106 protein-coding genes and 1 pseudogene are annotated in these 112,244 nt (G+C 67.9%); 54 read left to right on the top strand and 53 right to left on the bottom strand.

Features of this window, described 5'->3' with window-relative positions; genetic code table 11:
* Positions 1-139 precede the first annotated feature (139 nt).
* Together AAEX57_RS08120 and AAEX57_RS08125 are read right to left on the bottom strand one after the other, a co-directional pair.
* On the bottom strand, positions 140-1,582 hold the full coding sequence (locus AAEX57_RS08120) for a polysaccharide biosynthesis tyrosine autokinase (protein WP_342091842.1): 1,443 nt from the start codon (positions 1,580-1,582) through the stop codon (positions 140-142).
* 88 nt (positions 1,583-1,670) lie between these two features.
* Complete coding sequence (locus AAEX57_RS08125) at positions 1,671-2,873, bottom strand: LCP family protein (RefSeq protein WP_342091843.1); 1,203 nt, start codon at positions 2,871-2,873, stop codon at positions 1,671-1,673.
* Positions 2,874-3,182: 309 nt separating this feature from the next.
* Here AAEX57_RS08125 and AAEX57_RS08130 point away from each other — a divergent pair, with 309 nt between their 5' ends.
* Positions 3,183-5,069: a polysaccharide biosynthesis protein gene (locus tag AAEX57_RS08130; RefSeq protein WP_342091844.1), complete on the top strand. Its 1,887-nt coding sequence runs from the start codon at positions 3,183-3,185 to the stop codon at positions 5,067-5,069.
* Between the two features lie 26 nt (positions 5,070-5,095).
* Here AAEX57_RS08130 and AAEX57_RS08135 read toward each other — a convergent pair whose 3' ends face one another.
* Together AAEX57_RS08135 and AAEX57_RS08140 are read right to left on the bottom strand one after the other, a co-directional pair.
* A complete protein-coding gene (locus tag AAEX57_RS08135; RefSeq protein ID WP_342091845.1) occupies positions 5,096-5,485 on the bottom strand; it encodes a type II toxin-antitoxin system VapC family toxin in 390 nt (129 codons plus the stop codon).
* Positions 5,482-5,715 carry a FitA-like ribbon-helix-helix domain-containing protein gene (locus tag AAEX57_RS08140; protein ID WP_342091846.1) on the bottom strand — a complete coding sequence of 78 codons (234 nt, stop codon included), beginning with the start codon at positions 5,713-5,715 and terminating at the stop codon, positions 5,482-5,484. The genes AAEX57_RS08135 and AAEX57_RS08140 overlap by 4 nt, the downstream gene beginning before the upstream one ends.
* A gap of 91 nt (positions 5,716-5,806) precedes the next feature.
* Here AAEX57_RS08140 and ychF point away from each other — a divergent pair, with 91 nt between their 5' ends.
* On the top strand, positions 5,807-6,880 hold the full coding sequence (gene ychF, locus AAEX57_RS08145; RefSeq protein ID WP_342091847.1) for a redox-regulated ATPase YchF: 1,074 nt from the start codon (positions 5,807-5,809) through the stop codon (positions 6,878-6,880).
* A 9-nt stretch (positions 6,881-6,889) separates the two neighbouring features.
* Here ychF and AAEX57_RS08150 read toward each other — a convergent pair whose 3' ends face one another.
* The 8 genes from AAEX57_RS08150 to AAEX57_RS08185 form a co-directional block, all read right to left on the bottom strand.
* Positions 6,890-7,174: a type II toxin-antitoxin system RelE family toxin gene (locus AAEX57_RS08150; RefSeq protein ID WP_342091848.1), complete on the bottom strand. Its 285-nt coding sequence runs from the start codon at positions 7,172-7,174 to the stop codon at positions 6,890-6,892.
* Positions 7,174-7,386 (bottom strand): type II toxin-antitoxin system RelB family antitoxin, encoded by a 213-nt coding sequence (relB, locus tag AAEX57_RS08155; RefSeq protein ID WP_342091849.1) that lies wholly within the window; start codon positions 7,384-7,386, stop codon positions 7,174-7,176. Before relB ends, AAEX57_RS08150 begins: the two co-directional genes overlap by 1 nt.
* Before the next feature lie 718 nt (positions 7,387-8,104).
* Positions 8,105-8,554 carry a MarR family winged helix-turn-helix transcriptional regulator gene (locus AAEX57_RS08160; RefSeq protein WP_342091850.1) on the bottom strand — a complete coding sequence of 150 codons (450 nt, stop codon included), beginning with the start codon at positions 8,552-8,554 and terminating at the stop codon, positions 8,105-8,107.
* A 182-nt stretch (positions 8,555-8,736) separates the two neighbouring features.
* Positions 8,737-9,075 carry a type II toxin-antitoxin system PemK/MazF family toxin gene (locus AAEX57_RS08165; RefSeq protein ID WP_342091851.1) on the bottom strand — a complete coding sequence of 113 codons (339 nt, stop codon included), beginning with the start codon at positions 9,073-9,075 and terminating at the stop codon, positions 8,737-8,739.
* Positions 9,059-9,256 (bottom strand): hypothetical protein, encoded by a 198-nt coding sequence (locus tag AAEX57_RS08170; RefSeq protein ID WP_342091852.1) that lies wholly within the window; start codon positions 9,254-9,256, stop codon positions 9,059-9,061. The genes AAEX57_RS08165 and AAEX57_RS08170 overlap by 17 nt, the downstream gene beginning before the upstream one ends.
* A gap of 64 nt (positions 9,257-9,320) precedes the next feature.
* A complete protein-coding gene (locus AAEX57_RS08175) occupies positions 9,321-9,752 on the bottom strand; it encodes a hypothetical protein (protein WP_342091853.1) in 432 nt (143 codons plus the stop codon).
* A gap of 139 nt (positions 9,753-9,891) precedes the next feature.
* On the bottom strand, positions 9,892-10,125 hold the full coding sequence (locus AAEX57_RS08180) for a hypothetical protein (protein WP_342091854.1): 234 nt from the start codon (positions 10,123-10,125) through the stop codon (positions 9,892-9,894).
* Positions 10,118-10,480, bottom strand: a complete 363-nt coding sequence (locus tag AAEX57_RS08185) for a hypothetical protein (RefSeq protein ID WP_342091855.1) — start codon at positions 10,478-10,480, stop codon at positions 10,118-10,120. The genes AAEX57_RS08180 and AAEX57_RS08185 overlap by 8 nt, the downstream gene beginning before the upstream one ends.
* Before the next feature lie 110 nt (positions 10,481-10,590).
* On the opposite strand from AAEX57_RS08185, the gene AAEX57_RS08190 reads away from it, so the two are divergent.
* A complete protein-coding gene (locus AAEX57_RS08190) occupies positions 10,591-10,971 on the top strand; it encodes a hypothetical protein (RefSeq protein ID WP_342091856.1) in 381 nt (126 codons plus the stop codon).
* A 46-nt stretch (positions 10,972-11,017) separates the two neighbouring features.
* Here AAEX57_RS08190 and AAEX57_RS08195 read toward each other — a convergent pair whose 3' ends face one another.
* Both AAEX57_RS08195 and AAEX57_RS08200 read right to left on the bottom strand, forming a co-directional pair.
* Positions 11,018-11,767 carry a HEAT repeat domain-containing protein gene (locus tag AAEX57_RS08195; protein WP_342091857.1) on the bottom strand — a complete coding sequence of 250 codons (750 nt, stop codon included), beginning with the start codon at positions 11,765-11,767 and terminating at the stop codon, positions 11,018-11,020.
* A gap of 188 nt (positions 11,768-11,955) precedes the next feature.
* Positions 11,956-12,594 carry a LysR family substrate-binding domain-containing protein gene (locus AAEX57_RS08200; RefSeq protein WP_342091858.1) on the bottom strand — a complete coding sequence of 213 codons (639 nt, stop codon included), beginning with the start codon at positions 12,592-12,594 and terminating at the stop codon, positions 11,956-11,958.
* Between the two features lie 34 nt (positions 12,595-12,628).
* Between AAEX57_RS08200 and AAEX57_RS08205 the strand changes: the two genes are divergently transcribed.
* The gene (locus AAEX57_RS08205; protein WP_342091859.1) at positions 12,629-12,991 is read left to right on the top strand and encodes a DUF5997 family protein; all 363 of its coding nucleotides are present in this window, start codon (positions 12,629-12,631) and stop codon (positions 12,989-12,991) included.
* A gap of 406 nt (positions 12,992-13,397) precedes the next feature.
* Here the strand turns inward: AAEX57_RS08205 and AAEX57_RS08210 are convergent, their stop codons facing one another.
* Both AAEX57_RS08210 and AAEX57_RS08215 read right to left on the bottom strand, forming a co-directional pair.
* Entirely contained in the window at positions 13,398-14,699 is a 1,302-nt protein-coding gene (locus AAEX57_RS08210; protein ID WP_342091860.1) for a TIGR04053 family radical SAM/SPASM domain-containing protein, read from the bottom strand.
* A 41-nt stretch (positions 14,700-14,740) separates the two neighbouring features.
* Positions 14,741-15,145 carry an RrF2 family transcriptional regulator gene (locus tag AAEX57_RS08215; RefSeq protein WP_342091861.1) on the bottom strand — a complete coding sequence of 135 codons (405 nt, stop codon included), beginning with the start codon at positions 15,143-15,145 and terminating at the stop codon, positions 14,741-14,743.
* Positions 15,146-15,252: 107 nt separating this feature from the next.
* On the opposite strand from AAEX57_RS08215, the gene AAEX57_RS08220 reads away from it, so the two are divergent.
* Positions 15,253-15,477, top strand: a complete 225-nt coding sequence (locus tag AAEX57_RS08220; protein WP_342091862.1) for a FitA-like ribbon-helix-helix domain-containing protein — start codon at positions 15,253-15,255, stop codon at positions 15,475-15,477.
* A 7-nt stretch (positions 15,478-15,484) separates the two neighbouring features.
* Positions 15,485-15,904, top strand: coding sequence for a type II toxin-antitoxin system VapC family toxin (locus AAEX57_RS08225; RefSeq protein WP_342091863.1), 420 nt, complete (start codon positions 15,485-15,487; stop codon positions 15,902-15,904).
* A gap of 6 nt (positions 15,905-15,910) precedes the next feature.
* Here AAEX57_RS08225 and AAEX57_RS08230 read toward each other — a convergent pair whose 3' ends face one another.
* Positions 15,911-16,432, bottom strand: coding sequence for a mycothiol transferase (locus AAEX57_RS08230; protein WP_342091864.1), 522 nt, complete (start codon positions 16,430-16,432; stop codon positions 15,911-15,913).
* Between the two features lie 185 nt (positions 16,433-16,617).
* Between AAEX57_RS08230 and pcp the strand changes: the two genes are divergently transcribed.
* Positions 16,618-17,292, top strand: a complete 675-nt coding sequence (pcp, locus tag AAEX57_RS08235) for a pyroglutamyl-peptidase I (protein WP_342091865.1) — start codon at positions 16,618-16,620, stop codon at positions 17,290-17,292.
* A 7-nt stretch (positions 17,293-17,299) separates the two neighbouring features.
* Here the strand turns inward: pcp and AAEX57_RS08240 are convergent, their stop codons facing one another.
* Positions 17,300-18,778: a CYTH and CHAD domain-containing protein gene (locus AAEX57_RS08240; RefSeq protein WP_342091866.1), complete on the bottom strand. Its 1,479-nt coding sequence runs from the start codon at positions 18,776-18,778 to the stop codon at positions 17,300-17,302.
* Positions 18,779-18,967: 189 nt separating this feature from the next.
* Here AAEX57_RS08240 and AAEX57_RS08245 point away from each other — a divergent pair, with 189 nt between their 5' ends.
* Both AAEX57_RS08245 and AAEX57_RS08250 read left to right on the top strand, forming a co-directional pair.
* Positions 18,968-19,849 (top strand): CaiB/BaiF CoA-transferase family protein, encoded by an 882-nt coding sequence (locus tag AAEX57_RS08245; RefSeq protein WP_342091867.1) that lies wholly within the window; start codon positions 18,968-18,970, stop codon positions 19,847-19,849.
* Positions 19,842-20,096, top strand: a complete 255-nt coding sequence (locus tag AAEX57_RS08250) for a hypothetical protein (protein ID WP_342091868.1) — start codon at positions 19,842-19,844, stop codon at positions 20,094-20,096. The genes AAEX57_RS08245 and AAEX57_RS08250 overlap by 8 nt, the downstream gene beginning before the upstream one ends.
* 126 nt (positions 20,097-20,222) lie before the next feature.
* On the opposite strand, the gene AAEX57_RS08255 is transcribed toward AAEX57_RS08250, so the two are convergent.
* The 3 genes from AAEX57_RS08255 to AAEX57_RS08265 form a co-directional block, all read right to left on the bottom strand.
* Positions 20,223-20,471, bottom strand: a complete 249-nt coding sequence (locus tag AAEX57_RS08255) for a hypothetical protein (RefSeq protein ID WP_342091869.1) — start codon at positions 20,469-20,471, stop codon at positions 20,223-20,225.
* 424 nt (positions 20,472-20,895) lie between these two features.
* Positions 20,896-21,549: an SIMPL domain-containing protein gene (locus AAEX57_RS08260; protein ID WP_342091870.1), complete on the bottom strand. Its 654-nt coding sequence runs from the start codon at positions 21,547-21,549 to the stop codon at positions 20,896-20,898.
* 16 nt (positions 21,550-21,565) lie between these two features.
* Positions 21,566-21,784, bottom strand: a complete 219-nt coding sequence (locus AAEX57_RS08265) for a hypothetical protein (RefSeq protein ID WP_342097777.1) — start codon at positions 21,782-21,784, stop codon at positions 21,566-21,568.
* A gap of 273 nt (positions 21,785-22,057) precedes the next feature.
* Here AAEX57_RS08265 and ilvD point away from each other — a divergent pair, with 273 nt between their 5' ends.
* The gene (gene ilvD / locus AAEX57_RS08270) at positions 22,058-23,896 is read left to right on the top strand and encodes a dihydroxy-acid dehydratase (protein ID WP_342091872.1); all 1,839 of its coding nucleotides are present in this window, start codon (positions 22,058-22,060) and stop codon (positions 23,894-23,896) included.
* Positions 23,897-24,325: 429 nt separating this feature from the next.
* Here ilvD and AAEX57_RS08275 read toward each other — a convergent pair whose 3' ends face one another.
* The 3 genes from AAEX57_RS08275 to AAEX57_RS08285 all read right to left on the bottom strand — a co-directional run bounded on the left by AAEX57_RS08275 (position 24,326) and on the right by AAEX57_RS08285 (position 27,466).
* Positions 24,326-25,243: a COX15/CtaA family protein gene (locus AAEX57_RS08275; protein WP_342091873.1), complete on the bottom strand. Its 918-nt coding sequence runs from the start codon at positions 25,241-25,243 to the stop codon at positions 24,326-24,328.
* Between the two features lie 190 nt (positions 25,244-25,433).
* On the bottom strand, positions 25,434-25,982 hold the full coding sequence (locus tag AAEX57_RS08280; RefSeq protein WP_342091874.1) for a cysteine hydrolase family protein: 549 nt from the start codon (positions 25,980-25,982) through the stop codon (positions 25,434-25,436).
* Complete coding sequence (locus tag AAEX57_RS08285) at positions 25,979-27,466, bottom strand: purine-cytosine permease family protein (RefSeq protein WP_342091875.1); 1,488 nt, start codon at positions 27,464-27,466, stop codon at positions 25,979-25,981. The genes AAEX57_RS08280 and AAEX57_RS08285 overlap by 4 nt, the downstream gene beginning before the upstream one ends.
* Positions 27,467-27,572: 106 nt before the next feature.
* On the opposite strand from AAEX57_RS08285, the gene AAEX57_RS08290 reads away from it, so the two are divergent.
* Positions 27,573-28,856 (top strand): endonuclease/exonuclease/phosphatase family protein, encoded by a 1,284-nt coding sequence (locus AAEX57_RS08290; protein ID WP_342091876.1) that lies wholly within the window; start codon positions 27,573-27,575, stop codon positions 28,854-28,856.
* Positions 28,857-28,965: 109 nt separating this feature from the next.
* On the opposite strand, the gene AAEX57_RS08295 is transcribed toward AAEX57_RS08290, so the two are convergent.
* The 5 genes from AAEX57_RS08295 to AAEX57_RS08315 form a co-directional block, all read right to left on the bottom strand.
* Positions 28,966-29,472: a phosphoribosyltransferase gene (locus AAEX57_RS08295; protein ID WP_342091877.1), complete on the bottom strand. Its 507-nt coding sequence runs from the start codon at positions 29,470-29,472 to the stop codon at positions 28,966-28,968.
* A 9-nt stretch (positions 29,473-29,481) separates the two neighbouring features.
* Positions 29,482-30,033 carry a GNAT family N-acetyltransferase gene (locus tag AAEX57_RS08300; RefSeq protein WP_342091878.1) on the bottom strand — a complete coding sequence of 184 codons (552 nt, stop codon included), beginning with the start codon at positions 30,031-30,033 and terminating at the stop codon, positions 29,482-29,484.
* A gap of 116 nt (positions 30,034-30,149) precedes the next feature.
* Positions 30,150-30,851, bottom strand: coding sequence for a hypothetical protein (locus tag AAEX57_RS08305; protein ID WP_342091879.1), 702 nt, complete (start codon positions 30,849-30,851; stop codon positions 30,150-30,152).
* A gap of 116 nt (positions 30,852-30,967) precedes the next feature.
* Positions 30,968-31,786, bottom strand: coding sequence for a hypothetical protein (locus AAEX57_RS08310; protein ID WP_342091880.1), 819 nt, complete (start codon positions 31,784-31,786; stop codon positions 30,968-30,970).
* Entirely contained in the window at positions 31,783-32,319 is a 537-nt protein-coding gene (locus AAEX57_RS08315) for a SigE family RNA polymerase sigma factor (protein ID WP_342091881.1), read from the bottom strand. Before AAEX57_RS08315 ends, AAEX57_RS08310 begins: the two co-directional genes overlap by 4 nt.
* A 73-nt stretch (positions 32,320-32,392) precedes the next feature.
* On the opposite strand from AAEX57_RS08315, the gene AAEX57_RS08320 reads away from it, so the two are divergent.
* The 9 genes from AAEX57_RS08320 (at position 32,393) to AAEX57_RS08360 (ending at position 44,753) form a co-directional block, all read left to right on the top strand.
* Positions 32,393-33,730: an MFS transporter gene (locus tag AAEX57_RS08320; protein WP_342091882.1), complete on the top strand. Its 1,338-nt coding sequence runs from the start codon at positions 32,393-32,395 to the stop codon at positions 33,728-33,730.
* Positions 33,731-33,850: 120 nt separating this feature from the next.
* The gene (locus AAEX57_RS08325; protein WP_342091883.1) at positions 33,851-35,617 is read left to right on the top strand and encodes an MBL fold metallo-hydrolase; all 1,767 of its coding nucleotides are present in this window, start codon (positions 33,851-33,853) and stop codon (positions 35,615-35,617) included.
* Positions 35,618-35,738: 121 nt separating this feature from the next.
* On the top strand, positions 35,739-36,530 hold the full coding sequence (locus AAEX57_RS08330) for a DeoR/GlpR family DNA-binding transcription regulator (RefSeq protein ID WP_342091970.1): 792 nt from the start codon (positions 35,739-35,741) through the stop codon (positions 36,528-36,530).
* A gap of 144 nt (positions 36,531-36,674) precedes the next feature.
* A complete protein-coding gene (locus tag AAEX57_RS08335) occupies positions 36,675-37,169 on the top strand; it encodes a ribose-5-phosphate isomerase (RefSeq protein ID WP_342091884.1) in 495 nt (164 codons plus the stop codon).
* 60 nt (positions 37,170-37,229) lie between these two features.
* Positions 37,230-38,261, top strand: coding sequence for a hypothetical protein (locus AAEX57_RS08340; protein ID WP_342091885.1), 1,032 nt, complete (start codon positions 37,230-37,232; stop codon positions 38,259-38,261).
* 33 nt (positions 38,262-38,294) lie between these two features.
* Positions 38,295-39,164, top strand: a complete 870-nt coding sequence (locus AAEX57_RS08345; protein ID WP_342091886.1) for an HAD-IIA family hydrolase — start codon at positions 38,295-38,297, stop codon at positions 39,162-39,164.
* A 47-nt stretch (positions 39,165-39,211) separates the two neighbouring features.
* A complete protein-coding gene (locus tag AAEX57_RS08350) occupies positions 39,212-40,969 on the top strand; it encodes a ribulokinase (protein WP_342091887.1) in 1,758 nt (585 codons plus the stop codon).
* Positions 40,970-41,102: 133 nt separating this feature from the next.
* Positions 41,103-43,202 (top strand): transketolase, encoded by a 2,100-nt coding sequence (gene tkt, locus AAEX57_RS08355; protein ID WP_446721123.1) that lies wholly within the window; start codon positions 41,103-41,105, stop codon positions 43,200-43,202.
* Positions 43,203-43,400: 198 nt separating this feature from the next.
* On the top strand, positions 43,401-44,753 hold the full coding sequence (locus AAEX57_RS08360) for a glycoside-pentoside-hexuronide (GPH):cation symporter (protein WP_342091888.1): 1,353 nt from the start codon (positions 43,401-43,403) through the stop codon (positions 44,751-44,753).
* A 15-nt stretch (positions 44,754-44,768) separates the two neighbouring features.
* On the opposite strand, the gene AAEX57_RS08365 is transcribed toward AAEX57_RS08360, so the two are convergent.
* Entirely contained in the window at positions 44,769-45,437 is a 669-nt protein-coding gene (locus AAEX57_RS08365; protein ID WP_342091889.1) for an HAD family hydrolase, read from the bottom strand.
* A 71-nt stretch (positions 45,438-45,508) separates the two neighbouring features.
* Between AAEX57_RS08365 and rarD the strand changes: the two genes are divergently transcribed.
* On the top strand, positions 45,509-46,414 hold the full coding sequence (gene rarD / locus AAEX57_RS08370; RefSeq protein WP_342091890.1) for an EamA family transporter RarD: 906 nt from the start codon (positions 45,509-45,511) through the stop codon (positions 46,412-46,414).
* 39 nt (positions 46,415-46,453) lie between these two features.
* Positions 46,454-47,782 carry an MFS transporter gene (locus AAEX57_RS08375; protein ID WP_342091891.1) on the top strand — a complete coding sequence of 443 codons (1,329 nt, stop codon included), beginning with the start codon at positions 46,454-46,456 and terminating at the stop codon, positions 47,780-47,782.
* A gap of 112 nt (positions 47,783-47,894) precedes the next feature.
* On the opposite strand, the gene AAEX57_RS08380 is transcribed toward AAEX57_RS08375, so the two are convergent.
* The 3 genes from AAEX57_RS08380 to AAEX57_RS08390 form a co-directional block, all read right to left on the bottom strand.
* Entirely contained in the window at positions 47,895-48,740 is an 846-nt protein-coding gene (locus AAEX57_RS08380; RefSeq protein ID WP_342091892.1) for an endonuclease domain-containing protein, read from the bottom strand.
* A 234-nt stretch (positions 48,741-48,974) separates the two neighbouring features.
* Positions 48,975-49,817, bottom strand: a complete 843-nt coding sequence (locus AAEX57_RS08385) for a pseudouridine synthase (protein WP_342091972.1) — start codon at positions 49,815-49,817, stop codon at positions 48,975-48,977.
* 80 nt (positions 49,818-49,897) lie between these two features.
* Complete coding sequence (locus AAEX57_RS08390) at positions 49,898-51,049, bottom strand: CapA family protein (protein ID WP_342091893.1); 1,152 nt, start codon at positions 51,047-51,049, stop codon at positions 49,898-49,900.
* A gap of 89 nt (positions 51,050-51,138) precedes the next feature.
* On the opposite strand from AAEX57_RS08390, the gene sppA reads away from it, so the two are divergent.
* The 4 genes from sppA to pntB all read left to right on the top strand — a co-directional run bounded on the left by sppA (position 51,139) and on the right by pntB (position 56,742).
* Positions 51,139-52,884, top strand: a complete 1,746-nt coding sequence (sppA, locus tag AAEX57_RS08395; protein WP_342091894.1) for a signal peptide peptidase SppA — start codon at positions 51,139-51,141, stop codon at positions 52,882-52,884.
* A gap of 83 nt (positions 52,885-52,967) precedes the next feature.
* Entirely contained in the window at positions 52,968-53,642 is a 675-nt protein-coding gene (locus AAEX57_RS08400) for a hypothetical protein (protein ID WP_342091895.1), read from the top strand.
* 131 nt (positions 53,643-53,773) lie between these two features.
* On the top strand, positions 53,774-55,321 hold the full coding sequence (locus AAEX57_RS08405) for a Re/Si-specific NAD(P)(+) transhydrogenase subunit alpha (RefSeq protein WP_342091896.1): 1,548 nt from the start codon (positions 53,774-53,776) through the stop codon (positions 55,319-55,321).
* 5 nt (positions 55,322-55,326) lie between these two features.
* Positions 55,327-56,742 carry a Re/Si-specific NAD(P)(+) transhydrogenase subunit beta gene (gene pntB, locus AAEX57_RS08410; RefSeq protein ID WP_342091973.1) on the top strand — a complete coding sequence of 472 codons (1,416 nt, stop codon included), beginning with the start codon at positions 55,327-55,329 and terminating at the stop codon, positions 56,740-56,742.
* 90 nt (positions 56,743-56,832) lie between these two features.
* Here the strand turns inward: pntB and AAEX57_RS08415 are convergent, their stop codons facing one another.
* Positions 56,833-57,948: a polysaccharide deacetylase family protein gene (locus AAEX57_RS08415; RefSeq protein WP_342091897.1), complete on the bottom strand. Its 1,116-nt coding sequence runs from the start codon at positions 57,946-57,948 to the stop codon at positions 56,833-56,835.
* A 122-nt stretch (positions 57,949-58,070) separates the two neighbouring features.
* Here AAEX57_RS08415 and AAEX57_RS08420 point away from each other — a divergent pair, with 122 nt between their 5' ends.
* Together AAEX57_RS08420 and AAEX57_RS08425 are read left to right on the top strand one after the other, a co-directional pair.
* Positions 58,071-60,311 carry a RecQ family ATP-dependent DNA helicase gene (locus AAEX57_RS08420; protein WP_342091898.1) on the top strand — a complete coding sequence of 747 codons (2,241 nt, stop codon included), beginning with the start codon at positions 58,071-58,073 and terminating at the stop codon, positions 60,309-60,311.
* 381 nt (positions 60,312-60,692) lie between these two features.
* Positions 60,693-62,129, top strand: a complete 1,437-nt coding sequence (locus tag AAEX57_RS08425) for a DUF222 domain-containing protein (protein ID WP_342091899.1) — start codon at positions 60,693-60,695, stop codon at positions 62,127-62,129.
* 325 nt (positions 62,130-62,454) lie between these two features.
* Here AAEX57_RS08425 and AAEX57_RS08430 read toward each other — a convergent pair whose 3' ends face one another.
* Entirely contained in the window at positions 62,455-63,042 is a 588-nt protein-coding gene (locus AAEX57_RS08430) for a maleylpyruvate isomerase N-terminal domain-containing protein (protein ID WP_342091900.1), read from the bottom strand.
* A 45-nt stretch (positions 63,043-63,087) separates the two neighbouring features.
* On the opposite strand from AAEX57_RS08430, the gene pepN reads away from it, so the two are divergent.
* From pepN to dapC, 4 genes are all read left to right on the top strand, one after another.
* Positions 63,088-65,556 (top strand): aminopeptidase N, encoded by a 2,469-nt coding sequence (gene pepN, locus AAEX57_RS08435; protein ID WP_342091901.1) that lies wholly within the window; start codon positions 63,088-63,090, stop codon positions 65,554-65,556.
* A gap of 85 nt (positions 65,557-65,641) precedes the next feature.
* A complete protein-coding gene (locus AAEX57_RS08440; protein ID WP_342091902.1) occupies positions 65,642-67,414 on the top strand; it encodes a VanW family protein in 1,773 nt (590 codons plus the stop codon).
* Between the two features lie 81 nt (positions 67,415-67,495).
* Entirely contained in the window at positions 67,496-67,816 is a 321-nt protein-coding gene (gene fdxA / locus AAEX57_RS08445) for a ferredoxin (RefSeq protein ID WP_094764094.1), read from the top strand.
* A complete protein-coding gene (gene dapC, locus AAEX57_RS08450; RefSeq protein WP_342091903.1) occupies positions 67,813-68,910 on the top strand; it encodes a succinyldiaminopimelate transaminase in 1,098 nt (365 codons plus the stop codon). The genes fdxA and dapC overlap by 4 nt, the downstream gene beginning before the upstream one ends.
* Before the next feature lie 124 nt (positions 68,911-69,034).
* On the opposite strand, the gene AAEX57_RS08455 is transcribed toward dapC, so the two are convergent.
* The 6 genes from AAEX57_RS08455 to AAEX57_RS08480 form a co-directional block, all read right to left on the bottom strand.
* Positions 69,035-70,156 (bottom strand): hypothetical protein, encoded by a 1,122-nt coding sequence (locus AAEX57_RS08455; RefSeq protein WP_342091904.1) that lies wholly within the window; start codon positions 70,154-70,156, stop codon positions 69,035-69,037.
* Between the two features lie 23 nt (positions 70,157-70,179).
* Complete coding sequence (locus AAEX57_RS08460; protein WP_342091905.1) at positions 70,180-71,382, bottom strand: ABC transporter permease; 1,203 nt, start codon at positions 71,380-71,382, stop codon at positions 70,180-70,182.
* Positions 71,379-72,077, bottom strand: coding sequence for an ABC transporter ATP-binding protein (locus tag AAEX57_RS08465; RefSeq protein ID WP_342091906.1), 699 nt, complete (start codon positions 72,075-72,077; stop codon positions 71,379-71,381). Before AAEX57_RS08465 ends, AAEX57_RS08460 begins: the two co-directional genes overlap by 4 nt.
* Complete coding sequence (locus tag AAEX57_RS08470; protein WP_342091907.1) at positions 72,074-72,742, bottom strand: efflux RND transporter periplasmic adaptor subunit; 669 nt, start codon at positions 72,740-72,742, stop codon at positions 72,074-72,076. The genes AAEX57_RS08465 and AAEX57_RS08470 overlap by 4 nt, the downstream gene beginning before the upstream one ends.
* Before the next feature lie 391 nt (positions 72,743-73,133).
* On the bottom strand, positions 73,134-74,012 hold the full coding sequence (locus tag AAEX57_RS08475; protein ID WP_342091908.1) for a hypothetical protein: 879 nt from the start codon (positions 74,010-74,012) through the stop codon (positions 73,134-73,136).
* 71 nt (positions 74,013-74,083) lie between these two features.
* The gene (locus AAEX57_RS08480; RefSeq protein WP_342091909.1) at positions 74,084-74,509 is read right to left on the bottom strand and encodes a hypothetical protein; all 426 of its coding nucleotides are present in this window, start codon (positions 74,507-74,509) and stop codon (positions 74,084-74,086) included.
* 79 nt (positions 74,510-74,588) lie between these two features.
* On the opposite strand from AAEX57_RS08480, the gene AAEX57_RS08485 reads away from it, so the two are divergent.
* Positions 74,589-75,344 (top strand): response regulator transcription factor, encoded by a 756-nt coding sequence (locus AAEX57_RS08485; protein ID WP_342091910.1) that lies wholly within the window; start codon positions 74,589-74,591, stop codon positions 75,342-75,344.
* On the opposite strand, the gene AAEX57_RS08490 is transcribed toward AAEX57_RS08485, so the two are convergent.
* The 9 genes and pseudogenes from AAEX57_RS08490 to AAEX57_RS08530 all read right to left on the bottom strand — a co-directional run bounded on the left by AAEX57_RS08490 (position 75,334) and on the right by AAEX57_RS08530 (position 83,798).
* Positions 75,334-76,503: a sensor histidine kinase gene (locus AAEX57_RS08490; RefSeq protein WP_342091911.1), complete on the bottom strand. Its 1,170-nt coding sequence runs from the start codon at positions 76,501-76,503 to the stop codon at positions 75,334-75,336. The two genes, AAEX57_RS08485 and AAEX57_RS08490, sit on opposite strands and share 11 nt — an antisense overlap.
* A 129-nt stretch (positions 76,504-76,632) precedes the next feature.
* Positions 76,633-77,490 (bottom strand): hypothetical protein, encoded by an 858-nt coding sequence (locus AAEX57_RS08495; RefSeq protein ID WP_342091912.1) that lies wholly within the window; start codon positions 77,488-77,490, stop codon positions 76,633-76,635.
* Positions 77,490-78,425: a 2,3,4,5-tetrahydropyridine-2,6-dicarboxylate N-succinyltransferase gene (dapD, locus tag AAEX57_RS08500; RefSeq protein ID WP_446721125.1), complete on the bottom strand. Its 936-nt coding sequence runs from the start codon at positions 78,423-78,425 to the stop codon at positions 77,490-77,492. The genes AAEX57_RS08495 and dapD overlap by 1 nt, the downstream gene beginning before the upstream one ends.
* A 10-nt stretch (positions 78,426-78,435) precedes the next feature.
* Positions 78,436-78,747 (bottom strand): HPr family phosphocarrier protein, encoded by a 312-nt coding sequence (locus tag AAEX57_RS08505; RefSeq protein ID WP_342091974.1) that lies wholly within the window; start codon positions 78,745-78,747, stop codon positions 78,436-78,438.
* A gap of 39 nt (positions 78,748-78,786) precedes the next feature.
* Positions 78,787-79,191: pseudogene (gene dhaM / locus AAEX57_RS08510) on the bottom strand (dihydroxyacetone kinase phosphoryl donor subunit DhaM); the annotation flags it as partial.
* Between the two features lie 37 nt (positions 79,192-79,228).
* The gene (dhaL, locus tag AAEX57_RS08515; protein ID WP_342091975.1) at positions 79,229-79,807 is read right to left on the bottom strand and encodes a dihydroxyacetone kinase subunit DhaL; all 579 of its coding nucleotides are present in this window, start codon (positions 79,805-79,807) and stop codon (positions 79,229-79,231) included.
* 28 nt (positions 79,808-79,835) lie between these two features.
* On the bottom strand, positions 79,836-80,837 hold the full coding sequence (gene dhaK, locus AAEX57_RS08520) for a dihydroxyacetone kinase subunit DhaK (protein WP_342091914.1): 1,002 nt from the start codon (positions 80,835-80,837) through the stop codon (positions 79,836-79,838).
* Positions 80,838-80,845: 8 nt separating this feature from the next.
* On the bottom strand, positions 80,846-82,453 hold the full coding sequence (locus AAEX57_RS08525; RefSeq protein WP_342091915.1) for an inositol monophosphatase family protein: 1,608 nt from the start codon (positions 82,451-82,453) through the stop codon (positions 80,846-80,848).
* Between the two features lie 43 nt (positions 82,454-82,496).
* Positions 82,497-83,798, bottom strand: coding sequence for an MFS transporter (locus AAEX57_RS08530; RefSeq protein WP_342091916.1), 1,302 nt, complete (start codon positions 83,796-83,798; stop codon positions 82,497-82,499).
* A gap of 84 nt (positions 83,799-83,882) precedes the next feature.
* Between AAEX57_RS08530 and AAEX57_RS08535 the strand changes: the two genes are divergently transcribed.
* From AAEX57_RS08535 to menD, 4 genes are read left to right on the top strand one after another with little or no spacing between them, the layout of a single operon-like run.
* Positions 83,883-85,052, top strand: a complete 1,170-nt coding sequence (locus AAEX57_RS08535; protein ID WP_342091917.1) for an AMP-binding protein — start codon at positions 83,883-83,885, stop codon at positions 85,050-85,052.
* A 6-nt stretch (positions 85,053-85,058) separates the two neighbouring features.
* The gene (locus tag AAEX57_RS08540; RefSeq protein ID WP_342091918.1) at positions 85,059-85,934 is read left to right on the top strand and encodes a 1,4-dihydroxy-2-naphthoate polyprenyltransferase; all 876 of its coding nucleotides are present in this window, start codon (positions 85,059-85,061) and stop codon (positions 85,932-85,934) included.
* A 32-nt stretch (positions 85,935-85,966) separates the two neighbouring features.
* Entirely contained in the window at positions 85,967-86,911 is a 945-nt protein-coding gene (locus tag AAEX57_RS08545) for an o-succinylbenzoate synthase (protein WP_342091919.1), read from the top strand.
* Complete coding sequence (menD, locus tag AAEX57_RS08550) at positions 86,908-88,545, top strand: 2-succinyl-5-enolpyruvyl-6-hydroxy-3-cyclohexene-1-carboxylic-acid synthase (protein ID WP_342091920.1); 1,638 nt, start codon at positions 86,908-86,910, stop codon at positions 88,543-88,545. Before AAEX57_RS08545 ends, menD begins: the two co-directional genes overlap by 4 nt.
* A 124-nt stretch (positions 88,546-88,669) precedes the next feature.
* Here the strand turns inward: menD and AAEX57_RS08555 are convergent, their stop codons facing one another.
* Positions 88,670-90,367 (bottom strand): TM0106 family RecB-like putative nuclease, encoded by a 1,698-nt coding sequence (locus AAEX57_RS08555; RefSeq protein ID WP_342091921.1) that lies wholly within the window; start codon positions 90,365-90,367, stop codon positions 88,670-88,672.
* 13 nt (positions 90,368-90,380) lie between these two features.
* Positions 90,381-91,124, bottom strand: a complete 744-nt coding sequence (locus tag AAEX57_RS08560; RefSeq protein ID WP_342091922.1) for a demethylmenaquinone methyltransferase — start codon at positions 91,122-91,124, stop codon at positions 90,381-90,383.
* Between AAEX57_RS08560 and AAEX57_RS08565 the strand changes: the two genes are divergently transcribed.
* Together AAEX57_RS08565 and AAEX57_RS08570 are read left to right on the top strand one after the other, a co-directional pair.
* Positions 91,114-91,767, top strand: a complete 654-nt coding sequence (locus AAEX57_RS08565; protein WP_342091923.1) for an ABC transporter ATP-binding protein — start codon at positions 91,114-91,116, stop codon at positions 91,765-91,767. The two genes, AAEX57_RS08560 and AAEX57_RS08565, sit on opposite strands and share 11 nt — an antisense overlap.
* Positions 91,764-93,551: a DUF6297 family protein gene (locus AAEX57_RS08570; RefSeq protein WP_446721126.1), complete on the top strand. Its 1,788-nt coding sequence runs from the start codon at positions 91,764-91,766 to the stop codon at positions 93,549-93,551. Before AAEX57_RS08565 ends, AAEX57_RS08570 begins: the two co-directional genes overlap by 4 nt.
* Before the next feature lie 9 nt (positions 93,552-93,560).
* On the opposite strand, the gene AAEX57_RS08575 is transcribed toward AAEX57_RS08570, so the two are convergent.
* On the bottom strand, positions 93,561-94,808 hold the full coding sequence (locus tag AAEX57_RS08575) for an isochorismate synthase (protein WP_342091924.1): 1,248 nt from the start codon (positions 94,806-94,808) through the stop codon (positions 93,561-93,563).
* Positions 94,809-95,064: 256 nt separating this feature from the next.
* Here AAEX57_RS08575 and AAEX57_RS08580 point away from each other — a divergent pair, with 256 nt between their 5' ends.
* From AAEX57_RS08580 to nuoN, 15 genes are read left to right on the top strand one after another with little or no spacing between them, the layout of a single operon-like run.
* Positions 95,065-96,408: a geranylgeranyl reductase family protein gene (locus AAEX57_RS08580; RefSeq protein WP_342091925.1), complete on the top strand. Its 1,344-nt coding sequence runs from the start codon at positions 95,065-95,067 to the stop codon at positions 96,406-96,408.
* 58 nt (positions 96,409-96,466) lie between these two features.
* The gene (locus tag AAEX57_RS08585; RefSeq protein WP_342091926.1) at positions 96,467-96,826 is read left to right on the top strand and encodes an NADH-quinone oxidoreductase subunit A; all 360 of its coding nucleotides are present in this window, start codon (positions 96,467-96,469) and stop codon (positions 96,824-96,826) included.
* A gap of 27 nt (positions 96,827-96,853) precedes the next feature.
* Positions 96,854-97,402, top strand: coding sequence for an NADH-quinone oxidoreductase subunit B (locus AAEX57_RS08590; protein WP_342091927.1), 549 nt, complete (start codon positions 96,854-96,856; stop codon positions 97,400-97,402).
* Between the two features lie 14 nt (positions 97,403-97,416).
* A complete protein-coding gene (locus AAEX57_RS08595) occupies positions 97,417-98,178 on the top strand; it encodes an NADH-quinone oxidoreductase subunit C (RefSeq protein WP_446721128.1) in 762 nt (253 codons plus the stop codon).
* Positions 98,178-99,530: an NADH-quinone oxidoreductase subunit D gene (locus tag AAEX57_RS08600; RefSeq protein WP_342091929.1), complete on the top strand. Its 1,353-nt coding sequence runs from the start codon at positions 98,178-98,180 to the stop codon at positions 99,528-99,530. Before AAEX57_RS08595 ends, AAEX57_RS08600 begins: the two co-directional genes overlap by 1 nt.
* A 37-nt stretch (positions 99,531-99,567) precedes the next feature.
* The gene (nuoE, locus tag AAEX57_RS08605; RefSeq protein WP_342091930.1) at positions 99,568-100,317 is read left to right on the top strand and encodes an NADH-quinone oxidoreductase subunit NuoE; all 750 of its coding nucleotides are present in this window, start codon (positions 99,568-99,570) and stop codon (positions 100,315-100,317) included.
* Positions 100,314-101,633, top strand: a complete 1,320-nt coding sequence (gene nuoF, locus AAEX57_RS08610; protein ID WP_342091931.1) for an NADH-quinone oxidoreductase subunit NuoF — start codon at positions 100,314-100,316, stop codon at positions 101,631-101,633. Before nuoE ends, nuoF begins: the two co-directional genes overlap by 4 nt.
* Entirely contained in the window at positions 101,630-104,065 is a 2,436-nt protein-coding gene (locus AAEX57_RS08615; protein ID WP_342091932.1) for an NADH-quinone oxidoreductase subunit G, read from the top strand. Before nuoF ends, AAEX57_RS08615 begins: the two co-directional genes overlap by 4 nt.
* Positions 104,062-105,402 carry an NADH-quinone oxidoreductase subunit NuoH gene (nuoH, locus tag AAEX57_RS08620; protein ID WP_342091933.1) on the top strand — a complete coding sequence of 447 codons (1,341 nt, stop codon included), beginning with the start codon at positions 104,062-104,064 and terminating at the stop codon, positions 105,400-105,402. Before AAEX57_RS08615 ends, nuoH begins: the two co-directional genes overlap by 4 nt.
* The gene (gene nuoI, locus AAEX57_RS08625) at positions 105,402-106,004 is read left to right on the top strand and encodes an NADH-quinone oxidoreductase subunit NuoI (RefSeq protein ID WP_342091934.1); all 603 of its coding nucleotides are present in this window, start codon (positions 105,402-105,404) and stop codon (positions 106,002-106,004) included. The genes nuoH and nuoI overlap by 1 nt, the downstream gene beginning before the upstream one ends.
* The gene (locus tag AAEX57_RS08630; RefSeq protein WP_342091935.1) at positions 106,001-106,813 is read left to right on the top strand and encodes an NADH-quinone oxidoreductase subunit J; all 813 of its coding nucleotides are present in this window, start codon (positions 106,001-106,003) and stop codon (positions 106,811-106,813) included. Before nuoI ends, AAEX57_RS08630 begins: the two co-directional genes overlap by 4 nt.
* On the top strand, positions 106,810-107,109 hold the full coding sequence (gene nuoK / locus AAEX57_RS08635) for an NADH-quinone oxidoreductase subunit NuoK (protein WP_342091936.1): 300 nt from the start codon (positions 106,810-106,812) through the stop codon (positions 107,107-107,109). The genes AAEX57_RS08630 and nuoK overlap by 4 nt, the downstream gene beginning before the upstream one ends.
* Before the next feature lie 52 nt (positions 107,110-107,161).
* Positions 107,162-109,027, top strand: coding sequence for an NADH-quinone oxidoreductase subunit L (gene nuoL / locus AAEX57_RS08640; RefSeq protein ID WP_342091976.1), 1,866 nt, complete (start codon positions 107,162-107,164; stop codon positions 109,025-109,027).
* A 14-nt stretch (positions 109,028-109,041) separates the two neighbouring features.
* Complete coding sequence (locus AAEX57_RS08645; RefSeq protein ID WP_342091937.1) at positions 109,042-110,544, top strand: NADH-quinone oxidoreductase subunit M; 1,503 nt, start codon at positions 109,042-109,044, stop codon at positions 110,542-110,544.
* Entirely contained in the window at positions 110,544-112,139 is a 1,596-nt protein-coding gene (nuoN, locus tag AAEX57_RS08650; protein WP_342091938.1) for an NADH-quinone oxidoreductase subunit NuoN, read from the top strand. Before AAEX57_RS08645 ends, nuoN begins: the two co-directional genes overlap by 1 nt.
* Positions 112,140-112,244: the final 105 nt, after the last annotated feature.

Consider the following 112,244-nt stretch of genomic DNA (forward strand, 5'->3'; position numbering starts at 1 on the left):
GCGCATCACCCGGGTGACCGCCTCGATCTCTTCCTCGCCGACGATCGGCCTGGCCGGCGGGATGAATGCTTCAGTCACTTGGTTTCCTCCGAATCAGTGCTGGCGGACCCTTCGGCCACCAGGGTCATGGTTGGGCAGTTCAGCCGAGATTGGCATCCGCGCGCTGCGGAGTCTCGCCGGGTCCGACCGCCGGCGCCTCGGGGGTGGCGGTAGTCAGCTCCGGCTGCTCGCTCTGACGGTAGCCATAGCGCTCCCCGTAGTAGTAATAGCCGCCCTTGCCCTTGGTGGGCACCCGGTTCATCACGATGCCCAGGACATTGGCTTCCACCGTCTCCAGGCTCTCCAGGGCGCGGGTGACGTTCTCCTTCTTGATCACGCCGGCGCCGACCACCACGATGGCGCCATCGGTCAACCGGGACACCACTGCCGCATCGGTCACGGGGAGCAGCGGGGGAGCGTCGATGATGACGTAGTCGAAACGCTCGCGCAACCGGTTGAGCAGCGTCTGCATGGTTTCGGAACCGAGCAGTTCGCTGGGGTTGGGCGGGATGGGCCCAGCACCCAACACGTGCAGGTTCTGGCCGAAGGGTTGCAGCACGTCATCCAGCTCGGCCTCGCCGATCAACACGCTGGTCAGGCCAACGCCGCCCTCCAGCCCCATGTAGTTCAGCAGCTGGGGCCGGCGAAGGTCACCCTCGACGACGCAGACGGTGGAGCCGCCAGCCGCCAGGGTGAGTGCCAAGTTGGCGGCCGTGGTGGACTTGCCCTCACCCGGCAGCGAGGAAGTCAACACCATCACCTTGGGGTGGTTGGCGATGTCGACGAACTGCAGGTTGGTGCGCAGGGTGCGGAAGGCCTCGGCCCGAGCACTCTGCGGATCGGACTGCACGATCAACGGCTGCTTCGGGGCCCCGGAGTCGAAGGGGATGGCGCCGATGATGGTTTCGTCGGTCAGTTCCTTGACGTCCCGTTCGCTGGTGACCGACGTGTCCAGTCGATCCCGCAGCAGGGCGAGGCCCAGACCCAACATCAGGCCAGCAATGAGACCAAGGGCCAGATTGCGCAGGGGCTTCGGCGAAGCCGGCGCCTTGGCTGCTTCGGCAGGCTTGACGATCGTGGCCTTGACCGGGCTGGTCTGGCCAGCCTTCACCGACTGCAGCTCCTGCACCGTGGAGGTGAACTCCTCGGCCACCGCATTGGCCACTTGGGCGGCCTTGGCCGGATCGTGATCGGTGGCCGCAACATTGATCAGCACCGTGTCGGGCGGAGTGGTGGCGGTCAGAGAATTGGCCAGGGGAGCGCCCTTCTCCACCTTCAGTTGCTTGCGCACCGGATCGAGCACCTTGGGAGAGACGATCACCTGGGCGTAGGTCTTCATCTGCTTCTGGGTGAAGGTGCTGCCCTGCGCCAGATCCGTTGTGGAGTCGCCGCCGCCGGTGGAGACAAAGAGTTGCGCAGTGGATTGGTAGCTCTTGGGGGTCAGGATGGTGAGCAGGGCCGCAGCCAGCACCATCAGGCAGGTGGCGGCGGCAATGGCGCGCCAGCGCTTGCGGGCGATCCGAAGGTAGTCCTGCAGGTCCACGGGGGTGTCACTTTCTTCTACTGGGAGCGAATCGGCGGGCGTGCCGTGCTCCCACGATGTCGGGGGATTCTTTAATGGTAATGAGTTCTCAGCGTCCGTAGCCGGACTTGGGGGAGACATTGTCCACGTACTTGTTCATCGTGTCGTTCTGCAAGTGCTCGGCAAGCACCTTCATCTGTGGCTCACTCGTGTTCACGATCGACATGCCGTGCGGGCCGGGTCCGGCCGATTCCCACGGGAAGCTCTGCATCTTGATGCCGCTCCCGCGCAGATTGCGCAGACTGAGGGCCAGCTTCTGCATCTCCCCGGTGGTGAACTTCTCGTCCACCACCATGTTGCTGGTGGCTGCTCCCAGGAACTTCGACAGCTCCGAGGGGCTGGTGAGCACCTGCTGCGAGAGACCCTTCATCAGCACGGCGCGGATGAACATCATCTGACGCTCGCCGCGGCCGAAGTCGCCGTTCGCCAGCTTGTAGCGCTCGCGTACCCAGGCCAGCCCCTCGGTGCCGTTGAAGGTTCTGGGGCCGTCCTCGGTATTGATGGTCACGCCGCCAATGGCGTCGGTCATCTTGACGAAACCGTTGAAATCCACCTTGGCGACGTGGTCGATCGGGACGCCCGCCAAGGGCTGCAGGGTCTGCACCAGCAGCGGGGTGCCGCCAAAGGCGTAGGCCGCATTGATCTTGTTCTTGCCCTGGCCGGGGATGGAGACGTACAGGTCTCGCGGAATGTGGATCAGATCCACCCGCTTCCGGTCTCCGGAGACGTGAGCCAGGATCATCACGTCGGAACGGCCACGGTCTTCGCCACGCGAGTCGCTGCCCACCACCAGGAAGTTCAGCGAATTGCCAGCCTTGGGCGATCGCTTGGGCTGACCGAAGTCATTTGACTTGACCCCCCTCAAGAGCACACCCTGCTGGCCCTCGGTCATCTTGGGCAGTGCCGTGCCCTCCAGCACCAGCAGCGGGCGTTCCTTCTCGTCCGCCACTCGTCCTTCGGCGTCGACGTGCATTCGCGAGGCATCGATCAACTGGTCCTGATCATCGGAGAGGGTCTTCTTGTCTGGCCCCACCAGGTTGCCTTCGGCGTCTTGCGGCACCACCAGGTTCTGCACCTGATCGGTGGGCAATAGCGCTTGGTGCTGCACATTCTTGTCAACCGTGCGCCGCAGGTGCCAGACGTAGCCGCCGACGGCCAAGCCGGACAACAGCAGCAGGCCGACCATCAGGCCAACGGCCAGCTTCAGACCCCGTCGGCGCGGGGCGGGGGATGTGGGGGCAGCGTCCGACATGATGCCTACCATAGGCCACGTCAGCAGAGATTCCTGACGTGGTTCGCCGAATGGTTGCATGCCTGCTGGTCACCCGAGCCGAGCCGGCTCCCTGCACGGCCCGCATGTTTGATGCCTGCGTCTATGCCAAACGTCTTTGCTGGTTACTGCTGCTTTGCTGGTTACAATGAGCCAGACCGAGTGCCCTATCGGGGGGTGGGGCACGGGGGATGTGACTGGCTTTGTAGCTCGGGGGCTTCGGCTGGGTGCACTCGTACGGCCGCGTTGGCCGTGCGTCCCCAGCCCAGCAGGACGCGAAAGGACCCCTTGATGCTGCCCACCAACCCCGCAACCCGAGCCAAGATTGTCCGCGGTTCCATCGCCGCATGGGACTCGTTTGCCTGGTTCGTGGCCATCTTTGCCTATCTAGGTGCCAGGTATGACTTCGCGGTGAGCGGCCTGCAGTGGCGGCTGGCCTTCACCTACGGTTGCGTCGCCGCCGCAATGCAGCTCTGCTTGGGTTGGTCCACCAAGCTGTACCGGGGTCGCTACCGGATTGGCAGCTTTGAGGGCACCTTCATGTTGGGCACCATTGTCTTCGGGATCGGTGTGCTGCTCGGCACCTACTACAGCCTTTTCACTGACTTCTCCCGGGGGGTGGTGGTCACGGCGCCGATGGGTGCCCTGATCATCATGGCCTGGGGGCACTTCGTCGCTCGTGCCGTGTTGGAGCGCAACGCGGCTCCGCGTACGGTCGAGGCGCCGGCCGAGCCGGTGCTGATCTACGGTGCCGGCAATGCCGGCATGCAGCTGGGGCGGCTGATCCACAATGACCCGGACTCCCAGTACGAGGTTCGCGGCTTCCTGGACGACGCACCCGAGAAGCGGCACCTGCACCTACTGGGCACCAGCGTACGCGGCACCGGTGAAGACATGGTGCGCGTCGCCGACGAGCAGGGCGTGCAGACCGTCATCATCGCCATGGGCAGCGCCAGCAGTGCCAAGCTGACCGAACTGAACAAGGTGGCCGAGGCCAATGCCCTCAAGCTCCTGGTGCTCCCCACCCTGGACAAGATGGTGGGTGGGCAGGTGAATCTGGCCCAGCTGCACGAGATCAACGTCGTCGACTTGTTGGGACGCAACCAGATCAAGACCGATCTGGGGTCCATCGCGGGTTACCTGCAGGGCAAAACGGTGCTGGTCACCGGCGCCGGCGGCTCGATCGGCAGCGAGATTGCCCGTCAGGTGTACAAGTTCGGGCCCAAGGAACTGGTGATGCTTGACCGGGACGAGTCCGGCCTGCACAGCACCCAGCTGAGCATCTTCAACCAGGGCCTGCTGAACACCCGCAACATGGCACTGTGCGACATTCGCGACGCCGCCGCGCTGGATCTGGTCTTTGCGGAGCACCGCCCCGACGTCGTCTTCCACGCCGCCGCGCTGAAGCACCTGCCGATGCTGGAGATGTACCCGCACGAGGGGTGGAAGACCAACACACTGGGCACCCTCAACGTGCTGCAGATGGCGGAGAAGTACGGCGCCGAGCGCGTGATCAACATCTCCACCGACAAGGCCGCCGACGCGACCTCGGTGCTGGGAAAGACCAAGCGCATTGCGGAGGAGCTGACCGCCCACTACGGCCAGAAGACCGGCCGCAGCTACCTCAGCGTCCGCTTCGGCAATGTGCTGGGCTCGCGGGGCTCCATGCTGGAGACCTTCACCCGGCAGATCGCCCAGGGCGGGCCGCTCACCGTCACCCACCCGGACATCACCCGCTACTTCATGACCATCCCCGAAGCCTGCGAGCTGGTGATCCAGGCCGGCGCCATCGGCAAGCCGTCCGAGGTGCTGGTGCTGGACATGGGGGAGCCGGTGAAGATCCTGGACGTCGCCAAGAACCTCATTGCCCGCTCCGGCAAGCCGATCGACATCGTCTTCACCGGCCTGCGTCCCAACGAGAAGATGGACGAGGTGTTGTTCAGCGGCGACGAGGCCGCCACCCGCACCGCCCACGACCTGATCAACAGCGTCATCGTGCCGCCGCTGGACCCCAAGGAACTGCTCAATGTTGACGGAGCAGACCCGGAGTCGATGGCGACGCTGACCCACCAGCGTGGCATTCAGCTGGACAATGGACGCCCGGCCCTCGTCGTGGTGGATGCCAGCGAAAGTGAAGACACCCAGCCCATCTCGCTGCCACAGGCGATGCAGGGCTGACCGCCACCCCGCCTGATGTGGGGAGGTCAGAACCGGGGGATCAAGACCTCACACAGATGCTCGGACGCGCGGGCCAACCGGGCGTCGCGGGTCACCAATGGGCACTTCAGGAGCCTGGCCAGGGCCACGTAGGCCGCGTCGTAGGCGGTGATACTTCCTCGCAGTGCCCAGATCTGCTGGAGTAACGGGGCTGCCGGAACCAGGCGAACTGGCAGGGTAACCAGATGCTCGGTGAGCTCGGCTGCGGCAGCTGAGGTGAGCTTCCCCGCCAGCTCCTGCCGTCGCAACACGTTGAGGACCTCGAAGGGCATCAGCTCGACGCTGTGCAGGTCGTCGTTGCCCCGGAGTGCGCGGATCACTGCAGGGTCGCCTGCCAGCAGCTGCACCACCGCCGAGGCATCCACGACGAGCGTCATTGCCGGTCCCGGGCAAGATCCTCGGAGATGTCCGCATCGTCCAGACGCAGTCCGAGACGCTCGCGTCGCTCTGCAGCCCGCTCAAGCACGACGTCGAGGGTCGGCCGATGACACAGCTCAATCAGGGTGCCACGGACGTACTCCTGCAGGGAGCGACCGTCACGGGCCGCGCGAGCCTTGAGCTCGGTCATCGTCTCATCGGGCATGTTCCGGATGGTCATCGTCGTCATGCATGCATTTTACCTGCACTCATCGTTAGGAGGTGGATGGGCGGGCGTCGCGTTGGGTGACATGGGTGTCGACCAACTAGGCTTGTGCGACGTGGCACTTACCATCGGAATCGTCGGTCTCCCCAATGCGGGCAAGTCAACGCTGTTCAACGCGCTGACCCGTAACAACGTGCTCGCAGCGAACTACCCGTTCGCCACGATCGAGCCCAATGTGGGTGTGGTGGGGGTGCCCGAGCCGCGACTGGCGGAGCTCGCCAAGATCTACGACTCCAAGGCGCTGCTGCCGGCCACCGTAAGCTTCGTCGACATTGCGGGCATCGTGAAGGGCGCCTCGCAGGGCGAGGGGATGGGCAATGCCTTCCTCTCCAACATTCGCGAGGCCGACGCCATCTGCCAGGTGACCCGCGTCTTCGTCGACGAGGACGTCACCCACGTGGACGGCAAGGTTGACCCCGGCAATGACATCGACACCGTCACCACCGAGTTGATCCTGGCCGATCTGCAGACCCTGGAGAAGGCCCTGCCGCGCGTCGAGAAGGAGGCGCGGATCAAGAAGGAGACCAAGCCCAAGCTCGACGCCATGGCCAAGGCCGTCGAGGTGCTCAACTCCGGCACCACCATCTTCAAGTCGGGCATGGACACCGAGCTGCTGCGCGACCTGTGGCTGCTCACCGCCAAGCCCTTCATCTACGTCTTCAACTGTGACCAGGACGAGCTGGCCAATGAAGAGCTCAAGGAGCGGATGCGCGCGGTGGTGGCGCCGGCCGAGGCGATCTTCCTGGACGCCAAGTTCGAGAGCGAACTGGTGGAGATGGACGAGGACGAGGCCCGGGAATTCCTGGAGGAAGCCGGCGTCGACGAACCCGGCCTGGACGTGCTGGCCCGCGTTGGTTACGACACCTTGGGGCTGCAGAGCTACCTCACCGCTGGGCCCAAGGAGGCCCGCGCCTGGACCATTCGCAAGGGCGCCACGGCCCCCGAGGCCGCCGGCGTGATCCACACCGACTTCCAGAAGGGTTTCATCAAGGCCGAGGTGATCAGCTTCGACGACCTGGTTTCCCTGGGGTCTGTGAAGGCGGCCCGCGAGGCCGGCAAGGCGCGCCTGGAGGGCAAGGACTACGTCATGCAGGACGGCGACGTGGTGGAGTTCCGCTTCAATGTCTAGCGAATTGGTTCAGTTGTCGTAGACCTTGTCGCGCCGACCGATGGAGAAGACCTCGATGGTGACGACGTCGTCGTGGATGAGGGCGAGGATGCGGTAGGAGCCCACGCGGTAGCGCCATTCGCCTGAGCGGTTTGCGGTCAGGCCTTTGCCGAAGGCGCGGGGATCGACACATCCGTCGAGGTTGTTCTTGATCCAGGTGGCGAGGATCTTGGCGTCGAACCGGTCCATCTTCTTGAGCTGTTTGCGTGCTCGCGCGGTCAGCTCGACGCGGAACGGGCTGGTTGGTGCGGTCATCAGTCGAGTTCTGCGAGGACTTCGTCGATGCTGAAGCGCTCGCCGGTGTCCTGTGCGATCGCCTGGCGCAGCTCCTGGAGATCGTAGGAATCCTCGATCTTCTCCAGGATGGCGGTGCGTGCGAAGTCGGAGATGGTGACGCCCTCGAACTGGGCGAACTTGCGGACGAGCTCGGCGTCCTGCTCGTTCATGCGCACGGTCATGGTGCTCATAGTTCCTCCTGACGGTTCTGAATACAGTGTATTCAGGATTCTGGGGCGAGGCAAGGTGTGGCACCACTGTGAGGAGTGGCCTGCTCAAGCCCGGCGCATGATGCTGCATCTATCAGAACGCAGTGGAGTTCCGGTCCAATGTGAAGCTCTCATCGTGCTTGCCAGGTAGGCCGTGAGCAGGGCCGCCGGTCCCGCTGGCAGAGCTTGGCCCCGACTTCGCTCGCGCAGCCCGATGGCGGCATCCCCGGCTTGGCTCGCGACGGTGATCCACAAGAGTGTGCTGTCCGGTCGGTCCTGTGGGCGCTGAAGTGCGAGTGCGATGCCGAGCGGGACGGCGCGAGCGGCATACATGAGTGCGTAGTGCTGGTCACGCCCCTGACGAGATGGGTGGAGCCATGCCGGTCGGGCGATGGCGATGCCGGCGGTCGCCGCGGACGCGATCCCGAGCGCAGTGTTGAGCACTCGAGTCCGGTCCATCATCGGTCCCGCCCTTTCCGTCGGAGCAATCGTGCGAGAGCGGCAGATCCGGTCGCGCCAGCGAGGACGGTGAGAGCTCCCGTGATCGTCCACGTTATGTTTGGGTCGCGCACCGGCGTGCACTCTCCGACGCATGCGATGGGGTCGATGGTGACCAGCCCCAGTCCTTGCGCGGTCCACAGGCATCCGAGCAGGGTGAGCGCGGCGCACATTGTCAGAGCCGCGATGATGATGACGCGTTTCATCGGTCTGACTCCTCGTGTGCGATCAGTGCGAGCGTCGCGATCGCTCCGTCGACAGCCTTGTCGCCCACCGAAGACCTCCACGCGAGCTCGCGTTCAGCGAACCACTGCTCCGTCTGTCGTGCGGCTGCTTCGCCCTTGCGTGACCAGCGCACGACCTGCGCGCGCCGGTCGGTGGGGTCGGGGCCGCGTTCCACGTAGCCCAGCTCGGACAGTTCCTTGATCAAGAGGCTGATCGCCTGTTGGGAAACTCCGGCCTGCTCGGCCATGCGCGCGGGTCGGACGCCGTCGAGGGAAACGAAACGAAGGACGTTGAGAAAATGGCTCAGGGTGAGGCTCTCGTGCCCTGATTTGCGCCAGTGCTGCAGGAGGTCAGTAGCGAGGCGGTCGAAGGCGAGCGTGATAAGGGCGTGCAGGTGCGGTTGGGTTCGGGCATCTTCACAAGTCATATGCACAAGCTACTTGATCAATTTGGTCTTGCCGGGGGGCCGCTCCTGGCGCGTGCGAGGCCAGGGCTGGCTATACTGACCGGACGGGTTGGCTGCAGCGCGCCGGGGTCCGTCGGGGTGATCCTGCAGGTGGTTGTTCGTGCCGCAACTCGGTGGAGTTCCGTTTCAACGTGTAGAGCCGTTCAGAGGTCCAGGAGCAGGCCAAGCACTTCGCGAATCTCAGCGAGCAGGGCTGGTCCCACTGCGCCCCGCGGGGTGATGAATCGTGCGACCGAGACCGATCGTACGTGCTGGCATTGGGCGGCGGATGGCGCGCTGAGCTGATTCGTTTCGTCTGGCTCGATGTAAACCTCCGCCCCGCTGGACCGGATGGTCCGAGTTAGGGGAACGACCTCCACCACGTTGGGGTCGCCTCGTAGTACGCCGATGGCGGTCACGACCACGGCTGGCCGCCGCAGGCCCGCCTCGCTGCCGATCGGGGTGCCCAGATCGATCTCGACGATGTCACCCGAGTTCAGCATCGAGCCAGGTCTTCTCCTCGTCGGTGAGGTCGTCGCTCAACTCGCGCCCCATTGACAGCTGCCGCAACGCACGCAGGGCCCGATCAACCGTCTGGTCGATCGTCTCGTGGCGCTGCTGGGCCAATCTCGTGATGCGGCCGTGTGTCTGGCGGCTGACCCTAATTGTGGTGGTGTCGCTCATGGGCTCACTCTACGCCGTGTAGACAAATTGGTCTACAGCAGCGAGTGCGGTGAACGGATGTCGGCTACTGGAAGCGCCGTGGGTCGATCGGCCGGTTGCGCATTCGGTGCAGGAGTCCCCTGAGTCCGTGCGGCGCGGGGGTGTCCGGCGTGTCGGTCACTGGTACTGATTCGCCATCGATTTGGGCGGTCACCGGAACCCCCAGTCGGACGAGGTCGCGGACCAGGAGCCTGTAACTGTCCCAGTCGAGGTCGGGCTGGGCGGCGATGATCAGATCGATGGCCTGGGGGAGCAGGGGGGTGACCGTGATCCCGAAGTGCATGGAGAACGAATGGTCCGGCGCGCTGAACTCCAGAGTGCGAAGGTCGTTGGTGAGCTCGTCGAAGCTCACCTCCACTTCGCCGTTGCTGGCGGTCGCGCTCTCCCTGTTGTAACCCCTACGCTCCAGCCTCCAGCCAGCATCCTTGAATGCGGTCAGTGTTGATGGTGCGGGCATTGCTGCTCCTTCGTCCAAGGGCCACCCCGGGCTCCGCGCACAACGAGGTGGACACACCGTACTGCCCGGAGGGTCTACTCCGGTCTGGAGCCGCAGAGTGGGACCACCCGGTCCGAGACGAGTGATGTCTCACCAGGCGTCAGCGAGCGCGCACGGCCTGCCATTGTTCCCAGGCGCGCTCGGGATCGATGTCGTCATAACCCCTGGCGGCGGCCATGGACTGGGCTTGGGCACGCGGCAGCGCGATCGTCACCGCATCATCGCGAATCGCCATCACCTCGGCCTCGGTGAGTGGACGCCCACGCTCGGTTTCGGCTGCCGTCAGCAGAGCCACGAGAGCAGGAATGAAGACGAAGACCAGGTCGTCACTCATCGCGTCGCCTCGTGGTCGGTTCACCCTCGCCCACGACGCGGACCGACGCGTCGGCGCCGAGCTTCGCGACCGCATCGCTCAGGGTTAGATTGACCGACCAACTCAGCGAATCGAGCACATCCTCGCCCCCACTGACCAGCTCGATGCCGGCGCTGTCGAGACGGTACAGCGCGGTACCACCGTCCAGCAGCACCTCACCCTGCGAGGTCAGTTCGCCTGCCATCAGTTGCCACAGCTCATCGCGCAAGCCCGGCGGCTCGACGGCGACGCGCACGGCGTACACCTGACCCTTGCGCGTTGCCTTGTAGGCCTTCTCGGATGGCTGCCACAACTCGGCGGCCCAAGGGAATGTCATAGCCGAACCATAGTCAACCTGCGTCGTATTGGCGGGCGTCGACGACGCCATCGGCAAGCAAGGGCGAGTCAGGCCATGTGATCGAGATGTGCTCGTCCTATCCTGTGGCCATGCCCGTGCTGCTGGACTGGATCGCTCCTGGCGTGGGTGTGGATACCGTTGGGGCGGGTTTCGTCCACGGAGACGGCACCCGGCTGGTCTCCTTTCTCCAATTCCACCTGTTGGCCCTGGTGGAGGGCGACGAGGCTGCTGACGGCGAGGAGTTGGTCTCCCCTGAAGTGGGAGCCCGTCGAATCGACGCAACTTTCCTTGAGACGGAGGCTGCGGCACGGGCAGCCTTCGGCGCACCCGCCGACAAGCTGCGTCGTCGAGCCGAGTCCCACGTGCTCCGGTGGGAGCTGCCGAGGGGGCAGGAAGTGCGCGTCGGGTACAACGAGACGTTGGTCTGGGTGGGGGTTGGGCTGGCCGAGCGCTGGAATCTGCGAGCTTGATCCCGGGCGGGACGCGCGCAACCTCGCACCGGGTCACGGCCACGGCTCAGCCGACGGGCCCGCCTCGTCGCTCGTTCCGCAGCTCGGCCGCCGCCGCGGCCAGACCCGGGCGGTCGTCGCTGATGGTGGCCAACAGCAGGGCGCCGTCCACCTCCGGTGCGGTGGCCCCGCGCAGCACGGTGGCGGCCCGTCCGGCCAGTTCGGATCCGGCGCGACGCTCGGTGCTCGAGTAGCGCGTCGGGTCGGCGAAGGCCACCAAAACCTCCGCGGCGTGCGATCGGACCGCCGGCGAGTCACTGCTCAGGGCCTGCTCCAGGGCATCGACGCTGGGGGTGCCGAACTCCAGCAGGGCGCGCGTCAGGCCGTGGCGCAGCTCGGCGCGTTCCGAGCCCAGGTGGGAGATCAGCACGTCGAGCCCCTCCGCGGAGGCGATCCGGCCCAAGGCCCACCAGGCCTTCGCGGCGACAACCGGATCGGCGTCCTCGGCAAAATCCAGGATGGCGGGGACCGTCGCCGGATCGCCCACCTTGCTCAGCGCGTGCAACACCGGCTCCTTGGGCAGGGCGTGGCCCAGCGCCGAGACCAGGACGGGCGCGGCAGCCGTCGGGCGCGCGACCACGGCCCAGATCAGCGTCTCGCGCACGAAGTCATCGTCCTCCAGGGCCATCAGCGCGACGAGTTCCGGCATCACCTCCGTGGTGTCCAGCGTCCCCAGCCGCAGGGCGGCCTTCTGTCGGTCCGCAGGGTCACCACGGTGCAGCAGGTCCAACAGGCGGGGCAGGGCGTCGGAGTTCATGCTGTCTGAACTCCGGGTAGGGCGCGGCTATTCCGCGGGGGTTTGCCCGCCTCCCGTGACTGGCGGATGGATCCGCGCGAGTCCAGGTTTCGTGCGCCTGAAGGTCTGGGCGCCCGCAACTGGCGGCCCAGACCCCAAACCCCAGACCCCAGATCCCAGATCCGGGCCACGGGAGCACACCGCGGCTGTCAGTGGCCCCGGCGGACCTTCCTTGGCTTCGGCTTCCGGGCCTGAGGGCGGGCCCTGGCGGGTTCGTGGCCGGTGGCGGCCCGCTGCTGCTGGGTGCGGGAGCTGTTGGCGCTGCGTCCCCGGATCACGCCTACGAACTCGTCGAGCAGCGGATTCTGGTCGTCCATGCGCCAGGCCAGAGCGACGGGGGAGGGCTCCGCGTCGGTGATGGGGCGGTAGACCAGGTCCTTGCGGCTGGCGCCCCGGGCCACGGACATGGGCACCACCAGCACGGCACCCACCAGCACCCGGTCGATCGCGGTGGCATCCAGCTCGGTCAGGACGGTCTCCTCCTCGGCCAGATCTGCCTGGGAGACCTCGTCGGCAGCGGCGAACAGGTGTTCCTTGGAAACCCACGCCACCAGCTGTTCCTCGTAGAGCGGGATGGCGTGCAGTCCCTCGCGATCGATCGGCAGGCGGACGAAACACATGTCCAGGCTGCCGTCGCGCACCCCGTCGAGTTGCTCGGCGTCGGGCACCTCGGTGATCTGCAACGGGTTCCGGAAACGTTCCTCCCAGGTGCGCTGCCACTTGTGCAGGACGACGCCGCGGACATGTCCGATCCGCAGGCCGGTCAGTGTCGACGGGTTCTGGCTCACCCCCGCAGGTTAGCGGCTCGGCTACGCTCACGGTGTGAGCCAGAACCTGAAGCCGTCCACCGCCGCCCAGAAGCTGGGCATCCTGCTGTCCGCCGCGCCCGAGGACTTCCAGCAGAAGACCTTCACCCGTGACGAGCTCGACGCTCTGCGCGAGAATCCGCCGGCCTGGCTGGTGGAGCTGCGCAAGAACGGCCCCTTTCCGCGCGACGTGATTGCGCAGAAGCTGGGCGTGTCCAACTCCGGGCTGGCCCGTGGCGGCATCACCGAGCCGCTGGATGCCGATCAGGTGGGCGAGCTGCTGGCCGATCCGCCGTCGTGGCTGGAGCACGAGCGTCGGGTGCACCGCCAGGTCGTCGCCGAGGCCGAGCGGCAGAAGGCCCGACAGGCCAACTCGTAGGGGAGGAGCACTGCGCAGCCGATCCCGACAAGAGGCAGCCGCTCCAGCTGCTGCCCCTGTCACCACCGGCTGCGCGTCAGTAGGAGTGTGCCGCCACCAGCGGTGCGGGTGCGTCTCCGGGTCCGGAGGCGACGGGGGGATTCACCTGCGCAACCGTTGCCGGAGGGGCAACCGCTGCGACTGGCGCTTCTGTCACAAACGGTTGCGCGGTGAACCATGGGGGCCGAGGGATCGGTGCAGAGGGTGGTGGTGCACACCCGTCAGCTGCCCCGGGCTGGTGCTTGACGAAGGGCGTCGCCCAAGTTGGCAAGATCTTGGTGGTTTGAACGTGCCAGATCGACTCGTGCGCCGTATGGCTGCCAACTTGTGCAGCGCTTGCCGAGCGGGGCACGGTCGTGACGAGGAATCAGTGGTCCGAGGCCGCCCTCAGGTTCGCCTCGGCGGGGCGATGGGACTCGACGACGGTCACCTCCAGCGGGATCGGCGCGATCCTGCCGCCGGTGATCGGGTGCTCGTCGGGATGGTCCGCAGCCCAGCGGGGTGGGGTGTAGGTGCACGTCGGGTCCGAGGCGAGCATGTCACCGGTCACCGCATAGGCGTGCGAGCGCGAGCCGCCGCAGACCTGGTTGAAGGGGCAGACCGAACACTTGCCGTGGAAGGCGTCGGGGCGGCGCAGTGACAGCATGATGGGGGAGTTGCGGTAGATGCCGCGGAAGGACTCGTCCTTCACGTTGCCGCAGTGGTAGGGCAGGAAGCCCGACGGGTAGACGTCGCCCACGTGGTCGATGAAGACGAAACCGCGGCCCGAATTGGTGGCCAGCGGCGGGCGGGGGCGACGGTTGACCAGGTCCTCGGCGCTGACCAGCTCCAGCGTGCGGGCCATCAGCTGGTCGTAGAGCTCGCCGTGCGCCGGGGCGTCGCCGGTGGCGCGCTGCATCGCCACCCGACGGTAGGCCTGTGCCTCGGTGGTCTTGATCGCAATGTAGCCGCTGACGTCGTGCGCCCACTGCAGCACGTTCTCGTTCTCCTCGGCGGTCAGTGCCTGCAGCGACTGGCCGCGCCCGGTGGGCACCAGGAAGAAGAGCGACCACAGGTGCGCGCCCAGCCCCTTGACCTGCACCATCAGGTCCGGCAGTTCGGTGACGGTGCGACGGGTGACAGTGGTGTTGATCTGCAGCCGGAAGCCCGCGTCGGTGGTGATCTTGGCGGCGGTGAGGGTCTTGTCGTAGGTGCCCTTGAAGCCGCGGAAGGCGTCGTGGGTCTCGGCCCGGCAGCCATCCATCGACAGTGAGACGGCCTTGCCGCCCGCCTCGCGCAGCGACGCGAGCCGTTCCGGGGTGAAGTTGGCGGTCACCGACGGTGACAGCGCCATCGACAGGCCCAGCCCCGTCCCGTGGGCGACGAGCTCCTCCAGATCCGAGCGCTCGAAGGGGTCGCCGCCGGTCAGGATGACGATCGGGGTCGGCTTGCCGAACTGCGCGATGTCATCCAGCAGCGCCTTGCCGTGCTCGGTGGTCAGCTGGTCGGGGTGGAAGCGCTGCTGGGCGTCGGCGCGGCAGTGCGCGCACGCCAGCTGGCAGGCGCGGGTCACCTCCCAGATCACGATGAAGGGACGATCGTCGGGGTCATGGCGAAGCTCGCGGACGGCGGATCGCTGTGCCCGCATCTCGGCCGGGACGTGGTCGGGGCGCGATTCCGTGTCGAGCATTCTGGGGTCCTCCTGGGGTGGTTGATGTGGGGTTGTGGTTCTCAGGCGTCGGCGACGACGGGGACGGCGGGGGTGCCGGCCAGGGCCTCGGTCAGCGTGCTGCGGGCCTTGCTCCAGGCGTCGTGCAGGGCGCAGGGGCTTGCCTGCCCGCAGGGCTGGTCGTGGGCGACACAGCGGCCGCTGGCGGTGGGGCCGTCGAGTGCCTCGATCACGTCGAGGACGCTGGCCGTCGGGGCGGATTCGGTCAGGGAGTAGCCGCCGGTGGGGCCGGGGATGGAGGTCACCCAGCCGGCCTTGACCAGCGGGCCGACCACCTGCGGGACGAAGCCCCTGGTGGTGCCGAGCTGATCCGCCAGCTCGGGGGCCTTGAGCCGCTTGCCCGCGGGGGAGAGCAGCGCCATTGCCTGGACGGCCAGCTCGGCGCGGCGGGTAACCTCAAGTCGCATAGTGGGAGACTACACGATCGGGCCCGGCCTCGAATGCGGGCGGGGTGGCTGTCGGCTGCCTGCCGGATGGCGCTTGCCATCATTGCTGCTAGCAGAGGAGGTGGCCGATGTCATCCATCGTGGTCAGGGGGCTCGACGAGGCGGTGAAGCGCCGGTTGGCGCTTCAGGCGCAGCGGCACGGCCGGTCAATGGAGGCCGAGGTGCGGGAAGTCCTGTCCCTCGCCACCCAGCGACAGAATCTCGGGCTGGCGCTGCTCGAGCTGTCGCAGGGCCCTCGGCGGCTCCGACGACCTTGCGCTGCCCCCCCCGCGGTGACCAGGCACGAGCGGTGAGCTTCGAATGATCGTCCTGGACACCAACGTGGTCTCTGAGCTCTTCCGCTCCCACCCCGACGCCAGCGTGGTCGAGTGGCTGACCTCCCTGCCGGGAGAGGTGGCGGTGACCGCGGTGACCGTCGCCGAGCTGCTGGCGGGAGTTCGGCAGATGCCCGATGGGCGACGCAAGATGGCGCTCGCCGAGGGCATCGACGCGGTGCTGCAGCCCTACCGCGACGATGGTCTGGTGCTGGCCTTCGATGACGCTGCGGCCAGGCAATATGCCACCGTGCTGGCCGAACGGGCGCTTCTCGGCCTGCCAATCTCCACCGCAGTTGCCCAGATTGCCGCGACCTGCCGGAGCCACGCAGCGACGCTGGACACTCGCAATCAGAAGGACTTTCGCCACACCGGGATCGATCTGGTCAACCCCTGGCTGGGTTGAGGGCGCTCAGAAGCCCAGCGACCAGCCCTCCACCAGACCCCGGGCATAGGCGGCCTGGCCCAGATGGGCGGCGGCGTCGTCGATGATGCTGACCAGCCGCACGCCGTGGCTGACCGGCGGCTCCCAGGACTCGTCGACGATCTCGTCCAGATCCTCCGCGGACAGCGACGCGATGTGCGCCACCAGCGCGACGGTGCACAGTTCCAGGTAGTCGCGCAGCAGGGCGGGCTCGGTGACCCGCAGCGCCGCGACCTCCTCGGCGGTGTCGCCGAAGCCGAAGTCGACCGGGCCACGGTTGACGCCCATCGTCGCCGACCAGTTGCCCGCCTCCCAGACGGTGGGCTTGCCGTTCAGCTCGGCCAGCTGCACGTCCAGCTGGCGCGCCGCATGCCACGCCAGCCAGGCGATCGAGTTGCCCGTGCCGCCAGGCATGGTGTGCAGGGTGGCCTCGTCGATGTCCTTGAGCACCAGGGTGGCGGCGTCCAGCGGTCGACGGGCGGCGTCGGTGAGGATGTCACGATGATCCATGGGCCCCAGTCTGCCCACCCGGGCAAGCGTGAATCACCGATTCCTGGCTTCTCGGCGGGGAAGTTGTGCGACGGTGTGGATGGAGGTGTGAATGCACACCCATCGGGAGAGGTCTGACCGGAAGCTGCGTCCTGCCCGCGGGTACGGCCTTTGGTTACGACGGCCGGGGTCCTATCGTGGCAGCCATGACTGAGCCGACTGACAGGGCAATGACCATTCTGGTGACCGCCTTCGAACCCTTTGGGGGAGAGGTCGTGAACCCGGCGCTGGAGGCGGTACGCGGCCTGCCGTCGACGCTCGCCGGTGCCCGGCTGGTCACCGTCGAGGTGCCGACCGTCTTCGGTCGGTCACTGGACGTGGTCCGCGAGGCGATCGACCGGCACTGGCCCGATGCCGTGCTGTGCGTCGGCCAGGCCGGCGGGCGCGCCTCGGTCACTGTCGAGCGGGTGGCGATCAATGTCGACGACGCCTCCATCCCGGACAATGCCGGGGCGCAGCCGGTGGATCTGCCCGTCGTCGAGGGGGCTCCGGCGGCCTACCTGACCACTCTGCCGATCAAGGCGATGGTGCACGCCATCCGCGACGCCGGGCTGCCGGCAGCCGTCTCCAACACCGCCGGCACCTTCGTCTGCAACCACCTGATGTTCGGGGTGCTGCACCACCTGGCGACCCATGGCCAGCGGGCGGGGCAGGCACGCGGCGGCTTCATCCACGTCCCCTACATCCCGGCACAGGTGATGGACAGGCCCGAGCTGGCGTCGATGGCGCTGGACGACACTCGTCGGGCGCTGGAGGTGGCGATCGAGGCGATCGCCACCCACGAGGTGGACATCACCCTGGCCGCGGGGGCCACCCACTGAGCTCGGGCTAACGGGCCGATGCCCGCTTCGCCCGTCGGATGGCGTGGTCTGACTCGTCGTGGGCGTCGTCCTGATGCGCCAGCTCGCGCCCGTAGAGCACGCCGTAGGTGAAGGTCTCCTCACCCGCCTGCTGCGCGATCCGGGCCAACTCCAGCAGCCGCTGCCGGGCGACGACGGTGTCCTGCGCCGTGCCGAGCGTCTCAGTCACCTGCTTCCATGCCTGAGTGGCGCGATCGCCCTTGTCAAAGGCCGGTTCGGCGGCCTCCCAGGCATAGCGCGCGGCCTTGGCCTTCTTCCTCGCCTCATGCGCCAGCTGGGTCCGTTCGTCACCGACGGCCTCCTGCGCCGCCGCCCAGCGGCGGGTGACCCGTCGGGTGGCCTTGTGCAGCGGCGGTCGCAGGGCCTCGTCGGCCGGGCGGTCGGCCTCGGGCCGGAAGGGCGGCTCGGTCACCAACCCCACCAGGGATTCCAACAGGGCCCGGTAACGCTCGGAATCCAGAGCCGCCTCCAGCTCACGGTGGGTCTCGGCGTGGCGCGCATCCAGTTCCGTGCCCAAGCGCTCCCGGACGGGGCCGAGCACGGCCTCTGCTGGCAGCGCATCCAGCGCTGCGGACAGCCGGGCCTTCAGCACCTCGGCGTCGCGGGGGCCACCCAGCATCTCCCCAAGCCAGCGGACCTCATCGCGCAGGACGGCGGTGCGCTCGGCATCCAGCAGATCCCGGAAGACCCGCAGGGTGCTGCGCAGCCGACGCGTCGCCACCCGCATCCTGTGCACCGCATCGGGTGCGTCGATGCGGACCTGCGCCTCCATGGCCTGGATCATCCCCACCTGCGCCGCCAGATAGCTGGTCACCACCGCGGCGGCGGTCGGTTCGTCGTCGCCCCGGCGGGAGAGCAGGTCTCCCAGCGCCTGGACCAGTTTGGAGGTGGGCGGCTGTGGCTCGGCGCCCTGGGCCACCAGCTGGGTGGAGATCTCCTCCAGGTCCAGCAGGGCGCCGTCGGCGGTGAGCTCCACCTCCACCTCGCGCCACTGCTGGGGCTGCGCGCCGTGGCCGATCCGGCGAACGGTCACCGCATCCTCGCAGAGCACCGCAACCGCCCGGCCGTCGGGCACCACCAGGTCGGTTGCGCGCCGTTCGGTGTCCAGCTGGGCAATGGGGATGAGCGCGCTGGTGCCGATCAGTTCCGCCAGGTGCTCACGGAAGGGGAGCGGCACCTCCACCGGGCTGGCATCGGGCAGGATCTCAGCGCCCAACTCTTCCCGCGCGTGACCCTCGCCGGGCAGTTTCAGGTGCCAGCCCTCGTCGTGTCCGCCGGTGCGGCGGCGCAGCGTGATCGCATTGCGCGCCAGCAGGAGCTCGGGGGTGTCGAAGTAACTGGCGCGAAGTGACATCTCCCGCACGACGCCCAACGTCGCCACGTCACCCAGATCGGTGATCGGTTTCCCATCCGGCAGGCGGAACTTGCGTTCGATCTCCACGGCCATGGCTCGATCCTCCCGTCATTGGTGCTCGCAGCTGTTGACCGTTCATTCTACGCATCGGCACAGCGCGACGAGCCGACGCATGTTTGCCCCGGTCGCACGGTGTTCGTGCGGTGGGACGGCGCCGCCCAAAGCGTCCGCCGCACGCCCGGCCCCGGTAGCGTCACCCGCAACCGATCGGAAGGAATCCCCATGGGTCACGACGACGTGCTCCTGGCCGGCGTGCGAGTGGTCAGCATCGCCATCAACCTGCCCGGCCCAGCCGCGGCCCGACGGCTGGCGCGGCTGGGCGCCGAGGTGACCAAGGTGGAGCCCCCGACGGGTGACCAGATGGAGCTGCTCAGCGCCTCCTACTACCGGGAACTGTGTGAGGGGCAGCGGATCGTCCGGCTGGACCTGAAGTCCGAGCAGGGCCGCGCCGAACTCTGGCAGTTGCTGGAGGGCGCCGACCTCTTCCTCACCTCCAATCGACCCTCCGCGCTGGCTCGGCTGGGGCTGGACTGGGAGAGCGTGCACGCCCGGTTGCCGAAGCTCAGCCAGGTGGCGATCGTCGGTTACCCGGGCGACCGGGCCGAGGTTGCCGGCCATGACCTGACCTACCAGGCGTCGGTGGGCACCCTGCAGCCGCCGAACATGCCGCGGGTGCTGCTGGCGGATCTCACGAGCGCCGAGCGGGCCGTCGGCGACGCCCTTGCCGCCGTCCTCTCGGCGTCGCGCACGGGGGTCGGCAGCTACCGGGAGGTGGCCCTGAGCAGCCTGGCCGAGATGATGGGTGACCCGGCGCGACACGGACTGACCACCTCCGACGGGATCCTCGGCGGCTCGCTGCCGCAGTACGCCATGTACCCGGCGGCCGACGGCCATGTGGTGCTGGCCGCGCTGGAACCGCACTTCTGGGCCCGAACCCGGGAACAGCTGGGCATCGAGGGCACCCGCGAGGAGTTGACGGCGATCTTTGCGACGCGTGGTGCCGAGGAGTGGGAGGCCTGGGGTGCCGAGCACGACATCCCGCTGGCCGCGGTGCGCGGTTGGCCGCGGCCAGTGGACCAGCGGTTAGGCTCGGCGCATGGATGAACCCGACGACTTCATGATTGGTGCGCTGCTCGGGATGACCGTCGGCGCGCTCAACCACATTGCTCCCGAGAATGCGCAGGCCAATGAGGCCGCCTTCATGCGGCTGCTCAGCCTGCCCGCGCCGCAGCGCAATGCCGAGGCGGCCATGTTGATGCGTGCGCTGGAGTGGGAGGACGAGACGCAGGACGTCAACGCCCAGGGCGTGGAGCAGTTGCTCGCCTGGGGGCTGCTCCTGCGCGACATCTGACCCGCGCGAAGGGGGCCGAGCAGGCACCGGCGCACCCCGAGCGGTCCCCGTCCATGGAAGATCTGGTGGGCTGAGCAGCAGCGTGGTCCGCACTGACCATCGGATCGGCCCAGCGACGATCGGTGCTCAGGCGGCCTGGGAAACCGCGTCGGTGCTGGCGACGACGGGCAGGTGCTCCCCGGCGACCGGCCCGGCGGTGGGCTGGACCGCGTCGGTGGGGGCCGCGGCCTGCGTGGTGGTGGTGTTGTTGGTGGACTGGCGGCGATGCAGCCAGTAGGCGGCGATCAGCGGGAAGGGCGCGACCAGCAGGGGCACCAGCGTGAAGAGGGCGATGACGATCAGGAGCAGGACGGCGAAACCAAGCAGTGCGGACATGGCTCCACCTTCCGACAGGGCACGGGCGATTCTGGGGCCTGGACCCGATCTGTTCAGGTGATCGGAAGCCACTTCAGGAAGTCTTGGGCATTTGACTACTCGACGTTAAGACATCGGTCATCCCGGGGTAACCCGGGCCCCGGTTCGATGCTGACGGGGCAGGCCGCCAGGGTGGCGAACATCCCCCGGGAGCCCTCGGCAGAGGGCTGAGATCAGGTTGTTGCCGTCTGGACCGTCCGAACGCCGGGGTCTGCATGGTGCGCAGCCTGATGCAGGCCGCCGATCCGGAGGCGACGGTGCGGCGGGTGCCGGCCGACGTCGACGCCTGGCACTGATCCGGCGCTTCAAGGAGTGGCTACCTTGGCCCATCCACGTCCCGGTTCCACTCAAGCGTTCAACCTCTGGCCGGAACCTCGGGCTGTGCTCAGGCCTCGAAGCGGGCGTGCACCGCGGCGCTGAGGGTGATCCGCTCGGGCGCCAGTTCGATCGCGTCGGCCTTCGCGGGGCGGGCCTGGGCAAAGACCAGCGGGGCGGACTCCGCGGACGTGCTGGCAGCGCCGCCCAGCAGGCCGGGGTCGGCCAGTTCCCGTAGCGCGGGCTCCCCACAACCGGCGGCACGCGCCATCACGGCGGCGCGGCGACGGGCGTCGTCGATGGCCCTGCCCAGCACCTCGTCCTGGTGGCGGGTGCGGGTGGCTTCGGTGAGTTCCCAGGCGACGTGGCCCAACTGGATCTCCGGGGATTCGCCCCAGACGGCGGTGAACGCGGACAGGGCGGCGGCATTGCGGAAGGTGATCCGCACGGCGACGCTGGCGCGGTGCGAGCTCCCCGACGGCTGGCCGTTCTGGTCGAAGCGCTGCTCGGCCCAGACCTGCGGCGCCTGCACCACATGTCGCTCGACGGGGGAGTCCGGGGTGGCACCCCGTCGCTTCAGTTCGCGCAGCAGGTCGTTGGTGCGCTGCTGGACGTGTTGCAGGGCAGCGGCGCGATCCTCGTCGACGGCGACGACGTCCAGGTGCAGGGTGCCGAGCTCGGCGGGCAGTTCCACCAGGTGCTGGCCGACAACGGTGATGATCATGGCTCCAGACTACGGATCAGGCGGCCAACCGAATGTGCTGTTCGGGGTGGACGGCGGGCAGGTCGTGCACGCTGCTGCGACGCAGCCGTACGGCCTCTGCCTGACGGCGTCGATTGCCCCCCAGACGATCGAACAGGGCGAGCAGCAGCACCAGCGGTGCCATCAGCACGGGTACCGCAAACCAGATCAACACGAGCACTGCAACCGCGGCGGCCATTCCCAGGAAAGTCATCATGACTCCAGTCAAGCTGTGAGGGGCCTGTGAGCACATCGGCTACGTGGTTGGTCTTTGCTGCTACCCATGGGGGAAGCCGGTTCGAGCAGTTCATCCCGCAGTCGTAGGGGAAGTGACCTGGTGGTGTGCTTTCCTGCTCGTTGTCACCGATGGAAGCCAGGACCAAGATCATTTCAATAGATGCACCACCTGTGCTCCCAGCGTCCACTTGTGGCAGCGCCCACATCCTAGGAGCGGGCCCGGGCCACGGTGGGCAGCACCTAGTCTGGCTGCATGCCCGCACTTCGTTCCCGCACCACCACCCACGGCCGCAACATGGCCGGAGCCCGCGCCCTGTGGCGCGCCACCGGCATGACCAATGACGACTTCGGCAAGCCGATCGTCGCCATTGCCAACTCCTTCACCCAGTTCGTGCCCGGCCACGTCCACCTCAAGGACATGGGACAGCTGGTCGCCGGAGCCGTCGCGGAGGCGGGCGGCGTCGGCCGCGAGTTCAACACCATCGCCGTCGATGACGGGATCGCGATGGGCCACTCCGGCATGCTCTACAGCCTGCCCAGCCGCGAGGTGATCGCCGACAGCGTCGAGTACATGGTCAATGCGCACCAGGCCGACGCGCTGGTCTGCATCTCCAACTGCGACAAGATCACCCCCGGGATGCTGCTGGCGGCGCTGCGGCTGAACATCCCCACCGTCTTCGTCTCCGGCGGCCCGATGGAGGCCGGCAAGGCCACCATCAAGGACGACGGCACCGTCACCCGGCTGGACCTGATCGACGCCATGATCAAGTCCGTCGACGACAATGTTTCCGACGCCGAGATCGGCACCATCGAGGAGAATGCCTGCCCCACCTGCGGCTCCTGTTCCGGCATGTTCACCGCCAATTCGATGAACTGTCTGACCGAGGCGCTGGGGCTGTCGCTGCCCGGCAACGGTTCGACGCTGGCCACGGCCGCCGCCCGCAAGGAGCTCTTCCTTGAGGCCGGTCGGCTGGTGGTCGAGCTGTGCAAGACCTATTACGAGGGTGACGACGATTCGGTGCTGCCGAAGAGCATCGCCACCAAGCCGGCGTTCGCCAATGCGATGCGGCTGGACATTGCGATGGGCGGCTCCACCAACACGATCCTGCACCTGCTGGCCGCGGCCCAGGAGGCCGGCGTCGACTTCGACCAGGACGACATCGACGCCCTGAGCCGCGTCACCCCGTGCTTGGTGAAGGTGGCCCCCAACACCACCAACTACTACATGGAGGACGTGCACCGGGCCGGCGGCATCCCCGCGATCCTGGGCGAGCTGCACCGCGCCGGGATGCTGGAAACGGATGTGAGCTGCGTCCACTCGTCGTCGATGCAGCAGTGGCTGGACGACTGGGACATCCGCTCCGGAAAGGCCAGTGACAAGGCGATCGAGCTGTACCACGCCGCTCCCGGCGGGGTTCGCACCACCGAGGCCTTCAGCTCCACCAACCGCTGGGAGTCGCTGGACACCGATGCGGAGAATGGTTGCATCCACTCCGTCGAGCACGCATACACCATCGAAGGTGGCCTGGCGGTGCTCAAGGGCAACCTGGCGCCCGACGGCTGCATCGTGAAGACCGCGGGCGTGCCCGAGCACCAATGGCAGTTCACCGGCCCCGCAAAGGTGGCCGAATCCCAGGAGCAGGCCGTCGAGATGATCCTGGGCGGCCAGATCGTCGAGGGCGACGTGGTGGTGGTCCGCTACGAGGGCCCCAAGGGTGGCCCCGGCATGCAGGAGATGCTCTACCCGACCTCCTACCTGAAGGGGGTCGGGCTGGGCCCCAAGTGCGCGCTGATCACCGACGGCCGGTTCTCCGGCGGCTCCTCGGGCCTGAGCGTCGGGCACGTCTCCCCGGAGGCGGCCTCCGGCGGCCCGATCGGCCTGGTGCGTGACGGTGACATCATCACCTTCGACATCCCCAACCGCAGCGTCAGCGTCGAGCTCAGCGACGCGGAGCTGGCCACCCGGCGTCAGGAGCAGGACCAGACGGGCTGGCAGCCGAAGGACCGGGACCGTCAGGTCTCGGCCGCGTTGAAGATCTTCGCCAAGTTCGCCCAGTCGGCGGACAAGGGGGCGGCCCGCAAGGTTGACTGACTGGTGCCCGGCGTCGCCTCCGGTGAGGCGCCCAGAGCCATGGAAAGGGCCTCGTGCAGCAATGCACGAGGCCCTTTCGTGTCCGGCCAGGCAGTGGTGACGGATCCGGCCGATGCGTCCCTTCCCCTTCGATCCCACCAACCAATCGTCACCCGGCTGATGCGCAGCGCCCCCAGCCCAGCTGTCGCCGGGGGCCACTGCGGGTGGATCGTCGTGAAGCGGACCATCCCGGGCCTTCGACCGAAGACCCGTTCCTCCATTGTTGCCCCTTGGCCGCGGCGACACGCAAGTCGACGGGTGAACTTTCGGGGGTGAATCTCGGTGTCCACCGCCGGGTCCACAAGCGCCCCGGCGTTTCCCACAAGACGACGGCCGTCATCCACAGAGCCTGTGGACGACGGCCGTCGCAGATGGTCAGGCTGGTGCGGGTCAGAGCCGGTCGAAGGCGCTCCGGCCGGTGACCAGGGTGACGCAGACCAGGATCAGGCCGGCGGCGGCGCAGTGCCCGGCCGCCCACCACATGTCGACGCCCTTTTCGGCCATCACCTGGCCGAGCACGAATTCCAGGGCGAACAGGCCCAGCATCGTGGCCAGCACGGGGCGCAGCGTCGGCTGGCTCCAGCCCTTGCGGGCCAGGGCGAACAGGCCCAGGGCCACGGCGACGGCGAAGACCAGCCGGAAGACCTGCAGGCCGACGGCCTCGTCCTGGCTGACGATCCGCCACATCGGCCACCCGACGACGGCGGTGAAGGAGCCCTTGCCGGCCACCACGATGCCCAGCAGGTGCAGCACGACGACGCCGGCCATGCACTCGAAGGCCAGCTTGGACAGGGGGGTCCAGTGCCAGCGCGGCGCACCTCGATGCACCGACAGGGTGACCAGGGTGGTGGCCATCAGCACGGTGAGGGCGCCGAACAGGTCGATCACCGCCAGCGGCTTGGAGATGCCACCGTTGAGCACCACCATGCGACCGAGCAGGGCCGACAGGATGGCGCCGACCACGGCGGCCCACGGCAGCCAACGCACCATGGGACGCACCTTGCGGACCCGCAGGGCGGTGATGGCGGCGGCCAGCAGCACGAAGCCGGTGCTGGCGGCGATGATCCGGTGGCCGAACTCGATGATGTCGTGCACCTCGGCCTCCGGCCCGAAGTGGCCGGGGTAGCAGCCGGGCCAGGTGGGGCAGGCGAAGCCGGAGCCGGTGGCGGAATTGATGCTTCCGGTGATCACGGTGGCGATGCCGAAGATGGCGGCCAGCCGGAAGAGCAGCCGGACTGCCGGGCTGGTCTCGGCGGGCTGCGCGTCGCTGCGCTGCTGCAGTGAGACGGAAGGAGTCGCTGTGGACATGACCTGGTTTCCTGTTGTCGGGAGGGATGTGCTCGCGGTGAGCATTCCGCCTCACCCTATGCAGCGGCTCGGCCGAGCCGTTCGCCGGGGTCGACAATCGTTGAGCTTTCTCCCACCGGGCCGCTGGCTCGCCAGCGGGGTTGGCAGGCCAGCACGGTCCCGGAGCTGGTCAGGGGGTCTTTGCCCGCGCTCAGCCGAACAGCGTCGCCGAATCCAGCACCGTGATCTGCGGCGCATAGAGCCCCATCACCTGCAGCGCCGCGACGTGGTTCTCGTCGGAGGATCCGGCGCAGGCGTCGGACACGACGGTGACCGTGCAGCCCGCATCCGCCGCGGCCAGGGCAGTGGAGATCACGCAGCAGTCGGTGGACACCCCGGCCAGCACCAGGTGCGGATGATCGCCGGTGACGCCGGCCAGCTGCGGCCCCCACTTGCCGAAGGTGTTCACGTCCACCGGGGGACGGTCGGTCAGGTCGGTCGCGGTGGGCACCAGCTCGAAGAGCGGGTCATCGTCGGGCTGGTCCGCGAAGGGCCAGGCCTGGAAATAGGCCTGCCAGGAGCCGGCCCGGTCTTTCCCGGGCAGCCACCGGGTGAGCACCACCCGGTCTCCACAGTGGGCGGCCAGTCGGGCCACCACCGGCGCGGTCTGCTCGAAGCGAGGGGCGCACCACTGGCTCACCGGATCGGCAAAGATCTTCTGGTGGTCGATCACCACCAGCCAGGCGTCGTCGGGAATCATGCCCGCTCCTCCTGTCGCCTGACGGTGCCTCCGTTGAGCACCAGGTGGCCCACAAAGCCCAGCAGCAGCGCGATGATCACGCCGAGGTTGGCCCAGGGCCAGGTGCCCTCCCAACCGTCGGGCCCGTGGTGGCCCAGCTTCAGCGGCTCCAGCAGGTAACCCTGCCAGTTGTTGTAGGCGGCGTCGCTGAACTGGTTGATCACCAGCCCCCAGCCGATCACCGAGGCCAGCACCATCGTGCCGATCGCGGCCCAGTTGAAGGCGCCGTAGCGGCCGCTGGAGTCGAAGAGCGCGGCGTCGTCATAGGGGCGCTTGCGCAGCACGATGTCGGCGATCATGATTCCCGCCCAGGCCGAGAGCGGCACGCCCAGCGTCACCAGGAAGCTCTGGAAGGGGCCGATGAAGTCCTGCGCGAAGAAGACGACGTAGATGGTGCCGATGGTCAGGATGATCCCGTCGAAGGCGGCCGCGGCCGGACGGGGAATCTGGATCCCCAGGCTGAGCAGCGTCAGACCCGACGAGTAGATGCCCAGCACCGCGCCGGAGATCAGGGTCAGCACCGCCACCAGCAGGAAGGGCAGCAGCGCCCAGTTGGGCAGCAGGGTGGCCAGCGCACCGATCGGATCGCCCTGGATCGCGGTCGACAGGTCTGAGGAGGTGCCGGCCAGCAGCAGGCCGAAGACCACCAGGATCAGCGGCGCGACCGACCCACCAAAGGTGTTCCAGAAGACCAGCTTGCCCGCGGAGGCGTCTCGCCGCTGGTAGCGGGACCAGTCGGCGGCAATGTTGATCCAGCCCAGGCCGAAGCCGGTCATCACCATCACCAACGCGCCGATGGTGGACTGCACCGAGCCGCTGGGCAGCGCGGACACGGTGGGCCAGGAGATGTGCTTGAGCGTCATCGCCATGAAGACGATGGTGAAGGCGCCGGTGATCCAGGTCAGGATCGACTGGATCTTCATGATGGTGTGGTAGCCGAGCACCGAGGCCACCACGATGAAACCGGCGATCACCACACAGGCGATGATCTTGGTGGTGGTGCCGTGGCTCCAGCCGAGCCGGTCGAAGATCGTCGCCGTCGCCAGCGTCGCCGTGATGGTCAGCGAGGTCTCCCAACCGATCGAGGTCAGCCAGCTGATGATGCCCGGCACCTTCTGCCCCTGCACCCCGAAGGCAGCCCGGGAGAGCACCATGGTGGGCACCGAGCCGCGCTTGCCTGCGATCGCGATCACCCCGCAGAGCGCGAAACTCAGCACGATGCCCAGCACACCAACAATCAGCGCCTGCCAGAAGGAGATGCCGAAACCCAGCAGGTAGGCGCCGTAGGTCAACCCGAAGACGCTGACATTGGCCGCGAACCAGGGCCAGAACAGGTCGTGCGGGTTCGCCGTGCGCTCGGAATCCGGCACGACGTCGATGCCCTGCATCTCGACAAGGCGGGAGGAAGCGGTGGCCTGCTCGGCCACCTGCGGTGTGCTCGACATGGCGACATCATTGCACCGGCCGCTGACAATTCTGCGCAGGGCACGACGGCGGGACGTTTCGACGTGGTTAACCCGGATGTTGCCGAAGCCTCCTACGGTCGTCGCCATGCGTACCCCACGAATCACCACCCTTGCCCTGGCCGCGAGCCTCGCCGTTGGCGTCGTCGCAGCCACCGCCCCGGCCCAGGCCGCGCCCACCGGACATCCCCTGCCGAGCAAGAAGAAGACGCCGCGTACGGATCCCGACGTCCGCTTCGCAACCTTCAACGCGTCGCTGAACCGCGGCGCCGCCGGAGACCTGGTCAAGGACCTCGCCACGCGCGACAATGCGCAGGCCCAGACCATTGCCGAGATCATCCAGCGGGCCAATCCCGACGTCGTGCTGGTCAACGAATTCGACTATGTGGAGGGCGGCAAGGCCGCCGAACTCTTCCGCGACAACTACCTGGCGGTCAGTCAGAACGGGGCCGGGAGTGCCCACTACCCCTATTACTACGTCGCCCCGGTGAACACCGGTGTTCCGTCGGGTCATGACCTGAACAAGGACGGCAAGACCGGCGGCCCCGACGATGCCTGGGGCTTCGGGCTGTTCCCCGGCCAGTACGGCATGGTGGTCTACTCCAAGTACCCGATCGACCAGCACAGCATCCGCACCTTCCAGAACTTCCGCTGGCAGGACATGCCCGGCGCGCTGCTGCCCGACGACCCGAAGACCGCCGCCGCGGGCGACTGGTACTCCCGCGAGGAGCTGGCCAGTTTCCCGCTGAGCAGCAAGTCGCACTGGGACCTGCCGATCATGATCGGCACCAAGCGGGTGCACCTGCTGGCCTCCCACCCGACCCCGCCGGTCTTCGACGGGCCGGAGGATCGCAATGGCCGTCGTAACCACGACGAGATCCGGCTCTGGGCGGACTACATCGCCGGCGGCAAGCGGGCCAGTTACCTGTATGACGACCAGGGACGCCGTGGTGGGCTCAAGCGCGGCGAGCGCTTCGTGATCGCCGGCGACCAGAACTCGGACCCCCGGGACGGTGACTCGCTGCCCGGCGCCATCCAGCAGCTGCTGGACCATCGTCGCGTCAATTCCGCCAGCATCCCCGCCAGCGAGGGCGGCCCGGAGGCGTCGCGGCTGCAGGGGCAGGCCAATGCCACCCACACCAGCGATCCGCGCTTCGACACGGCAGATTTTGGGGATGCCATCGGCAGTTCGGGCAACATGCGCGCCGACTACGTGCTGCCCAGCCGCAACCTCACAATCCTGGATTCGGCGGTCTTCTGGCCGACGCAGGCCGATCCGCTGTCCCGGCTGACCGGCACCCACCCCTTCCCGAGCAGCGACCACCGGCTGGTCTGGGTGGACGTGAAGCTGCGTCACCGGCTGGCACGCTGAGGGCCCCTCGACAGGCTCGGGGATCGTGGTTGGGTCAGGCTCGGGGATCGTGGTTGCATCGGGCTCGGCGCCCGGGTAATCGCGGCGGCCGGGCCTGTCGAGGCCTGGGTTACTTGCTGCGGGTGACCGGCGGCTCGGCCGACCAGGGGAAGACGATCCACTTGTCCGTCTTCGCCCAGACATAGTCCGGGTCGACGATCGTGGTGGGCTTGGCGTAGAGCACGACGCTCTTCACCTCGGCGCCGAAGCCCTCCAGCAGCTTGATCACCAGATCGAGCGTGCGGCCGGAGTCCGCCACGTCGTCGACCACCAGCACCCGCTTGCCCTGAATCGAGTCGGTGTCCAGCAGGGGAGCGAGCAGCACCGGATCGGGCAGGGTCTCGTGCACGTCGGTGTAGAACTCGACATTGATCGCGTCGGTGAGCTTGGTGCCCATCGCATAGGTGAGGGCTCCGCCGGGCAGCATGCCGCCGCGGGCCACCGCAATGATGATCTCCGGATCGAAGCCGGAATCCACCACCTGCTGGGCGAGCTCCCGGGAGGCATCCCCGAAGCCCTGCCAGGTGAGAACTTCCTTGTCGGCGAGGTCGCTGGAATCCGCGTGATAGGCAGTCATGCGGGAAGCCTACTGGCCCGGGTGGCCGGGCTTCGCGTCGGGGAAGGTGAGCTGCACGAACAGGGCGTCCAGCCAACGGTCGAATTTGCGGCCCACCTCGGGCAGCCGTCCCACCGGGACGAAGCCGAGCTTTTCATGGAAGGCCACCGACGCCTCATTGTTCGCGTCCAGGACCCCGATCATGGCGTGCACGCCGTCCCCGCGGGCCCGGTCGATCAGGGCCAGCATCAGCATCCGGCCGACGCCCAGGGCCCGCTGGCCGTCGGCGACGTAGATGCTGTGCTCCACGGTCTGGCCGTATCCGGCCTTGTCCCGGAAGGTTCCGAAGGAGGCGAAGCCCAGCACCCGGCCCTCGTCCTCGGCCACCAGCACCGCCTGGTTGCGGTTGCGTCGCTCCTCCAGCCACGCCCGTCGATTCTCCACGCTCACCGGCTCCAGGTCATAGCTGGCCGTGGTGCCCACCCCCGCGTCGTTGTAGATGTCGGTGATGGCCTCGAGATCCGCCTCCCGTGCAGGTCGGATGGTGATGGTGGCAGTGGGCGGAACGTCATGCGCTGACATGGGGCCCACTCTAGTGCCGAGCCAGTGCCCGGATCCGCAGCCAGGGCAGGTCGACGATGAGTGGGTGCCGCCGCGTCGTGCGACGGCACCCACCTGCTCACGGGACGCTGGATCGTTCAGCGTCGGGCCAGCCGAACGGCCAAAGCGTCGGCAGTGGCGTAGGCGCCGCACTGGCCCACCGTCTCCTCCCCGCGCAGCGTCGCGCAGTTGTGGTCCTCACCCCGGCTGCGCACGACCAGCCAGGTGAGGCGGTTCCCCACCTGGACGACGGTCGCGTCCTCGAAGTCCAGCGAGCGCTTGCCCACGTGGCGTCGCGAAGCGTCGGCAGCAATGGCGTTCACCGTCGCCCCCTTGGCGGCGCGCACGGTGGCCCGCCGCAGGGGCAGACGTCCGGACACGGCACCGACGGTGCTGTTCGTGTCGGTGTCGGTGACGCAGTCCCGGTAGGAGTCCAAGATGCTGTCGCGCGCCGCCCTGGCCAGCTTGGTGGTGCGGAAGTCGAGCACCACCTGGGTGGTGCTGATCTGCTTGAAGTCCCGGACCCAGATGCTGCGTTGGCCCAGTCGGGTGGGCTGCTGGCACAGCGAGAACCGGGCCGGCAGGCGCGTGGCCTTCCGGGTGGTGGCCTTGCCCACGGGTCGTCCCGGACGGGGGACCGGGGACAGGTCCGGGGCGGTGGCCAGGTTGCGGGCGGTGGGCCTGGGCAGTTCCTGCGACCTCGGGGCTGCCTGGCCGGGAGTGGCTGCCAGCCCGGACGTGGCCAGCAGGGCCATGCTCGCGACGGTGACGGCGGCACGCCGACGGGTGATGCGGTTCATGGTGTCCTCCTTGGAGTGTGACCGGACGGTCCGGCACCTCCTCACCCATCCCTACGGATCGGGCCTCGCGGAGGTTGAGTGCCAGCGGGAACTTTCTGCGGCGAGCGGTTGGCAAGTCAGCGGGACAACCGCGTGGCCACGGCCTGGGCGGAGGCGAAGGCGCCGCAGGCCCCCACCGTGTCGCTTGGAGTCAGGCCGCAGTTCTGCTCCTCACCGCCCACCTGGGACAGCCAGGTGAGTCGGTTGCCGACCTGCACGATGACCGACTCCTCATGGCGTGCCTGGGCGTTCTCCCCCTCTGCCTTCCAGGAGGGGTTGGCCACCACGGCCACGACGGGCTGGAAGGCCGGTTGTTGGACCGGCAAGGTCTTGCCCGTCCACTCGTCGACAGTGCCTGCATGACGGCCGCAGTCGCGGTACCAGCCGAGGATGCGCTGTCGGGCGGCGGTGGCGTCCTGCGGGCTGGAGAAGCCGAGCACGGCCGCGGTCACCCGGGCATCCTTGAACTCTCGCACCCGCAGCGACTCCTGTCCCAGTTGTGGATGGGGCTGGCAGAGCGTGGGGCTGCCACCCCAGAGTCCGTCGGGATGGTCCACCGGCTGCCCCAGCGGCAGGCTGTAGGTGCCCATCGGAGCGAGGTCGCTTGCTGTGGGCAACTGCTCGGCTCCGACCGCTGGTAGGGGCGACGGCGCCGTGGCGGACGGTGTCGAGAGGCTCTCGAGCCTGGTCTGGTCGTCGCGGGAGCGGTGTACCACGACCAGCGTGGTCACGAGGACCGCGAGACCGACCAGGATCGCCACGAGCCCGAGCGCCAGTCGACGCCGCCGCAGGCGGCCACGCGCCTCGGTGACGGCTCGAGCGGCGGACGCGTCGCTGCCGACGGGATCCACGGCGCCCAGCAGGCGTCGCAGCTCGCCTTCGTCGATCTGGCTCATCGTGGGCTCTCCGTTGGTTGTGGTTCTTGGCTGCGCAGCCGGGACAGAGCCCGGGAACAGGTGGACTTCACGGTGCCACGGCTGACGCCCATCTCCTCGGCCACCTCCGCCTCGGACAGGTCAGCGTAGTAGCGCAGCACCACCATGGTGCGCTCCCGTGTCGAGAGCCCCGCCAGCTGGCGCACGATCGCGTCGCGATCGTCCACGGAGCTGTACTGGTCACCGGACTGGGGGTCCGTGTCGGACTCGGCCTCATGTCCTGACAGTGGGTCGCGACGTGACCGACGCCATCGGTCGGTGGCGAGGTTGGTCATGACCCGGCGGGCGTAGGCGAAGGCGGTTGCCTCCTCGATGCGATCCCAGGCCAGATAGGTGCGGACCAAGGTTTCCTGCAGCAGGTCCTCGGCTGCGTGCCGATCACCGATCAGCATCACCGCCAACCGGCCAAGCCAGTCCCGCTCGTCCTCCACGAAGGCCGTGAAACGAGACTCCTTGTCCGCAGGGAGGTGCTCCGTGCCGTAACGCGGTGGCATGCTTTCCATGATACGGCAGACCCCGGTACCCTTCAGCAACTGCCGACTCACCTCCCCCGAAGGATGGCCAGACGTGAAGGACCAGCTCACCCGCTCCCAGCGTCTGGAATCGCTGGAGTACAACCACGCGCACACCCGGCTGCTGGTCGGTTCCGGCATCGGCTGGGCACTCGACGCGATGGACGTCGGGCTGATCAGCTTCGTGATGGCCGCGCTGACCGTGCAGTGGAAGCTCAGCCTGCACCAGACCAGCTGGCTTGGCTCTATCGGCTTCGTCGGTATGGCGCTGGGTGCCTCCCTGGGTGGGCTGCTGGCGGATCGGATCGGCCGACGCCAGGTCTTTGCCGCGACGCTGCTGGTCTACGGCCTGGCCACCGCCGCCTCGGCCCTGGTCTCCGGGATCGCCGCCCTGATGGCGCTGCGCTTCATCGTCGGCTTGGGCCTGGGCGCAGAACTCCCGGTGGCCTCGACGCTGGTCAGCGAGTTCGCGCCGGCCAAGATCCGCGGCCGGATGGTGGTGGCGCTGGAGGCCTTCTGGGCGGTCGGCTGGATGATGGCGGCGCTGCTGGGATACCTGGTCATTCCGCACAGTCACAACGGCTGGCGCTACGCCCTGGCGGTCGGGGTCGTCCCCACCCTCTACGCCGCCGTGATCCGGCGGCACCTGCCCGAGAGCGTGCGCTTCCTGGAGTCCAAGGGGCGCGACGACGAGGCGGAGGCCGCCGTTCGTGGTTTCGAGGATGCGGCCAAGGTGCGCCCCGCGGGGGAGGATCGCGAGCCGGCCACCCCGGTGGTCGATGACCTGGCCGAGCCCACCGGCCCGCAGAACATCTGGTCCAGACGGCTGCGGCTGCGCACCGCGGCGTTGTGGATCGTCTGGTTCTGCATCAACCTGAGCTACTACGGGGCCTTCATCTGGATCCCGTCGCTGCTGGTCAAACAGGGTTTCAGCATCGTCAAGTCCTTCGAGTTCACCCTGATCATGACGCTGGCGCAGTTGCCCGGTTATGCCCTGGCGGCCTGGCTGATCGAGGCCTGGGGCCGGCGCGCCACCCTGGCGAGCTTCCTGTTCGGCTCCGCACTGGCGGCCCTGGCCTATGGCCATGCCGGAAGCCACACCGAGATCCTGGCGGCGGGTTGCGCGCTGAGCTTCGCCAACCTGGGTGCCTGGGGTGCTCTCTACGCCATCGGCCCGGAGATCTACCCGACGTCGATCCGCGGAACCGGCACCGGGGCGGCCGCCGCCTTCGGCCGGATCGCGTCGATCGCCGCGCCGCTGCTGGTGCCGGTGCTGATTGCCCAAGGAGGCAATGGGCTGGCCTTCACCGTCTTCTCCGCCGCCTTCGCCGTCGCGGCGCTGGCCTGCTTCGCGCTGCCGGAGGCCCGCAACCGGAGTCTGGGCCGGGTCTGACGCGTCGTTGCGCCGAGTCTGCTCGGGGATCGCGCCCAACCGGCCCGTCCCAGATGAATCCGAGCTGACAACTGCGCAACAACTCGCCCCCGACCGGGAAATCCGGGGCAGAGTGGGCTCATGGGACAGATGACAGTGACGTTTCTGGGCGGCGCCGGCACCGTGACCGGCTCGAAGCACCTGGTGACCATCGGGGAGCGACGGGTGCTCGTTGACGCGGGCCTCTTCCAGGGTGAGAAGAAGTGGCGGGAACAGAACTGGGCCAAGTTCCCGGTGGATCCGGGCAGCATCAGTGACCTGGTGCTGACCCACGCCCACCTGGACCACTGCGGCTACATCCCCGCCCTGGTCAAGAACGGCTTCAGCGGCACCATCTGGGCCACGCCGGAGACCATCGAGCTGGCCGAGATCGTGCTGATGGATTCCGCGCACCTGCAGGAGCAGGACGCCAAGGATGCCAAGGAGGGCGGCTGGTCCAAGCACAATCCGCCGCTGGCGCTATACACCCAGGAGGACGTGCAGGACACCATGCGGCTCTTCCGGCCGATGGACTTCGACGTCGACACCGACCTGCGCGACGGCCTGACCGGCCGCTTCACCCGCGCCGGGCACATCCTGGGATCGGCCTGTCTGAACCTGACCCACGAGGGGCGCAGCGTGCTCTTCAGCGGAGACCTCGGCCGGCACGACCACCCGGTGCTCAAGCCGCGCGGCATCCCGCAGGGCGCCGACTATGTGCTGATGGAAGCCACCTACGGTGACCGGGAACACCCCGAGCCGGAGGGGCTGCCGCACGAGCTCTTCGCCGAGACCATCCGCAAGACCGTCGCCCGCGGCGGCTCCGTGCTGGTGCCCGCCTTCGCCGTCGACCGCACCGAGGCGGTGCTCAAGGTGATCACCGAGATGCGCAAGGACGGCCGGATCCCGGAGGTACCGGTCTTCGTGAACTCGCCGATGGCGCTGGCCGCGCTGAAGGTCTACCAGAACTCCGACGAGCTGCACCCCGGCCTCAAGCCCGAGGACTTCGCCGACCTGCCCCACCTGCGGGAGGTGAAGAGCGTCGAGGAGTCCAAGGCGCTGAACAACCCGAAGTTCCCGTGCATCATCATCTCCTCGTCGGGGATGGCGACGGGCGGCCGGGTTGTGCACCACCTGGAGGCGATGCTGCCCGAGGACAAGCACTCCGTCGTGCTGACCGGCTACCAGGGGGTCGGCACCCGCGGACGGGCGCTGCTGGACGGCGCCAAGCAGCTCAAGATGCACGGCCGCTACGTGCCGGTGCGCGCCAGCATCGTGCAGGACCAGGAGTTCAGCGTGCACGCCGACTGCTCCGACCTGTTGGACTGGCTGCGCGACCTGCCCCACAAGCCGCGCACCGTCTTCCTGGTGCACGGCGAGCCGGATTCGGCCGAGGCCCTCAAGGAGCGGATCGTCACCGAATTCGGGATCACCTGCGTGGTGCCGAAGTTCGGCGAGGTGGTCAGCGTCGAATCCGGGCAGGGCAGTACCCCGGCGCCCGAGGTGAGCGCACCCGAGCAGGTGGGCTCCCCGGTGGTGATCCCGCCGCGGCCGGCGCCCGAACTGGGCGGGGCGTCGGGGCGTGGCCTGACTCCGCTGCAGCTGGCCAATCGACTGGCCCGGGCACTGGAAGCCGGCGACGGTGCCCAGCTGGCCGGCCTGGTCACCGGGCCGGTGCGTCGCGAAGGTGCCGACGTCGATCTGGGGGAGTGGGCCGGTGGCCTGCGCGGCTTCGAGCTGGTGGATCTGCTGGATTCCGGCCGACGCGCGGTGGCTCGCGGCCGGGTCGCCCAGCGGGATGTGGTGCTCTTCCTGCAGCTCGAGGACGACGCCATCACCGCGGTGGAGCAGGTGGGAGCTGGGCTCTGACCACAACCCAACCCGGGCTCCCGCTCCGACACGGTGCCATGATGAGTGAAGGATCAAGAAACACTGACCGGAGATGACTCACATGGCAAACCCCCACGCCGAGGGCGCTGACGCCCAGCCCATGCCGCACGGTGGACGGGGGAGCCTCAGCGCCCAACGGGCTCGCCATCAGGCGATCGCGGAGGCGGTGATCAAGCGCGGGTCGATCAAGGTGGACGCACTGGCCGCCGCCACCGGGGTCAGCCTGATGACCATCTATCGTGATGTCGCCGCGCTGGAGGAGGCTGGCATCGTGCAGCGTCAGCGGGGTCAGGTGCTGGCGGTGGCCGGCAGCCTGCAGGAGGCGGCGGCCGGCTTCCGGTTGGAGCAGAATGCCGACGTCAAGGGCGCGATGGCGGCGGTCCTGGCGCCGCTGGTCAAGCCCGGCAGTTCGCTGATCCTGGACGACTCCACCTCCGGCGTGTGGTTGTTGCGCGCCCTGGACGTGGTCTCCCCGCTGACCGTGGTGACCAATTCGCTGCTGGTTGCCCAGGAGGTGGAGCGGCGCGACGATCTGCGGCTGATCGTCGCGGGCGGGGAGTACCAGCCGTGGGCCCAGGCCCTGATGGGCCCCACCACGGTGGCCACGCTGGAGGCGATGCATGCGGACCTGTGCGTGTTGAGCGCCTCCGGGGTCGTCGACGACCACTGCATGCACCCCTATGAGGACGTGGTCAGCGTCAAGAAGGCGATGCTGGCTGCGGCCAGCACCAAGGTGCTGATGCTGGATCACACCAAGTTCAAGCGACAGGCCCTGCACAGCTTCGCCCATCTGCGGGACTTCGACATCATCGTGGTGGATGCCCGGACCCCGCTCGAGACCCGCCGCCGACTGGAGGCAATGGGCGTTCGGGTGCTGGTCTCGGGAATCTGACCACTACTCCACGCGGCACCTGCACGTTGATGCAAGGACGGCTGGATTCACATTCTTGATGGGATTTGCGTCAGCGGCGGTGATAGTTTCGTGCCCGGATGGCAGGGACCTGCCCTCCAAGCAGCGCTGCTGAAGGGAGACCCCATGGGGTACCGAGTCGTGGTGGGCGCCGACATTGCCGGCGTCGCGTACAAGGACCTTGTCAAGGCCGATCTGGAAGCCGACGAGCGCATCGACGAGGTGATCGACGTGGGCGTCCAGGCGGGCGAGGACGTCGACTACCCGCACATCGGCGTGAAGGCCGCGCAGGTGGTGGCCGCCGGGGATGCCGACCGGGCGGTGCTGGTCTGTGGCACCGGCATGGGCATGGCGATCAGCGCCAACAAGGTGCCCGGCATTCGCGCCTGCACCGCGCACGACTCCTTCTCCGTCGAGCGTCTGGTGCTCTCCAACGACGCCCAGGTGCTCTGCCTCGGCGCCCGGGTGATCGGACCGCACCTGGCCCGACGCCTGGCCAAGGAATTCTTCGGCTACCAGTTCGACCAGAATTCCGCCTCGGCCCCCAAGGTGGCCGCCATCACCGACTACGAGCACAGCCTCGGAGCCGACCCCAGGCCCGGAGCCCCCGGCGCCTGCTGACAGCATTGTCACCAGCATCATCCCCGCCGCGTCGTAGCGGCCGTCACTGAAGGAACAACGATGTTCACTGCTTCACTCGGTATCTTCCTGTTCGGCCTGTTGGCCGCAGCGGCAGGCGGATACATCGGCGCCGCCATCGGCGGCAACTTTGCCTTCGTCCTGACCGGCATCTGTGTGATCTTCGCCTGGGGGATCTTCGCGGGCACCGGCTCCGACTGGGGCTTCAGCTATGTCGCCTTCGGACCCTTCGCCGGGCCCTATGTGATGTTCGCCGGTGGCGCCGCAGCCGCCGCCTATGCCTGGCACAAGGGCTATCTGGAATCCGGCAAGGACATCAACTCCGCGCTGGCGGGGCTGGGCAAGACCGACGTGCTGCACGTCGGTGCGGCCTTCGGCGTCTTCGGCTACCTGTTCAAGGCCTTCGTCGTGGACAACATCCCGTGGTTCGGCACGCACACCGACGGCGTGGCCTTCACCGTGGTCACCTCGGCCCTGATCGCCCGGGTGCTGTTCGGCAAGCGCAAGGACGGCGTGGGTTCCAACTCGATCATCGACGCGGACAAGTTCAACCAGGGTGCCAAGGGTTTCATGGGCAAGATCGCTCCCCGCGAGGATGCCCAGTGGCTGCCCTGGCAGGAGAAGTGGGGCTACCTGGTCAGCCTGGGCTTCTTCTTCGGCGCCGCGGCGGCCGCGGTCGCCATCGTGCTCGGCCACGCCGTCAAGGGTGGTTCCGCCTTCGCCAGCAGCTTCGCCTTCGGCATCTCGGCCATCATCATCCTGTTCCTGATCATGGGCTTCAACATGCCGGTGCAGCACCACATCACGGTGGTCTCCGGTGTGGCCGCGGTCACCTTCCTGCCGATCGTCGCCGGTTCCGGCTTCGACTGGAATGGCGCCTGGACCAGCGCCACCTGGACCTCGGCGGCGATCGCCGTCGTGCTGAGTGGCATCGTCGGCGTCCTGACCGCCTGGCTCGTCGAGTTCTTCGCCCGCGTCTGGTACGACCGCGGTACCACCCACGTCGACCCGCCGGCGTCGGGCATCTGGATCATGACCACCGTGGTCCTGGGCCTTGGCGCCCTGCTCGCCTGAGCACCCCAACCCCCTCACCACAGGAGCACCGGGATGTCCCACGACGTGATCGTCAATCCGACCGCACTGCACGAAGCCTATGTCTTCGACATGGACGGCACCATCTACCTGGGCGACCACCTGTTGCCCGGAGCCGCGCGGATGATCAACGAGCTGCGTCGTCGGGAGATCCCGGTGCGCTTCCTGAGCAACAACCCCACCAAGGATCCCGAGCAGTACGTCGAGAAGCTGGCAAAGCTGGGCCTGCCCACCGACGTCGCCGACATCTCCAACACCGTGGTCACCACCACCCGGTGGCTGCAGTCGCACCACCCCGACGCCAAGCTCTTCTGCATCAGCGAGGAGCCGCTGAAGAAGGCCCTGCGCGCCGCGGGCTTCACCCTGACGGAGGATCCGGAGCAGATCGACATCGTGATCGCCTCCTATGACCGCACTTTCGACTACCGCAAGCTGCAGATCGCCTTCGACGCGATCTGGTTCCACAAGCGGGCCTTCCTGATCCAGACCAATCCCGACCGTTTCTGCCCCTTCCCGGGCGGGCGCGGCGAGCCGGACTGTGCCGCGATCACCGCCGCCATCGAGGCCTGCACCAGTACCAAGTGCGAGGTCAGCCTGGGCAAGCCGTCGCCGATCATGCTCACCGAGGCCCTCGCCGGCCTCGACGTGCACGTCACCAACTGCGTGATGGTTGGGGACCGGCTGCAGACCGACATCCAGATGGCGCTGGACACGGACATGCGCTCCGCCCTGGTGCTCACCGGGGAGGCCACCGCCGACGACGTGCGGGCCCTGGACGACGCCCACCAGCCCACCTATGTGATGGACCGGATCGACCGGCTGCTGCCGCAGTCGGTCTGGGACGAACTCGGCTGGACCGAGGACAACGACCCCGACACCCACTGACCAGCCCTGACCTTGCACTCCCATCCGCACACTTCACAGGAGAAGACATGAGCACCAGTGCCAAGTACGTGGTCGGCATCGACTTCGGCACACTGAGCGGCCGCGCGGCCGTGGTCAGCGTCGCCGACGGTCAGGAGCTGGGCCACGGCGTCAAGGAGTACGGCCACCAGGTGATGGATCGGGCGCTGACGGCCGGTGACGGCCAGGCATTGCCGCCGGATTTCGCGCTGCAGGTGCCCGCCGACTACATCGAGGTCTTGCAGACCGCCGTGCCCGAGGCGGTCAAGGCCTCCGGCGTGGACCCGGCGCAGATCGTCGGCATCGGGATCGACTTCACCTCGGCCACCGTCGTCGCGGCCAAGGCCGACGGCACCCCGCTGTGTGAACTGCCCGAGTTCACCAACCGTCCGCACGCCTACGTCAAGCTGTGGAAGCACCACGGCGGCGTCGCCCAGGCGGAGCGGATCGTGGAGGTGGCCAAGCAGCGCGGCGAGACCTGGCTGTCCCGCTACGGAGGCACACTGAGCTCCGAGATGCTGATGCCCAAGATCCTGGAGACGCTCGAGAAGGATCCGGAGGTCTACGCGGCCACCGACGTCTTCTGTGAGGCGATGGACTGGATCACCTGGCAGATGACCGGCACGTTGAACTTTGCGGCGGGATCCTCGGGTTACAAGCGCAACTACCAGGACGGGTCCTACCCGAGTCGGGAATTCCTGGAGGCCGTCAACCCCGATTTCGGCGGCGCCTTCGAGGAGAAGCAGCGCGGCGAGGTGCTGCCGCTGGGCTCCGAAACCGGCAAGTTGAACGCCACGGCCGCCGGCTGGATGGGCTTGCCGGAGGGGATCAGCGTCTGCATCGGCAACATCGACGCCCACGTCACAGCCGCGGCGGTGCAGGCCGTCGAAGCGGGACAGATGACGGCCATCATGGGTACCTCCAGCGTGCAGATCGCGCTCGGGGAACAGCTCAAGGAGGTTCCGGGCATGTTCGGCGCCGTCGATGGCGGCATCGTCGACGGCCTGTGGGCCTTCGAGTGCGGCCAGACCGCCGTGGGTGACATCTTCGCCTGGTTCGTCAACAACTGCGTCAACGAGCGTTACCGCCGGGCGGCCGACGAGGCCGGCGTCAGCATCCACGACTGGCTGACCCGGCTGGCGGCCGACCAGGAGATCGGCGAGCACGGTCTGATCGCCCTGGACTGGCACAACGGCAACCGCTCGATCCTCAACGACGCCAACCTGTCGGCACTGATCATCGGCCAGACGCTGGGCACGCGGCCGGAGGACACCTACCGCGCACTGCTGGAGGCCACCGCCTTCGGTACCCGCACCATCCTGGACACCTTCCGCAAGAATGGGGTGGAGATCACCGAGATCGTCGCCGCCGGTGGCCTGATCAAGAACAAGTTCCTGATGCAGATGTACGCCGACGTGTGCAAGGTGCCGATCTCGGTAGGGCTGACCGCCCAGCCCGGTGCCCTGGGCTCGGCCGTCTTCGCCGCCGTCGCCGCGGGGGTCTATCCGGATGTGAAGGCCGCGACGATGGCGATGGGCAGCCGCCAGCAGAACGCCTACGTCCCCAACCCCGAGGCCAGCGCGCTGTACGACAAGCTCTACTACGAGTACAGCCTGCTGCACGACGTCTTCGGCAAGGGCGGCAGCAGCATGATGTACCGGCTCAAGGACCTGCGTCGCGACGGCGTGCAGCGGCGCGCCGCCCGCTCCGAGGGGCGCTACACCGAGTTGGACACCTCGCACGAGCAGATCGCCGAGGGCGGCAAGGACTACTTCCCGGTGGCCTGAATCCGAAGCACGTCGCCGACGGCCGTCCTCCGCGGGGCCTTGCCCGCCCGGCCGGGTTCGGCCGTCGGCGCAACCATCCAGACCATGGAGCCAGCACCCCTCCGGCGGCTCTACGATCGATACCAGAACGTCTATGGACAGCACTGACGCACGAGAGGCAATTGTGAACAACTCCCTGAACTGGACCGAGCAGGACGCACGCGCGGTGGACACCGCCCGCATCCTGGCCGCTGACGCCGTCGAGAAGGTTGGCAACGGTCACCCCGGTACCGCCATCTCGCTGGCCCCTCTGGCCTACCTGCTGTACGCCAAGGTGATGAAGACCGACCCCACCGATTCCCTCTGGCTGGGCCGCGACCGTTTCGTGTTGAGCGCCGGGCACTCGTCGCTGACCCAGTACACCCAGCTCTACCTGGCCGGCTGTGACCTGGAGCTGGACGATCTCAAGCAGCTGCGCACCTGGGCCTCCAAGACCCCCGGCCACCCCGAGTACCATCACACCAAGTTCATCGAGGCCACCACCGGCCCGCTGGGCGCCGGCGTCTCGATGGCCGTTGGCATGGCGATGGCGGCCCGCAAGGAGCGTGGCCTGTTCGATCCCGACGCTGCCCCGGGCCAGAGCCCCTTCGACCGCTTCGTCTACGCCATCGCCGGTGACGGCTGCATGCAGGAGGGCGTCTCCAGCGAGGCCTCCTCGCTGGCCGCGACGCAGAACCTGGGCAACCTGATCCTGTTCTACGACGACAACCGGATCTCCATCGAGGGTGACACCAAGATCGCCTTCAGCGAGGACGTGGCGGCGCGCTACGAGGCCTACGGCTGGCATGTGCAGCACGTCGACTTCACCAATGGCGGCACCACCTATGAGGAGAAGATCGAGGAGCTGTACGCCGCGATCGAGGCCGCCCAGGCGGTCACCGACAAGCCGTCGTTCATCAAGCTGACCACCGTGATCGGCTGGCCGCTGCCCACCAAGCAGGGCAAGCACTCGGTGCACGGTGCCAAGATCGGCGCCGAGGAGATCAGCGCGCTGAAGCAGGAACTCAACTTCCCCGACGAGCCCTTCGCCGTCGACCAGGCGGCCGTCGACCACGCCCGCACGAATGCCGCCCAGCGCGGCAAGCAGCTGCGCGACGAGTGGAATGCCAAGTTCGAGGCCTGGCGCAGCGCCAACCCGGACAAGGCGGCCCTGCTGGATCGCGTCGCCGAGCGCAAACTGCCCGAGGGAATCGAGTTCCCGGTCTTCGAGCCCGGCAAGAAGGCGACCCGCGCGGCCTCCGGCGAGGTGCTCAGCGCGCTGGCCAGCCAGCTGCCCGAGCTGTGGGGTGGCTCGGCCGACCTGGCCGGCTCCAACAACACCACCATGAAGGGTGAGCCGTCCTTCCTGCCCCAGGAGCGCTCCAGCGAGGAGTTCACCGGCAATCCGTACGGCCGCACGCTGCACTTCGGCATTCGCGAGCACGCCATGGGCGGCATCGTCAACGGCATCAACCTGTCCGGGCTGACCCGTTGCTACGGCGCCACCTTCTTCGTCTTCGCCGACTACATGCGCCCGCCGGTCCGGCTGGCCGCCCTGATGGGGCTGCCCAGCATCTTCGTCTGGACGCACGACTCGGTGGGCGTCGGCGAGGATGGCCCGACGCACCAGCCGATCGAGCACCTGGCCGCCTACCGCGCGATCCCCAACCTGGCGATCGTGCGCCCGGCCGACGCGAATGAGACCAGCTACGCCTGGCAGGGTGCGCTGCAGCACACCGAGCAGCCGACCGGTTTGGCACTGTCCCGGCAGGACCTGCCGATCGTGGAACGGGGCGAGGGCGCCTTCGCCCCCGCCGAGGGCACCCTGAAGGGCGCCTACGTGCTGAAGGATGCCGCCAATGGCACCCCGCAGCTGATCCTGATCGCCAGTGGCTCCGAGGTGGCCCTGGCCGTCGAGGCCCAGCAGGTGTTGGAGGAGCAGGGCGTGGCCACCCGAGTGGTCTCCATGCCCTGCCAGGAGTGGTTCGACGAGCAGGACGACGCCTACAAGGAGTCCGTGCTGCCCAAGTCCGTCACCAAGCGCGTCTCGATCGAGGCCGGCATCGCACAGGGCTGGGCCAAGTACGTCGGATTCGAGGGTGCCTCGGTCTCGATCGAGGGCTTCGGTGCCTCGGCCAGCGGCAATGTGATGTTCGAGAAGCTCGGCTTCACCGTGGACAACGTCGTCGAGACCGCCAAGAAGGTCCTCGGCTGATCCCAGTGCCCACGCCAGGAGCCACTGCGGCCCGCCCCATCAGGGGCGGGCCGCAGTTGTTGTTGCCACGAGTTGCCAGCCGCGCAACTGGTGGCAAGGCAACCGTGTGCGACAGGTGTCCACCCGAGGATGGAGACATCAAAACCGTCGAGGACGACGGGCTGTCGACCGGCATCGCTGCCGGAAGGAGATCCTCGGATGAAGAAACTGTCCACCAAGAACTACGCCGGCTACATGGCCGGCGACCTGGCCAACAACCTGGCCTTCTCCATGCAGGGCATGTTCCTGATGCTCTACTACACCGTCGTGGTGGGCCTGAACCCCGCGGCGATCGGCACCATGTTCTTCGTCGTCCGCTTCTACGACGCCTTCGCGGACCTCTTTGCCGGCCGGATGGTGGACATCACCCGCAGCCGCTGGGGCAAGTTCCGCCCCTGGCTGCTCTTCGCCAGCCTGCCGCTGCTGTTGTCCAGCGTGCTGCTCTTCACGGTCCCCGAGTCCTTCTCGATGTCCATGAAGTATGTCTACGCCTGGCTCACCTACATGCTGCTCGGCACCCTGTACTCACTGGTCAACATCCCCTACGGTTCGCTGGCCACCTCCATGACGCAGGACACCATCGAGCGTTCCAAGCTGGGCGTGTGGCGCGGCGTCGGTCCCATCCTGGGAACCCTGCTGCTGGTCCTGATCGTCAGCCCGCAGATCAAGAAGTACGCCACCGACCCGCACGGCCTGCAGGGCTCACTGACCAAGATCACCCTGCTCTTCGTCGTGATCGGCTTCCTGCTCTACCTGGTCACCTTCTTCACCTGCAAGGAGCAGATCCACCATGAGAAGAAGCCGATCACCTTCGCCGAGACCGTCAAGGTCGTCAAGGTCAACAAGCCGCTGCTCATCCTGTGCATCAGCAACCTGATCTTCCTCACCGGGGTCTTCTCGGTGCAGGCCAGCCAGGCCTTCTACGCCCAGTTCGTGCTCAAGGACGCCACCGCCCTGGTCAGCATGGTGGTGCTCTCCTCGATCGGTTCGCTGCTGGCCGTGCCCGCGGTGCCCGCCTGCGTCAACGCCATGGGCAAGAAGAAGACCTTCATCGTGGGCGCCTGCTTCATGATGGCCCTGGGCGTGTGGATCTTCTTCATGCCGACCAACAAGACCGTCGTGATGGCCACCTTCTGCCTGTGGGGTTTCGTGCAGAACCTGATCATGAGCCTGCTGTTCGCCTTCGAGGCCGACGCCGTGGACTACGGCGAGTGGAAGACCGGCGAGCGCACCGAGGGCGCCGTCTACGCCGTCTACTCCTTCTTCCGCAAGATGTCCCAGGCCCTGGCCGGCTCCGTGCAGGGCTGGGTGCTCGCCGCCGGTGCCTTTGCCGGCAAGGGCGCCAAGGTGCAGCCCGAGAGCGCCATCACCGCCATCAAGGCCCTGATGGGCCTGGCCCCCGTGGTCTTCGGCATCGTGGGGCTGCTGATCTTCGTCACCTATCCGCTCACCGACGAGAAGGTGCGCAGCATGGTCGCCGAGATGCGTGCTCGCGAGGCCGTCAAGGCCTGACGCTGAGCCGATGGGTCAGCGCAGCTCACGCACCATCTGGGGCGTGAGCTGCGTCAGGTCCTGCAGCACGGTGCACTGCGCCAACAACTCGTCGGAGGGCTGGTGGAAGGGTTGCGGGATGGCGACGACGCCCATCCCCGCGGCCAGGGCGGAGCGGATGCCGGCGGTGGAGTCCTCGATGGCGAGGCACCGCGTCGGGTCCACGCCGAGCAGTTCGCAGCAGCGCAGGTAACCGTCGGGGGCGGGCTTGCCGCGCTCCACCTGCTCGGTGGACACGTGCGCGCTGACGACGTCGCCGATGCCCAGTTCCTCGATGGCGGCCTCGATCAGCACCACTGGCGACGAGGACGCGATCCCCACCGGAACCAGTTCGGCCATCGCCCGCACCGCCTCCCGCGCGCCGGGCAGGATGCCGACCCCACCGTGGTAGAGCTTGCGCATCCCGTCGATGGTGCGACGGGCACATTCCTCGGGGGTGCCGTCCAGCCCGACGACCTCACTGAGGTAGGTGCTCCACTCGCGGGTGCTCATCCCCATCATCGCGAGCGCGTGCTCGGGCCGGTAGTCGGCGCCGTCGGTGGCTGCGAGCTCGGCACGGACCCGTTCCCAGGCTGGTTCAGTGTCGGTCAGGGTGCCGTCGACGTCGAAGATGACGGCGTCGGGCAGGGATGCTTGGCTGGACATACAGTCCATTGTTGCCTCCAGCGCGGCAGACTGGACAATCCGCACCCCCAGACCACGCCCGTAGGAGCCCGATGCGCACCAGATCCGCCAGCCAGACCTGCCTGCTCGCCGGCATCCTGTGCTACCTGCTGTGGGGTGGATTCCCGCTCTTCTTCCCGCTGCTCAAGCCGGCCGGCTCGCTGGAGATCCTGTCCGGCCGGGTACTCTTCAGCCTCGCCTTCGTGGCGCTGGTGCTCCTCCTGCAACGCAAGCCCTGGGGATGGTTGCGCGAGGTCTGGGTCAGCGGCACCTGGCGGCTGCTGGTGCTGGCCGCCGTACTGATTGCGGTGAACTGGCTGACCTACATCTGGGCGGTCAATTCCAATCACGTGGTGGAGGCCTCGCTCGGCTACTTCACCAACCCGCTGGTCAGCATCGCGTTGGGGATGATCTTCTTCGGAGAACGGATGGGACGCCCCGGGATGATCGGCTGTGCCCTGGCCGCCGTGGGGGTGTGCGTGATCGCCTCCCAGGCCTGGCGCACTGTGTGGATCTCCCTGCTGCTGGCCTTCAGCTTCGGCTTCTATGGGATGGTCAAGAAGCGGGTCAAGGTGTCGGCGCTGCAGGGCCTCTTCCTCGAATCCGCGGTACTCACCCCGCTGGCCCTGGCCTGGATGGGTTGGGGTGCTGCCCGGGGAACGGCCGCGTGGCCCCATTCTGGCCGGGTGGCGGTGCTGCTGATGGTGGCTGGAATCCTCACGGCGGTGCCACTGTGGCTCTTTGCCATCGCGGCCCCGGGGATCCCCTTGGGCACCCTCGGCATCCTGCAGTACATGACCCCGACAATGCAGTTCCTGCTCGGCCTGTTCGTCTTCGGCCAGCCCGTCTCGCCTCGGTTCTGGGCCGGACTGGTGCTGGTCTGGATCGGGTCGGTGGTCTACCTCAGTGGGGCGGTACTGGTGGCGCGACGCGAGCGAGCCAGCCGCCTGGCCGGCTGAGCCAAGGCCCGACTGGCCCCGGAGCTAGGCTGATCGTTGATGATTGAACAAGGAAGCGGCCCGCATGAGGCCCGCGGTGGCACCTTTGCCAGCCTACGGGTGCCCAACTACCGGCTCTTCTTCACCGGCGCGATCGTCAGCAATGTCGGGACCTGGATGTATCGCGTCGCCCAGGACTGGCTGGTGCTCACCATCCTCACCGACCACTCGTCGTCGGCGCTGGGGCTGGTGACCGGCCTGCAATTCCTGCCGATCCCCTTCCTGGCACCCTATGCCGGATCGATCGCGGACCGCTTCCCCAAGCGGCGGATCCTGATGACCAGCCAGAGCCTGCTGGCGCTCAATGCCCTGGTGATGTTCCTGCTGGTGGTCACCGGCTGGGTGCAGCTCTGGCACGTCTTCGTTCTGGCCTTCCTCACCGGCGTGGTCACCTCCTTCGACAACCCCACCCGGCAGGCCTTCGTCAGCGAGATGGTGCCGCGGGAGCTGGTGCCCAATGCGGTGGGTCTGAATTCCGCCTCCTTCAACTCCGCGCGGCTGCTCGGCCCCGGTCTGGCCGGGTTGATGATCGCCGTCTGGGGCGTCGCGCCCGCGATGCTGGTCAACGGCCTCAGCTTCGCCGCAGTCCTGGCCTCGCTCACCCTGATGCGCCCCGACGAGCTCACCCCCGCCCCGATGCGCAAGAACGGCAAGGGCGCGGTGCGGGAGGGGCTGCGTTATGTGGGGCGACGGCCGGACATCATGGTGATCCTGCTGATGGTCTTCATGCTGGGCACCTTCGGGATGAACTTCCAGATCACCAATGCGCTGATGGCCACCAAGGTCTTCGGCAAGGGGCCCGGCGAGTACGGCCTGCTGGGCTCCATCATGGCGATCGGCACGCTGGCCGCGGCGCTGATCGCGGCCCGGCGTAAGCGCCCACGGCTACGGATCCTGCTGCTGGCGCTGGCCGGGTTCGCGGTCTGCACCGCGCTGCTGGGGGCTGCCCCGAACTATGTCGTCTTCGCCGCGCTGCTGGTGCCCACCGGGCTGTGCGCGCTGACCATGATGACCTGCGCCAATGCCTCGGTGCAGCTGGCCAGTGATCCCGAGGTGCGCGGCCGGGTGATGGCGCTGTACATGGCGATCTTCATGGGCGGCACCCCACTGGGTGCCCCGCTGATCGGCTGGGTCGGTGACTACTTCGGCCCCCGCTGGACCATCTGGGCCGGCTCGCTGGCCACGGGCCTGACCTTCCTGGGCGTCTCCGCCTGGTTCATGGTGCACCGCGGGGTCCGGGTTCGGCTGCGCGCCGGGTGGCCGCCGCGGCTGCGGGTCTGGACCACCGACGAGGTCCGGGCCGCTCAGGCGACCGCCGAGGGGGACTGATCTGGGCTCACGGCGACAGTACCCGGGAAGGTCTGCACAAGATGGCAACAAATCGCGGGTTGGAACGTGCCAATCAACTTCTGTGTCCGCCAGATTGCCAACTTGTGCGGCATCAGGACGCCTCCACTCGCCGAAGGTGGGCCTTGAGGGCAATCAGGTGCAGGATGTCGGTCTCCACCGCCGCCCAGCCGTACAGAACCTGGTCGTAGGTCAGCCGAATGACGGTGTACCCCAGCGCACGGAGCCTTCGGTCACGCTCGCGGTCCCGTTCGTAGGCCTCCGGGCTGGTGTGGTGTTGCTTGCTGTCGATCTCGATCACCAGAGAGGTGCCAACCAAGAGGTCAACCCGGCCAATGTCGCCGATCTGCACCTGCGGGCGAACCCTGACCTGGTGCGCCCGGAGTCGGTTGCGCACCATCGTCTCGGTGCCGGATTCCGCCAGATCCATCCTGGCCACCACTCGCTGTACTCGCCGTGGTGCAGCCACCAGCAGCCGCTCGACCTCTTCGCGGCTGCGCAACCGCAGATTGACCACGGAGTCCAGCAGCACCAGAAGATCTTCATCGGCGCAGCACTGCGAGGCGCACAACAGTGCCGTGTCCAGATCGTCCACCGCGCGATGAGGAGCGGTGTTGTCCCCGGGCTTGGGACAGATCCTGGCCCCTGACAATGGGCGGCACAATCCCCGTCGTCCGGGGCGCACATGGGTGCGGGTGTCGACAGACCAGACGTGGTGGCGGCGCAGCACCGAGACGCAACTCAGTGCCGTTCCGGCTCTGACCGCGCGAACCACGTCGGCATCCGCGGCGGGCGTGGCGAACCAGCCGGGGCGCACCCGGGTCAGGGCACCGCTGTCCACCGCCTTGCGGATCTCACCCGGATCATTTCCCCAGCTCTCCAACACCGGGCGCGGGACCACGCCTCCTTGGTCAACAAGCCAGTCATCTCGAAGTCGCATGGGGGTAGCGTGGATGACCGCGAGCAGTCGGGCCAGCGGCACTTTGTGACCTGTGGACAATTCCTCGGATGCTCGAAAACTGTGGACAACTGGTAGTTGGGCCGAAGGCCTGCCCAAAATGGCAAGAATTTGAGGGTTGGAACGTGCCAATCATTTTCTGTGTCCGCCAGGTTGCCAACTTGTGCGGCCCAGATCTTTGGAAGAGGGCCGAAGTGTTGTCCGATTATTTCTTGATCAGGATTCCCAGACCTCGAGGGTACGGGAGCTGGTGAAGACCCGCTCGGTGCCGTCCACCGGGTCGGTGAAGCGCAGGTCCTTGGCGAGCAGTTGCAGCGGGAGGGTGAAGTCGTCCAGCGAACGCTCCAGCACCTCGGGGTAGAAGGGGTCGTTGACGATCGGGATCCCGGCCGAGCTCATGTGCAGCCGGATCTGGTGTGTCTTCCCGGTGGTGGGCTTGACCAGATAGCGCCCGATCGGGCCGTGTACGGGGTGCTCCCGGTGCTCCAGCAGCTCGATCCGGGTGTGCGCATTGGGTGTCCGGTCGGGCACTTCCTCGGCCTGCAGCACCCCGCGGACCTTCACCAGATGACTCTCCAGATCCAGCGGGAAGGCCAGCTCCGGCCGGTAGCGGCCGATCGCCTCATAGGTCTTCTGCGGCACCCGCCGCTCGAACATGGTCTGGTATGCCCGGCGGTGTTCGCGTTGCGTGGTGCACAGCAGGATGCCGGCGGTGGCCCGGTCCAGCCGGTGCGCCGGGGAGAGATCCGGCAGGTCCAGCTCGCGTCGGGCCCGCACCACCGCGGAGTGGATGATGTGCTGACCACGGGGAATGGTGGAGGTGAAGTGCGGCTTGTCCAGCACCACGATCCGCTCGTCGCGGTGGAGCACCAACAGCTCACCCGGCGGCTCGGCCTCGTCGGGCAGGTCCCGGTGGAAGAAGATGAAGGCGTGGTGCCGGTAGGGCGCGTCGATCGGTAGCGGGGTTCCCTGCTCGTCGACGAAGCGCTGTTCGGTGAACATCTCGTCGATCCGCTCCGGGGTGAGCCTGGGGATCTTCCAGACCAGGAAGTCCCGCATCGTCGCCCAGTCGTGTTCCCGCGGGGTGCCCACCCAGGCGGCATTCAGACCATGGCGCACCGGCAAAGGGGCGCGGGGCATCAGCATCCTCCCGGCAGGGTTGTCCAGCGCTCCCGGGCGGCGTCGGCCTCGGCGTCGGTGAGCAGCACCGGGCGGCCGGCGATGATCTTGCCGGGGGCCCACTCGGCGGTGGGTGCGCCACGCGTGGGGACATGCACCGTCAGCACCCCGGTCTCCCGGGTGTTGACCCGGTCGGAGTAGAAGTTGAAATTGCCCAGGCCGTAGGCCACCAGGGTGGTCCCGATCGTCTCGGAGCGCTGCACCCGGTGGGCGTGGGTGCCGACGATGATGCTGGCCCCCGCCTCGGCGAGCCGCTTGGCCATGGACTCCTGACGTCGGGTGGTGCACACCTGGTAATCGATGCCCCAGTGCATGAAGACCAGGATGACCGCATCCGGATGGGCCTTGCGCTGGGCGGTCACTCCGTCCACCAGCGTCTGGAAACCGTCCTCGGTCTTGACCATGGCGACGCCGGGTTTGCCGTCCCGGGGCCGCCAGTCCATGGTGGATTCCAAAATGTCGTTGCCCACCAGGGAGATCACCCGTCGGCCGCGGACCTCACCGGACCACGGGGCGAAGGCCTCCTGCGTGCTGGCCCCGACGCCGATCATCGGCAGCCGGCTGGCCTGCTTGATGGCGAGGGTGCGCCGCATTCCCTCGACGCCGTAGTCCATCGCGTGGTTGTTGGCCAGGCTGACCAGGTCGACGCCCTCGTGCTGCAACATCCGCGGGAAGGCGCTGCCGGTGAGGAAGGTGTACATCTTGGGCTGCTTGCCAAGGCCCGACGCATCCTCGGCCAGGGCCGTCTCCAGGTTGACCATGCTGAAGTCGGCGGCGGCCAGCAGCCTCCCGGCCTCGCCCAGGCCCAGTTCGGAGGAGCGGGCGGCGTGGCTGAAGGCATTGGCGTCGCCGGCGAAGGCCAACAGCAGTTCGTCGCCGCGTCGGGCTGGGAGGGGAACAGGGGCCCCGGGGCTGGACGGCGTCGCCGACGAGGGAGCCGGCGCCGGGGTCGGTGATCCGGTGCTGTCAGGGTCGGGGGCGGAACTGCGGGTGGGGGCCGGGACGCTGGTGCCGCCGGGCGCGGGGGCCGCGGCCCCGGGCCCGCCGCAGGCGCTGAGGCTCAGGCAGGCGGCCAGCCAGCAGGCGGGCAACAGGAGTCGGGGGCGCGGCATAGGGTAAATCTAGCGGCCGTAACCGTGCGGGCTTCCGCCCAGAGCCGACTCCCGTGAAAATGTCGGAGGTGGCCTCTAGCGTGGGGGCCATGGATCTGAAATCAGTGGTGATGGATCGCGTGCTGGCTCGCACACCCCTGGCGGGCAAGGTGCCGAGCGGCAAGGTTGTGCTCGAGATTGACCTCGGGCGTGGTCTGCTGAGCAATCCGCCGGAGACCCCCTGGGCCGCCATGAAGGCGATGAATGCCCCCACCCTGAAGGTGCTGGTGGAGCGGCTGCGCGAGGCGCGCACCGACGGCGATGTCGTCGGGCTGGTGCTGCATGCCGGCAGCGCCCCGATCGGGCTGGCCCAGGCCCAAGAACTTGGCGAGGCGATCCTCGCCTTCGGCGAGCACAAGCTCACCTTGGCCTTCGCCCCCGCGTTGGGGGAGCTCTCCGATGACCTGGCGAGCTACCTGCTGGCCACCTCCTGCCGGCAGATCTGGCTTCAGCCGTCGGGCCAGGTGGGCATGGGCGGCATCCACCTGGGGATCACCCTGGCCAAGGGGATGCTGGCCAAGGTGGGGGTGGAGCCGCAGTTCGGGCAGCGCCATGAGTACAAGACCGCAGCCGACCAGTTCGTCGCCGACCATGTCACCGACGCCAACCGGGAGATGATGCAGGTCATCGCGAATTCGTTGACCCATGACTTCGTGGAGCGGGTGGCCGAGCGTCGCGGGGTGGAGGTGCAGACCATCTGGGATGCGGTCAACGAGTCCCCGCTGACCCCCGAGCGCGCCCGCGAGCTGGGCCTGGTGGATCGGATCGGCTACCGCGACGAGGCGCTGGCCCACCTGCTGGCCGAGTGGGGTGGCGACGGCAAGCAGCTCAAGCCGGAGCAGCTGCGCTTCGTGCATCGCTGGACGCCGGGCGGTCCCGCTGGGCAGGCCGTCAATCAGTTGGCGGAGCGACGCCAGCCCACCATCGCGGTGGTGCCGGTGCGGGGCGGTATCGTGATGGGCCGCGGCCGTCCGCCCGGCATGGGTGATCCGGAGACCGGCGCCGACGTGGTCTGTGAACAGCTGCGCGCCGCCTGCCGCGACGACAAGGTGAAGGCGATCGTGCTGCGGGTGGATTCGCCCGGCGGTTCCGCCGTCGCCTCGGACACCATCTGGCGGGCGGTGCACCAGGCCCGCGAGGCGGGCCGGCCGGTGGTGGCACAGATGGGCACCTATGCGGCTTCGGGCGGCTACTACGTGTCGATGGGCGCCAATGAGATCGTCGCCCTGCCCGCGACCCTGACCGGCTCCATCGGGGTGCTGGCCGGCAAGCTGGTGACCAAGGGGCTCTACGACAAGGTGGGGCTGGTGCATGAGGCGATCACCTCCGGTGGCAATGCCGGGATGCTCGCGAGCGACTCGTATTTCACCGACGAGCAATGGGCCAAGCTGAACCTGTGGCTGGATCGGATCTACGACGACTTCACCCGCAAGGCCGCCGCCGACCGCGGGATGGAGCACGCCCAGCTGGAGCCGCTGGCGCGCGGCCGGGTGTGGACGGGCCGTGACGCCCACGAGCGCGGTCTGGTGGATCACCTGGGCGGGCTGGAGCTCGCCGTTGAAAGGGCTTGTGAACTGGCCCAACTGGATCGCGCCAAGGTGCAGGTCAAGGCCCACGCCGGTATCGGGGTGTTGGACCGGGTCCGGCCCGCGCAGAGCACCGAGCAGCCCACCGCCGCGGCCCTGCCGTTCGGATTGGCAACCGGCCCCGAGGCGATGCTCACCGGTCTGCTGGGGTGGCTGGGACTCACCACCGGTGCTGGGGTTCTGGAAGTGCCGAGAATCTCCGTGCACTGATGCAACCGGGTGGCGGGGTGCTGCGTAGTTCCAGTAGAAGGACGCCCATGGCGGGCGGTCCGGATTGGCACGCAGGAGTGACCATGAACCGCAAGCACCTCGCCACCATCACCACGCTGGCCCTCGCGGGCGGCAGCCTGGCCCTCACCGCCGGCCCTGGCCACGCCGCAACCACGACGGCAGCGCCCACCTACACCCGCAAGGCCACCCCGGTGGTCAAGGCGGATCTGCCTCGGCACCACGACCTGTTGCTGGACGGCCGCAATGCCGGGTTCCGCACCACCACCACCTACCGGGGCGACGGGCAGTACCCGGTCAGCCCGTGCATGCAGTTCGGCTGGAAGAAGTTCAAGCCCAACACCATCCTGACCCGCACCTACGTCACCCGCGACGGGAACCGTGCCGCTGCCAGCATCGCGTCGTTCAAGACCCACAAGCAGGCCGTCGCCGCCGCCGACGCCATGGGCAAGGCCCTGCCCGGCTGTGGCAAGCGGATGATCCGCTCCAACCCGGATCTGCTGCTCAAGCACGTCGAGTACAACCGCACCATCACCCTGCGCAGTGGGGAGCGGGCCCGCGTGAATGCGGTCAACATCACCGATGGCGAGACCGGCAACCGCGGTTTCGTCACCACTGGGGTGACGGTCACCGGTACCCACGTCGAAGTGGTCACGATGGGCTTCGGCGAGATGCAGGCCGTCTACGACACCCGGGACATGGTCAGCACCCTGCAGCGGACGGTGAGGACCCTCCGCTGAGCTGGCGGGCAGTGGGCCGCGAAGCTCCGGGAGCGGAGCATCGCGGCCCACTCTTGCCTTCACGGGCAGATCTCTTGACGAAGAGCCACCCCGCCGAAGATTTGACCGGAGCCCCCCGTTAGATTCGTGCCATGCGAATTGGTATCCCACGAGAATCAAAGCCGGGGGAGAACCGGGCCGCCGCCACACCCAGAACCGTCCAGGACCTGATCAAGCTCGGCTACGACGTCGTCGTCGAGCACGGGGCAGGTGACCGATCCAGTGCCACTGATGCCGCCTTCGAGGCTGCAGGCGCACAGTCAGTGGATGCCCAGACGGTCTGGACCAGCGACATCGTCCTGGGTGTCAACGAGCCCGATGAGCCCCAGCTGTCCATGATGCGTCCCGGTGCGACGCTGATCACCTTCCTCTTCCCCCGCCAGAACGAGGCACTCACCCAGCGTCTGGCACAGCAGGGAATCACCGCGATGAGCATGGACATGGTGCCCCGCACCAGCCGTGCCCAGGCGCTCGACGCCTTGAGCTCCATGGCCAACATCTCCGGCTACCGCGCCGTGGTGGAGGCCTCCCACGCCTTCGGCCGCTTCTTCACCGGCCAGGTCACCGCCGCCGGCAAGGTGCCGCCGGCCAAGGTGCTCGTGGCCGGAACCGGCGTCGCCGGCCTGGCCGCGATCGGTGCCGCCAACTCTATGGGCGCCATCGTGCGCGCCACCGACGTGCGCCCCGAGACCGCCGAGCAGGTGGAGTCAATGGGTGCCACCTTCCTGCACGTCAGGGGGGCCTCCCAGGAGGTCAGCACCGACGGCTACGCCAAGGAGGCCAGCGACGACTTCGCGGCCCGCGCCGCCGAGCTGTACGCCGAGCAGTGCAAGGAATGCGACATCATCATCACCACCGCGGCGATCCCCGGGCGCCCGTCGCCCAAGCTGATCACCCGCGAGATGGTGGCCAGCATGAAGGACGGCTCGGTCATCGTTGACCTGGCGGCCCTCGGCGGTGGCAACTGTGAACTGACCCGGCCCGGCGAGAAGTACACGACGGACAATGGCGTCACGATCATCGGCTACACGGACCTCGCCAGCCGGCTGCCTGGGCAGAGCTCGCAGCTGTACGGCACCAACCTGGTCAATGCCCTGAAGTTGATGACCCCGAACAAGGATGGCCAGTTCGTGGTCGACTTCGACGACGAGGTGGTGCGCACCATGACGACGGTGCGCAATGGTGAGATCACCTTCCCGCCGCCGCCGATCCAGGTCTCGGCGGCCCCCGTCGCCGCCCCCGCCGCGGCGGCCGCCGTGCCTGCGGTCGTGGAGGCCCCGAAGCCGCCCAAGCCATGGTGGCAGCCGGTGGTGACCATCGGCCTGGCGTCGGTGGCGCTGATCGCCCTGCTGACCGTCGCTCCGCACAGCTTCGTCCAGCTCTTCGGCATCTTCGCCCTGGCCGTGGTGGTGGGCTATTACGTGGTCTGGAACGTCACCCACGCCCTGCACACCCCGCTGATGAGCGTCACCAATGCCGTCAGCGGCATCATCGTGGTGGGTGCCATCACCCAGTTGGGCAGTGACAACTGGGCCGTGAAGATCCTCAGCTTCATCGCGGTGCTGATTGCCAGCATCAACATCTTCGGTGGCTTCACCGTCACCCACCGCATGCTCCAGATGTTCCGAAAGGAGGCGTGAGCGAGATGTTGGACAATTTCGTCACCGCCACGTACATCGTCTCGGGTCTGCTGTTCATCCTTGCCCTGCAGGGGCTGAGCAAGCATGAGACCGCCAAGCGCGGCAATGCCCTGGGCGTGCTGGGCATGATCCTGGCCCTGGTGGCCACCAACTTCTACATGGGCTGGACAGACATCCAGGGCGACGGCGCGGATCTGGTGGCCGTGGCGCTGTTGGTGGCGGCCGTCGGCGCCGGTGCCGCGATCGGCATCCGCAAGGCGCTGAAGGTGGAGATGACCGGCATGCCCGAGCTGATCGCGCTGCTGCACTCCTTCGTCGGTGCCGCCGCTGTCCTGGTGGGGTTCAACTCCTACCTGGATTCGCCGCACGCCAATGCCTTCCACCTGACCGAGGTGGCACTGGGCATCTTCATCGGTGCGGTCACCCTGACCGGCTCGATCGTTGCCTGGGGCAAGTTGAACGGCAAGTTCGCCTCGAAGCCGTTGGCCCTGCCCGGCCGCAACCTGTTGAACCTGGCCGCGCTGATCGCCATCATCGTGCTCACCGTGGTCTTCGTGCAGGCCCCGTCGCTGATCTGGCTGGTGCTGATCACCATCATCTCGCTGCTGCTCGGCGTGCACCTGGTGGCCTCCATCGGCGGCGCGGACATGCCCGTGGTCATCTCGATGCTGAACTCCTACTCCGGCTGGGCGGCGGCCTTCAGCGGTTTCATGCTGAACATGAACGTGCTGATCATCACCGGCGCCCTGGTGGGTGCCTCCGGCGCCATCCTGAGCTACATCATGTGCAAGGCGATGAACCGCTCCTTCATCTCGGTGATCCTGGGCGGCTTCGGTGACTCGACGTCGACCGGGCCGGTGGTGGAGGGTGAGCACACCGAGATGAGCGCCGCCGAGGTGGCGGCCGCCCTGGCCGATGCGAAGAGCGTCATCATCGCTCCCGGCTACGGCATGGCCGTTGCCCAGGCGCAGTATCCCGTCGCGGAGTTGACCAGGGCGATGGAGGCCAATGGCACCCAGGTGCGCTTTGCCATCCACCCCGTCGCGGGGCGCCTGCCCGGCCACATGAACGTGCTGCTGGCGGAGGCTCACGTGTCGTATGACATCGTGATGGAGATGGACGAGATCAACGACGACTTCGCCGACACCGACGTCGTGCTGGTGATTGGCGCCAATGACACCGTCAACCCGGCCGCGATGGAGCCCGGGTCGCCGATCTCCGGCATGCCGGTGCTCAAGGTGTGGGAGGCCCGCAAGGTGGTCGTCTTCAAGCGCTCAATGAGCGCGGGTTATGCCGGTGTGCAGAACCCGCTGTTCTTCCGAGAGAACAGCTCGATGTGCTTCGGCGACGCCAAGGCGACGGTGCAGGCGATCCTGTCCGCGCTGCCGACGGGCGCGCAGCAGGGCGCGCTTGGCGCCTGAGCGAGGCACGCAGGCAAGAGCAGGACCGGCCCTCGTTCCCAGCGGAACGGGGGCCGGTCCAGTTCGCGCTTGTCGGCCGGGCCGGGCCGATCAGGAGATCACGCCAAAGCTGTAGCCCTGCTTGCGCAGGTTCTTGATGATGGTGGGCAGCGAATCGACGGTCAGTGGATTCGGGTGGAAGTCATGCATCAGCACCACCAGCACCTTGTCCTTGTCCGCGCCATGGGCACGGGCCGTGCGCTGAACATTGGTGATCATGTCCCGGGTGGAACCATGCGGGACGCTGGCATCGGCGTCGCCATTCATCGAATTCCAGTCGATGTAGCTCATCCCACGCTTGGCCAGCATGGCGTCGGAGGGGCCCATCCGCTTCCACGACTGGTGACCGCCTGGGTAGCGGAAGGCGCCGGTCTGGAAGTCCGGCCCGACGGCGGAGCGCACGGCGGCCAGTGCCCAGTCCAGGTCACAGGAGACATTCGTCGGGGATCCGACGCCGCCCGGGTAGAGGTAACGGTAGTGATGGCCGTAGGAGTGGATGGCGATCGAATGGCCCTCCGCCACCTGCTGCTGCACGAGTTGCGCGTTGTGCTCGCCGATCTGCCGGGCGACCACGAAGAAGGTGGCTGGCACCTTCCCTTCGCGCAGGATCCTGAGCACCTGCGGGGTGGTGACGCCGTTGGGGCCGTCGTCGAAGGTGAGGAAGGCGATCTTCTTCTTGGGCTGCGGTGCCTTGTGGTTCATCCATGCGAAGACCTGCTTGGCCGGGTAGGCGTAGCCCTGCGCGATCGGGGCATGGTTCGTGCCCGGCTTGAGCTGGCGGTCGGCCGGCCAGGCGGTGTTGGTGGGCTTGCCGGCGGGGCTCATGGCGGTGGGGCCAATGGTGATCCCGGGCAGCGCGCACGTGGGCTTGACCAGCTTCTTGTTGGGCCGGTCGTTGTTCACCTTGGTGACCGGGGTGAGCACCAGCGGCCCCTGGTCAACCACCTTCGACGGCCCCGTGGGGGTGGGCTTGGGCGTCGGCGTGGCCGAAGTCGGCTCGACGGCACTGGCCGAGGCGGAGGAGGCCATGACGGGCTGCACCGTGGCACCAGACTCCGTGTGTGCGCAACCGCCGAGGGCCAGGCTGGCGGTCAGGGCAAAGCCGACGGCCAGCCTGAGCGGCTGACTGCTGGGGTGCTCGGTGGTGGTGTGATGGCGCGTTGTCATGACGAGTGCCAGGTCCTTGGAAGTGGGCGTCGCGAGTCCTCTCGGTTGTATCACGCGACGGGGCCGCGAACGGGCCCGGATGGGCCGACGAAAATGTCGGTGCTGGCTCCTAGGGTGGAGCCATGAGCCAGCACCCGTTCGATGAGCCTCCCGCCGATGAATTTCCGCCCGACGAGGAGTGGTTGCCGCCCGCCGATGTGGAGTCCGCACGCCCGGCCCCGCGGACACCGGGGGTGGTGCCGGACAAGCGTCGTCAGACGTTGTCGGGCCAGACGGTGGCGGAGCAGGCGCTGGGCGTGCTGCGACGGTTGGTGGGGCGTGAGGACGTCACCTTCCACGACGGGCAGCTGGAGGCCGTGCTGGCCCTGGTGGAGAAGCGGGAACGGGCCCTGGTGGTGCAGCGCACCGGCTGGGGCAAGTCCGCCGTGTACTTCGTCGCCACCGCGTTGCGTCGGGCGCAGGGGGCCGGCCCGACGGTGATCGTCAGCCCGCTGCTGGCGCTGATGCGGGACCAGATTGCCGCCGCCGAAAGGGCAGGGGTGTCGGCCGTCACGATGAATTCGGCCAATGCGACGGACTGGGCAGAGGTCTCCGGGGCGCTGGCCCGCGACGAGGTGGACGTGCTGCTGATCAGCCCGGAACGGCTGAACAACCCCAGCTTCCGGGCCGAACAGCTGCCCGATCTGGCGGCGCGCTGTGGCCTGCTGGTGGTGGACGAGGCACACTGCATCTCCGACTGGGGGCACGACTTTCGGCCCGACTACCGACGGATCAAGGACCTGCTGGTGGACCTACCGGCCCAGACGCCGGTACTGGCCACCACCGCCACCGCCAATTCCCGCGTGGTGGCCGACGTCGCGGAGCAGCTGGGCGCCGGCGGGCACCGGGTGCTCACCATCCGCGGGCCGCTCTCCCGGGAATCACTGCGGCTCGGGGTACTGCGCCTGCCGCACGCCGAGACCCAGCTGGCCTGGCTGAGTGCCCATCTGGGGGACTTCGACGGTTCGGGGATCATCTACACGCTGACCGTCTCCGCCGCCGAAGACGTCGCCCGGGCGCTGACCGAGGCCGGCTACGCGGTGAAGGCCTACACGGGGCGCACCGACACCGCCGAGCGGGAGCAGTTGGAGAATGCGTTGCGCGGCAATGAGCTGAAGGCGCTGGTGGCCACCTCCGCATTGGGGATGGGCTTCGACAAACCTGATCTTGGTTTCGTGATCCATCTGGGGGCGCCCAGCTCACCCGTCGCCTACTACCAGCATGTCGGCCGTGCGGGGCGTGGTGCTGTCAATGCCGACGTGCTGCTGCTGCCGTCGGCGGCGGATCGGGACATCTGGCACTACTTCGCGACGGCCTCCATGCCCGACCAGGGGCAGGCCGCGGCGGTGATCCAGGCCTTGTCCGAGGCGGGCCGACCGCTCTCGACGGCGGCGCTGGAGACCATCGTCGACGTGCGCCGCACCAGGCTGGAACTGTTGTTGAAGGTGCTGGACGTGGACGGGGCGGTGCAGCGGGTGAAGGGTGGCTGGACGGCCACCGGCCAGCCGTGGGTCTACGACGCTGAACGCTACGCCCGGGTGGCCCAGGCCCGGCAACGGGAACAGCAGTTGATGGTGGACTACCAGCAGGGCGATCGCTGCCGGATGGCCTTCCTCACCGAGGCACTGGATGATCCGGAGGCGCGCGACTGCGGTCGGTGTGATGTGTGCGCGGGGCAGTGGTTCGATCCGTCGCTGCCCGACGCCGCGGTGGTGGCTGCTCGCAATGCGTTGGACCGGCCCGGGGTGCTGCTGGAGCCGCGCGCCCAATGGCCCACCGGGATGGACCGGCTGGGCGTGCCGGTGAAGGGCAAGATCAAGGACGGCCCCGAACTGGGGCGAGTGTTGGCCCGGTTGACCGATCTTGGCATGGGGCAGCGACTGCGCGCCCTGCTGGCCGAGCCCGACGCGCCGCTGCCCGACGAGGTGCTGCGCGCCTGCATCCCGGTGCTGCGGGAGTGGGACTGGGCCGAGCGCCCGGTGGCCGTGGCGCACGTGCCCTCCCGCGCCCATCCGCGGCTGGTGGGTTCCCTGGCCTCCGGGCTGGCGGGGCTGGGCCGGATGGCTGATCTTGGTGCTCTTGATCTTGCCGACGGTGGCCCGACCGGGGAGCCCGGCGGCAATTCGGCCTTCCGGCTGGCCGGCATCTGGGATCGGATCGTGGTGGGGCCCGGTCTGGCCGGTCAGGTTGCTGCGGTACCCGGCCCGGTCCTGCTGGTCGACGACCTGGTGGACTCCCGCTGGACCATGACGGTGGCCGCGACGGCGCTACGCCAGGCCGGTGCCCCCGCCGTCCTACCCTTCGCCCTCGCCCTCCAGGCGTGATCTCTTCGGGGCAGCGAGTTCATGCGTGAGGCGGGGTCGAGGACGGGCCGCGGAGCGGTCCTCCGAGACTCCGCAGAGTCGACAAGCCAAAGCCAGAGGGGGGCAAGAGCTGAGCGTTGGGTTGGTGGGTCGGGGCGGAGGCGCTGAGATGGTTGAAACCCGGCCACGCGCGGATCTGAACCCTCTGCAGGGAGGAGGGAGGGGACGCCGCAGCCCCGACCCACCAACCCAACGCGGACGCAACCACACTCTCACAAACCCACTGGGAAACTAGGAAAAATGTTCGAAACATGACAAAGAATTACCTTGTTGAGTAGAGCAAGATGAAGTAGAATAAGTTGCATCAACAGCAGCGCTGATCATCTCGGGGGAGGTGTCCACATGAGCACATCCGACAGCACGAATCTGACCTCTGCGCAGACGGTGGACGCGATGCTGAGCGCCCGTCGCCGCTCCTGGATGGCCGAGGCCGATCACTTCCTGCTCGCGGCGCACTTCGCCGATCTGCACTCCACCGTCGATGACGAGCCGGGCGAGGCAGGTCGGCCGGTTTGCCTGCACGGCGAACGCCTGCTGCAGCTCGGTGATGACGGGACGCCGCTGGTGGCGGAGTTCGCGCCGCTGGAACTGTCGGCGGCCTTGGATGTGACTCGCGAGTCCGCGGAGCGGCTGATCGGTGATGCGTTGTCCTTGCGGCACCGGATGCCCGGCCTGTGGGAGAAGGTTGAGCAGGGTTTCCTGCGGGTCGTCGTCGCACGGAGCATCATCGCCATCGCCCAGCGCCTGCCCCTGGCTCAAGCGCGGGTGCTGGATCGGGACCTGACTCCGCTGGTCGGCGGGGTGACGAACCATCGGCTGATCACCATCTGCGAGGCCAGGGTGCTCGAGCTCACTCCGGAGTCCGAGGCGCAGAGTGCCCATGAGGCGGCGCTGGCCTCGCGCGGGGTGTGGCTGGATCCCTCACGGGACGGGGTGACGCATGTTGAGGCGCAGTTGCTGGCGTCGGATGCGATCTTCCTGGACGCGCAGCTGAACAGGATCGCGTCGATCCTGCGGCAGGGTGGGCGCAGCGAATCGTCGGATGTGCTGCGGGCGTCGGGGCTGGGCATGCTCGCCTCGCCCGCCCAGGCCTTGCAGTTCCTGCAGGCGAGCCTGCTGGATGAGGCGGATGATCCGCACTTGCCGCTGGCCGATACCGACGAGCCCGATGACCTCGTGGGTGCCGGGTGTCCGGCGGCGGGGCAGCGCGGGCACACCTGCGGGACGATCATGGTGGATCCGGAGCTGCTGCTGCCGCCCGCGTCGGTGGTGGTGCACCTGGAGGAGAACACCTTGGCCGAGCTGGACGGGATGGCCCGGGTCGAGCGGTGTGGTCCCGTGCTGGCGCAGTGGCTCGGGGAGTTGCTGGGACACACTCGGGTGACCTTGAAGCCGGTGATCGATCCGTCCGGGATCACTCCGTCGGACCGATACGAGATCAGCCATCGGATGCGGCAGGTGGTCTACGCCCGCAACCCGATCGAGGTCTTCCCCGGGTCGAAGAAGCTCGCCCAAGCATGTGATCTGGATCACACCATCGTCTGGCGCCCGCCCGATGGGGTGGCCGCCGAGGATCGGATGTTGACTCGGCCGGAGAATCTGGGGCCGCTGTCGCGCCGGGTTCACCGGGCCAAGACCTTCGGCGGCTTCCAGCTGCGGCAGCTGGCACCGGGGGTCTTCTTCTGGCGGACTCCGGACGGCTTCTGTTACCTCACGACGCCGGCGCGCTCCTGGATGGTGCACAACCCGGTCCGGGGCCACGACCTTGCCGTCACCTGATCCCGGTCAGCCCGAGCACTCACAAACCCCATCGACGGACAGGTTCCGCCCCCGACCCAAAGTCGAGGGCGGAGCCTGCGCGCGTTTGCGGACCTGCCCCTCGACAGGCTCGGTGGCCGGGGTGGGGGCCAGGGAATCAGCCACGGTGACCGAGCCTGTCGAGGCCCAAGTTCACGCTTTCGTGAGGCGGGGTCGAGGACGGGCCGCGGAGCGGTCCTCCGAGACTCCGCAGAGTCCACCAACCCAACGCGAACGCAACCCCGGAGCCCGGGATACACGAAGCCCGGACAACGCGGATGCAACCGCGAAGCCTGAGAAGGGAAGATCAGGCGTCCTCCGCCGGGGGAGTCCAGTACGGATCGCGGCCGATGAAGGCCATCAGCTTCTGCTCGCTGGAGGCATCGTCACCAACCGGCTGGCGCTCGCCGAACTCGCCCGAGGCGCGCAGCTGCGCTTCCTCCTTCTCCATCCCCTCCAGCATCGCCGCGCAGGTGGCGGCGTCCAGCCCGGACTGCTGGCCGGTGGCGACGGCCAGATCCCAGCTGTGCATGAAGACATCGCTGCTGTAGTACTTGTCGATGGCATCCACCAGCGGCATCTTGCCGAAGTGCTGATCGTCCAAGATCAACTCTTCGACCTTGGCATTGCTGAGCAGCATCTGCATCTGCTCGCAGTGGTGGTGCCAGATGTCGACCGGATCGGCGATGGTGCTGCCGATCTGTCCAAAGGTCACGCCCTCGACGGACCCGAACAGGCCACGGGACCATTCCACCAGGTGTTTCACGACGTCGAGTGCGGTCCAGCCCGGGACGGGGGTGGGTGCGCCCCAGTCGGACACGTGCTCGACGATCCGGGAGAAGTTTTTCGTCACTGCCGCGTGGCGTTCGGCCACGGCCTTGCGATCTTCGCTCATGCCCCCAGTCTGCCAATCGAAGCGCGGTTCTGCGAGCATGACCCAATGAGCCTGCAACATGTCGAGGCGATCCACCGCGCCCAGCTGCTGACCGTGCACCGCGTCGACGTCGATCTGGACCTGCGCGCCGCCGACCGCCCGGAGAACACCACCTTCACCAGCCTGACCAAGATCATCTTCGACTGCTCGCAAGCCGGGGCCAGCACCTTCCTGGACTTTCGCGGCAGCAGTTTGGACGAGTTGTGGCTGAATGGGGAACGGATTGCCCCGCAGTGGGAGGACGGCAGGATCCAGCTCACCAACCTCGCCCGGCACAATGTGCTGCAGGTCACCGGCACGATGGCCTTCAGCGACGACGGCGAGGGCCTGCACCGGCACGTCGACGCCAGCGATGGCCTGGTCTACCTCTACGCGATGAGCTTTCTGGATGCCGCCCCGCGCTGGTTCGGCTGTTTCGACCAGCCCGACCTGAAGGCCCGCCACAGCTTCACCGTCCGGGCACCGGAGAGTTGGCTGGTCAGAGGAAACACCCCCGCGACGGCCACCGCGCCGGGCTGCTGGCGGCTGGCCCCGGGCCAGCCGCTGCCGAGCTATCTGGTCACCCTGGTGGCCGGGCCGTGGGCGGAGGTCACCGCCAGCCATCCGTCGCCCACCGGCCCGATCGAATTGGGGCTGTATGCCAGGCAGAGCCTTGCCGACGAGCTGCACCGCGACGCCGACGAGCTCTTCCGGGTGACCGGCCAGTGCTTCGACGCCTACCACGAGCTCTTCGGGGTGCCCTACGCCTTTGGTGACTACCGGCAGGTCTTCGCCCCCGACTTCAACGCCGGGGCGATGGAGAATCCCGGTTGCGTCATCCTGCGCGAGCAGTACCTGCACCGCGGCGAGGCCACCCGCGCGCAGCGGGCCTCGCGCGCCGGCACCATCGCCCACGAACTGGCCCACCAGTGGTTCGGGAACCTGGTGACGATGCGCTGGTGGGACGAGTTGTGGCTGAACGAGTCCTTCGCCGAATACCTCGGCCACCGGATCTGCAGTCAGGCCACCGACTTCGAGCTGTGGACCGACTTCGGGTTGAGCCGCAAGCAGTGGGGCAGTGCCGCGGACCAGGCCCCCAGCACCCACCCCGTCGCCGGCAATGGCGCTGCGGATACCACCGCCGCCCTGGCGAACTATGACGGGATCAGCTACTCCAAGGGCGCCGCGGTGCTGCGCCAACTGGTCAGCTGGATGGGTGAGGAGCGGTTCTTCGCGGGCCTGCGCGCCCACTTCGACGCCCACGCCTTCGGCAATGCCACCATGGCTGACCTCGCCGGGGCCTGGCAGGCCCAGGGGGTGCAGGGCCTCGACGACTGGCTGCGAGTCTGGCTGGGAACCACCGGCCTGGACGTGCTCCGCGTGGTGGAGCATCCACTGCGGCTGGAGCGCACCGATACCGAGACCCCGCGGCCGCACGCGCTCACGGTCGCCAGCTTCACCCCCGACGGAAGCGAGCGGGACAGCAGCTTCCTGCACGTGGATCAGGACAGCACGCCGCTGGAACTCGCCGCCGAACCGGGAGACCTGGTGCTGCCCGACCCCGACGACCAGTGCTGGGCCCGCCTGCGGCCGGTCCTGCTGGGCGGGGAGCTGACCGACCTTGCCCTGTCCGCGGTGGCCTCGCCCACCGCCCGGGTGGCGGTGCTGGGTGCTCTGCGCGATGCCATTCGCAGCGCCGAAACCGACCCCGGCCAGGTCTTCGGGCTGCTCCTGCGGGAAGTCCCACGGGAGAAGGACGACACCATCCTGGACGCGGAACTGTCACTGGCACAGGAGTGCGCGGCCGCCTTCTGCCCACCGGCCGCCCGCGCCGGGCGTCGCGCCCGTCTGGCCGCCACTGTCGCCGCCCTGCTGGGCGACAGCGACCCAGCCAGCGACTGCCACCTGATCGCCCAGCGCGCCCTGCTGGCCTGCACCGATGACCGGGCGGTGCTCCAGGGGATGCTCGACGGTGAAACGCCCCGCCCGCTGGGGCCGGAGGACCGCTGGGCCGCCGTGCAGCGCCTGGCCCTGCTGGGCGCCGATCCGGCCATCATCACCGAGGAGGCCGCGCGGGACGGGTCCAGCGCCGGCCAGCTTGCGGCCCGGACCGCCCGAGCGCTGATCCCGTCGCAACAGGGCAAGCGGGAGGCGCTGGACGTGGTGCTGACCAGCGACGCGTCGGCCTACCAGATCTCCGCCACCGCCCGCGGCCTCTTCCCGCCCGAGCAGCACGAGCTCACCCAGCCGCTGGCCGCCGAGTGGTTCCGTCGGATCAACCAGACAACCGCCCGGCGCCAGGGCTGGGGGCTGACCGGCACCCTCCGGGCTGGCCTACCACTGGCCCACGCCGACGACCAGACCCTGGCCGCCGCTGAAGAGGCGCTGAGTACGCACGATCTGGATCCGACGGCGGAGCGGGCGCTGCGCGACGGCCTGGACCAGCTCCAACGGCAGAACCGCAGCTGGCGTGCCTACCCCGCGAAAGCGTGCTGACCCAAGCACCCGTACCGGGAAGTTATGCTGGGTGACACTGTGGCGCGAGCCGGTTCGCGCCCCCAGCAGGTCAGGGGACCCATCTGTGACTGCCACTGAATCTTCCACGCCCGAGCCCGTCGATCCCGAGGCACCTCAGCCCACGGGCGGCGCGCCGGAGCAGAAGAGCCATGGCAAGCGCTGGGCGTTGATCGGCCTGGGATCGCTGGCGCTGCTGGCCGGCGGCACCTACGCGACGGGCTACGCAATGGCCGGTGACAAGCTGCCGCGCAACGCCACCGTCGAGGGCGTCGCCGTGGGCGGCATGGACGAGGCCGAGGCCACCAGGACGCTCACCAGCCAGATCAAGCCCCGAGCCGAGGCGCCGATCGCGCTGACCGGCGACAAGAAGGAGGCCACCATCACCCCCGCCCAGGCGGGGCTCACCGTGGACTACCCGGCCACGATCGAGCAGGCCGGCGCCGGGAAGTCGCTGAACCCGCAGCACATCTGGAGCGTGCTGCGTGGTGGCGGGGAGATGAAACTGGTCACCACGGTGGATCAGGCCAAGTTGAAGGCCGCCGTCGAGGCCCAGGCCAAGACCTTCACGGTCAAGCCGGTGGACGCCAAGGTCGCCATGGAGCGGGAGAAGATCACCGTCACCGACGGCGTCGTGGGTGCGGACCTGGACGTCGAGGCCGCCACCAAGGCGGTGCAGCAGGCCTGGCTGGCCAAGACCACCGTCGAGGCCCCGATCAAGCGCACCGAGCCGGAGCTGACCACCGAGGAGGCCAAGACCTTCGCGGAGAAGGATCTGAAGCCCCGGGTCAGTGCCCCGCTGCTGCTGGACGTCGGCAAGAAGGAGAAGGTGGAGCTCACCGGCCCCGGCATCGGTGAGTTGACCACCATCAGCACCAAGGACGGCAATTTCGTCGCCACCCCCAATCTGGACAAGCTGTTCAAGGCGGCCGAGCGCAAGGCCGAGCCGCTGGGGCTGAAGGCCCCGCAGGATGCCAAGTGGCAGTTGTCCGGGGGCAAGCCGACGCTGGTTCCGGGCAAGCCCGGTGAGGGAATCGACCGCAAGGCCTTCGACAAGCTGATCCCGGCCGCGATGACCAAGACCGGCGCCGAGCGCACCATCACGATGCCGGTCAGCAAGAAGGAGCCGGAGCACACCACCGAGGAGGCCAAGAAGGCCCCGATCAAGGAGGTGACGGGTGAGTTCACCACCTACTTCCCGTATGCGGAATACCGCAACACCAACCTGAGCATCGCCGCGCAGCGGGTCGACGGAACCTACATCGCCCCCGGCGAGACCTTCAGCATGAACGACACCATCGGGCCCCGCACCGCCGGTTCCGGCTTCGTCGACGGCTGGGTGATCAGCGGTGACCACATGAAGAGGGAGAATGCCGGCGGCATCTCCCAGAGTGGCACCACCGTCTACAACGCGCTCTTCTTCTCCGGCCTGGAACACATCGAGCACCAGCCACACACCATGTACTTCGACCGCTACCCGGCCGGCCGGGAGGCCACGCTGTACTACGGCAGCATCGACGTGAAGTTCAAGAACGACAGCCCCTACGGCGTGCTGCTGCAGGGTCATGTGAACAAGGCCGCGCCGGGGGAGAAGGGGTCGATCACCTTCAAGGTCTGGTCCACCAAGGTCTACGACAAGGTGGAGTCCACCCCGTTGTCCAAGTCCAACTTCACCACCGGGCGCAAGCTCAAGCGCTCCGGGCCGTCCTGTCACGCCCAGGCCGCGTCGCCCGGCTTCACCGTGAACTATGCCCGGCTCTTCTACAAGGGCGGCAAGGTTGTCAAGCGAGAACCCTACAGCTGGACCTATGCGCCCACCGACGAGATCACCTGTGACTGAGGCATTGCCCTGGTTGTAGAGTGAATTCGTCAACGTCGGAATGCGACGCTGACCACGAACTTCATCATTGAGGAGACCCCAGTGACCTACGTCATTGCGCAGCCCTGTGTGGATATCAAGGACCGTGCCTGCGTCGAGGAATGCCCCGTCGACTGCATCTACGAGGGCAACCGCATGCTCTACATCCACCCCGAGGAGTGCGTGGACTGTGGTGCCTGTGAGCCGGTCTGCCCCGTGGAGGCCATCTTCTACGAGGATGACGTTCCCGCGGAGTTCAAGGAGTACTACGACGTCAACGTGAACTTCTTCGACGGTGTCGGGTCGCCCGGCGGCGCCTCGAAGTTGGGCACCATCGACAAGGACCACCCCGTGGTCGCCGCTCTCCCGCCCCAGGGCGAATGAGCGGCCTGGCGTCCCGCCTGCCCGACTTCCCGTGGGACTCGTTGGCGGGCGCCAAGGCCACGGCCCAGTCGCATCCCGGTGGCATCTGTGACCTGAGTGTGGGCACCCCGGTGGACCCGACGCCCGCCGTCGCCGTCGACGCGCTCACGGCAGCCGCAACCCGCTGGGCCGGCTACCCCACGGTCTGGGGCACCCCCGCGCTGCGCGCCTCCATCCTGGGCTACCTGGAACGACGCTGGAAGGCGTCGGGCTTGACCGAGCGCAATGTGCTGCCCGTGGTGGGCACCAAGGAGCTCGTCGCCTGGCTTCCCACCCAGCTGGGTCTGGGCCCCGACGACTTGGTCGTCATCCCCAGCACCGCCTACCCGACCTACGAGGTGGGTGCCGCGATCGTCGGCGCGAAGATCCAACGCTGCGACGACCCGTCGCAGATCGAAGGTGTACCAGCCCTGGTCTGGATCAATTCCCCGGCCAACCCGCACGGCGCGATCCTGTCCAAGGACCAGCTGCGCGCTTGGGTGGAGTACGCCCGCCAGACCGGTGCGGTGCTGGCCAGCGATGAGTGCTACGGCGAGTTCGCGTGGGACGCCGAGCCGTTCAGCGTGCTGGACGCGGACATCTGTGGTGGCTCGGTCGACGGCCTGCTGGCGGTGCACTCGTTGAGCAAGCGGTCCAACATGGCCGGCTACCGTGGCGGCTTCATCGCCGGCGACGAGAAGCTGTGCATGGAGCTGCTGGAGCTGCGCAAGCACGGCGGCATGATGCTGCCCGGCCCGGTTCAGGACGCGATGGCCGCCGCCCTGGCCGACCACACCCACGTCGAGGAGCAGCGGGAGCGCTATCTGGCCCGCCGCGCCGTCCTGAAGCCGGCGCTGGAGGAGGCCGGTTTCACCATCGACCACTCCGAGGGATCGCTCTACCTGTGGGCGACGCGCGGCGAGGACTGCCGCCAGACCATCGACTGGCTGGCCGAACGCGGCATCTTGGCCGCCCCCGGCGACTTCTACGGCACCCAGAGCGGCCAGCACGTCCGGATCGCCCTGACCGCCACCGACGAGCGGATCACCGCCGCCGCCGAGCGGCTGAGGGGTTGATCGTTCCGAGGGAGGAGCGGCCTGCGGGGCAGAGGCATTGACAAGCAGTGACTCAATCTTCGCACGGATTTGGGGGCAGCTTCTCGGGTGCGGTTCTTGGTGGAATTGCGTGATGGAATCGGTGTCAATGCTCCGCTTTTCTTGGCGGGAAGCCGACCAGCAGGCTAACCAGTGCCAGAAGTACCGGGATCGACGGGATGCGAAGGGTTTCGTGTGGGAGCAGGAGCGTTCGGTGTCCCAGGCACGTCGTGAGTGTCGTCAGCGACAGCACGAGATATCCCAGCGCATCCCGTCGGGCAAGGCCGGTGATGGTTCCTGCGAGCAGCACTGCGGCCATGGCCACCATCAGGGATGGTGTCGTGCTGCCGATCTGTGCGCCGGTGTCATCAACTACTCGCAGGGCCGCAGCTCGCCGCAGCAGATCCCCCATCTGCCCGAAGGGCAGCCCGATGTTCCCGTCCTGGTAGGCCAGTTGGTCTGGACTCATGGTGGTTCGGAGGTAGGCCTGCCACATGACCAGGGCGGTGGGGCCAGCGGCAATGGCAACCAGGTGACCGAAGTCTGGTGTGTCGAGTCGCCTCCACCGCCGTATGCCCCAATCAACTGCGAGGGCAACGGGGAGTAGGACCAGTTGTTCCTTGGTGAGGCACAGGGCGACGAGCGTGGCTCCAAGCCAGAGCCCGTCACGTTTCCTCCCTCGGGACCACAGGAGCAGTGCGAGGCAGGTCAGTGCCGCTTGCAGCGGTTCGGTGAGGGCGGAGCTCGCACTGAACAGCAGACCGGGAGACAAGGCCACGGCCAGACCGGCCCACGGACTGGCTCCGAGTCGGGCGGCCAGGCGGCTCACTGACCAAGCCGCCAAGGCCATGGCGGCCAATGTCATCAGCCAGAACACTTCTGGAAGCCAGCGTGGTTGTCCGAGGGACAGGACCCCGGCCAGCCATCCCCACAACGGGTGTCCGTAGCGGTAACCGGGCATGTCGATGAGGGTGTGCGCTGTACCGGTGGCAAAGGGATCAACGGCCATCGCCCAGTAATAGACTCCGTCGTATTTCTCGCCGGGAGTCGAGACGATGAAAGCTGGGTCCACGCTCTTGATGAATGTGGAGAGAGGACGGTCGGCGGACACGTCCAGGAGCAGGTCGGGTGAGAAGACCGGCCAACTGGACAAATATTGGGCCAGCAGGGTCGCCAGCAGCGCAGTCCCGGTACAGAGCAGCGCGACGCGGTTGTTTCGGGAGGTCACGTCGTGCGGATCCTTTGGAATAGTCATCGTTGGAGAGCTGTCGCCGGTTCGATGCGCGCGGCTCGTGCTGCGGGCTGCAATCCTGCGAGCAGGCCAACGGCAAGCCCCAACAGGGGGGTGGCCATCAGCCACGGCGGGAGCAGCGCGGTCCAGTCCCGGGCCCAGCACACGGCCAACACGGTGAAGACGCCCAGCGGGGTACCGATCAGGCCACCGACGAGGCCGAGGACGCTGGACTCGCCGACGAACTGAGCCGCAATGTGGATGGGCCGCGCTCCCAATGCCCGTCGCAGTCCGATCTCGGCCACCCGCTGCAGCACAGCGACGGTGGTCAGGTTGGCGATGCCGAATGCGCCAACGAGCAGCGTGATTCCTGTGAGGGCCAGGAACAGGCCCCCAATGTCATTTCCGACAGAAGCTTGGAGGCTGCGCGGATCTGGTGGAAGGGCGAGTTCGTAGGCCGCCGGCTTGGCAGCGCGCAGGGCGATGGGTACTTGACGCCCCGCGACATCGGCTGCTCCAACGGCGGTGTCGATGGTCATCCACGGCTGGAGGTTCTGTTCACCCCACATGTCACGCGCAGTGGCCGTGGGGACCATGACGGATCCAAGCAGTTCAGGGTTGCGTTTCACATCGTCAACCACACCCAGCACCGTGAAGGGGACGCCAGCTATGAACACGGCCTGGCCGGGACGAGGAGTGCCGATGCCCAGTCGCTGCGCGGCCACCTTGCCCAGCACGGCTGCCCGGCAGCTTGTCTTGACGCACCAGTCATCGAAGGTTCGGCCTGCGCTGAGCTGGGCTCGGCTTGCCTTCAGCATCCCAGGGCTGACTGCATGCAGTCCGATGCCGGTTGGTGCCGTGCCTCCGCTACCGGGAGGCAGTGCGCTCACGGAGTCCCAGTTGGCCGCAGGCACCTCCCACGCGAGGCCAACGGCTTGAACCCCCCTGATCTGTGCGACGCGAGTTTCGGCGTCCCGCGGAAAGCCACCATCACCGAATGTGGCGTCGAGTGGCTTGACGTCCACCTGGGTGGCTCGGAGCGGAGAGAACCGATCGGATACCTGGCCTTGGGCACTGGCCGTCAAGCCAAGGACCGCGACCAGAGTGGCGGTTCCCATTACCGTGCCCGCAATGGTGAGGGCGACTCGGGCCGGCCGGGAGACGACCCCGCGAATAATCTCGTGAAGCCAGTCCCCGAGACGCAATTGTGAGACGGGATTCACGCTGCGTCATCCTCCACGATGCCGTCGAGCATCCGCAGACTGCGCTGGGCCCGTGCAGCAACATCCGGGGAATGGGTGATGACAAGCAAGGTCTGGCCTTGGGAGTGCAAGTCGTCGAAGAGTTCCAGGACGCTGGCAGTGGAGGTGCTGTCGAGGTTGCCGGTCGGTTCGTCACACAACAACAACCTCGGTCGGTTGAACAGCGCCCGGGCGATGGCCACGCGCTGGCGTTCCCCGCCAGAAAGAGTTGCAGGGTTAGCCTCCAGACGGTGGCCAAGGCCGACTCGTCGGAGCATGGCACGCGCTCGTTCGACCTGTTCGTCTCCCCGACGGTGTTCAAGAGTGCCATAGAGGCCGGCCATCATCACGTTCTCCGTGGCATTGCGATCGTCGAGGAGGTGGAAGGCCTGGAAGATGGTGCCAATCCATTGACCGCGAAAGGCGGCACGGGCTCGCTCTTCTGCGGTGGCGACGTCCACTCCACACAGTGAATAATCTCCGCCGGTTGGACGGATCAGCAGTCCCAGGACATTCAGCAAGCTGGACTTGCCACAACCAGAAGGGCCGGTCAGGGATACATAGTCGCCTGGATCAAGGTGGAAGTTGGCGCGTCGAATGGCGTCGACTGGCGGTGGGCCGGGGTAACGCAGGCTGATGTCGGTCAACGTGAGGACTGGTGGATCGAAGACAGTCACGGACCGTTCACCACCACGGCGTCACCCATCTTGAGTCCGGGCGTGTCTGCCACGGGCGTCACTTCCACCATGCCATCGGCACTGGCGCCCGGGGTCACCTCTACGGTCGTCTCGGTCTTGTCGTGCTGCACGAGGACGACCGTGCGGCCGTCGGTGCGGGAGTACACGGCGCTCAACGGGACGGCCAAGGCCCCCTTGCGTGACAGTTGCTGTTCGATGTTGATCCGCACGTCCTTGCCATCACTTCCCTCCGGGAAGGCCGTTTCCGGGCGCAGGTGTACGGTGACCGTCTGGCCAGCTGGAGCATCGATGCTCTCCACGACGGCCGGAACAGCAGCTTTGTCGAGGTCCAGCGTGGCTCGGGCTCCCTTGGTGATGGTGCGTGCCGCATCAGCCGGGATTTGGGCAGTGGCACTGCTTGTCCCGCAGGTCAGGACCACCAGATCGGATTTGGTGGCAGGTGCCCCGACAGGTGCCGAGTTGGTGATGACCGTGGCCGGGAAGCTCGGGATGAATAGGATTTCCCGACGGTCCATGCGGGAAGGTGCGTCATGACCTGCGGAGCGGTAGAGCTGAGCCAGCCCTTGGGAAGTGGCGGAGGTGAAGTCCGAGCCTGCGCTCGCAGGGAGATGAAGGCTGGCCAGTGCCCTGTTGAGCTGCTGCACGTCGGGCCCCTTGTCTCCCTGTGCGAGATCCCGGTAGGCGGGAAATGAGCCCTGGAGTGCGAGGATGGGGCGCCCGGAGACTTCCAGAAGCTGCTGTCCAGCGGCGACAGACTTCCCAGCAGCTGGAGCGCTCCGAGTGATCACGGACAGAGCGGCCGAAGATGTCACGGGCCCCACCGCCACGCGCTGCCCGGTGACGAGGGTTGCACGAGCCACCACGGTCCCCTTGGCGGCCATGGCCTCAATCGGTGCTGTGATGCGGCTCACCGGCGGTGGGGCCGTGTCGAGTGCCTTTTGCGCGGGGGAGCGCATGAAGTGGCCGGCAAGGACGCCTGTCAGCATGCTGGCGACGGCGACAGCGACGAGAATGAGGAAGCGGCGCTCAGGAGCCCTAGCCATTGGTGGTCACTTCTGATGCGTGCCGGACAAGGGTGGCAAGTTCACCCTTGACGGTTGCGAAGCCCTCCGGATTGGCGTCGATCGCCGCCCGCTGGAAGGTGGTCTCGGCCTCTCTCATGGCCTTTGTCACGCCGCTGCTCTCCTGGCATTCGAACTGTGTGACGGCAGCTTTGGTCTCGTCGGGAGTGACAGCATCGGCTCCCAGGTACTTCCTCGGAGCTTCTCGGGGGTCAGCCACTTCCGGGTAACCTGCTGCGCTCATGCACGCCGCGAATGCCTTCAACCCCGTTGTCGTCTTGGGCGAGTCCGTGGCACGGGGGTCAAGGTTGACGCTACGCACGATGGGTGAGAGGCCGAGCCCCGCGAAGTGGGTCTGGGTAGTTCCTTCCATCAGCGTCTTGTCCGCCTCGCCCAGACAACCTTCGCGGAAGCGTTCGGTTGACGAGACGGGTTCACCCCCGAGGGCCTTTTGTTGGGCTGGAGTCAATGTGGCGTTGAATTCGTCACTGGCGGCTCGGCCGGCAACGATCTCCGGGGTGTCGTCAGCGGTGTGAAAGCCGAATTGCTTGGCATCGGAAAGGCTGTTCAGCCCGTATCGGCGGGAAGCGAGGTCAACCGAGGAACCCGCCTCGGGGACCGGTTTGGGGAGCGTCACCTTGAATCCCTGTCGTTCCATGCACTTCTGGGTGAGCACCGTATGAGCTCGGACGACTGTCTCCCGGTCACGACCCATCAGCATGTACTGCTGCAGAGGCAGCTGTTCAGCGGCGGACTCGCTGCCGCTTGTCTGGGCAGACGGAACCTGCCAGGCGGAAATGGTGGGGGAGGGAACCTTGGCTGGTGTCGTGCTGCAAGCACCCGACAGCAACACGACAAGAATGGCAAGGGGCGTGCGCCCGCGCAGAGCGGACGCACGCCGATTGTGAGCGACCATGATGGTGCTCAGGCCCAGCCCATGGAGGCGTCCTGGTTCTTGGTGAGAGGGAGGTTACTGCGGACGCTCGGGGGGATGTAGTCGTTGGTGCCGGAGAGTCCGGAGTTGAAGTAGACACGGAAGCCACGGGTGGTGCTCCAGTTGGCGGCCGAACCCGCGTTGTTCCAGACGTTGTAGCCGCTGCCGGAGGTACCTCGCGCCCCCGCCATGAACAGGTAGCTGACGCCGCCGTTCCTGCTGGGGTTGAACGATGAGATGTTGGACTGGCTGCCGAACTCGGCTCCGTATCCGCTGTTGGACGAGTTGTAGTGGAGGCACATCTGGACGGTGTTGCCGCACTGGCGCTGCACCGTGGCGGCGTGGGCGGGAGCTGCACTGATGGCGACGGTGCCGACGGCAGCGACCGCCACGGCGAGAGAGGTGGACTTGCGCATCATCGTTCCTTTCACTGAAATGATGAGATGAAGCAGACTCACCCCCCCCGGGGAGGTGATGGCACCTCGTCGAGTCCGCATGAGCAGTCTGGTGGGCGGCCGCTGGACAATGAAGGAGATGGGCGATGATCGTGCACTTGCGGCGAGGCGACGTGTACCAAAGTGCAAAGTTTGGTGCCTTCCCGACGGCCCCGGGTGCGGAATGACGATCCGGGTAGCTCTGTGTGATGACTCGGCGCCCATGCGTGCAGCGTGGAACGCGCTGCTGCGTGCGATCAATGGCATCGAGGTCGTGGGCATCTACCGAGATGGGCGAGAAGCGTTGGCTCGAGTGGTCCACGACCGGGTGGAGGTCTTGTTGCTGGATGTGAGAATGCCCGGACTCACGGGCCCAGATGTCGCACGCGCCCTGCGCGATGTGCCCATCAAGGTGATCTACCTGACCTCTCACCCCGACTTGATCACTGTGGAGGACGCGGTGGCAGGGGTGGTTTCCGGGGCGCTGACCAAGGATGTGCCGCCCGAGGACCTGGAGCAGATGATTCACTGGGCGGCGCGTGGATTCACCGTCATCTCGCCGCATGTCTCGCGCCAATCGGGTGAGGATGCGCTGCGTGTCCGACGAGACCTCGTGCGATCGCCTCAGGAGGGTGAGGTGCTCGACCTGGTCTGTCGCGGACTGTCCAATGACCAGATTGCTGTGCAGCTCAACCGCAGCCTGTCATCGGTGAAGCAGATCGTCGGGCGATTGGCCCAACGCGCCCACGTGCAGAACCGCACGCAGCTTGCTCTCTATGTGACGGATCCCAGTTTTCGAACCGAGTTCATGAATTGAGTGCCGCTCCCGATGTTCGAGGGGCGCTGCCACGAAGGCTCCAGGTGACGCCGTCCTCATAGTTCTCCACAGTCCCACCGATGGACGCCATTCGCTGCCTCATCCCGATCAAGCCGAGGCCAGAATTCCTCTCATCATGACCTGGTCGCATGGCGTTTGTCATCAAGATGTCCACCCGTTGCTCCTGCACAGCTACCATGATCGCCGATGCTCCCCGGGGGTCTCCGTGCCGCAAGATGTTGTTCGCTCCTTCCCTGACGACACGGGCCAGCGAGTCATTGATCGCTGGCGTGAACGAATCGATCGGTCCACTGACAGAGACGTTCAGGGGACGTTCAACGCGGCTGAATTGCTCTTGGATGTGCTCGATCATTTCAGAAAGATCCATCCGCTCCGGGGGAAGGTCCAACTCAAGTAGGTTCATCATCTGGCGCAACTGCGTGTTGATTCGCCGTCCGCTTGTGGCGATGGTGGACAGTAGCTGTCGCGCTTCGGCGGGCCGGGACTGTCCACGTTCCGCCTCCAGCACGAGCATGGTCACCTCATGCACGACGGTGTCATGCAATTCGCCAGCAATCTCACGCCGCTGAGCCGTGAGGCGCGCGGTGGTCATTTCCTCTGCCGTCACGTCTCGCTTGTGGATGATCATTCCGAGAAGAGCGGCCGCCGCATAGATGAAGAGGAATACAAGTGAAGCGGTGGCCCAATCGCCCACACTGCCAGCTCGTCTGGACTCCCATAGCGAGAGAGAGAAGGAACAGGCGAAGGCTCCAGCCAGGGAAAACCGGTTTCCCAGAGCAGCCACCTCAGCCACAAGGAGAATCCAACCGTAGGCCGCCATACCCAACTTGCCGACTGGGATGCACGCCTGCAGCATGGAGGCGCTCGTGAGCAGTGCCACTGCGATCGGAAGCCGCTGTTTGAACAGGGCTAGAGCCGCGGTGAGAGTCAGCATGGAGAGCACGTTGAAAACGTGAATTCCTTGGGACAGCATGACCAGATCCGCAAGGAGCAATGCTCCCCCGATCCCCGAGAAGGCCTTGGTGTGCCATGTCAGGGAGCGGACCGGCCCAGCCAACTTGGTCGAAGGGCTGCGCTTCGTGCCCGAAGGTACGTGATTTCGTGTCAACGCCGTCATGGTCCCGCTCTCTCGATCCATGGTGCATCCAGCATCACGGAAGGATGAAAGCATATGTGGAACTTGTTCGGGCTCATTTTCGCCACTGGAGATGGGCCAAGCCTGTCGCTGTGTGGTTCGATGCCTTGGTGGCCCACGTGTCCTGCCTGATCACGCACGCAGCGTGATGGTCGCCTCGGTGGGCTTCTTCGCGCCCGCCGAGGCGGCACTCCACTGGGCCAGTTCGCTGGCACTGAGTTGGAGCGTCTGCTCGCCCACGCTCACCGCGGTCACACCCGTCGTCTCCGTCGTCGCGAGCACCAGCTGGGCGGCGGCCCACAACTTCGTCGGGTCCGATGAGTTCAGGGTGATCTGCGCCTGCCCCTGGCTGGCCGTCACGGAACCCTTGAAGGCACGCTGCACGATGGCCGTCGCCCGCTTGGTGTCCGGAGAATCGCCTCCGCGGTCGACACAGCGCACCGCCGCGGGGGAGTGGCCGCTCAGCGCACTGGCCCAGGCCTTCGCGGCATCGACGTGCTTGCGGTAGCCCTCGGGCACGCCCGACTTCTGCACCTCCTGCGCGACGTCGTTGATGTCCCCGGACTCCCAACCCGGCACCTTGACCAGGCCGTCGTAGAACTTGCCGGTGGAATACCACGGGTCCATGATCTGCTCCACCGTGCCCCAGCCCTGGCTGGGCCGCTGCTGGAAGAGCCCCACCGAGTCCCGGTCACCGTAGTCGATGTTGCGCAGCTTGGACTCCTGCTTGGCCGTCGCCAAGGCGATCGACGCGGCGCGGGCGGGCAGCCCGCGCCGGATCGATTCCGCCACGATGATCGCGGCATTCTCCGACTGCTCCAGGCTGAGGGTGTCGGACACCTCCCCGACGCTGACCGTGCACTGCTCGGCGGGCGGCACCACCATCGTCACCGATGAGGTGATCTTGTTCACCAGCCAGCCGGCGCCCACCACCAGCAGCACGATGGCCACCAGCAGCGCCAGCAGGGAATTGCGTCGGGGAGAGGCCATCAGTTCTGGTGCAGGTCCGTGTTGAGCACGATCTTGTGCTCCCCGCGCTGCTTGGCGATCACGGCGCCGGTCTGCGAATCCCGGATGAACAGGATGTCGCTGGCGCCGCTCAGCTCGGTGGCCTTGACCACCTGACCGTCGGGCAGCTTCACCTTGGTGCCGGCGGTCACGTACAGCCCGGCCTCCACCACGCAGTTGTCACCCAGCGAGATGCCGACGCCGGCCTCGGCCCCCAGCAGGCAGCCCTTGCCGATGCTGATCACCTGCTTGCCGCCACCGGACAGGGTGCCCATGATGGAGGCGCCGCCGCCCACGTCGGAGCCGTCGTCGACGGTGACCCCGGCCGAGATCCGGCCCTCCACCATCGAGTGTCCCAGGGTGCCGGCGTTGAAGTTCACGAAACCCTCGTGCATCACGGTGGTGCCCTCGGCCAGGTGTGCCCCCAGCCGCACCCGATCCGCGTCGCCGATCCGCACGCCCGACGGCAGCACGTAGTCCACCATCCGGGGGAACTTGTCCACACCCAGGATGTTCACGATGCCGCGGGTGTTGCGCAGCGCCAGCCGGACCTGCTCGAAGCCCTCCACCGCGCACGGCCCGGCCGAGGTCCACACCACATTGGGCAGGATGCCGAACAGGCCGTCCAGGTTCTGGCCGTGCGGCTTGACCAGCCGGTGGCTGAGCAGGTGCAGCCGCAGGTAGGCGTCGCTGACATCCGCGGGAGCGGCATCCAGGTCGATTACGGTCTTGACGACGGTGATCTTCACCTGCCGGTCGGAGTCCTCGGTCTGGGAGGCGATCATCTCCGCGGGGGCCTTGGTGCCCTCGTCGGGAGTGCCCAGCGCGGGGGCGGGGAACCAGGTGTCCAGCACCTGTCCGGAAACGTGAACGGTGGCGAGGCCCCAGCCCCAAGCAGAACGAGTCGCGTCAGTCATGGCGAACAGCCTAGCTGGCCGTGGCGACATCCGGACGGTCGCCGAAGTCCCGCTCCGCCAGCGCCCGGACGGCGTCCAGCGCGGCCTGGGCGTCGGGCCCGCTGGCGCGCACCAGCAACTGGTCGCCGTGGGCCAGATCGAGCGCTTGCAGCTGGGTGATGCTGGAGGCGTCGCCCACCGAACCGTCGGGGGCGACGACGTCCACCTCCGCATCCAGCTCCGCCAAAGCGGTCACCACCAGCGCCGCCGGACGGGCGTGCAGGCCGTGCTTGGCGCGCAGCACCGTGCGGAATTCCAGACTGCCGTCCGGCGCCGCGGTCACCGCCGGGGCCGACAGCGGGGAAGCGGCGTCGGAGGAGGTGTCGGTCAGATGCTGCTGCTTGGCCCGCAGCGCCCCCGAAGCCTCGGCCGCAACGGCCTCCAGCGAGGCCCCGGTGGAGGCGGCGACCACGGCCACCACCAGCCCCTCGACCAGCGGGGCGGGGCACAGCCGTACCCGGCCGGCGACCTCCGGTTCGACGAAGTCCAGCGCCATCTCCGCCGAGAGCACGGCGCTGCCCAGATCCAGCAGCACCAGCGTCCCGTCGGGTCCATCCAGTTCCTCGTAGGCGGCGGCGATGGCGGCGGCGTCGGTGCCCAGCGTCGTCTCGTCCAGCCCGGCGGCGGCCAGCACCCGGGGCGCCCGCTCGCCGGCCATCTCCTGTGCCAGTTGGATTGCGGCAGCCGCCAGGGCGTGACTGTGCGAGACGACGACGATCGAAATCACTGGATCCCCCGATGCAGTGTGGTGGGCAGGGTGGCGGTCACGAGAGGGTGCGGGCGGCCGATTCCAGCAACAGCACCAGACTGGTTGCTCCCGGATCCTGGTGGCCCGCGCTGCGCTCGCCCAGATAGGACGCGCGGCCCTTGCGCGCGACCATGGGGATGGTTGCGTCGCGGCCCTGGGTGCCGGCGACCAGGCCGGCCTGCAGGCAGGCGGCGACGCTCTCGCTGGTCTCCTCCATTGCCTCGACGGCGGGCTGCAGCGCATCCACCATGGTCTTGTCGCCCAGCCCGGCCTTGCCCCGGGAGAGCACCCCGTCCAACCCGGCATGCCACGCCTTCGCGATGCTCGCGGGAGTGTCCTCGGGCTCCAGGGCGCCCGCGAAGCGCAACAGGAAGGTGCCGTACAGCGGGCCCGAGGCGCCGCCGACGGTGCTGACCAGGGTCATGCCGGCCTTCTTCAGGTAGGTGGGGGCGTCGGGGAAATCGGCCGCGTCCAGGGCGGCGACGGCCTTCATCCCGCGCTCCATGTTCGATCCGTGGTCGGCGTCACCGATCTGCCGGTCGAGCTCGGTCAGGTTCGCGGCGTTCTCGCTGATCTGGGCGGCGAAGTCCGCCATCCAGGCGGCTGCTTTGCTGATGTCCACGTCACACACCCCAGCGCAGTCCGGGGGTGTTCACCGGGGCGTCCCACAACGTGAGCAGGTCGTCGTCGGCCTTGAGCAGGGTGACGGACAATCCCGCCATCTCCAGCGACGTGATGTAGCTGCCCACCAGGTTGCGGGCCACGGTGATGCCCTTGGCCGCCAGCAGCCTGCTGATCTCGCCGTACATCAGGTACTGCTCCATCAGCGGCGTGCCGCCCATGCCGTTGACGAAGCAGATCACCGGGGAGCCGGTGAAGTCCAGATCCGCCAGGATGGGTTCGATCAGCATCGCGGCCACCTCGCGCGCCGGCGCCAGCTTGCGACGCTCCCGGCCCGGCTCGCCGTGGATGCCGACCCCCAGCTCCATCTCGTCCTCGGCCAGCTCGAAGGTGGGCTTGCCCGCGGCGGGCACGGTGCAGCTGGTCAGCGCCATCCCCATCGAGCGGCCCTGGCCGTTGACCTTCTTCGCCAGCTCCAGGCAGGCGTCCAGGTCTCGGCCCGCCTCGGCGGCGGCCCCGACGATCTTCTCCAGCAGCACGGTCACACCAACCCCGCGTCGCCCGGCGGTGTAGAGCGAGTCGGTGACCGCGACGTCGTCGTCGGTGACCACCGCCTCCACCCGGATGCCGGATTCGGCGGCGGCCAGCTCGGCCGCCATCTCGAAGTTCATCACGTCGCCGGTGTAGTTCTTCACGATGTGCAGCACGCCCGCGCCACCGTCGACGGCGGTGGTGGCGGCCATGATCTGGTCCGGAACCGGGGAGGTGAACACGGCGCCGGCGCAGGCGGCGTCCAGCATGCCCAGGCCGACGAAGCCGCCGTGCATCGGCTCGTGGCCGCTGCCGCCGCCGGAGACCAGGCCCACCTTGCCCTTCACCGGGGCATCCTTGCGCAGCACCACGTGGTTGGTGTGGTCGATGCGCAGCCGATCGGGGTGCGCAGCCTCCATCCCCAGCAGGGTTTCGGCGACCACGTCGTCGACGGAATTGATCAGCTTCTTCATGCTTTCCATCAAAGCACTGGGCGGGGACATTTCTGAAGACAGTCGAGCAGCAATTCTCCCGCGCCGGGAGCGGCGACCAGCACCCCGCCGTCGCCGGGGAAGAGCGTGTGGTTGCCGTCGAGGTCCAACACCTCGGCACCCGCCTCGTGACCGATCAGCAGGCCCGCCAGATGGTCGATCGGGTTGAAGTCGTGCACCACCCCCGCGGCGCCCCAGCCGGCCGCAATCCCGGTCAGGGTGAGGGTTCCCGAACCCATGATCCGCGGCGTGCAGTGCTCGACGGCCAGCGCGGCCAGGAAGTCGTCCATCCCCGGCCAGGGGGTGTGGGCATCCCACTCGGTCAGCACGGTGCGCCCGGCCAGCGATTCGGTGACGGACAGCTTGAGCGGCTCGCCGTTCAGGGTGGCGCCCAGCTCACGGGCGGCCAGGAAGACATTGTCCATGGCCGGCTGCGCCACGGCGGCCACCAGCGGTTCACCGTCGACGGCCAGCGCCAGGCTCATCGACGTCCACGGCAGGCCATTGGCCAGATTGGTGGTGCCGTCCACCGGATCCAGGTACCACGTGGGGCGGCCGGGCTCCGGCTCACCGCCCAGCTCCTCGCCGACCACCAGGTGCCTGCCGTCGAAGGCCTGGTCGATCACCGCCCGCACATGCCGCTCCACCGCGACGTCCACCTCGGTCACCAGATCCGCCGGATGTGCCTTGTTGCCCACCCGTCCCAGGGCCGCGGTGCGGGTGAAGCCATTGGCCCAGACCGCCAGGTCATGCGCCACCCGCACCATCCGGGCGGCTTCCAGGCTGAGCTCGGTGGCGACGGCGAAGGCCTCCACATCCAGCCCCACCAGGGCCAGCGGGCTGGTGCCGCCGCTCAGCAGTCGTCGCAGCAGCCGCGGCCGGTCGGTGGTGATCCGATCCACCCCGGCGTCGATCGCGACGCTCATCGTCCGGGCGTCGTTGATGGTCCAGCAGGCCAGCTCCAGCCCCATCCGGTGCACCTGGCCCACCAACTGTTCGGTGAGCAGCGTCCACTCCACGTTGATGGCCGACGGGCGCAGCCGTCGCACCATCTCCAGATCCAACTCGCCGCCGTCGTGGTTGTAAGCCAGATCCGCGGTGGGCAATTGCTCGCGCACCACCAGCATCGCGTCGGTCTCCCCGCACCAACTGATCGGCGCCAGATCGGCGTCGGGGCCGTTCTGGAAGGCCCGCACCACGGCGATCGCAGCTCGGGCGTCGTCGACGTCGACCGTGTCGATCAGCATGGTGACGGGGGTGCGGCGCTCCCGGTTCAGCTCGACGAATTGCGCCAGCGTCTCCTCCAAGGTGGGGATCCGACAGTCGCCGCTGCCCACATCATTGATGTTGCCCACGATCCAGCCATCCGCGGCATCCGGTGCGGCCGGGCAGGAGACCATCGCGTCCACCCGGTTCGGCAGGCCCCACAGCCGCAGCAGGGTGGCGTCGTGCAGCACCACCGAGGTGCCGTCCCGGGTGGTGCGAATGTCCAGCTCCACCACGTCGGCACCGGCCTGGACGGCGGCGGCAAAGGCCTCGGGGGTGTTCTCGCGGGCGGTCTCGGAATCGCCCCGGTGGGCCACGACGGTGATGCTCATGACCGTCACGCTAGGGGTACGGGGTGTCGAAAGGGTGAACTGGTCAGCGCCGCAGCTCGGAGACGTCCTGGGTGATCAGCCGTTCGATCCGCATCCACGGGGCCCGCTTGTGCCAGTCCAGGCGCACCCGAATCCGGTCGTTGTGCATGATCGTCGCGGTCAGCGCCACCAGGATCACGCCCACCGCCACCACGCCGAACAGCAGGGTGAAACGGGGGCCGAAGCGGTTGCCGATCCAGCCCACCAGCGGGGAGACCATCGGCGCCATCCCGAAGATGGTCAGCCCCCACAGCGCCATCACCCGGCCGCGCATCTGCGGCGTGGTGGCGGTCTGCAGCAGCGAATTGGCCGTGACCAGCGCGGTGATGGTGAAGAAGCCCACCGGCACCTGCAGCAGCACGAAGAGCCAGAAATTGCCGCTCACCGCCGAGGCCAGGTTGAAGACCACATAGCCGGCCATTCCCATCAGCACGTGCCGCAGCCGCGGGCTGCCCCGTCGGGCCGACCACAGCGCCGCCACCAGCGCGCCGATGCCCATGAAGGAACCGATGATGCCGTAGTCACCCGAACCGCGGTGGAAGGCCTGGGTGGCCATCACCGCATTGGTGATGTTGAAGTTGAAGCCCAGACCGCCGATGGCGACACCCACGGTGAGCAGCGCCATCAGGTCGGGGTGGCGCTTCACATAGCGCAGGCCGGCCATGAAGCCGGCGCTGCGACCGGTGGCGGGCTTGGCCGGGTGCAAGAGCTCGGTCTTCATGCTGAGCAGGGCTGCGATCATGGCGGCGAAGGCCACCACATTGGCGGCAATCACCCAACCCGTGCCCACCAGCGCGATCAGTGCGCCGCCGATGCCGGGGCCCAGTAGCCGGGCCGCGTTGAAGCTGGCGGAGTTCAGGCTGATCGCATTGGGCAGTTGCTCGAAGGGGACGATCTCACTGACGAAGGCCTGCCGGGCTGGGTTGTCGAAGGCCATCCCCAGCCCGTCCAGCAGGGAGAGCGCGAAGACCTGCCACAGCTTCACCTGACCAGTGATGGTCAACACCGAGAGCACGGCCGCGCTGGTCAGGCCCACCAGCGCACTGGCCAGCAGGATGGTGCGCTTCGGCAACCGGTCGGCGACGCTGCCGGCAATCGGGTTCAGCAGCAGGGCGGGCAGGAAGATCAGCGCCGTCTGGTAGCCCAGCGCCTGGGCATTGCCGTCGGTCAGGATGACCAGCACCAGCCAGGCCTGCGCGGTACGCGCCATCCAGCCGCCGATATTGCTCACCAGACCTCCCAGGAACCAGATCCGGTAGTTCGGATTGCTCAGCGAGGAAAAGGTCTGGGACGTGGCGGGGCTCACCGGTGGTTGCTCTCCTGACGGGATGTGGGGGGCACCAGACTAACTCTCCACCGCTGGATTCGCTCATTCGGATACGGTCTGCTGGTGACCTCTTCCAGCCTGCGTCTTTGCTCGGCCGCCGAACTGCCCGGCCTGCTGCCCGACGCCCTTGCGGGCCGCACGGTGCTGGCACCGGTGGGGGAGGTTCCCGAACAGACGCTGGCGATGCTCCGCCCAGAGCTGCCGGTGACCGAGGCCGATGCCGCGGTGGTGGTGGCCACCTCGGGTTCGTCCGGCGTGCCCAAGGGAGTGGTGCTCTCCCGGCGCGCCCTGCTGGCCGCCGCCGAATCCGCCCAGTCCCGGCTGGGGGTGATGACCTGGACCTGTGTGCTGCCGGTGGGTTATGTGGCCGGCCTGATGGTGCTGGTCCGGGCCCACGTCGCCGGGCGGCCGGTGCGCTTCGCGACCAGTGACCTGTCGGACCTGGCCCCGGCCCCCGGCCCGAATGCCATCTCGATCGTGCCGACCCAGCTCTTCCGCGCGATGGAGCGGCCCGACGTGCTGGCGTCGCTGGCCCGCTACGACGTGATCCTGCTGGGCGGCGCCGCCGTGGATCCGGACCTGCTGCAATCCGCCCGTGACCAGGGGCTGAACCTGATCACCACCTATGGAATGAGCGAGACCTGCGGCGGCTGCGTCTGGGACGGCGAGCCGCTACCCGGGGTGAGTGTGGGGCTGGCCGGCGCCTCGACAGGCTCGGAGATCGTGCTTGGATCGGGTGCGCAGATCCCAGCCGCGACGGCCGATCCCGCCGAGGCCCCCTCCGGCCGGATCCTGCTGACCGGGGAGATGGCCTTCAGCGGCTACCGGCTCAACACCGAGCTGACCGCCCAGACCCTGGACGGGCGCACCGTGATCACCCAGGACCGCGGCCAGATCGTCGACGGCCGGCTGCGGGTGCTCGGCCGGATGGACGACGTGGTGATCTCCGGCGGGGTGAATGTGGATCTGGCGGCGGTGCAGCGCGCCGTCGATGCGGTGGAGCCGGGCACCAGCGTCGTCCTGGCCGTCCCCGACGCGGAATGGGGTAGCCGCATCACCCTGATCAGCAGCTCAGCGCATGACCTGGTCTGGTGGCAGGCCCGGCTGGCGCCCGCTCTGGGCCGGGCGGCCCTGCCGCGCGCCCTGACAAGCGTCGATGGCCTGCCGCGGACGAGTAGTGGAAAGATTGACCGGCAGTCGCTGCTGGGCGAGCTGTTGGACAAGAAGGACTGAGCTTTCGTGGCAACTGTTGGTGAATGGATCGAGGGGGCGCGCCCGCGCACCCTTCCCGCGGCGCTGGCGCCGGTCTTGGCCGGATCGGCCACGGCCTGGTTCTCCGGGGGATTCCGACTGGGCCATGCGCTGCTGGCCTTCGTCGTCGCGCTGGCCCTGCAGATCGGTGTGAACTTCGCCAATGACTATTCCGACGGCATTCGCGGCACCGACGAGGACCGCGTCGGCCCGATGCGCCTGGTGGGGTCCGGCGCTGCGCGCCCGGCCCAGGTGAAGGCCGCCGCCTTCGGCTGCTTCGGCCTGGGCGCCCTGGCGGGCCTGGGGCTGGTGCTGATCACCGGCCACTGGTGGCTGGTCGGCGTCGGCGCGCTGTGCATCCTGGCGGCCTGGTACTACACCGGCGGGGAGCACCCCTACGGCTATGCCGGGCTGGGAGAGGTCTTCGTCTTCATCTTCTTCGGGCTGGTCGCGGTCTGCGGCACCACCTATGTGCAGCTGGGTCGGGTGACCTGGGCGACGCTGGCCGCCTCGGTGGCGATCGGCATCCTGGCTTGCCAGATCCTGGTGGCCAACAATCTGCGGGACATCGTCGGTGACCGAGAGGTGGGCAAGCGCACCCTGGCCACCCGGCTGGGCGATGCCGGCACCCGACGCTTCTTCGCCGGCTTGAGCGCCCTGGCCGTGGTCTGCACCGTCGCCGTCGCCGCCCTCACCACCTGGTGGGCGCTGCTGGGTCTGCTGATGCTCATCTTCCTGCTGCCGGCCACCCGCACCGTGCTCGGCGGCGCCACCGGCAAGGCCCTGATCCGGGTGCTGAAGCTCACCGGCTTCGCCGAGCTGGCCTGTTCGGTGGGCCTGTTCGTCGGCTGCGTGCTCGGCTGAGCCGCATCCGGCCCGGGGCTAGGCTGGCCTGCATGCCGACGCACGTCTACCAGATCCCGCTTCGAACCCGCTTTCGCGGCATCACCACCCGCGAGGGCGTCGTCTTCGCCGGCGAGGCGGGCTGGGGCGAGTTCAGCCCCTTCCTGGACTACGACGTCGACGAGATCCGGCCCTGGTTGGCCGCAGCCCGCGAGGCCGCGGACCACGGATTCCCCGCCCCGGTGCGCGACGCGATCCCGGTGAACTGCACCGTGCCCGCCGTCGACGCCGAGCAGGCCCACCGGATCGCCCGGGAATCGGGCTGCGCTACCGCCAAGGTCAAGGTGGCCGAGCCCGGCCAATCGCTGGCCGATGATCTTGCCCGGGTGGAGGCGGTGCGCGACGCGCTGGGGCCCGACGGCAAGATCAGGATCGACGCCAATGGCGGCTGGGACGTGGAGACGGCCCTGACGAACCTGCGCCAGCTCGGCCGCTTCGATCTGGAATATGCCGAACAGCCGGTGCTGCCGACCGAAGACCTGGCCCGCCTGCGCAAGACACTGGCCCGACGGGGGATCGCCATCCCGATCGCCGCCGACGAGTCCATTCGTCGAAGCGGTGACCCGGAACGGGTCAAGCAGCTGGAGGCCGCCGACATCGCGGTGCTCAAGGTGCAGCCGCTCGGGGGAGTGCGACGCTGCCTGCAGCTGGCCGATGATCTTGGTCTGCCGGTGGTGGTCAGCTCGGCGCTGGAGACCAGCATCGGCATCCGGATGGGGATCGCGCTGGCCGCCGCCCTGCCCGACCTGCCGTACGCCTGCGGACTGAACACGCTGCGGATGTTCACCGACGACCTCACTGCCGAAGCACTGATCGCCGTCGACGGGAAGCTCCCGGTAACCGACGTGACGGTGGATCCGGCGCGGATGGCCGCCTGCTCCGCCCCGACCGATCGCGTCGAGGCCTGGGCCGTGCGGATGGCCGAGGCCGCCCGATGAGCTCCTGGCTACTGGCCCAGTGCATCGTCGAACAGCTCCGGCAAGCGGGGATGCGGCACGTGGTGCTCGCTCCCGGCTCCCGCAATGCCCCGCTCTCGATGGCGCTGCACCGCGCAAGTGAGCCTGTCGAGGCCCCCCTCCGCTTGCACGTCCGGATCGACGAGCGCTCGGCGGGCTTCCTCGCGCTGGGAATCGCCAAGGCGCTGGGTGAGCCCGTCGCCGTGGTCACCACCTCGGGCACCGGTGTGGCCAACCTGGCGCCCGCGGTGATGGAGGCCAACCAGGCCGGCATCCCGCTGGTGGTGCTCTCCGCGGACCGCCCGCTGACCATGATCAACTCCGGCGCCAACCAGACCGGAAACCAGTTCGGATTGTTCGCCAGTCAGGTGCGCCATCAGGTGCAGTTGGGCAGTGACGGCCACCCGGCGTCCTGGCGCTTCCAGCTGCGCACCGCGCTGGCGCTGGCCGCGGGCACCCGCACCCGCAACCCGGGCCCGGTGCAGGTCAACCTGCAGCTCGACGAGCCCCTGATGCCCACCGACGAAGAGCTGGACCAGCCCGGGCCGTGGCGGATCGACGCCAGCCAGCCCGGCCCGGCGCTCCCGCTCGACGGCCAGCCCCGCACCGTGGTGCTGGCTGGCGACGCCTCGCCAGCGCTGGGGCGTCGGGCCGCCGCCGTCGCCGAGGCGGGCCGGGTGCCGTTGTTGGCAGAGCCCTCCAGCAATGCCCGGATCGGCCGGGCCATCTCCAGCTATCGGCTGCTGCTGGGCAAGGATGATCTTGGTGGGCGGATCCAGCGGGTGCTGGTCTTCGGGCATCCCACCTTGTCTCGGTCGATCACCCGGCTGCTGCGCCGCCCCGACGTCGAGGTGATCATGGTCACCGAGCGGGCCGGGTGGCCAGATCCGGGTTTCACCGCCAGCGCCGTCGTCGACGATGTTGATCTTGCCCCGGCCGCCGACGAACACTGGCTGAACCAGTGGCTGACGGCGGATCTGGACATGCAGACCCGGATCGAGCTGGCCGAGCGCCCGGAGGTGGGGCAGGAGCCGGTGCTCAGCGCGCAGCAGGTGGCCAACCTGGTGGTGGATCGCACGGCAGGTCAGGTGCTGGTGCTGGGCTCCTCCAACCCGATCCGCGATGCCGACCTGGCGCCCATCCCCGAGGCCCCGGCCACGCTGGCAACCCGGGTCTATGCCAATCGCGGGCTGGCGGGCATCGACGGGGTGATCTCCACCGCCGCCGGGATCGCCCTGGCCCTGGACCAGCCCACCACCTGCCTGCTGGGTGACCTGACCTTCCTGCACGACGCCGGCGGCCTGTGGCTGGGCAGCCTGGAGGAGCGGCCCCGGCTGCGGCTGGTGGTGGTCGATGACCGGGGCGGCAGCATCTTCCACACCCTGGAGCAGGGCGCCGCGGAACACCGGGCGAGCTTCGAGAAGGTCTTCGGCACCCCGCACACCGTCGAGCTGGCCGGGCTGGCCGCCGCGCACGGCTGGGCCAGCGCCACGGTCACCGACGCCGAGGAGCTGGGCCAGCGACTGCGGGTGCCGGTGCGCGGCCCCGAACTCCTGGTGGTGCCGGTCAGCCGCGACGGGCGTCGGGCCTGGGCGCAACGCGTGGCCGCCCTCTGAGGGGCTCCGACAGGCTCGGCCATCGTGGTTGAGTCCGTGGAGCACCCAACCCAGGCGCCCAACCCTGACACGATCCCCGAGTTAGTCGAGGGGCCCTGCCGTGCGCTCAGGTTGGGCCTGCGGATCAGGCGTCCAGGCCGCGCAGCCAGCCGCGCAGCTGGTGGGTGGCCCGCACATCGTCCTCGTTGTACTCCAGTACCCGGGTGGTGGCCTCGGTGCGGGTCAGCTCATCGGGGCCGATGACCGCGTCGCGGAACCACTTCTGAGAGTTCAGGCCGCCCGGGTCGTCGTCGCGCCACTCGAAGCCGGGCCCGGAGCGGGCCACCACCTTCAGCCCCAACCCATTGGTGCCGAAGAACTGCCCCTTCATCAGGGTGAACATGTCCACGAAGTGCGCCTTGACCCGGTTGGCGGCCGCCAGCACGTGCGGATCGTCCATTCGTCGGGCCAGCCGCATCAGGTGCACCACCTCATAGTCCGAGTAGTGGTAGACCAGCGTGTCGGGGCGTTCGGTGAGCACACGATCCAGCCAGCCGATCGCCTCTGCCGCCAATTCCTCCTCGGAGCGGTTGTCCAGCTCCTCGAAGCGGGAGATGGCCTTGTATAAGGGCGGATTGTCGCTCTGGCGGTCGTCGATCAGGAAGCCCCACAGGTAGACCCGGTCCCCGGCGGAGGTCTCGATGTCGAAGTCGATCTCCAGGCTCACCTCGGGCAGGTCGATCGGGTCCTCGTTGAGCCGCTCCAGCTCCACCCCGGCCAGCATCAGCGACGCCCGGCGGGCCGCCAGTCGCAGCCGCGAGTCGGCGCCCGAGCGGTGCGCCACCTCCGGCAGATAGCTCTCCATCAGCGCCTCGACGTCGGTGCTGGCCAGATCCGCCAGGGTGTTGATCCCTCGGCTGCGCAGCACGCTGATCTCCCGCACGTCCAGCGGGGACTTGCTGATCCGCAGGCTCAGGTCGTCGTCGCGCAGCTGCGGCTTGCAGGCCTCCCACCAGGTGCAGTGGTCGCATTCGCGCACCACGATCGGCGCCACCATCGGGCGCGGGTCGTCGTCGCCGCCGGTGCGACGGCTGGCCACCTGCGCCACCTTCACCCGGAAGCCGAACTCGTGGTCATAGCGCTCCAGCGCGCTGCGCAGCTTCCAGCCGCTGACCGCGGTACGGGAGAAGGTGCGCAGGAATTTGCGGGAGAGATCCACCCAGCTGATCACCGGCTGGTGTGGCGTGAACGGTTGGTCGGTGCCCACCACCCCCGCCGTCGGTGCGCCGCCGCAGGCAAAACCGGCGGCCTCCAGCAGCCGCCAGTAGTGCACCATCTGCAGCAGGTCACCCTCGCGGGAGGAGCGGAAGACGTAACCGACCTTCTCGAAGTCCTCGGTGGGCTCGGTCAGGCGTGCGAACCGGCAGGGCCATTCGGCGTGGGTGAGCTCCAGCACCCGGTGCCGCTTCACCTCCACCGGCCGGTAGCCGGGGCGGCCGTCGGCCTGGTCAGCCCCGCGCACCAGCGCATCCGGGTGGCCCTTGCGATGCCCAGCGACGTCGATGGGCAGCTGCGGCCCGACCACCATGGAGCGACCCTCCGCCAGCGCCTCCAAGGTCAGCTGCTCCGCCTTGGTACGGTCCGGCAGCTCGCGCAGGTCCAGCGCGTCGGAACTGCGGGAGAGGGTCTGCAGCACCTCGTCCTCGTAGGCCTTGCCACCGGCGAAGAGCTCCTGCAGGGCCTCGTCGGGCTGGCTCTGCGGGGTCTGGACCGTCGGGTCGTAACGGTTCTGCGTCTTGACCGGGCAGGACCGAGCCGCGTAGGGGTCAAGAATGATCGCCATCGCAGCCGCTACCTCAGGCCTTCCAGCCACGGTGCAGGGCGACGATTCCCTGGCTGAGGTTGCGCCAGCCCACGGCCTGCCAACCGGCCTGGCTCATCAATTCGGCCAGCTCCTCCTGCGGCGGCCAGGCCAGGATCGACTCGAAGAGGTACTCATAGGCCGCCGGATTGCTGGAGACCTTGCTGAGCAGCGGGAGCACCCGGGGGAGCCACTGCTCGTAGACAAAGGCGAAGGCGCGGTTGGTCGGGTGGGTGAACTCGCAGATCACCACCTGCCCGCCCGGCTTGGTGACCCGCAGCATCTCGCGCAGCGCGCCGACGGTGTCCTCCACATTGCGCAGGCCGTAGCTGATGGTGACGGTGTCAAAGGTGTTGTCGGCAAAGGGCAGTTGCAGTGCGTCGCCGGCGACGAACTGCAGCCCGGGCTGGCGCTGGCGCCCCACCCGCAGCATCCCCAGGCTCAGGTCGGTGGGGAAGACCTCCGCGCCCTCGACGGCGAAGCTGGCGGCCGAGCTTCCGGTGCCGCCCGCCAGGTCAAGGATCAGGTGGCCCGGCTTCGGATCGACCGCCTCGACGGTGTCGCGGCGCCACTGGCGCAGCAGCCCGAAGGTCAACACGTCGTTCATCAGGTCGTAGCGCTGGGCCACGCCGTCGAACATCTGGGCAACGTCGGCACGTCGCTTGGCAAGGGTGGCACGGGTCTCGAACACCCGGCCATTTTTCCACACCCCGCGCGGATGGCGCAGAATGGAGCCCATGGCCAAACGCAAGACCGTCCTGAAGGTCTCCAACCTCACCAAGTCCTACGGCGAGCACGTGATCGTCGACAACTTCAACCTGGAGGTGGGCGAGGGCGAGGCCATCGCGCTCACGGGGCGCAATGGCGCGGGCAAGTCCACGGTGTTGCGCTGCATCATCGGCGCCGATCGCCCCACCGAGGGTACCGTCGAGGTCTGCGGAATGCCCATGCGGGAAACCAATCCCGACGTGCGACGCAATGTGGCCACCGTGATCGACGACCTGGATTTCTTCCCCGACCTGTCCGTCGTGGAGCACCTGGACCTGCTGGCCCGCGCCCACGGCCAGGCCGATCCCGACACGCTGGTGGACGAGGTGCTCGACCAGGTGCAGCTGGTGCCGCAGGCCGGTCAGCTTCCGGGAACGCTCAGCTCCGGTCAGCGTCGGCGCCTGGCCCTGGCCACCGCCTTCGTCCGCCCCCGCAAGCTGCTGGTACTGGACGAGCCCGAACAGCGGCTCGACGTCGAGGGCATCGCGTGGCTCGGGCGGCGGCTGCGGCAGGATCTGGACGACGGCCTGGCCATCGTGATGGCTTCGCACGAACCCAGCCTGGTGGCCGCCCTGGGCGCCCGTGAGGTGGAGCTGGGCGGGCCGCGCGGATGAGCAGCACCCCCGCTCACGAGACCATGGCCGAGCACGCCGAACCGCTGGTACCCCAGCACGAGGCCGACGAGCGCCAGTTGCTCTTGCTGATGAAGGACTGGCGCAAGGGCCGCGCCACCCGCAACCTGCGTCAGGCCCTGTCCGACGCCTACATCGCGGTCTTCACCGTGGTGATGATCGCCGCCATGGTGATCAATGTGATCATCAGCGCGCAGCAGGCCGCCAGCTCCTGCACCACCCAGACCTGCCTGTCCGGTCGAGGGCTGCTGCCCTGGGCCGCGCTCTTCGGTTCGCTGGCGCTGACCCTGGCCGCCTGCCGGATGTTCGGCCCGGTGCTGGCCTCGGCCGCCGAGGGTTTCTGGCTGATGGACGCCCCGCTGCGCCGCGCCAAGCTGCTCGGCAGCCGGCTGGTCCTGGCCATCCTGCTGGCCCTCGTCGGGGGCGCCGCGATGGGGGCCCTTGTGGCCGCGCTGACCGGTTCACCCGGCGTGGCGGTGCTCGCCTGGGCCGGCGCGACGGGTCTGGGAGCCGCGGGTCTGGTGGCCGTCGCGGCCGCGGAACAGGGCGCCGAACGCACCTGGACCGTGCGCGCCCTGCACCTGCTGGTCTCGCTGGCCGGCGTCGCCACCCTGCTGGCCGTCGTCGCCACCGCCACCGGCAAGGCCTCGATCCACATCGGCAATGACCGCACCCTCCAGCTGGCCGGCCTGACCGCCGCGCTCGGTGCGCTGCTGATGACGGTGGCCGGGCTGATCGCCCGCTCCCGGCTGGGCCAGATCCGGCGCGCCCGGCTGCTGAGCGGCGGATCGCTGGCCAGCGGCATGCAGGGCGCCATGTTCGCCCTGGACTTCGGCCTGATGCGTGACATCCTGGTGGAGCGCGACGCGCAGGCCCGCGGCAGCGTCCGGCCCACCCGGGGACGGGGAACCGGCATCCAGGCCCTGGTCTGGCGCGACGTGCAGCGACTGGTTCGCTTTCCCAAGCCGCTGGCACTTCTGGCGGTCAGCGTCGTGGTGCCCTATGCCGTGCAGGCGCTGGGCCTAGGCTCGCTGAATGCCGCCATCTCCGCGCTGGTGCTGATGTCTGCCCTGATCCCCTTCTTCGGCAGCCTGCGGGTACTGACCCGCACCAAGGGCCTGGCCCGCAGTTTGCCGTGGAGCACGTCGGAGATCCGCACCGCCACCACCATCGTCCCCGCCGTGCTGACCGCGCTGTGGGGGCTGGCGGTGGTGCCCGCCTTCCTCGGGCTCGGCACCCAGACACAGCCCGATCCGGGCCGCAGCGTCCTGGTGGCCGTGGTCTGCGCCGTCGCCGGCCTGGTGGCCGCAATTCGCTGGGTCTCCGCCAAGCCCGCCGACTACGGCGGCCCGATGGTCTCCACCAGTGCCGGTGCCATGCCGCCCGGCCTGGCGTTCAACCTGATCCGCGGCTTTGACATGGTGGCGCTGATCACCCTGCCGGTGATCCTGGGCTTCAGTCCGTGGGTCTCGCTGGTGCTGGCCGCGATCAGCTTCAGCGTCCTGCGGATGGGCGGCATCGACCAACAGGCGCTGATGGAACAGCAGGAGGAACAGAAGCGGCAGCTGGCCGAGGCCCGGGCCGAACGGGCAGGGGAGAAGAAGCCGGTCGCCAAGACCGTCGTCGCGCCCAAGTCCTCGGCACCGAAGCAGGCGGCCAGGCCGTCGGGCGCCACTGCCGCCAAGCAGGGCCCCACCACGCAGGGTCAGGGCAAGCAGGCGCCGCGCAAGCAGACCCCCAGGAAGGTGGTCAAGCGCAAGCGCTGAGCGGGCGGGTCACTCCCCGGTGAGCGCCTGGCGCATCGGGGTGAACTTGGCCATGGTCTCGGCAACCTCTTCGGCGGGCACGGATTCGCGCACGATGCCGCAGCCGGCATAGAGGTGCATCTCGTGCGGGTCCACGGCCGAGAGCTGGCCGCCGCGCAGCGCGATCGCCCACTCACCGTCGCCGCAGGAGTCGATCCAGCCCACCGGGCCGGCATAGTGCCCCCGGTCCAGGTGTTCCAGTTCAGCGATCAGCTCGCGGGCGGTCTGGGTCGGGGTGCCGCAGACCGCGGCCGACGGGTGCAGGGCCGCCGCCAGGGCCAGCGACGAGGTGCCCTCGCGCACCACTCCGGTGATGTCGGTGGCCAGATGCAGCACATTCGGCAGCTCCAGCACATAGGGCGCGTCGGGGACATTCATCCCGGTGCACCAGCCCTCCAGGCCGCGGGCCACGCTCTCCACGGCGTACTCGTGCTCGCGCAGGTCCTTCATCGAGCCGTTCAGTACCGTGGCCAGCTCGGAGGTGTCAGCGGCATAGGGGCGACGTACGGTACCGGCCAGCACGCGGGAGGTGGCCAGCCCGCCCTCGGTGCGCACCAGCATCTCGGGGGAGGAACCCACGGTGCGGTCCACCAGATAGGTCCAGCAGTCCCGGTAGCGGTTGACCAGCTGGTTCACCAGCCAGCAGGGGTCGATCGGCTGCTCGGCCCGCGCGACGATGTCGCGGGCCAGCACCACCTTGTTCACCTCGCCGCGCTTGATCATCGCCACGGCCTCGGCGACGGTCTGCTGCCAGGCCTCGGCGTCGAGCGTGCCGTCGTGCAATTCCACCTGACCCGGCCCGACGGGCGGGGCCTGCAGCTGGGGCATCTGGTCGGTGACGTCGCCATGGCCGATCCGGGTCATCCAGGCCTGCCCGCGGCGGCGGCCGACCACCACCTCGGGCACGATCAGCACCGACGGCTCGTCGGAGTGGTCCCCGTCGAAGCTGAAGGAGCCGAAGGCCAGCGGCCCGGTGCCGGAGACGCCGGGCAGCTCGGTCTCGTTCTCCAGGTCCGCGACGAACTCGTTCCACCACACGTCGGCGGCGGCCAGCGAATCGGTGGTGAAGCGGGCGACCTCACCGATACCCACGACGCCATCGCCGCGGCGCAGGAAGACCTGGGAATCGCCCGGCGACAGGAAACGCTCGAGGTTTCCCGGGTCGGGAATGGAGACAGTACGTGCACGCAAGCGCTCGGAGCCCGGGTTCAAGATCACCGAAGCATGGTACCCATTCACGTGTCCGACCGCTCAATGGCTCGATCAATCCGGTCAACATGTCTAATTCGGCAAGTGTTCTGTTGCGAAAATGGTTTTCATTTGGCCTAGTCAGTCTGTAAATGGCACCGACGGGGTGGCAGGTTGGGTTCGCCGTCGGCTTGGCCCTAGACTCAGCCCGGTAAGGCCCCCGCAGACCTGTCGTAGTGCAGATCGGTGTCACTCGGTCCGGGGAGTCAAGTGGTCAGGAGTGCTGATGTCGCAGTCTGCGTCGTCCGTGCCTGCCGCCGACCCCGAAAACCGCCCCGCCGAGCCGCGTCGTGCCGACGTGATCGTCGTCGGTGCCGGTCCGGGCGGGTCCGGTACGGCGGCCCATCTCGCGCGTCGCGGGCTCGATGTCGTGCTGCTGGAGAAGGCCACCTTTCCGCGGGACAAGATCTGCGGGGACGGCCTCACCCCGCGCGCGGTGCGTGCCCTGGTGAAGCTGGGCGTGGACATCAGCGAGGCCAACGGCTTCCATCGCAACGAGGGCCTCAAGATCTACGGGGGTGAGCTGACCGCGGCCAATGGCAAGGACCTGTTCATGCCGTGGCCCGATCTGGCCGACTTCCCCAACTTCGGCCTGACCTGCGCCCGGATGGATCTGGACGAGAAGCTCGCCCGGCATGCCGCCTCGCTGGGCGCCGAGCTGGTGGAGGGCGCCAACGTCACCGCACCGATCCTGGACGAGCAGACCCAGCGGATCATTGGCGTGAGCACCAAGGACGGTCGGCAGTTCCTGGCTCCTGTGGTGGTGGCCGCCGACGGTGTCAGCTCCCGGCTGGGCGTCGCGATGGGCGTACACAAGTTGGACAAGCGCCCGATGGGCGTCGCGGTACGGGCCTATTACCAGAGCCCCCGCGGCACCGACGACTTCATGGAATCCTGGCTCGAGCTCTGGGACGGGGAACCGGGCACGTCCAACGTGCTGCCCGGCTATGGCTGGATCTTCCCGATGGGCACCAACGCGCAGGGTCAGACCATCGTCAACGTCGGGCTGGGGATGCTGGACAGCTCGGAGGCCTTCGGCAAGACCGACTACAAGGACCTGATGCGCACCTGGCTGGCGGCCACGCCGCCGGAGTGGGAGCTGACGGAGGAGAACCGGCTGGGCCCGATCCGTGGCGCCGCGTTGCCGATGGGTTTCAACCGCAAGCCCGCCTATGCCCGCGGCCTGCTGCTGGTGGGCGACGCCGGCGGCATGGTGAACCCGTTCAATGGCGAGGGAATCGACTACGCGCTGGAGGCCGCGGAGCTGGCCGCCGACGCGATCGCCTCCGCCCACGCCCAAGGGATGGGGACCGCCGCCGCCGAGCGGGCGCTGGCGGGATACAGTTCGCGTTTGGAAGGAAGTTTCGGTGGATATTTCCGGCTCGGTCACGTCTTCGCGTGGCTGATCGGCAAGCCCGCCGTGATGCACGTGTGCATCAAGTACGGCCTTCCGCGGCGTCGCCTGATGCGCCTGGTGCACAAGTTGCTGGCCAACTTGACCGACGCCCGGGGCGGCGACCTGGATGACCACATCATCAACACGCTGACCCGTCTGGCCCCCAAGGCATGACGATGAGGCAAGTTCGGGCAAGAATGAAGCAAGCACACCTCAGGAAGGGCGCAAGGGCATGAACCCCTACATTGCGATCACCGGTCTGGCAGCCTTGGGCGCCGTCTTCGTGCTGGTGATGGTGGCACTGAACATGCTGTTCAGCCCCAACCAGCCGAACCGGACGAAGCTCGAGACCTACGAGTGCGGCATCGATCCGACGCCGCAGGCGCAGGGGGGTGGTCGCTTCCCGGTCAAGTACTACGTGATCGCGATGCTCTACATCATCTTCGATATCGAGATCGTCTTCCTCTACCCGTGGGCGGTCTCCTTCAACAAGCTCGGCACCTTTGCCGTGGTGGAGATGCTGCTGTTCATGGTCACGGTCTTCATCGCCTACTTCTACATCTACCGCCGCGGCGGCCTGGACTGGGACTGAGCTCCAGCGAAACGAAGGGAAACCCACATGAGCACCGAAGAAGACGGCAGCGTCCTGCTCGCCTCCTCCGAAGCCGTCGTTGGCTGGCTGCGCAAGACCTCGTTCTGGCCGCTGACCATGGGTCTGGCCTGCTGCGCCATCGAGATGATCTCCTACGGCGGCCCGCGGCATGACGCCGCCCGTTGGGGTCACGAGGTCTTCCGCGCCTCGCCCCGCCAGGCCGACCTGATGATCGTCTCCGGCCGGTTGAGCCAGAAGATGGCGCCCGTCGTGCGTCAGCTCTACGACCAGATGCCCAACCCCAAGTGGGTGATCTCGATGGGCGCCTGCGCCAGCTCGGGCGGCATCTTCAACAACTACGCCATCGTGCAGGGCGTCGACCACATTGTGCCCGTGGACTACTACCTGCCCGGCTGCCCGCCCAACCCGGACCAGCTGATCGACGCCATCTTCAAGCTGCGCGCCGACATCCAGCACTACCCGCTGCTGGGCGACATGAAGCGCAAGCAGGAGCGCGACGAGCAGGCCGCCCTGGTGGCCACCCCCACCCATGAGATGAAGGGCCTCATGCGATGAGCGAGGACAAGACCATCAACGAACGCGTCACCGATCCCGAGGCCGCCCCCAAGGCCGGCGTCGAGCGCGAGGACGCGCAGCCGTCGGGCCGGCTGGATCCCGGTCAGGTGGAGGTCCACCAGGCGCAGACCCATGAGGGCAGCTATGTGTTGAAGCAGAGCCAGGGCATGTGGGGCAAGGGTTCGCCCGACACCTCGGGTTATGCCGGGATCACCCGTACCGTGGAGGCCCCGGGCGTCGCCCAGCGCCCCTTCGGCGGTTGGTTCGACGAGGTGGCCGACACCCTGGAGGCCCGGGTTCCGGGCTACTCCACCGGCCGCGTGATCGTGGACCGCGACGAGCTGACCCTGTTCGTGCGGCGTGAGGCGATCGCCGCCGTCTGCCGCCAGCTGCGCGACGACCCGGCGCTGCGCTTCGAGGTGTGCAGCGTGATCAGCGGTGTGCACTACCCGGAGCAGCCCGGCGAGGAATTGCACGTGGTCTACCAGCTGCTCTCGATCACCCACAACCGCCGCCTGCGGCTTGAGGTGACGCTGCCCGACGGCCACCCGCACGTCGACTCCGTGGTGGCTACCTACCCGATGGCCGACTTCCACGAGCGTGAAGCCTGGGACATGTTCGGGATCATCTTCGACGGCCACCCCGGCCTGACCCGCGTGTTGATGCCCGACGATTGGGCCGGGCACCCGCAGCGCAAGGACTACCCGCTGGGTGGCATCCCGGTGGAGTACAAGGGCGCGACGGTGCCGCCGCCGGACCAGCGCAGGAGCTACTGATGAGCCACTACAGCAATGAGGAAACCGTGACTGACCTCTACGCGGCGCCCGGTGAGGCCCCCGTCGACCACGTCTACCTGACCCAGGGTGCCGACTGGGACGAGATCGTCAGCGAGCACGCCGAGCGTGGCGACGAGACGATCGTGATCAACTTCGGTCCGCACCACCCGTCGACGCACGGCGTGCTGCGCCTGATCCTGGAACTGGACGGCGAGACCGTGATCTCGCTGCGCCCCGGCATCGGCTTCCTGCACACCGGCATCGAGAAGAACATGGAGTACCGCACCTGGACGCAGGGCGTGACCTACATCACCCGCGCCAACTACGTGGCCAGCATCTTCAACGAGGTGGTCTACTGCCTCGGCGTGGAGAAGCTGCTGGGCATCCAGGCCCCCGAGCGGGCCGACGTGCTGCGCGTGATGGCCATGGAGGTCAACCGGATCGGCTCCCACCTGATTGCGGTGGGCACCGGCGGTCTGGAACTGGGTGCCTCCTCGGTGGCCGAGGTGGCGCTGCGCGAGCGCGAGATCACCCTGGAATTCCTGCAGGCCGTCACGGGTCTGCGGATGAACAATGCCTACGTGCGTCCCGGCGGTGTCTCCGTGGACCTGCCCGACGACGGGCTGGACCGACTGCGCGCCCTGGTGGCCCGGATGGAGAAGTACCTGCCGGAGCTGGGCCAGTTCTGCAACACCAACCCGGTCTTCCGCGCCCGCACCGTCGACGTCGGCACCCTGGACCTCAGTGCCTGCATGGCCCTGGGCGTCACCGGCCCCGTGCTGCGCGCCGCCGGCTACCCGTGGGACCTGCGCAAGACGCAGCCCTACTGCGGCTACGAGAACTACGACTTCGACGTGGTCACGTGGGACACCCCCGACTGCTACGGACGCTTCCGGATCCGTCTGGAGGAAATGAACCAGTCCGTGCGCATCCTCAAGCAGTGCATCACCAAGTTGGAGGCCACCATGGGACAGCCGGTGATGGTCGAGGACCCGCACATCAAGTGGCCCGCGCAGCTGGCGCTGGGCCCCGACGGCCAGGGCAACTCCCATGAGCACATCAAGCACATCATGGGTGAATCCATGGAGGCGCTGATCCACCACTTCAAGATCGTCACCGAGGGTTTCAAGGTGCCCGCCGGCCAGGTCTACGTGGCAATCGAGAACCCCTGCGGCGAGCTGGGCATGCACCTGGTCAGCGACGGCGGAAGCCGTCCCTACCGGGCGCACCTGCGCGACCCAGGTTTCAACCACATGCAGGCGCTGCCGGCACTGACCGAGGGCGGCATGCTCTCCGACGTCGTCCCGGCCATCGCCTCCATCGACCCCGTCATGGGTGGCGTTGACCGATGAGCGCCACGCACCTCCCAGCAGCAAGGAGCACCGCACGATGAGCGGCCACGAGTTCCAGTCCCACTTCGAGGTCTCGGGCGACGTCGACCACACCGACCAGTCCACCAACCTCACCGCCGAGCACGTCCAGGAGATGCGCTACATCCTGGATCGCTACCCCCAGCCGCGCTCGGCGATCATGCCGATGCTGCACTACGTGCAGTCGGTCGACGGCCGGGTCAGCCCGGCCGGGGTGAAGATCACCGCCGAGCTGGTGGGGGTGAGCGAGGCCCAGGTCAACGGCGTCGCCACCTTTTACACCATGTACAAGCGGCGCCCGGCCGGCAAGCAGCACGTCGGTGTCTGCGTCACCAGCCTGTGCGCGATCATGGGCGGCGACTACGTGCTGGACGCCTGCGAGAAGCACCTGGGGATCAAGGCGGGCGAGACCACCGAGGACGGCTCGATCTCGCTGGAGGCCGTCGAGTGCAATGCGGCCTGCGACTTCGCGCCCGTGATGATGGTCAACTGGGAGTTCATGGACAACATGACCCCGGACAGCGCCGTCGAACTGCTGGACAAGCTGCGCTCCGGTGACGAGGTGCACTCCACCCGGGGCGCCCAGATCACCAGCTGGAAGGAGGCCGAGCGGGTGCTCGCCGGCTTCTCCGACGGCCGCACCGACGAGGGCCCCACCGCCGGGCACGCGTCGCTGGTGGGCCTGAACATCGCCCAGGCCAACGGCTGGTCGGCTCCCGACCCGGCCAACCTCCCCGCGCCCGAGCCGAAGCCGGAGGAACAGAAGTGACCGACCCCCTCGCACCCGTCCTGACCGCCAACTGGGGTCAGGACCGTTCCTGGAAGATCACCGTCTACGAGTCGCAGGGCGGCTACGAGGCGCTGCGCACGGCGCTGCGGATGCAGCCCGACGAGGTGATCGCGACAGTCAAGGACTCCAACCTGCGCGGCCGTGGCGGCGCCGGCTTCCCGGCCGGCGTGAAGTGGGGCTTCCTGCCCAAGGACAACCCGAATCCGCGCTACCTGGTGATCAATGCCGACGAGTCGGAGCCGGGTACCTGCAAGGACATCCCGCTGATGATGGCCAGCCCGCACACCCTGATCGAGGGCATCATCATCGCGTGCTACGCCTTCAACAGCCACCACGCCTTCATCTACTGCCGCGGCGAGGTGCTGCAGCCGATCCGTCGCCTGCAGCAGGCCGTGCGGGAGGCCTACTCGGCCGGCTACGCGGGCAAGAATGTGCTGGGCACCGGCTTTGACCTGGACATCACCGTCCACGCGGGCGCCGGCGCCTACATCTGCGGCGAGGAGACGGCGCTGCTCAGCGCGCTGGAGGGCACCCGCGGCCAGCCCCGCCTGAAGCCGCCCTTCCCGGCCGTGGCCGGTCTGTACGCCTGCCCGACGATCGTCAACAATGTCGAGACCATCGCCTCGGTGCCGTCGATCATCAAGAACGGTCCGGCCTGGTTCAACGCGATGGGCACGGAGAAGAGCAAGGGCTTCACGCTCTACAACGTCTCCGGCCATGTGAAGAATCCCGGCTGCTTCGAGGCCCCGATGGGGATCACGATGCGCGAGCTGATCGATCTGGCCGGCGGCATCCGTGAGGGCCACCAGCTCAAGTTCTTCTGCCCGGGCGGTGCCTCCGCGCCGATCCTGACCCCCGAGGACATCGACGTCACGATGGACTACGAGGGCCTGGCGGCCAAGGGCACGATGCTCGGCTCCAAGGCCATCCAGGTCTTCGACGAGACGACGTCGGCCGTGCGCGCGGCCCTGCGGTACATGGAGTTCTTCAAGCACGAGTCGTGCGGCAAGTGCTCCCCGTGCCGTGAGGGCTCGTGGTGGACCACCCAGATCATGCAGCGGATCGAGCGCGGCGAGGGTGAGCCCGACGACGTCGAGAAGCTGATCGACATCACCAGCAATGTGGCCGGCCGCAGCTTCTGCCTGCTCGGCGACTCCTTCTGCATGATGCTGAACGGCTACATCAAGCATTTCCGCGACGAGTTCGAGGCCGGCTGCAATGGCACCCCGGCCTGGGAGCTGTTCCCGTACGAGAAGTCGGCGATCTTCCCCGTCAAGACAGGAGCCCACGCATGAGCACCGAGATCGCTCCCAAGCCCGAGGAAGTCACCCTCACCATCGACGGCGTCCAGGTCAGCGTGCCCAAGGGCTCGCTGGTGATCCGCGCCGCCGAGAGCGTCGGGATCGACATCCCACGTTTCTGCGACCACCCGCTGCTCGACCCGGCCGGCTCCTGCCGCCAGTGCCTGGTGGAGGTGCCCGACGCCGGCAATGGCCGCGGGATGCCGAAGCCGCAGGCCGCCTGCACCACCGAGGTCATGCCCGGCATGCAGGTGCAGACCGCGGTGACCAGCCCGGTGGCCGCCAAGGCCCAGCAGGGCAACCTGGAATTCCTGCTGGTCAACCACCCGCTGGACTGCCCGATCTGTGACAAGGGCGGCGAGTGCCCGCTGCAGAACCAGGCGATGAGCCATGGCCAGGGCGAGACCCGCTTCCATGACCTGAAGCGCACCTTCCCCAAGCCGGTCAATGTCAGCAAGCAGATCCTGCTGGATCGCGAGCGCTGCGTGCTGTGCGCCCGCTGCACCCGCTTTGCCGAGCAGATCGCCGGCGATCCCTTCATCGCCCTGGTGGAGCGCGGCGCCGTGCAGCAGGTCGGCAACTTCGAGGAGCAGCCCTTCGACTCCTACTTCAGCGGCAATGTGATCCAGATCTGCCCGGTGGGCGCGCTCACCAGCGAGGACTACCGCTTCCAGAGCCGCCCCTTCGACCTGGTCAGCACCACCACCAGCTGCGAGCACTGCGCGGCCGGCTGTGAGCTGCGCACCGACCACCGGCACTACCAGGTGAAGCGTCGCCTGGCCGGGCTGGATCCCGAGGTCAACGAGGAGTGGAACTGCGACAAGGGCCGCTTCGGCTTCGTGTACGGCCGCGGCGACGACCGGATCACCAGCCCGCTGGTGCGTCGCGACGGCAAGCTGGTGCCCGCCAGCTGGCACGAGGCGATCGACGCCGCCGTCGAGGGCCTGCAGGCCGCCAACGGCAAGGTGGGTGTGCTCACCGGTGGACGACTGCTGACCGAGACCGCCTATGCCTACAGCCGCTTCGCCCGCGGTGTGCTGGGCACCAACAACATCGACTTCCGCTCCCGCCCGCACAGCGCCGAGGAGGCCGACTTCCTGGCCGCCCGGGTCGCCGGCCGGACGCTGGCCGAGTCGGTCACCTACACCGACCTGGAGAATGCCAAGCGGGTCGTGCTGGTGGGCTTCGAACCCGAGGACGAGAGCCCGATCGTCTTCCTGCGGCTGCGCAAGGCCTTCCGCAAGAAGAAGCTCGAGGTGCTGACCGTCGGCAGCCTGCTCACCAATGGTTCGCTCAAGCTCGGCGCCACCCTGGTGCCCGCCCTGCCCGGCCAGGAGGCCGCCGCGGTGCAGGCCCTGCCCGGTCAGGTCGAGATCAACGGCGAGACCATCGTGCTGGTGGGGGAGCGGGCGGCCCAGTCGCCCGGCACCCTGACCGCCGTCGGCCAGCTGGCCGACGCCACCGGTGCCCGACTGGCCTGGATCCCGCGCCGCGCGGGTGACCTGGGTGCGATCGAGGCCGGTTGCCTGCCCAACCTGCTGCCCGGTGGACGCCCGGTGGCCGACGCCACCGCCCGTGTCGACCTGCAGGCCGCGTGGGGTGTCGACCACCTGCCCACCCAGCCCGGTCTTTCCGCCGACCAGATGCTGGCCGCGACGGCCACCGGGGAGCTCTCCGCGCTCGTGGTCTCCGGCGTACAGCTGGCCGACCTGGCCGATCCGGCCGCGGCCCGCGCCGCCGTCGAACAGGCCGGCTTCGTGGTCAGCCTGGAGCAGCGGCTGAGCGAGGTGGCTGAGCGGGCCGACGTGGTCTTCCCCGTCGCGCTGATCGAGGAGCAGTCCGGCAGCTTCCTGAACTGGGAGCACCGCACCCGCCCGGTCGCCGTGATCAACCGGCAGAACAATGCGCCGATGACCGAGATTCGGGTGCTCGCCGCGCTGGCCGACGCTCTGGGCGCCGACCTGCAGGTGCGCACCGCGGCCACGGCCGGCGCCGAACTGGCCGAGCTGGGGGACTGGGAGGGCGCCCGGGTGGCTGCCACCCAGACGCCCGCCGCCGGTGTCGCCGAAGGGCAGGGTGACCTGCTGCTGGCCAGTTGGCGCGTGCTGCTGGACGGCTCTGCCGGCGTCGACGGTGCCCACCACCTGATGGCCACCGCTCCGCAGGCCGTCGCCCGGGTCTCGGTGAACACCGCGACCCAGTACGGCCTGACCCACGGCAGCATCGTCGAGGTGCGCACCGCCAAGGGCAGCGTCCAGCTGCCGGTCGTCGTCGAGACCGCCATGGTCGACGGCGTGGTCTGGCTGCCGGCGAATTCCGCGCCGGTCAGCAACGAGGCACTGGCCGCCCCCGCGGGCAGCCTGGTGGCCCTGGAAGCCCGTCCCGCTGGAGCCGTCGGCTCCGAAATGGTTGGAGGTGTGGCATGACGCCACTCAACGCTTCGTCGATCTTCGGCCCGGATCCGTGGTGGATCCTTGCCATCAAGGTGCTGGGCGTGTTCATGCTCCAGCTGCTGTGGTGCCTGTTCAATGTGTGGTTCATGCGCCGGATCCTCGGCAAGATGCAGAACCGCAAGGGCCCGATCATGAACTCGCCCGGTGGTCTGCTGCAGGCCATCGGCGACGGCATGAAGCTGCTGTTCAAGGAGACCTTCATCCCGGACGGCACGGACAAGACCATCTTCAAGCTGGCCCCCGTGATCGCCGGTGTCTGCGCCTTCGCCCCCTGGGCGGTGATCCCGCTGGCCGGTGAGGTGAACATGTTCGGCCACACCACCCGGCTGATGGTCACCGACCTGCCGGTCGCGGTGCTGTTCACCCTGGCCACCGGCTCGATGGCGGTCTACGGCCTGGTGCTGGCCGGCTGGTCGTCGGACAACTCCTACTCGCTGCTCGGTGGCCTGCGCGCCAGCGCCCAGATGGTCTCCTACGAGGTGGCGATGGGCCTGTCCCTGGTCAGCGTCTTCCTGATGGCGGGCACCATGTCCACCTCCGAGATCGTCGAGGCGCAGGCCCAGCACATGAACTTCTTCGGCATCGAGGTGCCGGTGCCCGGCTGGTACGCGCTGGTGCTCTTCCCCAGCTTCTGCATCTACTTCATCTCGATCCTGGCGGAGTCCAACACCCCGCCCTTCGATCTGGCGGAGTGCGAGCAGGAGCTGGTCAGTGGCTACTCCACCGAGTACACCGGTTTTCGCTACGGCACCTACTACCTGGCCGAGTTCATCCACATGGCCACGCTGTCCGCGCTGGCCGTGACCCTCTTCTTCGGTGGCTACCGCGCACCCTTCCCGTTCAACCTGGTGGGCGCGGTCGACCAGGGCTGGTGGGGCGTGCTGTGGTTCTTCGTCAAGACCCAGATCATGATCTTCATCCTGATCTGGTGCCGCGGCGCTCTGCCTCGCTTCCGTTACGACCAGTTCATGGGCATCGGCTGGAAGCGGCTGATCCCGTTCAGCCTGGTCTGGATCATGTTCGTCACCCTGCTGAAGGCCTCGCTCAATGCCGAGGGCACCACCCGCGTCGTGCTGGCAGGCGTGCTCGGCGTGCTGGCGATCGCCCTGCTGGCCTGGCTCTTCTTCGGCGGCGAGCCGGAGGAGGACCGCCACGAGGACCAGACCGGCGAATTCGACGCCTTCGCCGGCGGCTACCCGGTGCCCCCGATGCCCGGTCAGTCGTTGCCGAGCACCAACCCCGTGGTGAGCGCCCAGCGCGTTGACCCGTCGGAAGACCTCGCCACCACCAAGAACGGAGTTGACGCCTGATGGGTCTCCTCGACCAGTGGGCCGGTTTCGGCATCACTTTCCGAACCATGTTCCGCAAGACCTTCACCCAGGGCTACCCCCAGAAGGGCAAGGAGAAGGTCTTCGCCCCGCGCTTCCACGGGCGTCACCAGCTCAACCGCTGGCCCGACGGTCTGGAGAAGTGCGTCGGCTGCGAGCTGTGCGCGTGGGCCTGCCCGGCCGACGCGATCTACGTCGAAGGTGGCGACAACACCGAGGACGCGCGGTTCAGCCCCGGTGAGCGCTACGGCCGCGTCTACCAGATCAACTACCTGCGCTGCATCTTCTGCGGCATGTGCATCGAGGCGTGCCCGACGCGCGCCCTGACCATGACCAATGAGTTCAAGCTCGCCGATCGCTCCCGCGAGGTGCTGATCTACGAGAAGGATCGGCTGCTGGCCCCGCTGCTGACCGGCATGGAGCAGCCGCCGCACCCGCGTCGGCTGGGCGACGACGAGAAGGACTACTTCCTCGGTCTGCCCGCCACCGGTCAGCCGGACGTGCGCACGGCCCCCACCGGCGCCACCTCCGCCAGCCGGATGACCAATCAGGATTCGACCACTCATGGGGGAGTGACCAAATGATCAGCCTCGTCCCACTCGTGACCGCACAGGCGGTCGCCTTCTGGGTGCTGGCACCGGTTGCGGTGCTCGGCGCCCTGGGCATGGTGCTGGGTCGCAAGCCCGTGCACTCGGCCATCTCGCTGGCGGCGATGATGATCGCCCTGGCCGGGCTGTACGCGTCGCTGGATGCGCCCTTCCTGTTCGTGGTGCAGATCATCGTCTACATGGGCGCCATCCTGATGCTCTTCCTGTTCGTGATGATGCTGGTCGGCGTCGACACCACCGACTCGATGGTGGAGACCATCCGTGGCCACCGCGCCGCCTCGATCCTGGCGGCCGTCGGCTTCGGCGCCCTGCTGATCCTGGCGATCGGCAATGGCATCGTCGGTGAGCCGAGGGGTCTGGAGGAGGCCGTCGCGGCCCAGGGCGGCAATGTCCCGAGCCTGGCCGAGCTGGTCTTCACCAAGTACGTCTTCGTCTTCGAGGCCACCGCCGCCCTGCTGATCACCGCCGCGCTGGCCGCGATGGTGCTGGCGCACGGCGAGCAGTTGCGCCCGAAGGTCCGCCAGGCCGGCCAGGTGCAGGCCCGCCTGCGCAAGTACGCCACCGAGGGTGCCCACCCGGGTGCCCTGCCCAACCCCGGCGTCTACGCCCGCAGCAATGCGATCCAGTCCCCGGCCCTGCTGCCCGACGGCAGCATCGCCCAGAACTCGGTGGTCGACGCGATGGCCGAGCGTGGCGTGGTGACCAATCCCGAGGAGCTCAGCGCTCCCACCAAGCGCGCCTTCGACGCGATCGAATCGGTCAAGGCCGAGGAGGGACGGGAATGAACCCGAACTACTACCTGGTGCTGAGCGCCATCCTGTTCAGCCTTGGCGTGCTCGGCTTCCTGCTGCGCCGCAATGCGCTGGTCGCCTTCATGTCGATCGAGCTGATGCTCAACTCGGCCAACCTGGCGATGGTCAACTTCTCCCACATGCACGGCAACCTGGACGGCCAGATCGCCACCTTCTTCGTGATGGTGGTGGCGGCAGCCGAGGTGGTGGTGGGGCTCGCGATCATCGTGACCATCTTCCGTACCCGACGCTCGGCCTCGGTCGACGACGCAAACCTGCTGAAGTTCTGAGGGGGCATCGGTGAATCTTCTCGAGATTGTCACTCCCGTCGCGGCAACCGGCATGTTCCGGTTTGCCTGGACGATGATCGCGGTTCCCGCACTGGTGGCGGCCTTCCTGCTGCTGGCCGGCCGGGCCACCGACAAGTGGGGCCACCTGCTGGCCACTCTGGCATCGCTGTACTCCTTCTCCATCGGCGCCTGCCTGTTCGGCGAGATGCTGATGCGGGAGCCGGCCGAACGCGCCGTCACCAACCACCTGTGGACGCTGTTCGCCGCGGGCAACTGGAAGGTCGACGTCAGCCTGCTGGTCGATCAGCTCTCCGTGCTGTTCGTGCTGCTGATCACCGGCGTCGGCTCGCTGATCCACATCTACTCGATCGGCTACATGGCGCACGACGAGCGCCGGCGTCGCTTCTTCGCCTACCTGAACCTGTTCATCGCGGCCATGTTGACGCTGGTGCTCGGCGACAACTACCTGATCACCTTCTTCGGCTGGGAGGGCGTCGGTCTGGCCTCCTACCTGCTGATCTCCTTCTGGCAGCACAAGACCTCCGCGGCCCTGGCCGGCAAGAAGGCCTTCGTGATGAACCGCGTCGGTGACCTGGGCCTGACCATGGCGATCTTCACCATGCTGGCCCAGTTCGGCAGCTCCGCCTTCGTCGACGTGAACAAGGGCGCCGCCGGCCTGTCCAGCTTCTGGGCGACCGCGATCGGCCTGTTCCTGCTGCTGGCCGCCTGCGGCAAGTCCGCCCAGGTGCCGCTGCAGGCCTGGCTGCTCGACGCCATGGAGGGCCCCACCCCGGTGTCGGCCCTGATCCACGCAGCCACCATGGTGACCGCCGGCGTCTACCTGGTGATCCGCAGCCACCACGTCTACGACCAGACGCCGACCGCACAGCTGGCCGTCGCCATCGTCGGTACCGTCACCCTGCTCTTCGGAGCCTGGATCGGTACCTCCAAGGATGACATCAAGAAGGTGCTGGCCGGCTCCACCATGAGCCAGATCGGCTACATGATGCTGGCCGCCGGGCTCGGCCCGATCGGTGCCGCCTTCGCGATCTTCCACCTGATCACCCACGGCTTCTTCAAGGCCAACATGTTCCTGGGCGCCGGTTCGGTGATGCACGGGATGGGCGACGACGTCGACATGCGGCACTTCGGTGCGCTGCGCAAGGCGATGCCGATCACCTTCCTCACCTTCGCGATGGGCTACCTGGCGATCATCGGCTTCCCGTTCACCGCCGGCTACTTCTCCAAGGACCACATCATCGAGGCCGCCTTCGAGAAGTCCCCGGTCTTCGGCGGGCTCGCCCTGCTGGGCGCCCTGGTCACCGCCTTCTACATGACCCGACTGATGATGATGACCTTCTTCGGCGAGAAGCGCTGGCTCAAGGGTGTCCACCCGCACGAGTCCCCGCTGACCATGACCATCCCGCTGATGGTGCTGGCCGTGCTGAGCATCGTCGCCGGTGCCGTGATGAACAACTGGATCGGGGAATGGCTGGAGCCGGCAACCGGTGCCGACGTGCACCACATGTCGCTGACCCACGTCAGCACCATCGGGCTGGTCACCATGGCCGTCGTCGCGCTGGGCGTCTTGCTGGGCTGGTTCTTCTTCCGCAAGGACATCCCCGGTTACCAGCCCGCCACCAGCAATCCGCTGGCGCTGGCCGGTCGCAATGACCTCTACGGCGACGCCTTCAACGAGGCCGTCTTCATGTACCCCGGCCAGAAGCTGGTCGGTGCGCTCGGCCTGGCCGACCGGGGTGTCGTCGACGGTGCCGTGATGGGTACCGCCTCTGCCCTGGGTGGCCTGTCCACCGTCGTCCGCAAGCTGCAGAACGGCTACGTCCGTAGCTATGCCCTCACCATGGTCGCCGGCGCGCTCCTGGTCGGGCTCGCACTGATCCTCGGCCAGCTGGCCTGAGGGGAGGAGAAACAATGACTTTCCCCTTGCTCACCGCGCTGGCCCTGGTGCCGCTGGTCGGTGGTCTGGTCCTGTTCTTCGTGAAGGGGGGTGCGGGCCGCGTCCTCGGCCTGGCGATCAGCCTGGCCACCCTGGCGATCGGCCTGCTCGCCTTCTTCACCGGAGGTGACCTTGCCGAGGAGCACACCTGGATCGCCTCGATCGGCGCCCACTACGCCCTCGGCCTCGACGGCATGGCCAAGGCCATGGTGCTGCTCACCGTGATCCTGGTCCCGATCGTGCTGCTGGCCGAATGGAATGTCGGCGACGACGAGGGCAACTGGTCCGGCAATGCCTTCTTCGCCCTGGCCCTGATCCTGGAGGGTCTGGCCCTCTACGTCTTCATGGCCACCGACGCGCTGCTGTTCTACCTCTTCTTCGAGGCCACCCTGATCCCGATGTACTTCCTGATCGGTGGCTGGGGTGGCGCCAAGCGCGGCGCCGCAGCGCTGAAGTTCCTGCTCTACTCGCTGGCCGGTGGCCTGGTGATGCTGTTCAGCATCATCGGCCTGGGCGCCCACAGCGCGCAGAGCGGCAACCCCAGCTTCCTGATCAAGGACCTGGCCGCGATGAACATCGACGGCAGCATCGGCCGTTGGCTGTGGCTGGGCTTCTTCGTCGCCTTCGCGATCAAGGCCCCGATGGTGCCGGTGCACACCTGGCTGCCGGACACCGCCGAACAGGCCACCCCCGGCGCCTCGACGCTGCTGGTAGGCATCCTGGACAAGATCGGCACCTTCGGCATGATCCGCTTCTGTCTGACGCTCTTCCCGGAGGCCAGCAAGTGGGCCACCCCGGTGGTGCTGGTGCTGGCGGTCATCTCGATCCTCTACGGCGCGCTGATGGCCATCGGCTCCAAGCACCTGCTGCGGCTGGTCAGCTACACCTCGATCAGCCACTTCGGCTTCATGGTGCTGGGCATCTTCGCCTTCACCAGCCAGTCGATGAACGGCACCGTCTTCTACATGCTGAATCACGGCTTCTCCACCGCCGCACTCTTCCTGGTGGTCGGCTTCCTGATCCGTCGTCGCGGCTCCGCCGGCATCGACGCCTTCGGTGGCGTGCAGAAGGTGGCCCCCGTGGCCGCCGGGCTCTTCCTGGTCTCCGGCCTCTCGGCCATGGCCCTGCCCGGCCTGTCCAGCTTCATCAGCGAGTTCATGGTGATGGCCGGTGCCTGGCAGCGCCACCCCGTGATCACCGCCGTCTCGACGCTGGGCACCGTGCTCGCCGCCCTGTACATCCTGCTGGCCTACCAGCGGACCATGACCGGCCCGGTCACGGAACAGGCCGACAAGCACTTCACCAACAATGACCTCAACGTGCGGGAGAAGGCCGTGATGGCCCCGCTGATCGCGCTGCTGCTGGTGCTCGGCTTCGTGCCGCAGCCGATGCTGAAGGTCACCGAGAACACCGTGAAGGACACCATGGCCCAGGTTGGCATGACCGATCCGCAGCCCGTCGTGAAGGGAGTCAAGTGATGAGCTTGCTCAACATCATGGTTCCCCTTGAGATCGTCGCGCCCAAGCTCGAGTACCGCCTGCTGGCGCCGCTGATCCTGGTGCTGGTGGGAGCCTGCCTGGCGATGCTGGTGGAGACCACCAGCAAGCGCGGCCCGCGCTACGGCGCGCAGCTGATCGTCACCATGGCCACCCTGCTGGCCTCCATCGTGCTGCTGGTGCGCAACTGGCTGATCGGCAGCACCCAGATCGGTGCCGTCGACACCATCGCCGTCGACGGACCCACCTACTTCGTCTGGGGTTCGCTGCTGGTCTTCGGCCTGATGGCCGCGCTGCTCTTCGCCGAGCGTCGGGTTTCCGCCGGTCAGTCGCAGTTCACCGCGATGGGCTCGGCCGTCCCGGGCTCCCCGCTGGAACGCGAGGCGATCGCTGCCCGCGCCGAGCACACCGAGGTCTTCCCGCTGCTGATGTTCAGCATCTTCGGGATGATGCTGTTCGCCTCCGCGAACAACCTGCTGGTGATGTTCGTCGCACTGGAGATCTTCTCCCTGCCGCTCTACCTGCTGGCCGGTCTGGCGCGTCGTCGCCGGATGCTCAGCCAGGAAGCCGCGTTGAAGTACTTCCAGCTGGGCGCCCTGTCCAGCGCCTTCTTCCTGTACGGCACCGCGCTGCTCTACGGCTACTCCGGCTCCTTCCAGCTGGCCGCCATCGACGAGGCCATCCGCCGCGGCACCCAGGGCAATGGCCTGCTGATCGCCGGCATGGCGCTGGTCGGTATGGGCCTGCTGTTCAAGGTGGGTGCCGTTCCCTTCCACTCCTGGACCCCCGACGTCTACACCGGTTCGCCGACCCCGGTCACCGGTTTCATGGCGATCTGCACCAAGTTCGCCGCCGTCGTCGCCATGATGCGCGTGTTCTACGTTGCGCTCGGTGCCGCCCGCTGGGACTGGCAGCCGATGTTCGCCATGATCGCGGTGCTGACCATGGCCGTCGGTGGCGTGGTCGCCCTGACCCAGAGCGACGTCAAGCGGATGCTGGCCTACTCCTCGATCGCCCACGCCGGCTTCGTGCTGGTCGCGATCCTCGGCGCCAATACCGCCGCCAACGGCCTGGCCCCGGGCGGAATCGGCTCCACCAGCGCCGTGCTCTTCTACCTGGCCGCCTATGGCCTGGCGACGCTGGGGGCCTTCGGCCTGATCACCATGGTGCGCAAGGCCGGTGGCGAGGCCACCAGCCTGACCGCCTGGCGCGGCGTCGGCCGTCGCAACCCGGCGCTCGGCGCCCTGATGACGCTGTTCCTGCTGAGCTTCGCCGGCATCCCGCCGACCGCGGGCTTCATCGGCAAGCTATTGGCCTTCACCGCGGCCTGGAAGGGCGGCTACGCCTGGCTGGTCTTCGTCGCCATCATCATGAGCCTGATCGCCGCCTTCTTCTACCTGCGGATGATCGTCGTGATGTTCTTCCGGGATCCGGTGGACGACGAGGTGGAGGTGGTCAGCCCGTCGTGGATGACCTGGCTGGTGGTCATGCTCGGTGCCATCGGCACCTTGGTCTTCGGCATCTACGCCCAGCCGCTGCTCGATCTGGCCCAGCAGGCAGGGATCTTCCTGCGCTGACCAGCACCACAGCCAACCGGCCCGCTCCCATCACCCGGGAGCGGGCCGGTTCGCTGTCTGCCGGGGGGGAGGGGATCCGATGGCTCGACCTGTGGGGGTCGAGGT

The sequence above is a fragment of the Luteococcus sp. H91 genome (assembly GCF_038433135.1).
Lineage (GTDB): Bacteria > Actinomycetota > Actinomycetes > Propionibacteriales > Propionibacteriaceae > Luteococcus.

Excerpts from the sequence above, each read along its gene's own strand:
- AAEX57_RS08125 (WP_342091843.1), bottom strand. The coding sequence starts at position 2,873 with ATGTCGGACGCTGCCCCCACATCCCCCGCCCCGCGCCGACGGGGTCTG.
- AAEX57_RS08130 (WP_342091844.1), top strand. The coding sequence starts at position 3,183 with ATGCTGCCCACCAACCCCGCAACCCGAGCCAAGATTGTCCGCGGTTCC.
- AAEX57_RS08135 (WP_342091845.1), bottom strand. The coding sequence starts at position 5,485 with ATGACGCTCGTCGTGGATGCCTCGGCGGTGGTGCAGCTGCTGGCAGGC.
- AAEX57_RS08140 (WP_342091846.1), bottom strand. The coding sequence starts at position 5,715 with ATGACGACGATGACCATCCGGAACATGCCCGATGAGACGATGACCGAG.
- AAEX57_RS08150 (WP_342091848.1), bottom strand. The coding sequence starts at position 7,174 with ATGACCGCACCAACCAGCCCGTTCCGCGTCGAGCTGACCGCGCGAGCA.
- relB (WP_342091849.1), bottom strand. The coding sequence starts at position 7,386 with ATGAGCACCATGACCGTGCGCATGAACGAGCAGGACGCCGAGCTCGTC.
- AAEX57_RS08160 (WP_342091850.1), bottom strand. The coding sequence starts at position 8,554 with ATGACTTGTGAAGATGCCCGAACCCAACCGCACCTGCACGCCCTTATC.
- AAEX57_RS08165 (WP_342091851.1), bottom strand. The coding sequence starts at position 9,075 with ATGCTGAACTCGGGTGACATCGTCGAGATCGATCTGGGCACCCCGATC.
- AAEX57_RS08170 (WP_342091852.1), bottom strand. The coding sequence starts at position 9,256 with ATGAGCGACACCACCACAATTAGGGTCAGCCGCCAGACACACGGCCGC.
- AAEX57_RS08175 (WP_342091853.1), bottom strand. The coding sequence starts at position 9,752 with ATGCCCGCACCATCAACACTGACCGCATTCAAGGATGCTGGCTGGAGG.
- AAEX57_RS08180 (WP_342091854.1), bottom strand. The coding sequence starts at position 10,125 with ATGAGTGACGACCTGGTCTTCGTCTTCATTCCTGCTCTCGTGGCTCTG.
- AAEX57_RS08185 (WP_342091855.1), bottom strand. The coding sequence starts at position 10,480 with ATGACATTCCCTTGGGCCGCCGAGTTGTGGCAGCCATCCGAGAAGGCC.
- AAEX57_RS08190 (WP_342091856.1), top strand. The coding sequence starts at position 10,591 with ATGCCCGTGCTGCTGGACTGGATCGCTCCTGGCGTGGGTGTGGATACC.
- AAEX57_RS08195 (WP_342091857.1), bottom strand. The coding sequence starts at position 11,767 with ATGAACTCCGACGCCCTGCCCCGCCTGTTGGACCTGCTGCACCGTGGT.
- AAEX57_RS08210 (WP_342091860.1), bottom strand. The coding sequence starts at position 14,699 with ATGCTCGACACGGAATCGCGCCCCGACCACGTCCCGGCCGAGATGCGG.
- AAEX57_RS08215 (WP_342091861.1), bottom strand. The coding sequence starts at position 15,145 with ATGCGACTTGAGGTTACCCGCCGCGCCGAGCTGGCCGTCCAGGCAATG.
- AAEX57_RS08220 (WP_342091862.1), top strand. The coding sequence starts at position 15,253 with ATGTCATCCATCGTGGTCAGGGGGCTCGACGAGGCGGTGAAGCGCCGG.
- AAEX57_RS08225 (WP_342091863.1), top strand. The coding sequence starts at position 15,485 with ATGATCGTCCTGGACACCAACGTGGTCTCTGAGCTCTTCCGCTCCCAC.
- AAEX57_RS08230 (WP_342091864.1), bottom strand. The coding sequence starts at position 16,432 with ATGGATCATCGTGACATCCTCACCGACGCCGCCCGTCGACCGCTGGAC.
- pcp (WP_342091865.1), top strand. The coding sequence starts at position 16,618 with ATGACTGAGCCGACTGACAGGGCAATGACCATTCTGGTGACCGCCTTC.
- AAEX57_RS08240 (WP_342091866.1), bottom strand. The coding sequence starts at position 18,778 with ATGGCCGTGGAGATCGAACGCAAGTTCCGCCTGCCGGATGGGAAACCG.
- AAEX57_RS08245 (WP_342091867.1), top strand. The coding sequence starts at position 18,968 with ATGGGTCACGACGACGTGCTCCTGGCCGGCGTGCGAGTGGTCAGCATC.
- AAEX57_RS08250 (WP_342091868.1), top strand. The coding sequence starts at position 19,842 with ATGGATGAACCCGACGACTTCATGATTGGTGCGCTGCTCGGGATGACC.
- AAEX57_RS08255 (WP_342091869.1), bottom strand. The coding sequence starts at position 20,471 with ATGTCCGCACTGCTTGGTTTCGCCGTCCTGCTCCTGATCGTCATCGCC.
- AAEX57_RS08260 (WP_342091870.1), bottom strand. The coding sequence starts at position 21,549 with ATGATCATCACCGTTGTCGGCCAGCACCTGGTGGAACTGCCCGCCGAG.
- AAEX57_RS08265 (WP_342097777.1), bottom strand. The coding sequence starts at position 21,784 with ATGATGACTTTCCTGGGAATGGCCGCCGCGGTTGCAGTGCTCGTGTTG.
- ilvD (WP_342091872.1), top strand. The coding sequence starts at position 22,058 with ATGCCCGCACTTCGTTCCCGCACCACCACCCACGGCCGCAACATGGCC.
- AAEX57_RS08275 (WP_342091873.1), bottom strand. The coding sequence starts at position 25,243 with ATGTCCACAGCGACTCCTTCCGTCTCACTGCAGCAGCGCAGCGACGCG.
- AAEX57_RS08280 (WP_342091874.1), bottom strand. The coding sequence starts at position 25,982 with ATGATTCCCGACGACGCCTGGCTGGTGGTGATCGACCACCAGAAGATC.
- AAEX57_RS08285 (WP_342091875.1), bottom strand. The coding sequence starts at position 27,466 with ATGTCGAGCACACCGCAGGTGGCCGAGCAGGCCACCGCTTCCTCCCGC.
- AAEX57_RS08290 (WP_342091876.1), top strand. The coding sequence starts at position 27,573 with ATGCGTACCCCACGAATCACCACCCTTGCCCTGGCCGCGAGCCTCGCC.
- AAEX57_RS08295 (WP_342091877.1), bottom strand. The coding sequence starts at position 29,472 with ATGACTGCCTATCACGCGGATTCCAGCGACCTCGCCGACAAGGAAGTT.
- AAEX57_RS08300 (WP_342091878.1), bottom strand. The coding sequence starts at position 30,033 with ATGTCAGCGCATGACGTTCCGCCCACTGCCACCATCACCATCCGACCT.
- AAEX57_RS08305 (WP_342091879.1), bottom strand. The coding sequence starts at position 30,851 with ATGAACCGCATCACCCGTCGGCGTGCCGCCGTCACCGTCGCGAGCATG.
- AAEX57_RS08310 (WP_342091880.1), bottom strand. The coding sequence starts at position 31,786 with ATGAGCCAGATCGACGAAGGCGAGCTGCGACGCCTGCTGGGCGCCGTG.
- AAEX57_RS08315 (WP_342091881.1), bottom strand. The coding sequence starts at position 32,319 with ATGCCACCGCGTTACGGCACGGAGCACCTCCCTGCGGACAAGGAGTCT.
- AAEX57_RS08325 (WP_342091883.1), top strand. The coding sequence starts at position 33,851 with ATGGGACAGATGACAGTGACGTTTCTGGGCGGCGCCGGCACCGTGACC.
- AAEX57_RS08330 (WP_342091970.1), top strand. The coding sequence starts at position 35,739 with ATGCCGCACGGTGGACGGGGGAGCCTCAGCGCCCAACGGGCTCGCCAT.
- AAEX57_RS08335 (WP_342091884.1), top strand. The coding sequence starts at position 36,675 with ATGGGGTACCGAGTCGTGGTGGGCGCCGACATTGCCGGCGTCGCGTAC.
- AAEX57_RS08340 (WP_342091885.1), top strand. The coding sequence starts at position 37,230 with ATGTTCACTGCTTCACTCGGTATCTTCCTGTTCGGCCTGTTGGCCGCA.
- AAEX57_RS08345 (WP_342091886.1), top strand. The coding sequence starts at position 38,295 with ATGTCCCACGACGTGATCGTCAATCCGACCGCACTGCACGAAGCCTAT.
- AAEX57_RS08350 (WP_342091887.1), top strand. The coding sequence starts at position 39,212 with ATGAGCACCAGTGCCAAGTACGTGGTCGGCATCGACTTCGGCACACTG.
- tkt (WP_446721123.1), top strand. The coding sequence starts at position 41,103 with ATGGACAGCACTGACGCACGAGAGGCAATTGTGAACAACTCCCTGAAC.
- AAEX57_RS08360 (WP_342091888.1), top strand. The coding sequence starts at position 43,401 with ATGAAGAAACTGTCCACCAAGAACTACGCCGGCTACATGGCCGGCGAC.
- AAEX57_RS08365 (WP_342091889.1), bottom strand. The coding sequence starts at position 45,437 with ATGTCCAGCCAAGCATCCCTGCCCGACGCCGTCATCTTCGACGTCGAC.
- rarD (WP_342091890.1), top strand. The coding sequence starts at position 45,509 with ATGCGCACCAGATCCGCCAGCCAGACCTGCCTGCTCGCCGGCATCCTG.
- AAEX57_RS08375 (WP_342091891.1), top strand. The coding sequence starts at position 46,454 with ATGATTGAACAAGGAAGCGGCCCGCATGAGGCCCGCGGTGGCACCTTT.
- AAEX57_RS08380 (WP_342091892.1), bottom strand. The coding sequence starts at position 48,740 with ATGCGACTTCGAGATGACTGGCTTGTTGACCAAGGAGGCGTGGTCCCG.
- AAEX57_RS08385 (WP_342091972.1), bottom strand. The coding sequence starts at position 49,817 with ATGCGGGACTTCCTGGTCTGGAAGATCCCCAGGCTCACCCCGGAGCGG.
- AAEX57_RS08390 (WP_342091893.1), bottom strand. The coding sequence starts at position 51,049 with ATGCCGCGCCCCCGACTCCTGTTGCCCGCCTGCTGGCTGGCCGCCTGC.
- sppA (WP_342091894.1), top strand. The coding sequence starts at position 51,139 with ATGGATCTGAAATCAGTGGTGATGGATCGCGTGCTGGCTCGCACACCC.
- AAEX57_RS08400 (WP_342091895.1), top strand. The coding sequence starts at position 52,968 with ATGAACCGCAAGCACCTCGCCACCATCACCACGCTGGCCCTCGCGGGC.
- AAEX57_RS08405 (WP_342091896.1), top strand. The coding sequence starts at position 53,774 with ATGCGAATTGGTATCCCACGAGAATCAAAGCCGGGGGAGAACCGGGCC.
- pntB (WP_342091973.1), top strand. The coding sequence starts at position 55,327 with ATGTTGGACAATTTCGTCACCGCCACGTACATCGTCTCGGGTCTGCTG.
- AAEX57_RS08415 (WP_342091897.1), bottom strand. The coding sequence starts at position 57,948 with ATGACAACGCGCCATCACACCACCACCGAGCACCCCAGCAGTCAGCCG.
- AAEX57_RS08420 (WP_342091898.1), top strand. The coding sequence starts at position 58,071 with ATGAGCCAGCACCCGTTCGATGAGCCTCCCGCCGATGAATTTCCGCCC.
- AAEX57_RS08425 (WP_342091899.1), top strand. The coding sequence starts at position 60,693 with ATGAGCACATCCGACAGCACGAATCTGACCTCTGCGCAGACGGTGGAC.
- AAEX57_RS08430 (WP_342091900.1), bottom strand. The coding sequence starts at position 63,042 with ATGAGCGAAGATCGCAAGGCCGTGGCCGAACGCCACGCGGCAGTGACG.
- pepN (WP_342091901.1), top strand. The coding sequence starts at position 63,088 with ATGAGCCTGCAACATGTCGAGGCGATCCACCGCGCCCAGCTGCTGACC.
- dapC (WP_342091903.1), top strand. The coding sequence starts at position 67,813 with ATGAGCGGCCTGGCGTCCCGCCTGCCCGACTTCCCGTGGGACTCGTTG.
- AAEX57_RS08480 (WP_342091909.1), bottom strand. The coding sequence starts at position 74,509 with ATGCGCAAGTCCACCTCTCTCGCCGTGGCGGTCGCTGCCGTCGGCACC.
- AAEX57_RS08485 (WP_342091910.1), top strand. The coding sequence starts at position 74,589 with ATGAGCAGTCTGGTGGGCGGCCGCTGGACAATGAAGGAGATGGGCGAT.
- AAEX57_RS08490 (WP_342091911.1), bottom strand. The coding sequence starts at position 76,503 with ATGGATCGAGAGAGCGGGACCATGACGGCGTTGACACGAAATCACGTA.
- AAEX57_RS08495 (WP_342091912.1), bottom strand. The coding sequence starts at position 77,490 with ATGGCCTCTCCCCGACGCAATTCCCTGCTGGCGCTGCTGGTGGCCATC.
- dapD (WP_446721125.1), bottom strand. The coding sequence starts at position 78,425 with ATGACTGACGCGACTCGTTCTGCTTGGGGCTGGGGCCTCGCCACCGTT.
- dhaL (WP_342091975.1), bottom strand. The coding sequence starts at position 79,807 with ATGGCGGACTTCGCCGCCCAGATCAGCGAGAACGCCGCGAACCTGACC.
- dhaK (WP_342091914.1), bottom strand. The coding sequence starts at position 80,837 with ATGAAGAAGCTGATCAATTCCGTCGACGACGTGGTCGCCGAAACCCTG.
- AAEX57_RS08525 (WP_342091915.1), bottom strand. The coding sequence starts at position 82,453 with ATGAGCATCACCGTCGTGGCCCACCGGGGCGATTCCGAGACCGCCCGC.
- AAEX57_RS08545 (WP_342091919.1), top strand. The coding sequence starts at position 85,967 with ATGCCGACGCACGTCTACCAGATCCCGCTTCGAACCCGCTTTCGCGGC.
- menD (WP_342091920.1), top strand. The coding sequence starts at position 86,908 with ATGAGCTCCTGGCTACTGGCCCAGTGCATCGTCGAACAGCTCCGGCAA.
- AAEX57_RS08555 (WP_342091921.1), bottom strand. The coding sequence starts at position 90,367 with ATGGCGATCATTCTTGACCCCTACGCGGCTCGGTCCTGCCCGGTCAAG.
- AAEX57_RS08565 (WP_342091923.1), top strand. The coding sequence starts at position 91,114 with ATGGAGCCCATGGCCAAACGCAAGACCGTCCTGAAGGTCTCCAACCTC.
- AAEX57_RS08560 (WP_342091922.1), bottom strand. The coding sequence starts at position 91,124 with ATGGGCTCCATTCTGCGCCATCCGCGCGGGGTGTGGAAAAATGGCCGG.
- AAEX57_RS08570 (WP_446721126.1), top strand. The coding sequence starts at position 91,764 with ATGAGCAGCACCCCCGCTCACGAGACCATGGCCGAGCACGCCGAACCG.
- AAEX57_RS08580 (WP_342091925.1), top strand. The coding sequence starts at position 95,065 with ATGTCGCAGTCTGCGTCGTCCGTGCCTGCCGCCGACCCCGAAAACCGC.
- AAEX57_RS08585 (WP_342091926.1), top strand. The coding sequence starts at position 96,467 with ATGAACCCCTACATTGCGATCACCGGTCTGGCAGCCTTGGGCGCCGTC.
- AAEX57_RS08590 (WP_342091927.1), top strand. The coding sequence starts at position 96,854 with ATGAGCACCGAAGAAGACGGCAGCGTCCTGCTCGCCTCCTCCGAAGCC.
- AAEX57_RS08600 (WP_342091929.1), top strand. The coding sequence starts at position 98,178 with ATGAGCCACTACAGCAATGAGGAAACCGTGACTGACCTCTACGCGGCG.
- nuoE (WP_342091930.1), top strand. The coding sequence starts at position 99,568 with ATGAGCGGCCACGAGTTCCAGTCCCACTTCGAGGTCTCGGGCGACGTC.
- AAEX57_RS08615 (WP_342091932.1), top strand. The coding sequence starts at position 101,630 with ATGAGCACCGAGATCGCTCCCAAGCCCGAGGAAGTCACCCTCACCATC.
- nuoH (WP_342091933.1), top strand. The coding sequence starts at position 104,062 with ATGACGCCACTCAACGCTTCGTCGATCTTCGGCCCGGATCCGTGGTGG.
- nuoI (WP_342091934.1), top strand. The coding sequence starts at position 105,402 with ATGGGTCTCCTCGACCAGTGGGCCGGTTTCGGCATCACTTTCCGAACC.
- AAEX57_RS08630 (WP_342091935.1), top strand. The coding sequence starts at position 106,001 with ATGATCAGCCTCGTCCCACTCGTGACCGCACAGGCGGTCGCCTTCTGG.
- nuoK (WP_342091936.1), top strand. The coding sequence starts at position 106,810 with ATGAACCCGAACTACTACCTGGTGCTGAGCGCCATCCTGTTCAGCCTT.
- nuoL (WP_342091976.1), top strand. The coding sequence starts at position 107,162 with ATGTTCCGGTTTGCCTGGACGATGATCGCGGTTCCCGCACTGGTGGCG.
- AAEX57_RS08645 (WP_342091937.1), top strand. The coding sequence starts at position 109,042 with ATGACTTTCCCCTTGCTCACCGCGCTGGCCCTGGTGCCGCTGGTCGGT.
- nuoN (WP_342091938.1), top strand. The coding sequence starts at position 110,544 with ATGAGCTTGCTCAACATCATGGTTCCCCTTGAGATCGTCGCGCCCAAG.